This window comes from Celeribacter halophilus, from assembly GCF_900114135.1.
In the GTDB taxonomy this organism is placed as follows: Bacteria; Pseudomonadota; Alphaproteobacteria; order Rhodobacterales; family Rhodobacteraceae; genus Celeribacter; species Celeribacter halophilus.
This window is the reverse complement of sequence record NZ_FORY01000003.1, coordinates 1-113,909: the sequence shown is the minus strand read 5'-3', so window position 1 is coordinate 113,909 and position 113,909 is coordinate 1. Positions and strand designations below refer to the sequence as shown.

At 60.1% G+C, this 113,909-nt stretch carries 109 protein-coding genes, 1 tRNA gene and 2 pseudogenes (1 of these 112 running past the window's edge); 53 read left to right on the top strand and 59 right to left on the bottom strand.

The window, feature by feature from the left end:
• From BM152_RS03715 to BM152_RS03695, 5 genes are all read left to right on the top strand, one after another.
• On the top strand, positions 1 to 55 hold the end of the coding sequence (locus BM152_RS03715; RefSeq protein ID WP_111481326.1) for a VOC family protein. It extends 311 nt beyond the left edge of the window; 55 of the gene's 366 nt are visible here — the last part of the coding sequence; the start codon falls outside the window, past its left edge; it ends in the stop codon at positions 53 to 55.
• A gap of 192 nt (positions 56 to 247) precedes the next feature.
• Entirely contained in the window at positions 248 to 1,273 is a 1,026-nt protein-coding gene (gene pdhA / locus BM152_RS03710) for a pyruvate dehydrogenase (acetyl-transferring) E1 component subunit alpha (protein ID WP_066607617.1), read from the top strand.
• A gap of 18 nt (positions 1,274 to 1,291) precedes the next feature.
• Positions 1,292 to 2,665, top strand: coding sequence for a pyruvate dehydrogenase complex E1 component subunit beta (locus tag BM152_RS03705; protein WP_066607614.1), 1,374 nt, complete (start codon positions 1,292 to 1,294; stop codon positions 2,663 to 2,665).
• A gap of 12 nt (positions 2,666 to 2,677) precedes the next feature.
• The gene (locus BM152_RS03700; RefSeq protein ID WP_066607611.1) at positions 2,678 to 3,979 is read left to right on the top strand and encodes a pyruvate dehydrogenase complex dihydrolipoamide acetyltransferase; all 1,302 of its coding nucleotides are present in this window, start codon (positions 2,678 to 2,680) and stop codon (positions 3,977 to 3,979) included.
• 153 nt (positions 3,980 to 4,132) lie between these two features.
• Positions 4,133 to 4,468, top strand: coding sequence for a carboxymuconolactone decarboxylase family protein (locus BM152_RS03695; protein WP_066607607.1), 336 nt, complete (start codon positions 4,133 to 4,135; stop codon positions 4,466 to 4,468).
• A 73-nt stretch (positions 4,469 to 4,541) separates the two neighbouring features.
• Here the strand turns inward: BM152_RS03695 and cysE are convergent, their stop codons facing one another.
• The 12 genes and pseudogenes from cysE to BM152_RS03635 form a co-directional block, all read right to left on the bottom strand.
• Positions 4,542 to 5,360 carry a serine O-acetyltransferase gene (gene cysE / locus BM152_RS03690; RefSeq protein WP_066607604.1) on the bottom strand — a complete coding sequence of 273 codons (819 nt, stop codon included), beginning with the start codon at positions 5,358 to 5,360 and terminating at the stop codon, positions 4,542 to 4,544.
• Positions 5,361 to 5,483: 123 nt separating this feature from the next.
• Positions 5,484 to 6,200, bottom strand: a complete 717-nt coding sequence (locus BM152_RS03685; RefSeq protein ID WP_066607601.1) for a DUF2793 domain-containing protein — start codon at positions 6,198 to 6,200, stop codon at positions 5,484 to 5,486.
• Positions 6,193 to 8,336: pseudogene (locus BM152_RS19395) on the bottom strand (baseplate multidomain protein megatron); the annotation flags it as partial. The gene BM152_RS03685 and the pseudogene BM152_RS19395, both read right to left, overlap by 8 nt.
• 585 nt (positions 8,337 to 8,921) lie before the next feature.
• On the bottom strand, positions 8,922 to 10,334 hold the full coding sequence (locus BM152_RS03675) for a DNA-packaging protein (RefSeq protein WP_082715445.1): 1,413 nt from the start codon (positions 10,332 to 10,334) through the stop codon (positions 8,922 to 8,924).
• A complete protein-coding gene (locus BM152_RS18920; RefSeq protein ID WP_066607594.1) occupies positions 10,219 to 10,545 on the bottom strand; it encodes a hypothetical protein in 327 nt (108 codons plus the stop codon). Before BM152_RS18920 ends, BM152_RS03675 begins: the two co-directional genes overlap by 116 nt.
• Positions 10,546 to 10,901: 356 nt before the next feature.
• Positions 10,902 to 12,092, bottom strand: a complete 1,191-nt coding sequence (locus tag BM152_RS03665; RefSeq protein WP_066607592.1) for an APC family permease — start codon at positions 12,090 to 12,092, stop codon at positions 10,902 to 10,904.
• 86 nt (positions 12,093 to 12,178) lie between these two features.
• Complete coding sequence (gene mltG, locus BM152_RS03660) at positions 12,179 to 13,357, bottom strand: endolytic transglycosylase MltG (RefSeq protein WP_066607589.1); 1,179 nt, start codon at positions 13,355 to 13,357, stop codon at positions 12,179 to 12,181.
• Between the two features lies 1 nt (position 13,358).
• Positions 13,359 to 14,621, bottom strand: coding sequence for a beta-ketoacyl-ACP synthase II (gene fabF / locus BM152_RS03655; RefSeq protein ID WP_066607583.1), 1,263 nt, complete (start codon positions 14,619 to 14,621; stop codon positions 13,359 to 13,361).
• A gap of 343 nt (positions 14,622 to 14,964) precedes the next feature.
• Positions 14,965 to 15,198 (bottom strand): acyl carrier protein, encoded by a 234-nt coding sequence (locus tag BM152_RS03650; RefSeq protein WP_009571390.1) that lies wholly within the window; start codon positions 15,196 to 15,198, stop codon positions 14,965 to 14,967.
• 216 nt (positions 15,199 to 15,414) lie between these two features.
• Entirely contained in the window at positions 15,415 to 16,152 is a 738-nt protein-coding gene (fabG, locus tag BM152_RS03645) for a 3-oxoacyl-[acyl-carrier-protein] reductase (RefSeq protein ID WP_066607580.1), read from the bottom strand.
• 88 nt (positions 16,153 to 16,240) lie between these two features.
• Positions 16,241 to 17,170 (bottom strand): ACP S-malonyltransferase, encoded by a 930-nt coding sequence (gene fabD, locus BM152_RS03640; RefSeq protein WP_066607576.1) that lies wholly within the window; start codon positions 17,168 to 17,170, stop codon positions 16,241 to 16,243.
• Positions 17,171 to 17,294: 124 nt separating this feature from the next.
• Positions 17,295 to 17,951, bottom strand: a complete 657-nt coding sequence (locus tag BM152_RS03635) for a hypothetical protein (protein WP_066607574.1) — start codon at positions 17,949 to 17,951, stop codon at positions 17,295 to 17,297.
• Between the two features lie 324 nt (positions 17,952 to 18,275).
• On the opposite strand from BM152_RS03635, the gene rpsF reads away from it, so the two are divergent.
• The 4 genes from rpsF to BM152_RS03615 all read left to right on the top strand — a co-directional run bounded on the left by rpsF (position 18,276) and on the right by BM152_RS03615 (position 20,156).
• Entirely contained in the window at positions 18,276 to 18,632 is a 357-nt protein-coding gene (gene rpsF, locus BM152_RS03630) for a 30S ribosomal protein S6 (RefSeq protein WP_066607571.1), read from the top strand.
• A 24-nt stretch (positions 18,633 to 18,656) separates the two neighbouring features.
• The gene (gene rpsR / locus BM152_RS03625; RefSeq protein WP_005852865.1) at positions 18,657 to 18,884 is read left to right on the top strand and encodes a 30S ribosomal protein S18; all 228 of its coding nucleotides are present in this window, start codon (positions 18,657 to 18,659) and stop codon (positions 18,882 to 18,884) included.
• A gap of 12 nt (positions 18,885 to 18,896) precedes the next feature.
• Positions 18,897 to 19,514 carry a 50S ribosomal protein L9 gene (rplI, locus tag BM152_RS03620; protein WP_066607568.1) on the top strand — a complete coding sequence of 206 codons (618 nt, stop codon included), beginning with the start codon at positions 18,897 to 18,899 and terminating at the stop codon, positions 19,512 to 19,514.
• A 171-nt stretch (positions 19,515 to 19,685) separates the two neighbouring features.
• Entirely contained in the window at positions 19,686 to 20,156 is a 471-nt protein-coding gene (locus BM152_RS03615; RefSeq protein WP_066607566.1) for a lytic transglycosylase domain-containing protein, read from the top strand.
• 121 nt (positions 20,157 to 20,277) lie between these two features.
• Here BM152_RS03615 and tig read toward each other — a convergent pair whose 3' ends face one another.
• Positions 20,278 to 21,606 (bottom strand): trigger factor, encoded by a 1,329-nt coding sequence (gene tig, locus BM152_RS03610; protein WP_066607562.1) that lies wholly within the window; start codon positions 21,604 to 21,606, stop codon positions 20,278 to 20,280.
• A gap of 234 nt (positions 21,607 to 21,840) precedes the next feature.
• Here tig and BM152_RS19185 point away from each other — a divergent pair, with 234 nt between their 5' ends.
• The 3 genes from BM152_RS19185 (at position 21,841) to BM152_RS03600 (ending at position 23,949) form a co-directional block, all read left to right on the top strand.
• Complete coding sequence (locus BM152_RS19185) at positions 21,841 to 21,996, top strand: hypothetical protein (protein WP_156444379.1); 156 nt, start codon at positions 21,841 to 21,843, stop codon at positions 21,994 to 21,996.
• A gap of 367 nt (positions 21,997 to 22,363) precedes the next feature.
• On the top strand, positions 22,364 to 23,158 hold the full coding sequence (locus BM152_RS03605; RefSeq protein ID WP_414835862.1) for a capsular polysaccharide export protein, LipB/KpsS family: 795 nt from the start codon (positions 22,364 to 22,366) through the stop codon (positions 23,156 to 23,158).
• A gap of 68 nt (positions 23,159 to 23,226) precedes the next feature.
• Positions 23,227 to 23,949 carry a glycosyltransferase family 29 protein gene (locus BM152_RS03600; RefSeq protein WP_066607557.1) on the top strand — a complete coding sequence of 241 codons (723 nt, stop codon included), beginning with the start codon at positions 23,227 to 23,229 and terminating at the stop codon, positions 23,947 to 23,949.
• A 148-nt stretch (positions 23,950 to 24,097) separates the two neighbouring features.
• On the opposite strand, the gene BM152_RS03595 is transcribed toward BM152_RS03600, so the two are convergent.
• Positions 24,098 to 24,182: transfer RNA gene (locus BM152_RS03595), tRNA-Leu, on the bottom strand.
• A 170-nt stretch (positions 24,183 to 24,352) separates the two neighbouring features.
• On the opposite strand from BM152_RS03595, the gene BM152_RS03590 reads away from it, so the two are divergent.
• Positions 24,353 to 24,673 carry a Hint domain-containing protein gene (locus tag BM152_RS03590; RefSeq protein WP_066607554.1) on the top strand — a complete coding sequence of 107 codons (321 nt, stop codon included), beginning with the start codon at positions 24,353 to 24,355 and terminating at the stop codon, positions 24,671 to 24,673.
• 186 nt (positions 24,674 to 24,859) lie between these two features.
• Here the strand turns inward: BM152_RS03590 and BM152_RS03585 are convergent, their stop codons facing one another.
• Complete coding sequence (locus BM152_RS03585) at positions 24,860 to 26,419, bottom strand: bifunctional ADP-dependent NAD(P)H-hydrate dehydratase/NAD(P)H-hydrate epimerase (protein WP_066607552.1); 1,560 nt, start codon at positions 26,417 to 26,419, stop codon at positions 24,860 to 24,862.
• A gap of 282 nt (positions 26,420 to 26,701) precedes the next feature.
• Here BM152_RS03585 and BM152_RS03580 point away from each other — a divergent pair, with 282 nt between their 5' ends.
• From BM152_RS03580 to BM152_RS03570, 3 genes are all read left to right on the top strand, one after another.
• Entirely contained in the window at positions 26,702 to 27,040 is a 339-nt protein-coding gene (locus BM152_RS03580; protein WP_066607549.1) for a P-II family nitrogen regulator, read from the top strand.
• Between the two features lie 100 nt (positions 27,041 to 27,140).
• A complete protein-coding gene (gene glnA, locus BM152_RS03575) occupies positions 27,141 to 28,547 on the top strand; it encodes a type I glutamate--ammonia ligase (RefSeq protein ID WP_066607541.1) in 1,407 nt (468 codons plus the stop codon).
• Positions 28,548 to 28,627: 80 nt separating this feature from the next.
• Positions 28,628 to 29,047 carry a DUF1284 domain-containing protein gene (locus tag BM152_RS03570; protein WP_066607539.1) on the top strand — a complete coding sequence of 140 codons (420 nt, stop codon included), beginning with the start codon at positions 28,628 to 28,630 and terminating at the stop codon, positions 29,045 to 29,047.
• A 2-nt stretch (positions 29,048 to 29,049) separates the two neighbouring features.
• Here BM152_RS03570 and BM152_RS03565 read toward each other — a convergent pair whose 3' ends face one another.
• The gene (locus BM152_RS03565; RefSeq protein WP_066607537.1) at positions 29,050 to 29,676 is read right to left on the bottom strand and encodes a flavin reductase family protein; all 627 of its coding nucleotides are present in this window, start codon (positions 29,674 to 29,676) and stop codon (positions 29,050 to 29,052) included.
• 107 nt (positions 29,677 to 29,783) lie between these two features.
• The gene (arsC, locus tag BM152_RS03560; protein ID WP_170845854.1) at positions 29,784 to 30,125 is read right to left on the bottom strand and encodes an arsenate reductase (glutaredoxin); all 342 of its coding nucleotides are present in this window, start codon (positions 30,123 to 30,125) and stop codon (positions 29,784 to 29,786) included.
• Positions 30,126 to 30,476: 351 nt separating this feature from the next.
• On the opposite strand from arsC, the gene BM152_RS03555 reads away from it, so the two are divergent.
• Positions 30,477 to 31,754 (top strand): O-acetylhomoserine aminocarboxypropyltransferase/cysteine synthase family protein, encoded by a 1,278-nt coding sequence (locus BM152_RS03555; protein WP_066607535.1) that lies wholly within the window; start codon positions 30,477 to 30,479, stop codon positions 31,752 to 31,754.
• A 278-nt stretch (positions 31,755 to 32,032) separates the two neighbouring features.
• Here the strand turns inward: BM152_RS03555 and BM152_RS03550 are convergent, their stop codons facing one another.
• The 9 genes from BM152_RS03550 to BM152_RS03510 all read right to left on the bottom strand — a co-directional run bounded on the left by BM152_RS03550 (position 32,033) and on the right by BM152_RS03510 (position 38,843).
• Entirely contained in the window at positions 32,033 to 32,572 is a 540-nt protein-coding gene (locus tag BM152_RS03550; RefSeq protein WP_066607532.1) for a DsbE family thiol:disulfide interchange protein, read from the bottom strand.
• Positions 32,565 to 32,717: a heme exporter protein CcmD gene (gene ccmD, locus BM152_RS03545; protein ID WP_066607530.1), complete on the bottom strand. Its 153-nt coding sequence runs from the start codon at positions 32,715 to 32,717 to the stop codon at positions 32,565 to 32,567. Before ccmD ends, BM152_RS03550 begins: the two co-directional genes overlap by 8 nt.
• Complete coding sequence (locus BM152_RS03540) at positions 32,710 to 33,459, bottom strand: heme ABC transporter permease (protein WP_066607528.1); 750 nt, start codon at positions 33,457 to 33,459, stop codon at positions 32,710 to 32,712. Before BM152_RS03540 ends, ccmD begins: the two co-directional genes overlap by 8 nt.
• A 57-nt stretch (positions 33,460 to 33,516) precedes the next feature.
• Positions 33,517 to 34,173, bottom strand: coding sequence for a heme exporter protein CcmB (gene ccmB / locus BM152_RS03535; RefSeq protein ID WP_066607524.1), 657 nt, complete (start codon positions 34,171 to 34,173; stop codon positions 33,517 to 33,519).
• Complete coding sequence (gene ccmA / locus BM152_RS03530; RefSeq protein ID WP_066607521.1) at positions 34,170 to 34,790, bottom strand: heme ABC exporter ATP-binding protein CcmA; 621 nt, start codon at positions 34,788 to 34,790, stop codon at positions 34,170 to 34,172. The genes ccmB and ccmA overlap by 4 nt, the downstream gene beginning before the upstream one ends.
• Before the next feature lie 44 nt (positions 34,791 to 34,834).
• Entirely contained in the window at positions 34,835 to 35,188 is a 354-nt protein-coding gene (locus BM152_RS03525; protein WP_066607519.1) for an Mth938-like domain-containing protein, read from the bottom strand.
• An 89-nt stretch (positions 35,189 to 35,277) separates the two neighbouring features.
• A complete protein-coding gene (gene secD, locus BM152_RS03520; RefSeq protein WP_066607516.1) occupies positions 35,278 to 37,905 on the bottom strand; it encodes a protein translocase subunit SecD in 2,628 nt (875 codons plus the stop codon).
• A gap of 73 nt (positions 37,906 to 37,978) precedes the next feature.
• Positions 37,979 to 38,308, bottom strand: a complete 330-nt coding sequence (yajC, locus tag BM152_RS03515) for a preprotein translocase subunit YajC (RefSeq protein WP_066607513.1) — start codon at positions 38,306 to 38,308, stop codon at positions 37,979 to 37,981.
• A 136-nt stretch (positions 38,309 to 38,444) separates the two neighbouring features.
• Positions 38,445 to 38,843, bottom strand: coding sequence for a VOC family protein (locus BM152_RS03510; RefSeq protein ID WP_066607511.1), 399 nt, complete (start codon positions 38,841 to 38,843; stop codon positions 38,445 to 38,447).
• Positions 38,844 to 38,991: 148 nt separating this feature from the next.
• On the opposite strand from BM152_RS03510, the gene serS reads away from it, so the two are divergent.
• On the top strand, positions 38,992 to 40,284 hold the full coding sequence (serS, locus tag BM152_RS03505; RefSeq protein ID WP_066607509.1) for a serine--tRNA ligase: 1,293 nt from the start codon (positions 38,992 to 38,994) through the stop codon (positions 40,282 to 40,284).
• A gap of 88 nt (positions 40,285 to 40,372) precedes the next feature.
• Entirely contained in the window at positions 40,373 to 41,086 is a 714-nt protein-coding gene (locus BM152_RS03500) for a hypothetical protein (RefSeq protein WP_066607507.1), read from the top strand.
• On the opposite strand, the gene BM152_RS03495 is transcribed toward BM152_RS03500, so the two are convergent.
• The 3 genes from BM152_RS03495 to uvrA are packed head-to-tail and all read right to left on the bottom strand — an operon-like array spanning position 41,064 to position 45,289.
• Positions 41,064 to 41,975, bottom strand: coding sequence for a patatin-like phospholipase family protein (locus BM152_RS03495; RefSeq protein WP_197418799.1), 912 nt, complete (start codon positions 41,973 to 41,975; stop codon positions 41,064 to 41,066). The two genes, BM152_RS03500 and BM152_RS03495, sit on opposite strands and share 23 nt — an antisense overlap.
• A 24-nt stretch (positions 41,976 to 41,999) precedes the next feature.
• Entirely contained in the window at positions 42,000 to 42,410 is a 411-nt protein-coding gene (locus BM152_RS03490) for an NUDIX hydrolase (protein ID WP_066607503.1), read from the bottom strand.
• Positions 42,407 to 45,289 (bottom strand): excinuclease ABC subunit UvrA, encoded by a 2,883-nt coding sequence (gene uvrA, locus BM152_RS03485; protein ID WP_066607500.1) that lies wholly within the window; start codon positions 45,287 to 45,289, stop codon positions 42,407 to 42,409. Before uvrA ends, BM152_RS03490 begins: the two co-directional genes overlap by 4 nt.
• 225 nt (positions 45,290 to 45,514) lie before the next feature.
• On the opposite strand from uvrA, the gene BM152_RS03480 reads away from it, so the two are divergent.
• Positions 45,515 to 45,877, top strand: a complete 363-nt coding sequence (locus BM152_RS03480) for a rhodanese-like domain-containing protein (RefSeq protein WP_066607497.1) — start codon at positions 45,515 to 45,517, stop codon at positions 45,875 to 45,877.
• Positions 45,878 to 45,921: 44 nt separating this feature from the next.
• Here the strand turns inward: BM152_RS03480 and BM152_RS03475 are convergent, their stop codons facing one another.
• The 6 genes from BM152_RS03475 to BM152_RS03450 all read right to left on the bottom strand — a co-directional run bounded on the left by BM152_RS03475 (position 45,922) and on the right by BM152_RS03450 (position 55,284).
• Complete coding sequence (locus BM152_RS03475; RefSeq protein WP_066607494.1) at positions 45,922 to 46,887, bottom strand: LysR family transcriptional regulator; 966 nt, start codon at positions 46,885 to 46,887, stop codon at positions 45,922 to 45,924.
• 115 nt (positions 46,888 to 47,002) lie between these two features.
• Positions 47,003 to 48,397: a dihydrolipoyl dehydrogenase gene (gene lpdA, locus BM152_RS03470; protein WP_074913954.1), complete on the bottom strand. Its 1,395-nt coding sequence runs from the start codon at positions 48,395 to 48,397 to the stop codon at positions 47,003 to 47,005.
• A 272-nt stretch (positions 48,398 to 48,669) separates the two neighbouring features.
• Positions 48,670 to 49,278, bottom strand: coding sequence for a DUF924 family protein (locus tag BM152_RS03465; RefSeq protein WP_082715375.1), 609 nt, complete (start codon positions 49,276 to 49,278; stop codon positions 48,670 to 48,672).
• A gap of 85 nt (positions 49,279 to 49,363) precedes the next feature.
• Complete coding sequence (locus tag BM152_RS03460) at positions 49,364 to 50,761, bottom strand: MFS transporter (protein ID WP_082715374.1); 1,398 nt, start codon at positions 50,759 to 50,761, stop codon at positions 49,364 to 49,366.
• A gap of 80 nt (positions 50,762 to 50,841) precedes the next feature.
• Positions 50,842 to 51,915: a tRNA preQ1(34) S-adenosylmethionine ribosyltransferase-isomerase QueA gene (gene queA / locus BM152_RS03455; protein WP_066603937.1), complete on the bottom strand. Its 1,074-nt coding sequence runs from the start codon at positions 51,913 to 51,915 to the stop codon at positions 50,842 to 50,844.
• Between the two features lie 42 nt (positions 51,916 to 51,957).
• A complete protein-coding gene (locus BM152_RS03450) occupies positions 51,958 to 55,284 on the bottom strand; it encodes a YhdP family protein (RefSeq protein ID WP_158527939.1) in 3,327 nt (1,108 codons plus the stop codon).
• A 249-nt stretch (positions 55,285 to 55,533) separates the two neighbouring features.
• Here BM152_RS03450 and bcp point away from each other — a divergent pair, with 249 nt between their 5' ends.
• The 11 genes from bcp (at position 55,534) to BM152_RS03395 (ending at position 65,284) form a co-directional block, all read left to right on the top strand.
• Positions 55,534 to 55,992 carry a thioredoxin-dependent thiol peroxidase gene (bcp, locus tag BM152_RS03445; protein ID WP_066603933.1) on the top strand — a complete coding sequence of 153 codons (459 nt, stop codon included), beginning with the start codon at positions 55,534 to 55,536 and terminating at the stop codon, positions 55,990 to 55,992.
• Positions 55,989 to 56,816, top strand: coding sequence for a ferritin-like domain-containing protein (locus BM152_RS03440; RefSeq protein ID WP_066603932.1), 828 nt, complete (start codon positions 55,989 to 55,991; stop codon positions 56,814 to 56,816). Before bcp ends, BM152_RS03440 begins: the two co-directional genes overlap by 4 nt.
• A gap of 304 nt (positions 56,817 to 57,120) precedes the next feature.
• On the top strand, positions 57,121 to 58,197 hold the full coding sequence (gene cyoA, locus BM152_RS03435; RefSeq protein WP_066603931.1) for a ubiquinol oxidase subunit II: 1,077 nt from the start codon (positions 57,121 to 57,123) through the stop codon (positions 58,195 to 58,197).
• The gene (cyoB, locus tag BM152_RS03430) at positions 58,190 to 60,187 is read left to right on the top strand and encodes a cytochrome o ubiquinol oxidase subunit I (RefSeq protein WP_066603928.1); all 1,998 of its coding nucleotides are present in this window, start codon (positions 58,190 to 58,192) and stop codon (positions 60,185 to 60,187) included. Before cyoA ends, cyoB begins: the two co-directional genes overlap by 8 nt.
• Complete coding sequence (gene cyoC / locus BM152_RS03425; protein ID WP_066603924.1) at positions 60,184 to 60,789, top strand: cytochrome o ubiquinol oxidase subunit III; 606 nt, start codon at positions 60,184 to 60,186, stop codon at positions 60,787 to 60,789. Before cyoB ends, cyoC begins: the two co-directional genes overlap by 4 nt.
• On the top strand, positions 60,789 to 61,187 hold the full coding sequence (cyoD, locus tag BM152_RS03420) for a cytochrome o ubiquinol oxidase subunit IV (protein WP_066603922.1): 399 nt from the start codon (positions 60,789 to 60,791) through the stop codon (positions 61,185 to 61,187). The genes cyoC and cyoD overlap by 1 nt, the downstream gene beginning before the upstream one ends.
• A gap of 65 nt (positions 61,188 to 61,252) precedes the next feature.
• The gene (locus tag BM152_RS03415) at positions 61,253 to 61,978 is read left to right on the top strand and encodes an SURF1 family protein (protein ID WP_066603920.1); all 726 of its coding nucleotides are present in this window, start codon (positions 61,253 to 61,255) and stop codon (positions 61,976 to 61,978) included.
• Positions 61,979 to 62,350: 372 nt separating this feature from the next.
• Positions 62,351 to 63,163, top strand: a complete 813-nt coding sequence (locus BM152_RS03410) for an ABC transporter substrate-binding protein (protein WP_066603918.1) — start codon at positions 62,351 to 62,353, stop codon at positions 63,161 to 63,163.
• Positions 63,164 to 63,237: 74 nt separating this feature from the next.
• Entirely contained in the window at positions 63,238 to 63,903 is a 666-nt protein-coding gene (locus BM152_RS03405; protein ID WP_066603915.1) for an amino acid ABC transporter permease, read from the top strand.
• Between the two features lie 12 nt (positions 63,904 to 63,915).
• The gene (locus tag BM152_RS03400) at positions 63,916 to 64,569 is read left to right on the top strand and encodes an amino acid ABC transporter permease (RefSeq protein WP_066603912.1); all 654 of its coding nucleotides are present in this window, start codon (positions 63,916 to 63,918) and stop codon (positions 64,567 to 64,569) included.
• Positions 64,562 to 65,284, top strand: coding sequence for an amino acid ABC transporter ATP-binding protein (locus tag BM152_RS03395; protein WP_066603909.1), 723 nt, complete (start codon positions 64,562 to 64,564; stop codon positions 65,282 to 65,284). Before BM152_RS03400 ends, BM152_RS03395 begins: the two co-directional genes overlap by 8 nt.
• Before the next feature lie 90 nt (positions 65,285 to 65,374).
• Here the strand turns inward: BM152_RS03395 and BM152_RS03390 are convergent, their stop codons facing one another.
• Together BM152_RS03390 and BM152_RS03385 are read right to left on the bottom strand one after the other, a co-directional pair.
• Complete coding sequence (locus tag BM152_RS03390; RefSeq protein ID WP_066603906.1) at positions 65,375 to 66,400, bottom strand: Ldh family oxidoreductase; 1,026 nt, start codon at positions 66,398 to 66,400, stop codon at positions 65,375 to 65,377.
• A 36-nt stretch (positions 66,401 to 66,436) separates the two neighbouring features.
• On the bottom strand, positions 66,437 to 67,072 hold the full coding sequence (locus BM152_RS03385; protein ID WP_066603902.1) for a helix-turn-helix domain-containing protein: 636 nt from the start codon (positions 67,070 to 67,072) through the stop codon (positions 66,437 to 66,439).
• Between the two features lie 142 nt (positions 67,073 to 67,214).
• Here BM152_RS03385 and lhpI point away from each other — a divergent pair, with 142 nt between their 5' ends.
• The 4 genes from lhpI to BM152_RS03365 all read left to right on the top strand — a co-directional run bounded on the left by lhpI (position 67,215) and on the right by BM152_RS03365 (position 72,116).
• Positions 67,215 to 68,894 carry a cis-3-hydroxy-L-proline dehydratase gene (lhpI, locus tag BM152_RS03380; protein ID WP_066603900.1) on the top strand — a complete coding sequence of 560 codons (1,680 nt, stop codon included), beginning with the start codon at positions 67,215 to 67,217 and terminating at the stop codon, positions 68,892 to 68,894.
• A 15-nt stretch (positions 68,895 to 68,909) separates the two neighbouring features.
• Positions 68,910 to 69,869 carry a dihydrodipicolinate synthase family protein gene (locus tag BM152_RS03375; RefSeq protein WP_074913952.1) on the top strand — a complete coding sequence of 320 codons (960 nt, stop codon included), beginning with the start codon at positions 68,910 to 68,912 and terminating at the stop codon, positions 69,867 to 69,869.
• On the top strand, positions 69,860 to 70,774 hold the full coding sequence (locus BM152_RS03370) for a 4-hydroxyproline epimerase (RefSeq protein ID WP_066603895.1): 915 nt from the start codon (positions 69,860 to 69,862) through the stop codon (positions 70,772 to 70,774). The genes BM152_RS03375 and BM152_RS03370 overlap by 10 nt, the downstream gene beginning before the upstream one ends.
• A gap of 79 nt (positions 70,775 to 70,853) precedes the next feature.
• Complete coding sequence (locus tag BM152_RS03365; RefSeq protein ID WP_066603890.1) at positions 70,854 to 72,116, top strand: NAD(P)/FAD-dependent oxidoreductase; 1,263 nt, start codon at positions 70,854 to 70,856, stop codon at positions 72,114 to 72,116.
• Positions 72,117 to 72,203: 87 nt separating this feature from the next.
• Here the strand turns inward: BM152_RS03365 and BM152_RS03360 are convergent, their stop codons facing one another.
• Together BM152_RS03360 and BM152_RS03355 are read right to left on the bottom strand one after the other, a co-directional pair.
• Positions 72,204 to 72,548 (bottom strand): RidA family protein, encoded by a 345-nt coding sequence (locus BM152_RS03360; RefSeq protein WP_066603888.1) that lies wholly within the window; start codon positions 72,546 to 72,548, stop codon positions 72,204 to 72,206.
• 161 nt (positions 72,549 to 72,709) lie between these two features.
• Positions 72,710 to 73,744: a trans-3-hydroxy-L-proline dehydratase gene (locus BM152_RS03355; RefSeq protein WP_066603883.1), complete on the bottom strand. Its 1,035-nt coding sequence runs from the start codon at positions 73,742 to 73,744 to the stop codon at positions 72,710 to 72,712.
• Positions 73,745 to 74,148: 404 nt separating this feature from the next.
• Here BM152_RS03355 and BM152_RS03350 point away from each other — a divergent pair, with 404 nt between their 5' ends.
• Complete coding sequence (locus tag BM152_RS03350; RefSeq protein ID WP_066603881.1) at positions 74,149 to 75,657, top strand: hypothetical protein; 1,509 nt, start codon at positions 74,149 to 74,151, stop codon at positions 75,655 to 75,657.
• Positions 75,658 to 75,663: 6 nt separating this feature from the next.
• Here the strand turns inward: BM152_RS03350 and BM152_RS03345 are convergent, their stop codons facing one another.
• Both BM152_RS03345 and BM152_RS03340 read right to left on the bottom strand, forming a co-directional pair.
• The gene (locus BM152_RS03345; RefSeq protein ID WP_066603878.1) at positions 75,664 to 77,430 is read right to left on the bottom strand and encodes an ATP-binding protein; all 1,767 of its coding nucleotides are present in this window, start codon (positions 77,428 to 77,430) and stop codon (positions 75,664 to 75,666) included.
• Between the two features lie 11 nt (positions 77,431 to 77,441).
• On the bottom strand, positions 77,442 to 77,984 hold the full coding sequence (locus BM152_RS03340) for a heme NO-binding domain-containing protein (RefSeq protein WP_066603875.1): 543 nt from the start codon (positions 77,982 to 77,984) through the stop codon (positions 77,442 to 77,444).
• A gap of 439 nt (positions 77,985 to 78,423) precedes the next feature.
• Here BM152_RS03340 and BM152_RS03335 point away from each other — a divergent pair, with 439 nt between their 5' ends.
• From BM152_RS03335 to BM152_RS03300, 8 genes are read left to right on the top strand one after another with little or no spacing between them, the layout of a single operon-like run.
• Positions 78,424 to 79,608, top strand: coding sequence for a PP2C family protein-serine/threonine phosphatase (locus BM152_RS03335; RefSeq protein WP_066603872.1), 1,185 nt, complete (start codon positions 78,424 to 78,426; stop codon positions 79,606 to 79,608).
• Entirely contained in the window at positions 79,605 to 79,949 is a 345-nt protein-coding gene (locus tag BM152_RS03330) for an STAS domain-containing protein (RefSeq protein WP_066603868.1), read from the top strand. The genes BM152_RS03335 and BM152_RS03330 overlap by 4 nt, the downstream gene beginning before the upstream one ends.
• A 17-nt stretch (positions 79,950 to 79,966) precedes the next feature.
• Positions 79,967 to 80,359, top strand: a complete 393-nt coding sequence (locus BM152_RS03325) for an ATP-binding protein (protein ID WP_066603866.1) — start codon at positions 79,967 to 79,969, stop codon at positions 80,357 to 80,359.
• A gap of 54 nt (positions 80,360 to 80,413) precedes the next feature.
• Positions 80,414 to 82,135, top strand: coding sequence for a DUF3131 domain-containing protein (locus tag BM152_RS03320; protein WP_082715373.1), 1,722 nt, complete (start codon positions 80,414 to 80,416; stop codon positions 82,133 to 82,135).
• Positions 82,136 to 82,137: 2 nt separating this feature from the next.
• Entirely contained in the window at positions 82,138 to 83,286 is a 1,149-nt protein-coding gene (locus tag BM152_RS03315; RefSeq protein WP_066603865.1) for an acyltransferase, read from the top strand.
• Complete coding sequence (locus tag BM152_RS03310; RefSeq protein WP_066603864.1) at positions 83,283 to 85,127, top strand: glycosyltransferase family 2 protein; 1,845 nt, start codon at positions 83,283 to 83,285, stop codon at positions 85,125 to 85,127. The genes BM152_RS03315 and BM152_RS03310 overlap by 4 nt, the downstream gene beginning before the upstream one ends.
• Complete coding sequence (locus tag BM152_RS03305) at positions 85,124 to 86,476, top strand: DUF3131 domain-containing protein (protein ID WP_066603863.1); 1,353 nt, start codon at positions 85,124 to 85,126, stop codon at positions 86,474 to 86,476. The genes BM152_RS03310 and BM152_RS03305 overlap by 4 nt, the downstream gene beginning before the upstream one ends.
• Positions 86,473 to 87,270: a hypothetical protein gene (locus BM152_RS03300; protein WP_066603861.1), complete on the top strand. Its 798-nt coding sequence runs from the start codon at positions 86,473 to 86,475 to the stop codon at positions 87,268 to 87,270. Before BM152_RS03305 ends, BM152_RS03300 begins: the two co-directional genes overlap by 4 nt.
• Before the next feature lie 96 nt (positions 87,271 to 87,366).
• On the opposite strand, the gene BM152_RS03295 is transcribed toward BM152_RS03300, so the two are convergent.
• Entirely contained in the window at positions 87,367 to 88,239 is an 873-nt protein-coding gene (locus BM152_RS03295; protein WP_066603857.1) for an NAD(P)-dependent oxidoreductase, read from the bottom strand.
• A gap of 103 nt (positions 88,240 to 88,342) precedes the next feature.
• Between BM152_RS03295 and BM152_RS03290 the strand changes: the two genes are divergently transcribed.
• Entirely contained in the window at positions 88,343 to 90,799 is a 2,457-nt protein-coding gene (locus tag BM152_RS03290; RefSeq protein ID WP_066603852.1) for a penicillin acylase family protein, read from the top strand.
• Between the two features lie 17 nt (positions 90,800 to 90,816).
• A complete protein-coding gene (locus tag BM152_RS03285) occupies positions 90,817 to 91,341 on the top strand; it encodes a sugar O-acetyltransferase (protein WP_231730527.1) in 525 nt (174 codons plus the stop codon).
• Between the two features lie 4 nt (positions 91,342 to 91,345).
• Here BM152_RS03285 and BM152_RS03280 read toward each other — a convergent pair whose 3' ends face one another.
• The 10 genes from BM152_RS03280 to dusB all read right to left on the bottom strand — a co-directional run bounded on the left by BM152_RS03280 (position 91,346) and on the right by dusB (position 103,968).
• Complete coding sequence (locus BM152_RS03280) at positions 91,346 to 91,723, bottom strand: hypothetical protein (protein WP_066603847.1); 378 nt, start codon at positions 91,721 to 91,723, stop codon at positions 91,346 to 91,348.
• A complete protein-coding gene (gene hflX, locus BM152_RS03275) occupies positions 91,720 to 93,018 on the bottom strand; it encodes a GTPase HflX (RefSeq protein ID WP_066603846.1) in 1,299 nt (432 codons plus the stop codon). The genes BM152_RS03280 and hflX overlap by 4 nt, the downstream gene beginning before the upstream one ends.
• A gap of 108 nt (positions 93,019 to 93,126) precedes the next feature.
• Positions 93,127 to 93,363 (bottom strand): RNA chaperone Hfq, encoded by a 237-nt coding sequence (gene hfq, locus BM152_RS03270; RefSeq protein WP_066603845.1) that lies wholly within the window; start codon positions 93,361 to 93,363, stop codon positions 93,127 to 93,129.
• Between the two features lie 179 nt (positions 93,364 to 93,542).
• Positions 93,543 to 95,090 carry a TrkH family potassium uptake protein gene (locus BM152_RS03265; RefSeq protein WP_066603842.1) on the bottom strand — a complete coding sequence of 516 codons (1,548 nt, stop codon included), beginning with the start codon at positions 95,088 to 95,090 and terminating at the stop codon, positions 93,543 to 93,545.
• A complete protein-coding gene (gene trkA / locus BM152_RS03260) occupies positions 95,090 to 96,466 on the bottom strand; it encodes a Trk system potassium transporter TrkA (RefSeq protein ID WP_066603840.1) in 1,377 nt (458 codons plus the stop codon). Before trkA ends, BM152_RS03265 begins: the two co-directional genes overlap by 1 nt.
• A 94-nt stretch (positions 96,467 to 96,560) precedes the next feature.
• On the bottom strand, positions 96,561 to 97,964 hold the full coding sequence (gene ntrX / locus BM152_RS03255) for a nitrogen assimilation response regulator NtrX (RefSeq protein WP_066603837.1): 1,404 nt from the start codon (positions 97,962 to 97,964) through the stop codon (positions 96,561 to 96,563).
• A 21-nt stretch (positions 97,965 to 97,985) separates the two neighbouring features.
• Entirely contained in the window at positions 97,986 to 100,208 is a 2,223-nt protein-coding gene (locus BM152_RS03250) for a sensor histidine kinase NtrY-like (RefSeq protein ID WP_066603955.1), read from the bottom strand.
• A 195-nt stretch (positions 100,209 to 100,403) separates the two neighbouring features.
• Complete coding sequence (locus BM152_RS03245) at positions 100,404 to 101,780, bottom strand: response regulator (protein ID WP_066603834.1); 1,377 nt, start codon at positions 101,778 to 101,780, stop codon at positions 100,404 to 100,406.
• 98 nt (positions 101,781 to 101,878) lie between these two features.
• Positions 101,879 to 102,967, bottom strand: a complete 1,089-nt coding sequence (locus BM152_RS03240; protein ID WP_066603952.1) for a two-component system sensor histidine kinase NtrB — start codon at positions 102,965 to 102,967, stop codon at positions 101,879 to 101,881.
• Between the two features lie 5 nt (positions 102,968 to 102,972).
• Positions 102,973 to 103,968, bottom strand: a complete 996-nt coding sequence (dusB, locus tag BM152_RS03235; RefSeq protein WP_269446557.1) for a tRNA dihydrouridine synthase DusB — start codon at positions 103,966 to 103,968, stop codon at positions 102,973 to 102,975.
• A gap of 179 nt (positions 103,969 to 104,147) precedes the next feature.
• Between dusB and BM152_RS03230 the strand changes: the two genes are divergently transcribed.
• From BM152_RS03230 to BM152_RS03215, 4 genes are read left to right on the top strand one after another with little or no spacing between them, the layout of a single operon-like run.
• Positions 104,148 to 105,371, top strand: a complete 1,224-nt coding sequence (locus BM152_RS03230; protein ID WP_066603832.1) for a bifunctional 2-C-methyl-D-erythritol 4-phosphate cytidylyltransferase/2-C-methyl-D-erythritol 2,4-cyclodiphosphate synthase — start codon at positions 104,148 to 104,150, stop codon at positions 105,369 to 105,371.
• An 11-nt stretch (positions 105,372 to 105,382) separates the two neighbouring features.
• A complete protein-coding gene (locus BM152_RS03225) occupies positions 105,383 to 105,880 on the top strand; it encodes a phosphatidylglycerophosphatase A family protein (protein WP_066603828.1) in 498 nt (165 codons plus the stop codon).
• The gene (locus BM152_RS03220; protein ID WP_231730525.1) at positions 105,877 to 106,371 is read left to right on the top strand and encodes a CinA family protein; all 495 of its coding nucleotides are present in this window, start codon (positions 105,877 to 105,879) and stop codon (positions 106,369 to 106,371) included. Before BM152_RS03225 ends, BM152_RS03220 begins: the two co-directional genes overlap by 4 nt.
• Before the next feature lie 56 nt (positions 106,372 to 106,427).
• Positions 106,428 to 107,177 (top strand): sulfite exporter TauE/SafE family protein, encoded by a 750-nt coding sequence (locus BM152_RS03215; RefSeq protein ID WP_066603825.1) that lies wholly within the window; start codon positions 106,428 to 106,430, stop codon positions 107,175 to 107,177.
• A gap of 12 nt (positions 107,178 to 107,189) precedes the next feature.
• Here BM152_RS03215 and BM152_RS03210 read toward each other — a convergent pair whose 3' ends face one another.
• Entirely contained in the window at positions 107,190 to 107,636 is a 447-nt protein-coding gene (locus tag BM152_RS03210) for a type II toxin-antitoxin system RatA family toxin (RefSeq protein WP_066603823.1), read from the bottom strand.
• Between the two features lie 78 nt (positions 107,637 to 107,714).
• Between BM152_RS03210 and hpt the strand changes: the two genes are divergently transcribed.
• Together hpt and BM152_RS03200 are read left to right on the top strand one after the other, a co-directional pair.
• On the top strand, positions 107,715 to 108,281 hold the full coding sequence (gene hpt, locus BM152_RS03205; RefSeq protein WP_066603820.1) for a hypoxanthine phosphoribosyltransferase: 567 nt from the start codon (positions 107,715 to 107,717) through the stop codon (positions 108,279 to 108,281).
• On the top strand, positions 108,278 to 108,463 hold the full coding sequence (locus BM152_RS03200; RefSeq protein WP_066603817.1) for a hypothetical protein: 186 nt from the start codon (positions 108,278 to 108,280) through the stop codon (positions 108,461 to 108,463). The genes hpt and BM152_RS03200 overlap by 4 nt, the downstream gene beginning before the upstream one ends.
• A gap of 14 nt (positions 108,464 to 108,477) precedes the next feature.
• Here the strand turns inward: BM152_RS03200 and BM152_RS03195 are convergent, their stop codons facing one another.
• The 3 genes from BM152_RS03195 to lipA form a co-directional block, all read right to left on the bottom strand.
• Positions 108,478 to 109,359, bottom strand: coding sequence for a LysR family transcriptional regulator (locus BM152_RS03195; RefSeq protein ID WP_066603813.1), 882 nt, complete (start codon positions 109,357 to 109,359; stop codon positions 108,478 to 108,480).
• Positions 109,360 to 109,481: 122 nt separating this feature from the next.
• Positions 109,482 to 110,591 carry a THUMP domain-containing class I SAM-dependent RNA methyltransferase gene (locus BM152_RS03190; protein ID WP_066603809.1) on the bottom strand — a complete coding sequence of 370 codons (1,110 nt, stop codon included), beginning with the start codon at positions 110,589 to 110,591 and terminating at the stop codon, positions 109,482 to 109,484.
• Positions 110,592 to 110,594: 3 nt separating this feature from the next.
• Positions 110,595 to 111,545: a lipoyl synthase gene (gene lipA / locus BM152_RS03185; protein WP_066603806.1), complete on the bottom strand. Its 951-nt coding sequence runs from the start codon at positions 111,543 to 111,545 to the stop codon at positions 110,595 to 110,597.
• A gap of 195 nt (positions 111,546 to 111,740) precedes the next feature.
• Between lipA and BM152_RS03180 the strand changes: the two genes are divergently transcribed.
• Entirely contained in the window at positions 111,741 to 112,289 is a 549-nt protein-coding gene (locus tag BM152_RS03180) for a peroxiredoxin (protein ID WP_066603804.1), read from the top strand.
• Positions 112,290 to 112,430: 141 nt separating this feature from the next.
• Here BM152_RS03180 and BM152_RS03175 read toward each other — a convergent pair whose 3' ends face one another.
• The 3 genes and pseudogenes from BM152_RS03175 to BM152_RS03165 all read right to left on the bottom strand — a co-directional run.
• Positions 112,431 to 113,354 carry a hydrogen peroxide-inducible genes activator gene (locus BM152_RS03175; protein ID WP_066603802.1) on the bottom strand — a complete coding sequence of 308 codons (924 nt, stop codon included), beginning with the start codon at positions 113,352 to 113,354 and terminating at the stop codon, positions 112,431 to 112,433.
• Positions 113,355 to 113,426: 72 nt separating this feature from the next.
• Positions 113,427 to 113,612 (bottom strand): annotated as a pseudogene (locus BM152_RS03170) (DUF6456 domain-containing protein); the annotation flags it as partial.
• Between the two features lie 31 nt (positions 113,613 to 113,643).
• The coding region (locus BM152_RS03165) for an integrase core domain-containing protein (RefSeq protein ID WP_139222465.1) at positions 113,644 to 113,909 on the bottom strand (266 nt) is incomplete at its 5' end.

The window sequence follows — 113,909 nt, the reverse complement described above, 5'->3', positions numbered from 1 at the left end:
AGACCCCGCGAAGAACCCCATCCAGATTTCAAGCCGCGCCTTCGCGCAACACTAGGTCATCACAAGGGCTGACAGGCGCAACTCTTGTGTGTAGCCTGCTCACAGCCAGCACCGGATCGCGATATTCCGTCAGCGCATACCTGCCGCCCGCGGCGCATATCAGAAAATCCGTGCAATCGGCCCGCCGCATCGTTATTATGTAGTTTAACGCTAAACTATCAGTCGTGATCTTGGAGGAGGAGGCCTGATGGCACCCCGTAAAACAGCATCCAAACCGGCAAGCAAAGCGAATGTCTCCAAAGACGAGCTTCTTGCCTATTATAAAGACATGCTTCTTATCCGCCGTTTCGAGGAAAAAGCAGGCCAGCTTTACGGCATGGGCCTGATTGGCGGGTTCTGCCACCTCTATATCGGTCAGGAAGCCGTTGTCGTCGGTCTCGAAGCCGCCGCAAAAGAGGGTGACAAGCGCATCACCTCCTACCGCGATCACGGGCATATGCTTGCCTGCGGAATGGACCCGAAGGGCGTGATGGCCGAGTTGACGGGCCGCGAGGGCGGCTACTCCAAGGGCAAGGGCGGCTCCATGCACATGTTCTCGAAAGAGAAACATTTCTACGGCGGCCACGGCATCGTCGGCGCACAGGTGCCGCTGGGGGCCGGTCTGGCCTTTTCCGACAAATACAAAGGCAATGACAATGTGACCTTCACCTATTTCGGTGATGGCGCAGCCAACCAAGGTCAGGTCTACGAGACCTACAACATGGCCGAGCTTTGGGATTTGCCGGTGGTTTTCGTCATCGAGAACAACCAATACGCCATGGGCACCTCGGTGCAGCGTTCGACCAAATCCACCTCCCTTTACGGCCGCGGCAAAGCCTATGGCATCGAAGGTGAAGAAGTGGACGGCATGGACGTTCTGGCAGTCAAGGAAGCCGGCGAGCGCGCTGTGGCGCATTGCCGTGCGGGCAAGGGCCCCTACATTCTCGAAGTCAAAACCTACCGCTACCGTGGTCACTCCATGTCGGATCCGGCGAAATACCGGACCCGCGAAGAGGTCCAGAAAATGCGCGAGGAACGCGATCCGATCGAAGCTGTGCGCTCCATCCTTCTGACGGGCGGCCACGCCTCCGAAGAGGATCTCAAAGCGATCGACAAAGAGATCAAAGCGGTGATCAACGAGAGCGCGGAATTCGCCAAGGAAAGCCCGGAACCGGCGCTCGAAGAGCTTTGGACCGACATTTATGCGGACGAAATTCCGCAGCACAACGCTTGATCCGGGAGGAAGATACCAATGGCAACCGAACTTCTGATGCCCGCCCTCTCTCCCACGATGGAAGAAGGCACACTTGCGAAATGGCTCGTCAAAGAGGGCGACACCGTCACCTCCGGCGACATCATCGCGGAAATTGAAACCGACAAGGCCACGATGGAATTCGAGGCTGTGGACGAAGGGATCGTCGGCAAGATCCTCGTCGAGGAAGGCACCGAGGGCGTGAAAGTGAACACCGCCATCGCCGTGCTGATCGAAGAGGGCGAAAGCGCCGACGACATCAAGGCCCCTGCCCCCGCCGCAGCCGAGGCGGCTCCGGTCGCCCAAGAGGCACCAACCGCGGCCCCTGCGAAAGCCGTCGCGGCTGTCGAAGTGGTCTCCAAAGCCTCGCCGGACTTCCCCGAAGGCACGCCGATGAAACAGCAGACCGTGCGCGAGGCGCTTCGTGACGCTATGGCCGAAGAGATGCGCCGCGACGAAAACGTCTTTCTCATGGGCGAAGAGGTGGCCGAATACCAAGGCGCCTACAAGATCTCCCAAGGGATGCTCGACGAGTTCGGCGCCAAGCGCGTGATCGACACGCCGATCACCGAACACGGCTTTGCCGGTATCGCGACGGGTGCGGCCTTTGGCGGGCTGAAACCCATCGTCGAATTCATGACCTTCAACTTCGCGATGCAGGCCATTGACCATCTCATCAACTCGGCAGCCAAGACGCTCTATATGTCCGGCGGCCAGATGGGGGCGCCTATGGTCTTCCGTGGCCCCAACGGTGCCGCCGCCCGCGTCGGCGCGCAGCACTCCCAAGACTACGCCGCATGGTATTCCGCCATTCCGGGTCTCAAGGTCGTGATGCCCTATTCGGCCTCCGACTACAAAGGTCTGATGAAAACCGCGATCCGTGATCCGAATCCGGTGATCTTCCTTGAGAACGAAATCCTTTACGGCAAATCCTTCGATGTGCCCGATCTTGAGGACTTCACCATCCCCTTCGGCAAGGCCCGCATCTGGCGCGAAGGCACGGATGTGACCATCGTGTCCTTCGGCATCGGCATGACCTATGCACTCGAAGCGGCTGACAAGCTGGCCGAGGAAGGCATCTCCGCCGAGGTCATCGACCTGCGCACGCTGCGCCCCATCGACTATGACACCGTGCTGGCCTCCGTGATGAAGACCAACCGCTGCGTCACCGTCGAAGAGGGTTTCCCCGTCGGCTCCATCGGCAACCACATCTCCGCCACGATCATGCAACGCGCCTTTGACTATCTCGACGCGCCGGTGATCAACTGCACAGGCAAAGATGTGCCCATGCCCTACGCCGCCAACCTCGAAAAACTCGCGCTTGTGACCACCGACGAAGTCGTGGCCGCCTGCAAAGATGTCACCTACCGTTAAGGAGAACCCGTTATGGCGATTGAACTTTTGATGCCCGCGCTGTCTCCGACGATGGAGGAAGGCACATTGGCCAAATGGCTGGTGAAAGAAGGCGACGAAATCAAATCCGGCGATGTGATTGCCGAGATTGAAACCGACAAGGCGACGATGGAATTCGAAGCCGTGGACGAAGGCACCATGGGCAAGATCCTTGTGGCCGAGGGCACCGAAGGCGTGAAAGTGAACGCGCCGATTGCCGTGCTTCTGGAAGAGGGCGAAGATGCCTCTGCCGCCGAGACTGTCGGCGCAGCGGCCCCTGCTCCGGCGGAAGAAGCTCCGGCGGCTGCGGCGGCTCCCTCCGCCCCGGCCCCGGTCGCAGATGCACCCAAGGCCCCGGCGGCTCCGGTCAAGGATGGCGAACGCCTCTTTGCCTCGCCTCTGGCCCGTCGCATCGCGGCGCAAAAAGGTCTCGACCTGACCACGATCAAAGGCACCGGCCCCAAAGGCCGCATCGTGAAAGCCGATGTGGAAGCGGCCCAAGCTGCACCCAAGGCCGAAGCGCCCAAAGCCGCTGCACCGGCTCCTGCGGCTGCGGCACCGGCTGGTCCTTCCGCCGATATGGTTGCGAAAATGTATGAAGGTCGCGACTACGAGGAAATCAAACTCGACGGGATGCGCAAAACCATTGCCGCGCGTCTGTCGGAGGCCAAACAGACCATCCCGCATTTCTACCTGCGCCGCGACATCCAGCTGGACGCCCTGCTGAAATTCCGCGCCGAGCTGAACCATCAGCTCACAGGCAAGGGTGTGAAACTCTCGGTCAATGATTTCATCATCAAGGCCGTGGCCAACGCCCTGCAAGAAGTGCCTGCGGCCAATGCCGTCTGGGCGGGCGACCGTGTGTTGCAGATGAAAGCCTCCGATGTGGCCGTTGCGGTTGCCGTCGAAGGCGGTCTCTTCACCCCCGTTCTGCAAGACGCGGATATGAAGTCGCTCTCGGCCCTGTCCAAAGAGATGAAAGACCTCGCCCACCGTGCCCGCGACCGCAAACTCGCGCCGCATGAATATCAGGGCGGCTCTTTCGCGATCTCCAATCTGGGCATGTTCGGCATCGACAATTTCGACGCCATCGTGAACCCGCCGCACGCCGGTATTCTCGCCGTCGGCGCGGGCAAGAAACAGGCGGTGATCGGCGAAGACGGTGAAGTAAAAGCCGCAACCGTCATGTCCGTCACCATGTCCGTGGATCACCGCGTGATCGACGGAGCGCTCGGCGCGGAGCTTTTGAAAGCCATCGTCGAGAACCTCGAAAATCCGGTGGCGATGCTGGCCTAAGCGCCGTTATCCCGAAAGAATCAAAAGCCCTCCGGTTTCGGGGGGCTTTTTCTTTTGACCTCCTTTTTCTTATGGCTGCCATGACACGCCTCAAAGCCGCCGCCCTGCACCTCTGTTACGTTTTGCGCGACTCTAGAAAAAAGGAGACGGATCATGAGCTGGTCAAAACAACTTGAGACAGTCCAAAGCGGCATGATGGATTTCGGCGCGGCCCTGCCCGCTGTCGGAGAAGGCTTCAACGCCCTGCACGAGGCCACAACCGTCGAGGGTGCGCTGTCCATGAAGCACAAGGAATTGCAGGCCCTCGCCATCGGGATTTCCAAGCAATGCGTGGATTGCATCGGCTTTCACGTAAAAGCCGCGATGGAGGCTGGTGCCACGCGTGCGGAAATTGCCGAGACGGTCGGTGTGGCGATCCTGATGGGCGGTGGTCCGGCCTATATGTATGGGATCAAGGCGCTCGACGCCTATGACGAGATGGCGGGGTAAGACACACCTCAGATATGCGTCAGGGGCGATCAACCGCCCCTGCTCCGCCCTATGTCGCACCAACGCGTCCCCGTCAGCTTTCCGAGGGACGCGCACCAATAAGCTGGTTCATGGAAATGGACGGCTGGGAACAGCCCGCTTCGCCCACAACCTTGGCAGGCACGCCCGCCACCGTGGTGCAGCGCGGCACGTCGTTCAGAACCACCGATCCGGCGGCCACACGCGAACAGGCACCGATGTGGATATTGCCCAACACCTTGGCCCCCGCCCCGATCAGCACGCCATCACCGATTTTCGGGTGACGGTCCTCGTCCTCCTTGCCGGTCCCGCCCAGCGTCACGTCATGCAGGATCGAGACATTGTCGCCAATCGTCGCGGTTTCGCCAAAGACCAGCGAATGGGCGTGATCAAGGAACACCCCCTTGCCGATGCGGCAGGCGGGGTGGATGTCGACGGAGAACTGTTCGGACATGCGCATCTGGAAGAAATAGGCCAGATCCTTGCGCCCTTCGCGCCAGAGCCAGTTGGAGACGCGATGGGACTGGATCGCTTGAAAGCCTTTGAAATAGAGCAAGGGCTGGATGTAGCGATGGCAGGCCGGATCACGGTCATAGACCGCAGCAATGTCGGCACGCGCGGCTTCAGAGAGCATCGGATCGGCGGCATAGGCATCATCGGCGATCTCGCGGATCAACTGTTCGGACATTTCGGGAGAGGCGAGTTTCTGCGCGATCCGATAGGCCAGCGCATCCTCCAGCGTCTCGTGATGCAGGATACAGGCATGGACCAACCCGCCCAGCAAAGGCTCTGCCGCAACGGCCTCACGCGCCTCGGAGACAATCTGGCTCCAGACGGGGTCGAGTTTTTTCAAGGTGGTGCGTGTTTTGGCCATGCGCTTGTCCTCTTTTGTCGAAGCTTACTATAGATAGCCCTGTTTTCCAAAGCGCAAGAGGCTTCACGGCAAAAAGACCCCGCAAAGGTCACTCTGCGAGGTCTGTATCAGGTGTGCGCCGGATCAGGCGGATGGCAGCGCGAATTGCAGACAGTGGATCGCCAGCCGGATCACGCCGCCCGCTTCGAAATCGCCGCCTTCGCCGGTCAGGATCAGGTCTTCGGCGCTGTAATAGGTCACAGGCGTGCCCGTCAGCCCGCGCAGCCAACTGCCCTGCGCCAGAGACAGGCCGGAGCCGTAGCGGTTCGCAGACCCCGCCACGCCCAGGGAAAAGCCGGTCAGACCCGTGCCGGTGATCTCGGTGACAACGCGCCCCGTGACCCCGAAGACCACGGACTGGTCGGGGATGGCATAGCTCACCGTGGAGACCGGCCCCGCCGTCAGCGTGTGGTCCAGTTCGACGACCTTTTGCACCATGCCTGCGCCATTGGGCGAAAGCGTCTGCATCCCCAGAACCCAGCCGGAGCCGTCATGCCCCGCCCAGCCGTTCTGGTCCCTGATATAGGCGCGCATCCCCAAGGTGGCGGGGACAAAGCTCCAGCCGCCGTTGACATAGACCGCGATCCAGCCCTCCTGCCCCGCCCAGTCATTGACCGCCGCCGCGCCCACGCCATAGGCATCGCCCTCCTGCGGGCTCACAGGCGGGGTGTTCTCGGTCACGGAGATCAGGGTCAGTTGCATCAACCCGTCGATCCGGCTCAACGCCTCGTTCACGGTCACATGTTTCTGGGCCTGCGCGGCTTGCAACAGCGGCAGGGCAAAGCGGGATGTCTCACTCATTGATTTCGATCCTTCTGAACAGGCCCGCGCCGAAGCTATCGGACATCTGGGCAACGTGGATTTCATAGGCGCCGGTCACCCCGTCGCCGGTTTTGAGCGCCGCGCTGTAGGTCCAGTTCGGCACTTGGGTTATGACCTCGCGCAGCACCGAGCCGTTCTGCATCACCCGCAGGAGATACAGTTCAGACGTCTCCCCCAAGGGCACTTCGACGGACTGCCATGTGTCGCCATCTGTGCGCGTGCGGCGGGTCCAGCGTAGCTCCGTGTCACCGGAGGCCGTCTGTGTGGCCCTGAGATGCACAGGCGCATAGGGGCGCAGGCCGATGCCGTCGAAGGCTCGACATAATGCTCGTAGCTTGCGTCATCATAGGCGCGGCTGGAGGGGCCGATGCGGTAGTGACGGGCAAGGCCGCGGGCCGACTGGGCCAGATCAATCTGTCTGAGCGTCGTATCGATCAGCACAAAGCGCGATCCCTCAGGCCACGCGGGTGTGAATGCGCCCCCGTCCAGCCCGTCGGTCCCAGCCTGTCCACGCAACCGCAACGACAGGTCATAGGTGTTTTCCGCCACAAGCTCGGCATTGGCGAACTGGAACACCTCCCAGTTGGCCGAAGAGCCATCGCCAATCGCGGCGACATTCGCCCCGTTGAGCACATCCAGCGGGTCCACCGAGGCAAGCTCCCCGCGCACCAGTTTCACCCGCAGCACCGGTCCGCGATCCCATAGCCCCGCACGCGCCGCGCCCAGCGCCGTTTGTGTCACACCGATGGTGGCCCAGCCCGGCACCAGAGTGTTGAGCGTATAGCCGCTGTCCGAAGGCGCGGCATAGACCGCCGCAGAGCCGGGCCACGGGTTGCCCGTCACCGCGATATGCGGCGCATGTGGCACTTCCTCACCGGTGAGCAACGGCAGGTCCAGAAACAGCGGATAGACCGGCACAGGGGCGGCGAAGGGCTTGGCCTCGATGATCTCCTCGACCATGTCGGAGGGGGTGTAAACCTCCGGCTCGACCCGCACCGCTTCGATCAACTGCTGTGCGCCCAAGGTGGCCTGATCGATCCGGTAGCTCTGCACCCCCTCATCGGTCTCCACCGCGATCACATCCCCCGCGCCATAGGGCAGACGCGACGGCGGCAGGCAGAACCGTGCCGTGTCCCGCGCAATCCGCGATTCCGCCAGCCAGCGCTCGACCACCTGCCGCCCTTCGGCACGGGTGAGCGCAAGAGGCAGTTCAGATTGCGACACCAGACGACTTTCCTCATCAGGGAAACTCGCCTCTTCAGCGCGCGCCCCGTAGTCGCCATCGGCATCGACAAAGGTCAGCTGCACGCGACCCGCCACTTCGGCCTCCGGCGCGCGGGTGCGTTCGAACACACCGTCCAGCTCATCGGACACCGCAACATCCTGCTCGCTCAGGCTCAGCCGAGCCTTGCCATCGCGCGAACGGAAGATCAGCTTGCCCTCGCGCTCGATCGCCTCGAACCCGTAGGCCAGCATCAAGGGCTGGAGCGCGGAACGGGCCCCTGCGATGTCGCTGACGTTATAACCGCGCAGCACGCCCCAAAGCGCGCTTGTGTCGATCTCCTCCACGCCGGAACGCGCACAGATCTCCGCCACCACATCGGCCAGAGACCGCGCCGTGGAGCGCCCGTTGAGCCAGTGCCCCTTGGCGTAATTGTCGCCATCGGACCAGACGGATGTGACCGAGGGAAAGGCCGGATAGGGCCGCGCATCCCATGCCCAGACATGGGCGCGGGACATATCGATCATCGGGCCGCCATAGACCTCGGAGACCGGATTGTTCTCCGGCGCGCCCCAATAGCCGGTCATGGCCCGTAGATATTGCAACTGGATAAAATCGTCCCGCCGCCCGTTGGAATAGGCCGGCAGCGAAGATTCCGAGGATTTCTCATCCAGAAACTTGTTCGGCTGGTTGGTCGCCTTGTCCACGGCAGCACAGCCCAGTTCGGTGAACCAGACAGGCTTGGACTGGGGCACCCAAGCAGTCGGGGTCTCGCTGCGCTGGCCGTTGATCCGCTCGTGGTGGTCGTTCAGCCACCAGTTGCGGATGTCCTTGTAGCGATAGACCCAATCCTCCTGATAGGCCCCGTCGGTGATCGGCGTGCGGATTTGCGCGTAGAGCGCCTCGAACAGTTCCGCACGCCCCTGCGCCGGATTGGGCCGCGAAATCACCCGCAGCAACGGGTGGTCGTCGAACCGCATCTCGCGGTTTTGCAGGATCAGCGGCAAGGCAGAAGCGGCTTCGGAAATCAGCTTCACCGCACGGAAGCCCACCGGATTGCCGACAAACCCCACACGGGTCAGCGTCACCGTGTCCCGCGGCGACCACGCCACACGGCCCGCGCCCGAGACCGCCGCCACGACCGGACCCGTCGCCGAGGCTTTCGTTTCGGGCATCTCGCCCAGTTTCAGAAAGTCGAACACCATCTCTGTGTCTCTCCTCATCTTCCGGCCCGCTCAATTGACCGGCCTCATGTCTCAAACCCCTTTGCCTTCGGCGTGTCCGGCCCATAAGAGCTTCCGCGCCGTCGGTGAGAGAGGTTCTAAAGGAGAGGTTCAAAGAAGCTCTGAGCAGGGCGTGCGCTGCCTCGAAAACGGCGCAACACCTTTGAAAATGGTTTGTATTTCAATCCATTACCCCGAAAACAAAAAAGCCCCGCCGTAAGGGCGAGGCTTTTAAAGTGCATCAACGGGCGAAGATCACCGACCCAGCGTCCGTATCCGTGGCTGTCCCGCGCCACCGGCGGGCAAGATCATCACCTCGTGAATCGCCCAGACCAGCGCATCCACACGGTCGGGGCTGCCCTGCCCCTGATAACCCTGCGCGGTCATCTGGGTCATCTGGTCCTCCAGATCACCCAGCCCGCGCATGTGCTTCACCCGCCCCTGATCGTAGAGCGCGGCCACCGGTTCGGCGCGGGCCGATTTGCCGCGTGTGGCCCGCACGGATTTATAGGGCACCAGCGGGTCGATCTGGCGCAGCACGGTCTCGACCAGATCACCGCCCTGATTGACCTCCGCCACGATCCGGTCGGCCTGCCAACGTGCCTGTGCGCGGATCGCGGCCGCGGCCCAAACCACAGGCGATGAAGCGGACACAGAGGCGTCTTCGAGCACATAGGCGCACCAGTCTTGCGGCGGACCCTGTGTGACCACACCGACCACGACAATCCCGCAGGCATCCGAGCCCTTGTGCCCCGTCACCGGCGGATCCACCGCCACCACGATGCGGTCCAGTTCCGGCACGTCACGGCACCGTGTGGCCTCGATCCGCGCCAGTGACCACAGTGCGTCCTCTTCCTCGTCGAGCAGCACGCCTTCCAGTTCCTGCCGCCCGAGGCGGGTGCCCGCGTAGCGTGTTTTGACCTCGTCGAGAAAAGACGCCGCCAGATTGGCCGCGTTGGCCTCTGTCGGCGCGTGGGTGGTCACGGTGCTGGCGCGTTGCAAGAGCGCCTTGAGAAGGCCGACATTGCGCGGCGTGGTCGTCACCACCGCACGCGGATCATCGCCAAGGCGCAGTCCGAATTGCAGCATGTCCCATGCCTCCTGCGGCTTGCGCCATTTCGCCAGTTCATCCACCCATGCCGCGTCGAATTGCGGGCCACGCAGAGCTTCGGGATCATTGCCGGAAAACACCGTCGCCTCGGCCCCGTTGGGCCAGACCAGCGTGCGGCGCGTGGCGCTCCATTTCGGGCGGCGGTCAGGGGGCGAACAGGCCAGAAGACCGCTGTCGCCAAAGACCATGACCTCGCGGGCCTGATCATAGGTCTCGCCAATGAGCGCCACACGTTTCGCCCGCCCCGGCTGGCTGGCCCGCGCGCCTTCGACCATACTGCGCACCCATTCCGCGCCCGCACGCGTCTTGCCTGCGCCGCGCCCGCCCATGATCACCCATGTGCGCCAGTCACCCGCAGGTGGCAGTTGATGGTCCAGCGCCCAAGCCTCGAACAGGTAAGGGAGCGCCACAAGCGCCCCCTCCTCCAGTGTATCGAGAAATTCACCCTGCTCGGCTTGCGGCCTGCATGCGAGCCAGCCGATCAAGGATCTCAGATCTTGCGGCGTCGAAGTCGATCTCTCCGCAGCCAAGCTCTCCACGTTTGCGTTTTTCCTCATCGAGTTTTTGCCTTTCCGTGATCGCAGCCGTTTTCGCGCGCATCAGATCGGTGATCAGAGGCCGGACCTCCTTGCCGATCTTTTCGCCCGAAAGCAGCCGGTCGATCACATCGTCGAGCGCCAGAATCGCCCAGAGCAAGCTCTGTTTCACCGACGCTTCGATCTCGTCCACCGTTTCCAACTCATCCCCCACAGATGACGTCATTTTCATACGTTTGCCTCTCATGCCTTGATGGTCTCCGCACGAGAAACGCAGGGGGCTCTGTTCGTTTGGAACGTCACCGGTCCGGCCCCCTCAGGCCGCACCTGACACCCGCGTTTTCCAGCAGGGACCACTGTGCGGCAAAGGTGATAAAAAAGGATAAAGCCGGCGTGCGCTGACGGGTTACTCCGCGTTAACCATTTTCATTGGCGGGGTAAGGTTTTGAGGGGATGGAGGTTTCACACCCACTGGCGGCACAAGGGGCGACAGGGGTATCCCGACCGAGAAGGACAAAACGCCTCCGGCGGGAGTATTTTCACATCGGAAAGCCGCCTGCGTTTATTTGGCGGGCGTTGTGTTTGGCCTCACTCGACGGCGGTTCCGAACAGGGTCACGACTGCCGCTATCAGGGTCACAGCGGCGAAGGCGGTGACAAGGCTTCGGCTTTTGCCTTCGCGCTGCGCCAGCACCACGGCGATCATCCCCTGCACCGTGTAATAGGCGGCGAAGGCTTTGGACGCCCATGAGATGATCTGGAACACATCCAGCGCCCAAGTGATCAAGAGCCCCAGCGCCACCAGCACCGCATAGCCGATTTTCACCGGCACACGCCGGCGGGTCAGTTCTTCGACCAGCCCGCCCGCGCCGGAGGTGTCGGCCACCGCGGCGGAAAACTGGGCCGCCAGTGCTGCGATCACCAGCATCAGGGGCAGGATCGGCGCGACCAGTTCCATCATGTCGATAATTGCAGTTTCGGAGGTTTCGATCTGCTCGGGCAGAAAGACATAGGCCACCAGCACCACATAAACCATATAGATCGCCGTAGAGATCCATTGCGCGAGTTTCATGGAGCGCACACGGGTGGCCGCATCATAGTCGTCGCCCAGATAGCGCGAGGTTTCAAAGCCCTGTACTGTGACCAGCAGACCGAACAACAGGCTCAGAGCGGGCCAACCCGTCAGCGTCGGCGCAGAGACGACCAAAGCGCCGCTCAGGCTTTGATCCGAGAAGAACCACGCCAGCCCCACCAGAAGCCCCGCGATGATCGCGAGTTTCAACCCGACCGAAATCTGTTCGAGATGTTCCAGCGCCGCGAAGCCCTTGATCCAGCCGACGCCGAGAATCACCAGAAACACCGCCGTTGTCACCCAACGCGCGGCCAGTTCCGTGTCCCAAGGCGTCAGGCTCACGGCAAAAGCGCCCAGAAGGTTGAGGTAATAGGCAACAGAAATCACATAGGCCAAAGACAGAAGCCATGAGGCTACGGTCTCCAGCCGCGCCGAACGCAGGTCATGGCCATGCCGGTCTATGGCCGTGATATTGAAGCGCACGGCCATGCCGATTGCATAGGACAATGCGCAAAGCAGCGCCATCGCCAGCGGTGTCCATGCGCCGTAGGATTCAGCCAGAATGGGGCCCAACACCAGAAAGCCCGAGCCGATAATCGAGGCCAGCGGAGTCACCGTCGCCATCCACAGCTTGGCACGCGCCAGACGGGGCCACATCAGAAGGGCGGCCACCGCGAGAGAGGCGGCGATGATGACAGTGTTTTGCAACTCGGTTCTCCAAAGCAAAAGGCGCGATGGTTGTCGCGCCTTTGCCAATATTTTTCAATGACTTAAACAGCACTTACCGCACCACCTCACTCATTGGCACGCTGCTGCGCCTCGATCTCGCGCCATTTGGCGACATTGGCGTTATGTTCCACCAAAGTCTCTGCAAACGCATGTCCGCCCGTGCCATCGGCCACGAAGAAGATGTAAGGCGTCTCGTCGGGATTCACCGCCGCGCGCATCGCCTCAATCCCCGGATTGGCAATCGGTCCCGGAGGCATGCCCTCGATCACATAGGTGTTGTAGGGGCTGTCCGATTGCAGTTCCGACTGGCGCAGGCCACGGCCCAGAACGCCGACACCGTTGGTCACGCCGTAGATCACCGTCGGGTCGGTCTGAAGCCGCATACCGCGTTTCAAACGGTTCTCGAAGACAGAGGCCACCTGACGGCGTTCTTCCGGCAGGCCGGTCTCTTTCTCGATGATCGACGCCATGATGAGCATCTCTTCCGGCGTATCAAAGGGCAGACCCTCGACACGCTCGGCCCAGACCATTTCGATCCGCTGTTGCTGCGCCTCTTCCATGCGGGCGATGAGATCGTCCACATCAGAGCCGCTGCGCACTTCGTAGCTGTCGGGGGCCAACATGCCTTCGGCGGGCATCTCGTCGGCCTCGATGGAGCCGGTGAGGAAGTCTGCCGCTTTGAGGCTTTCAACCACACGCCAGACGGTCGTGCCCTCGGCCACGAGAACGCGGTAGCGGGTGTCGGCCTCGGCGCGCACCTTGGTGTATTCTTCCGGCGGCGTCAGCGCCTCGTCACCTTCGGCAAGCGGATCGAACTCTGCGGTTTCGATATAGCTACCAGTGGCCGGATCAAGCTCGCGCACCTGAACCTCGGCGCGGTTCACACCGATGCGATAAACCACTTCCGTGCCACAGGTCGACGCCCCGCCGCGGGTGATCTGGTCAATGATCTCTGCCATGGACGCGCCTTCCTCCACAAGGAAAGACCCCGCCTTAAGCTCTTGGGATTTATCGGTATAATCCGCGCCGATGCGGAAAATCTGCGCACTGGAGACCGCGCCCATGTCAGCGAGGTTCTGCGACACGCGCCGCATGGTCGAGCCCGAAGGCACACGCAGGCAGACCGCCTGTTCCAGCGGCCCTTGCGCGGTATACTCGCGCTTGCCCCAAGCAATCACCCCCGCCAATGCGACGAGGGCGACGATGAACAGGGTCAGCGCGTTCGAGGCGATGGATCGCCACATATCAGCCGTCCACCTTTTTCAGAACCAGAGAGGCATTGGTGCCGCCGAAGCCGAAGGAATTCGACAGGGCCACATTGATCTCGCGCTCGCGTTTGGCATTGGGGGCCAAATCAAGGACCGGCTCTACAGCAGGCTTGTCGAGGTTGATCGTAGGCGGAGCGACCTGATCGCGGATTGCCAGCACACAGAAAATCGCTTCAACCGCCCCTGCGGCGCCCAGAAGGTGGCCGATGGAGGATTTTGTCGAAGACATTGTGGCTTTGGAGGCCGCATCGCCCATCAGGCGTTCCACAGCGGCCAATTCGATCGTGTCGGCCATGGTCGAAGTGCCGTGGGCGTTGATGTAATCCACGTCTTTCGGCTCAAGACCGGCACGGTTGAGCGCCGCTTCCATCGCACGATAGCCGCCTTCGCCATCCGAAGAGGGTGCGGTGATGTGATAGGCATCACCCGACAGACCGTAGCCGACAACCTCGGCATAGATCTTGGCACCGCGCGCCTTGGCGTGTTCGTATTCTTCGAGCACGACCACACCGGCCCCCTCGCCCATCACGAAACCGTCGCGGTCCTCGTCATAGGGGCGCGAGGCGTGGCTCGGGTCGTCCCGGCGTTTCGTCGAAAGCGCCTTGCAGGCGTTGAAACCGGCAATGCCCAATTCGCAAATCGCCGCTTCCGCGCCGCCGGCCACCATGACATCGGCATCGCCGAACCCGATCAGACGCGAGGCGTCCCCGATCGCGTGCGCTCCGGTAGAACAGGCTGTCACAACCGCGTGATTGGGGCCTTTGAACCCGTAGCGGATCGAAACCTGACCGGAGATCAGGTTGATCAGGGAGCCGGGAATGAAGAAGGGCGAAATCCGGCGCGGGCCTTTTTCTTTCAAAAGCACCGCCGCTTCCGCGATGGAGGACAGCCCGCCGATACCGGAGCCGATCAGCACACCGGTGCGCAGACGGTCTTCCTCGTCTTCGGGCTTCCACTCAGCATCGGTCAGCGCCTGCTCGGCGGCGGCCATGCCGAAGAGAATGAAGTCATCGACCTTCTTCTGCTCTTTCTTCGGCATCCAGTCGTCGGGATTGAACGTCCCGTCGGTCCCGTCGCCGAATTTCACCTCGCAGGCGTAATTCGTGGCCAGATGGTCCGCGTCAAAGCGCTGGATCGTTCCACCAGCCGACTGACCGTCCAGAAGACGTTTCCATGTTTCCTCGACGCCGCAAGCTAGCGGCGAAACCATTCCAAGTCCAGTGACAACTACTCGGCGCATCCGTGCCCCCTCAATTTTCGTCTGCTTTTCCTTACACGGCTCCGTCCCGCGATGGAAGGCCGAGACGCCTGCTTGCGTCCAAATCGGCGATTGGTCACCAGATATTGAGGTTTTCCCCAAATTCAATACGACCCGCCGATATTACCAAGATCACGCCGCTGGCCATCTATGAGGCGCCACGACAGGCGTGTCCTTCCCGCCCAAGCGCATCGCCGGAAGACAATGCAACGCAGAGTCCATCTGACACGGAAGCCCATAAAAAAACAGCGCCGCCCGAAGGCAGCGCCGTCTGAAATTCTTAACTCTGATCACCAGCGTGCCGCAATGGCCCGCCGAAACGGGATCAGGAAGCTTCGGTGATGAACTTCACCGCATCGCCGAAAGTCTGGATGGTCTCGGCTGCGTCATCGGGAATTTCGATGCCGAACTCTTCTTCGAAGGCCATGACCAGCTCAACGGTGTCGAGGCTGTCAGCGCCCAGATCGTCGATGAAGGACGCAGTTTCCGTCACTTTATCTTCTTCAACGTCGAGGTGCTCGACAACGATCTTTTTCACGCGATCTGCGATGTCGCTCATATTCTTTCCTCACAGTTTGGGGCCCGTTGCCCACTTTTAGCTCTGGCCGCTCGGACCACTCAATTTACATGACGCCGCGACCGGCTCGTTACAACCCCGTCTGCCGTCATGCCACACAGGCGCAAAAGCGCCCATGCTCAATCTGCGCTGCTCATAGCACAATCCTCTCCGGTGGCAAATGCTTTGTGATGCCATGCCGGAAAAGCAGGTTTGTGCTCAGAGCATGGCCATTCCGCCGTTCACATGCAAGGTCGTTCCGGTTGTATAGCCAGCCTCGCTTGACGCCAGATACACCACCGCCGCCGCGATTTCCTCCGGCGTGCCCATGCGTCCGGTCGGAATTTGCACGTTGATCTTGTCTTTTTGCTCGTCTGTCAGCTTGTCGGTCATGGCCGTGGCGATAAAGCCCGGCGCCACACAATTCACCGTGATCCCGCGAGTCGCGACTTCATAGGCCAGCGACTTGGACATACCGACCATGCCCGCTTTGGAGGCGGCATAATTGGCCTGCCCCGGATTGCCCGTTGCGCCAACGATGGAAGAAATATTCACGATCCGGCCCCAGCGTGCCTTCATCATGCCGCGCAGCACGCCCTTGCAGAGCTTCATCGTCGAGGTCAGGTTCACGTTAAGCACGCTCTCCCACTCGTCATCCGACATGCGCATGAACAGGTTGTCGCGGGTGATACCGGCGTTGTTCACCAGAATATCGACCGAGCCCATCGCCTCGGCAGCCTGTTTCGGCAGCGCCTCGACCGCCTCTTTATCGGACAGGTTGCAGGGCAACACATGCGCGCGTTCGCCAAGCTCTGCGGCCAGCGCCTCCAAAGGCTCCACCCGTGTGCCGGACAGGCCCACGGTGGCTCCTGCCTCGTAGAGCGCTTTGGCAATCGCTCCGCCAATACCGCCGGACGCGCCTGTGATCAGTGCATTTTTCCCAGTCAGATCAAACATTTCCACTCTCTCCTGAAGCCTCGCGCTTCTTTGTCTCTAAATATGCGGGTGAGCCGCACCGGTGTCGGGCGCGACGAGGGCTGCGCCCTTACCCTTTCAGTTTTGCGATGTCGTCCGGCGTGCCGATCGCGGTGCAGGTAATCGAACGTTCGATGCGACGCACCATGCCCGAAAGCGCCTTGCCCGCGCCGATTTCCCAGATTTCCGTGACGCCCTGTTCCGCCATGAAGCCCACGGATTCGCGCCAGCGCACGGAGCCAGTCACCTGTTCCACCAGCAAAGAGCGGATCAGCGCCGGATCGGTCACAGCACTCGCACGCACATTGGCAACCAACGGCACGACGGGCGAGGTGATTTCCACATCGTCCAGCGCCTCGGCCATCACATCCGCCGCAGGGGCCATCAAGGCACAATGGAACGGAGCGGAGACCGGCAGGATCACAGCGCGTTTTGCACCCCGGGCCTTGGCAATCTCGACCGCACGCTCCACGGCTTCCTTGTGGCCGGAGACCACAACCTGACCGGGATCATTGTCATTGGCGGCTTGGCAGACCTGACCCTGCGCGGCCTCTTTGGCCACCTCTGTCACGGTCGCAAAATCCAGTCCCAAAAGCGCGGCCATCGCGCCGACACCAACAGGCACGGCTTTTTGCATCGCCTCGCCACGGGTGCGCAACAGGCGGGCCGTGTCAGAGATGCTCAGGGCCCCTGCTGCGGCCAGAGCGGAATATTCGCCCAAGCTGTGTCCGGCCACAAAAGCCGCGTCCGTGACCGCGAATCCCTCGGCCTCAAGCGCCCGCATTGCGGCCAGAGAGGTCGCCATCAGCGCAGGCTGGGCGTTTTGGGTGAGCGTCAGCGCCTCGGCCTCGCCCTCCCAGATCAGCGCGGACAGGCTTTCGCCAAGCGCTTCATCAACTTCGTCAAACACGGCCTTGGCCGCAGGGTAGGCTTCGGCCAGCGCCTTGCCCATCCCAATGGTCTGGGCGCCCTGCCCCGGGAAAACGAATGCGCGCGTCATGCTCGCCCCTCCACATCATATGTCTGTCTATCGGGGACGGTCTAACGGTCCCGCGCGCAAGCGGCAAGCCTGACCTGTGCGAAAGGCACGACTGGATGAGACCTCCGCCCGTCCCACAGCTCTCTTAGCGCAAGGCGCGTGGCAGAACCTTGAGCGGAGATTTCGGCGTAGCCTCCCCCGTGCGGGCAAACGGCTTTGGGGCGGGTGCAAGCTCGTCCGCGTGCAAATCCACATTGAGATCCCGCCACAGCTCGCGCAAGACAGCTTCATCCCCCTCGAACAGCGTTACGGTCTCTCCCTGTGCCCCGAAACGCAGGTCCATATGGGTTTTGCGGACGGGTGTCTGGCTCCTGCGCAGAAAGATCGACCCAATTTCGTCAAACCCTATGACCGTGTGCAGCCGCGTCTGCCCGTGGCGGTTGCGCCAGACTATCCGGAGCTGTTTACGTTTCTGGTCGATCTGGACTTCGCGGCGCAATCCCCGCTCGGAAAAATGCCCGAGCACCAGCCCCGCACCACCCAGAGCAATCGACAGGCCCAGTTTGATCCCCAGAAGAGCGGGAGCGAAGCTAGATCCGGGCCAGAGCCACAGCCCCGCCATCAGAAGAAAACACAGGAAAGACAGCCAGCGCAGGACAAGTTCGACACGGGCGCAGGTCTTATCCGCCCCGTCACCGCACATGAGACAATAGCCCCAGCCGGTTTCGCTCCGCACGATGGTGTTGCGCCCGCGCAGAGACGCCCCGCGAGGGTGCGCCTCCAGATCGGAAGACAAGGGCATTGTCTTCTCTCCTTATTTTCGTCTCATCCTGAGGCTTTCATGTTGGTTAATCTGGGCGGGAATGTGGCTCTGTGACGGAATTTTTGCGCGAAGGCGTTTTCCACGACACATTTGGCCTCTCGCCGTTCCTCTTGCGCCGCGCACAGACAGCTTTAAGCCTCCGTAAACCATCCGGGGATTTGGGACTTGAACCAAAAGCACAGATGCGTATAAGGGCACATCCTTTCGCAAGACACTTATGAACCGCGCAGTCTCTCGTGGTCGGGCCGCGAAAGGCCGAATTGCCCGTCCTATGAAATGCGCTTGAAATGAACTGGAGCACCCATGCCGCTTTACGAGCATGTCTTCATTGCGCGTCAGGATCTGTCCAACGCGCAGGCCGAAGGTCTCATCGAACATTTTGGCACCGTCCTCGCCGACAACGGCGGTAAACTCGTCGATAGCGAGTACTGGGGCGTCAAAACGATGGCCTACAAGATCAACAAGAACCGTAAGGGCCACTACGCCTTCCTGCGCACCGACGCTCCGTCGGGTGCCGTGCAGGAAATGGAACGCCTGATGCGCCTGCATGACGACGTGATGCGCGTTCTGACCATCAAGGTCGACGAACACGCCGAAGGTCCCTCCGTGCAGATGCAAAAACGTGACGAGCGCGAAGACCGCCGTCCGCGTCGCAACTGATTTTGTTTGGAAAGGACCTAACACATGGCCGCTAAACCGTTTTTCCGCCGCCGCAAAGTCTGCCCGTTCTCCGGCGACAATGCACCCGCGATCGATTACAAAGACACCCGTCTTCTGCAGCGCTACATCTCCGAGCGCGGCAAAATCGTTCCGTCCCGTATCACTGCAGTCTCTGCGAAGAAACAGCGTGAGCTGGCTCGCGCCATCAAACGTGCCCGTTTCCTCGCCCTGCTGCCCTACGCCGTTAAGTAAGGAGTAAATCCAATGGACGTTATCCTTCTCGAACGCGTGGCCAAACTGGGCCAAATGGGCGATGTTGTTTCCGTCAAAGACGGTTACGCACGCAACTTCCTGCTCCCGCAGGAAAAAGCGCTGCGTGCCTCCGAGGCAAACATCAAAGCTTTCGAAGCGCAAAAAGCACAGCTTGAAGCTCGCAACCTCGAAACCAAAAAAGAGGCCGAAGCTCTGGCAGTCAAACTGGACGGCGAGCAATTCGTTGTGATTCGTTCCGCATCCGATTCCGGTGCACTCTACGGTTCCGTCACCACCCGTGACGCCGCAGATGCAGCGACCGAAAACGGCTTCTCCGTGGATCGCAAACAGGTTGCACTCAAAGCGCCGATCAAAGACCTCGGCCTGCACGAAGTGCATGTCCTGCTGCACCCGGAAGTCGAAGCAACGATCATCCTCAACGTGGCCCGTTCCACCGAGGAAGCCGAGCTTCAGGCCGAAGGCAAATCCATTCAGGAACTTGCTGCAGAAGCCGAAGCACAAGCCGAATTCGAAATCGCCGAACTCTTCGACGATATCGGGTCCGCGGCCTCCGACGACGATGATCTGGCCGAAGTGGTCGACACGCCGGAAGATGCCAGCGAAGAGTAATCTTCCCTGCTTTGAAAAAAGCGAAAGCCCTGCCCTCGCGGCGGGGCTTTTTTTTATGAGTATTTATGGCACAAAGGAAACGCGGAATTCCGCCCAGTGCCGAGGACGGGCTTGGCAAACCGTGCGCTGCGTGGTGAGTGTCTCTGAATCGAAATCATATGAGTGCTGCTTATGTCCCTGCCCCGTCGCATGTTCCTCCTGTCTTCCCTCTCGGCTCTGAGCCTCACCGCTTGCGGAGCAAAGCCCGAGGCCTCGCGGGGCTTCAACCCACCGCTCTATCCTAATGAAACGCCCGAACTGCGCGCGCTGATCAACAAATGGGCGGATTACTACGAAATCCCGCGCGAGTTGATCCACCGTCAGGCGGTGCGCGAAAGCACCCACCGCCCTTGGGCGCGCAATGGGCCCTATTGGGGCTTGCTGCAAATCCTGCCGCAAACCGCGCGCACCATGGGGCATCGCGGTCCGGCAAAGGAGCTTCTGGATCCGGATGTGAACCTGAAATACGCGGGAAAATACCTGCGCGGGGCGTATATCGTGGCGGATGGGGATATTGACGAGGCGATGCGCTGGTATGCGCGGGGCTATTATTACGAGGCCAAGAAGAAGGGCCTGTTATACGAGACCGGCCTGCGCAGCTAAGGCTTCGCGCCCCACCTTGAATATCCATAAAAAGGCCGCCCCATCACTGGAGCGGCCTTCTGTCCCTCGCTCTTTGGCGAGACCGTAAGCGGCAGACCTAAAAGGCCCGCCGCTTCGGCACTTATTCGTCGTCGAGGCTTTCGACAGCTTTTTCCAGCTCTTCTTTCGTGACCTCTTTTTCGGTCAGCTGAGCGTTTTCAGCGATGTAATCCACCACTTTGTCTTCGAACAGCGGCGCTTGGATCTGCTGACGCATTTGCGGGTTTTGCTGAACGAATTCAAAGAACTGACGCTCCTGACCCGGGTATTGACGCGCTTGCGTCATGACCGCTTGGGTGAACTCGGCGTCGGTGACCTGAATCTCTTGCTTCTGACCGATGTCGGCCAGCAGGAGACCGAGGCGCACGCGGCGTTCAGCCAGCGTGTTATGCTCGTCGGTCACTTCGATTTCCGGATGGTCGTGGCCTTCGACATTCGGGTTTTCCTCATGCCACAGCTGATGCGCGATCTGCTTGGCTTCGGCTTCAACGAGGCTCGGCGGCAGGTCGAAGGAGACTTTGCCATCCAGCTGGTCGAGAAGACCGCGTTTCATCACAGCGCGAGCAGCACCGGCATATTCGGCTTCGAGACGTTCCGCGATCTGGGATTTCAGCGCGGCGAGGTCTTCGGCGCCGAATTTCTTGGCCAGTTCGTCGTCGATTTCAGCGTCGGCAGGTGCTTTCACCGCTTTGATCTTGCATTCGAAGACAGCGTCTTTGCCTGCAAGGTTCTCGGCGCCGTATTCCTCGGGGAATTTGACTTCGACGTTTTTCTCGTCGCCGGCTTTCACGCCCACGAGCTGCTCTTCAAAGCCCGGAATGAAGGAACCGGAGCCCAGAACGAGCGGATAATCTTCGGCAGCACCACCATCAAAGGCTTCGCCGTCGACCTTACCGAGGAAGTCGATCACAACCTGATCGCCATCTTCGGCCGCGCCGTCTTTGTCTTCGAAGTTCTGCGCGGTGGCCGCGAGGTTTTTCAAAGCGTCTTCGATCTCGTCAGCGGAGGCTTTCACCACCAGCTTTTCAAGCGTCACGGAGGACAGGTCGGCTTCGGGGATTTGCGGCAGAGCTTCGTAGGTCATGGTGACGACAACATCGTCGCCCTCTTTCCACTCTTCGCCAGCGTCCATTTTCACTTCGGGTTGCAGCGCAGGTTTGTCGCCGGTCTTCTCGAAATGCTCGTTCATCGCGCCATCGACAGCTTCCTGCATGGCTTCGCCCAGAACGCGCGGGCCGAACTGTTTCTTAAGGAGCGCCATCGGCACTTTGCCTTTACGGAAACCCTTCATTTCGACTTCGGGCTGGGCCTCCTTGAGCTTGGCATTGACTTTGTCGTCAAGCTCGGCGGCGGTGATGGTGATCTGATAGCCGCGCTTCAGACCTTCGTTCAGGGTCTCGGTGACCTGCATCTTGGCGTCCTTTATTACGTTCTTACGTCTCAACAGGCCGCTGGACCGCGACCCTGTAAATCAGGGACGTTCTAGGGGCAGAATCCCTGCCGCGCAAGGCGAATCCGCCCCTATCCGGCCATTCTCCGCATCCACAGGCGAGCGAAGCTGGGCGCAAACCGCAAACCCCAGCTCCATGATTGAAATTTCGCTCAAAGAATGAGATCACACGCTACAGCAGAACGGATAACCAGCATGACGCAGAGCTCACACCGCCCCAAACGCGTGGCGATTTTCAATGACACGTCACCGGGCGGGCATTACGGCTGTTTTGCTGTTATGGGTGATGAGCCGTTTTCCGAAACAATGCGTGCCGCTGAAAGACTTGTGAAAGGTGGGGGCTATGTCTGACGATATTGATTTTATGGTCTACATGCATGGCAACCGGCGCGTATCCGCTATTCTGACGGCCTTTGCCGAATCTGAAGCATCCGTGCGCAGGATTACGCGTCGGACTTGGGGGGACGGGACCGATGCACGGTTGTGGTTTGGCGGAGAACGGCCTTCTGCAGACATCTTGGACGAGGCGACCGATACAGATGGCCGTCCCCGAAAAACGCGCCTCGGGCGGGCGCTGAAACGGGCGTCTCTTGCGCGGCGCTATCGCGGGTATAAGGCGCTGCTCCAGCATTACCCGTCCGCAAGTGTCGTCATCTGGAATGGCATCAAAGGTCAGCGAAGCTTGCTCGTCCATGCCGCCCGAGAACTCGGGCGGGAGGTGTTCTATTTTGAAGAAGCCCCGCTCCCCAAACGGCTCACGATCGACAGAAACGGGGTCAATTTCGGAAGCTCCCTTCCGCGCGATCCGGCCTTTTACACGGCTTGGCTCAAAACCCGCGGGGTCAATCCGGAGGCGTGGCGCGAAGTTGGCAGACAGATTGTGCCGCGTTCAGCCGACAAACGTGATGACATTCGCTCCGAAGAAGCCCCTTCCGAACTGGCGCAGGAGCGGTTCATCTTTTGCCCGCTGCAAGTGCCCCGCGACAGCCAGATCACGATCTATGGCGACTGGATCAAATCGGTCGAGGAGATGATCGACCACCTTAAGGCGGCGAGTCAGCATCTGCCCGACGGCTGGCATCTGAGGATCAAGGAACATCCCTCCTCGAAAATCTCCTTCCTGGACAAGCTCTCCGCGCTGGAGAGCGACAAGTTTCGCGTCGACAATGCCACCAATACGATGGATCAGATCGCGCTTTCCCATGCCGTGCTGAACGTCAATTCCTCGGTCGGGCTACAAGCCTTTTTCTTCAACAAACCCGTCATTGTGCTGGGGCAGGCCTTCTACTGTTTCGACAAACTGGCTACGAAAGTGAACGGTCCGTCCGACCTGTCTGACATCCTGACAAAGCCGGAAGACCTCACATTCTGTCAGGACTTGCGCAATGCGTTTATGAGTTACCTGTGCGAGGACTACTACCCTATGGAGCAGGACGTGCTCGACGGAACCTATGGCCCTGAACAAGTCCGGCAGAGGGATCGGGACAGGGATGCTATTCTGGCCACGCTCTAGGCCCCTGCCCCCGAATGGCTTCCAGATGCTTTGGCCGCGCGCCGACTTCCGAAAAGGATAAACACCCCATGTATTTTCGCTTTTCACCACCCGACTTTGCGCAGAAAAAGGTCTGTCTGATCGGGCCGGCCTCTTCTGCACCTTCGGATATGGCGGGGGTGTCCGTCTCGGAATTCGATCATGTCATCTGCCTCAACCGTGCCATCGAAACTCCGGTGATGCTCGAAGACGGGCCGCTTGCCGGTTTCGACACCTATGTGCGCAACATCGTCGGGAACCGCCCCGGCGAACTGGCCGGACACTATACAGAAGAGCGGTTCAAAGCCTCGGGCGTTGAAAATGTGGTTCTGATCTGGGGGAAATGGCACGATTTTCACCGTGTGATCCGGCATATCCTGCACATCGGGTCCTATAAAACCCGCCCGAAGGTCTTTATCATCACTCCCGACCGCGTCAAACGCCTCTCAAAACATCTCAACGGCGCACGGCCCAGCACCGGCTTTGCCATTCTGGCCCTGCTCTGTGAACAGAAACTCTCAAGACTGCACGTCGCCGGTTTCACTTTTTTCCAGACAGCCTACATCCCCGGGTACAACGACCAAATCTCCGACGACGCCTCCGCGCTTGCCAAGATGAAAGCCTATGCCCGCAAAGGAAAAGCATGGAGCCATCGTCCGGTCAGAGAAAAAGACGCCGCAAAAGCCCTGTTCCGCACAAGCGCGGACAATGGTTGTGACCTCACTCTGGGATCGGGCGTCAAAAACGCGTTGGAAAGCGGGATTGAGGGGTAAGAGAAATGAACCCTAAAAGAAATACCGACGCACGCAACCCCGCGCATTATCGATTTGAGATTTCCGCCTACATTTCAAAAGCCGGTCGCGGCGGAAACGCCCCATGATCTCTTTCGGAAAATTATGACCTGATATCAAATAGATAATATGGTGCGGGTGGAGGGACTTGAACCCCCACGCCTTGCGGCGCCAGAACCTAAATCTGGTGCGTCTACCAATTTCGCCACACCCGCGTGGCGGTGCAGATAGCAAAACGCGCGGATGAGGAAAAGGGGCAATCGTACAGTTTCACGGACCAAATTTACGGACCCGCCCATCCGCGCCCAAGAAAATCCTGTTCGCTAACATAAAAATAACATATTCTGGGTCACAATTTGAGGCAGACTTATCCAGAGGCCCTGACATGACCTATAAAGGCAGCGGGCACGATCATGAGCATAGCGACGGGCGCGGTCCGTCCCGCAAGCTCTGCGTGCGAGACATTTTTCCGAATTATGACAAGGGCTTGCCCCTTGGGTCGAAAGTATTGACCGCCGACGGGCTGCTGCCGGTCGAATATCTTGAGCCGGGTGATCGGGTGATCACGCGGGCGGGGATGCGTCAGGTTCTGAACATCGACACGCCCGCGCCGAAGCGATTCAAACTGAGTTTTGCGCGTGAGGAAGTCATCTATGCCGATGGTGTGATGGTGATGAGCGAAACGGGTCAGCCCTTCGCCGCCTGATTTCACCGCTTACTTTCCCCTACTCGGCATATTGATGGCGATACGCCCCTTTAAAAGCGGCTTTTCAAGGGGCGCTTTTGATTTGAGTATTTGGGGCACAAAGGAAACGCACACAGTTCACACGGCAGGAGCCTTGCGCGGACGCCGACAGAAGCGATGCACAGTTCAGGCTTTTCGTGAAGCGCTTTAGAGACTTAGCCCGCGCAGCACTTTGGGGAGGGTTTCGGGGAGGTCTTCGGCAATCAGCCCCGGACCAAAGCTGCGCGCAGCCTCGACGTGGAGCCATGCCGCAATTTCAGCTGCCTGATGCGGGGGAAAGCCACGCGCCATCAGGCCTGCAATCAGGCCTGCAAGCACATCTCCCGCGCCAGCGGTGGCAAGCCACGGCGCAGCGCGTTCATAAACTGCGGCGCTGACCGAGCATTGGCCGTCAGGACTTGCGATCACCGTGTCCGGTCCTTTGAACAACACGGTGCAACCTGCGCGTTGGGCCGCAGAGCGCGTGGCATCGACCTTACTATAGGCGGGGCCAGTCAGAGGCGGCTCGGCAAGGCGCGCGGCAAGGTCGGGAAAGAGGCGTTTGAACTCGCCCGCATGCGGGGTCAGCACACAGTTTTCATGCAGGTTCGCGAAACCGGAGTCGCTCTGGGCCAAAGCGGTCAGCGCATCGGCATCGAGCACAGTCGCGCGTCGGGACGCCAGAACAGCGGGTAGAAACGCCCCTGCCCGCGCGACACCGAACCCCGGCCCGAAACACAACGCATTGAGGCGCGGGTCGGAGAGCACGCGGGTGAGCAGGTCCGGCGTGTCGATTTCGATCAGCATGAGCGCGGTGATCTGGGCGGCGACCTCTGTGACGGCCTCATGCGGCGTGCCGAGCGTGACGAGCCCCGTCCCCACGCGCAGAGCGGCGCGGGCGGCGAGACGGGCGGCACCGGTTTTGCCTGAGGGACCGGTGAGGATCAGAGCGTGGCCGTGGTTGTATTTATGGCCGAAGCCCTGCTTGGCGAGAGCAGAACGGTGCGGTTCATCATAGAGCGTGACGGCTGGGCCATCCTGCATGCCCGCCCGCAAGGTCTCGCCCACCGCATTCAAACCGATATCCGCAACCGCGACCTGACCGCATATCTCCGCCCCCTGCCCCAGAACATGCCCCTGCTTCAGAGAATGAAAACTCACGGTCAGATCGCTTGGGAAGACCGCGCTTGGGTCGTCCCCAAGGATGCGACCCGAATCCGAACACAGCCCCGTGGGCAAATCCACCGCCACCCGTCGTGCGGCCCCGTTCGGATGTGCGAGACCCTGCGCCACAGCGGCCATCACGGCGGGGATCGGACGCGTGAGCCCCGTGCCGAAAAGCGCGTCGATCACGAGATCACAGCTCTCGATCTGTCCGACACACAGATCGACAAAACCGGCCACGTCGCCTAAGGCTTGCCATCTCTCATAATTCGTTCTGGCATCCGGCGGGAGTTTTTCTGGCGTGCCGTAGAGAAAGACCTCCACGTCCCAACCGCGCTGCTTCAACAGTCGGGCAATAACGAAACCGTCGCCGCCATTGTTGCCGGGACCACAAAGGACGACCGCTTTATATGAGCTATGCGCCAGTTCCGGCCACGCACCCAGAGCGGCATTCACAACGCCCTGCCCCGCGCGTTCCATCAGATCCAGCCCCGTCACCGCGCCCGAGGCCATCGCTGCCTGTTCGGCGGCACGCATTTGTGCACTGGTCAGAAGTTCAGCCATGGGTCACCTTCCTCATCTTGCAGGATAAATGGAGTGCGCGGGGTGGACAATATCAAGCGGCCCGGCTCTCAGCTTGCACAAACATTGATCAAGACCTCGCCAAATGACGCTTTTTGCCGCATGAGTTTTCAAAGCGCACATTTTGAATCCCGTTAGATTAAATATTGTGCAACAACATGCAAATCCTGTGGGCACATCTCGCTGCATCTGCCGAGTCGATTGTGACCGGATAAGAGAAATGATCTCACAGTTTACGAATGGAATTAAGGGAGTCGAAGGTCCATGAAAAAGATCGAAGCGATCATCAAGCCCTTCAAGCTCGACGAAGTGAAAGAAGCGCTGCAAGAAATCGGCGTGCAAGGCCTTTCCGTTGTCGAAGTGAAGGGGTTCGGGCGCCAGAAAGGGCACACAGAACTGTACCGCGGCGCGGAATACGTTGTAGACTTCCTGCCGAAAGTGAAAATCGAGGTCGTGTTGAGCGCAGATCAGGTGGACGAAGCCATCGAGGCCATCGTGACAGCCGCGAAGACAGACAAGATCGGCGACGGAAAGATTTTCGTGTCTCCCGTGGAACAAGCGATCCGCATCAGAACAGGCGAGTCCGGTCAAGACGCGCTTTGAGCAAGGCGCAGGGCGCGCAGCCGACGGCCCCTAACCGGCCTCCATCGCAGCGCGCCATTCGCCACAACACAATTTCTTAACGAAAAGGACTAGGTCAAAAATGAGCATCCAAGACGTTCTCAAGACCATGAAGGACGAAGACGTCCAATATGTAGACGTGCGGTTCACCGATCCGCGCGGCAAGCTGCAACACGTGACGCTGCGCCACACGGAAGTGGACGAAGATTTCTTCGAAGACGGCTTCATGTTTGACGGTTCCTCCATCGCTGGTTGGAAGTCCATCGACGAATCCGACATGAAACTGATCCCGGATCCGGCTTCGGCCTACATCGACCCGTTCTACGCCGAGAAAACCCTCTGCGTGCATTGCACCGTGGTTGAGCCCGACACTGGCGAATCCTACGAGCGTGACCCGCGCGGCTGTGCGCAACGCGCCGAGGCTTACCTCAAGTCCTCCGGCATCGGCGACCAGTTCTTCTGCGGTCCGGAAGCTGAATTCTTCCTGTTCGACGACGTGCGCTACTCCGTCGAGATGAACAAAGTGTCCTACGAAGTGGACGCTCTGGACGCCTCCTGGAACACCGACACCGAATATGAAATGGGCAACACCGGCCACCGTCCGGGCGTCAAAGGCGGCTATTTCCCCGTCAACCCGATCGACGACGGTCAGGACATCCGCGGTGAAATGCTCACCACCATGGCCAACATGGGCATGAAAGTGGACAAGCACCACCACGAGGTTGCCTCCTGTCAGCACGAGCTTGGCCTGATCTTCGGCACATTGACCGAACAAGCCGACCACCTGCAGAAATACAAATATGTGATCCACAACGTGGCACAGGCCTACGGCAAATCGGCAACCTTCATGCCGAAACCGATCGCAGGCGACAACGGCACCGGCATGCACGTGAACATGTCCATCTGGAAAGACGGCAAGCCGCTCTTTGCCGGCGACAAATATGCCGATCTCTCCGACGAAGCCCTGTGGTTCATCGGCGGTATCCTGAAGCACGCGAAAGCGCTCAATGCCTTCACCAACCCGTCCACGAACTCCTACAAACGCCTGATCCCGGGCTTTGAAGCTCCGGTTCTGCGCGCCTACTCCGCACGTAACCGCTCCGGTTGTGTGCGTATTCCGTGGGCCGAATCGCCCAAGGCAAAACGTGTGGAAGCCCGCTTCCCCGACCCGAGCGCAAACCCCTACCTGTGCTTCGCAGCGCTCCTGATGGCCGGTCTCGACGGCATCAAGAACAAGATCGATCCGGGGTCGGCGTCCGACAAAGACCTCTACGATCTGCCGCCGGAAGAACTGGCCGAGATCCCGACCGTTTGCGCCTCGCTGCGTGAAGCGCTCGAAGAGCTGGAAAAAGACATGGACTTCCTCACCGCAGGCGACGTGTTCACCAAAGACCAGATCGCGGGCTACATGGATCTCAAGTGGGAAGAGGTTTACGCCTACGAACACACTCCGCACCCGGTCGAGTACAAACTCTACTACTCCTGCTAATCGGCAGCGGTTTTCAGAATTGGAAAGGGCTCCTTCAGGGGCCCTTTTCTTTTGTCCGCGCCTGTGTGTAGCTACGCGCCATGACCGTTACGCTACGCCCTCACCATCTGCTTTGTCTGCTCACCTATGTGGGCAAAGGCTATTCACCGGATTTCGTGAAAAATTACGACCGGATCACTGCACGGCTGAGTGCAGGCGAAGAGATCGCCATGACGGAGGGGCCTGACGATATTTGCGCGCCGATTGCCTGTGATCTTGCGGAACATTGCCACGGGGGCTCGGTCATCTCCCGCGATGCCTGCGCCGCGCGTGATGTGGGGCGAGTTTTGGGCATGACCATTACAAGCGGCACGCGTCTCACGCTTACCGCAAACAGGCGCGTAACGCTCAGAACCGGTTTTGCGACCGGAGACATCCGCAGCGCCTGCACCGGATGCAACTGGTCAGCACTTTGCACGCAGGTGGCCGCAGGCGGATTTCAGGGCGTCAAACTCGCCTAAGCTTAACCGCCCTCCCCCTTGAACACATCCTCCAGCGGCGGCGCGGTCAGCACGAATTGATCTTCGGAGCCCACATAATTGTCACCATGCAGCCGCGCAATTGGTTGATACACCTCGGGATTCACATACCGGCCCGCATCGTCCAGACAATCACGGCGGACATGCATCTGGACCACCTCACCGATCACCAGAACGCGGTTCGGCCAGTCGAGCAGGCGCTCGGTCCGACATTCGAACACACAGGATGCGCCCGTGATGCGCGGCGCGGCAATCGCGGTGCAAGGCTCCGTCTCCACCCCCGCCAGCGCCAGCTCATCCACGCCCGACGGCACTGCCAACCCCGCCACCAGCATGGCCTCCGACAGCGCCCGATCCACCATGTGAATGGCAAACTCGCCCGCGCGCCGGATATTGGCGGCGGTGTCCTTTTCCTGCTCCGGCTTTGAGGCGATCCCCAGCACCAAAAGCGGCGGTTCCGAGGACATCACATTGAAAAACGACATCGGGGCCGCGTTATGTGTCCCGTCCGGATTCACCGTGGTCACCAAGGCGATGGGGCGCGGTCCGACGAAATTCGTAAGCAACCTGTAGCGGTCGCGGGCGGGAAGTGTGGTGAAGTCGAACTGCATTGAGGTCTCCGGACGGTTTGAACGTCTTTCGCAATCCCCTGAGGCCAAGTTGATTGCGCAAGACCAATCTATATCAATAGGTTGCGCGGCACTTCATGAGCGCCACCTCACAACACATCCTTGACCGCTTCCGGCGGACGCCCTAGCGCCACCCCCTTGTCGGTCTCGACCACAGGGCGCTCCATCAAACGCGGATGCGCGGCAATCGCGTCAAGGATCGTCTCGGGATCGGATTTGGCTGTAATGCCCATAGCCTTGGCCTCCGCCTCCTTCGCACGCAAAAAGGCGCTGGCGGGCAAACCGGAGCGGCGCACGAATTCCGCGAGCTTCTCTCGCGACACCGGCGTTTCAAGATAGAGCACCACCTCGGGGGTGATCCCTTCCGCCTCGATCAACTTGAGCGTTTCGCGGGATTTGGAACAGCGGGGATTGTGGTAAATCTTCATCATCTCTGGCACCTCTCAGACCCTTGCAAACTGCGCTGTTGACGTGGGACAGACAACAAGAACAAAACGGAAACAAAGTGTTTCCGGCTTTGCGGGCGCGTTGATGAGTTTTGCTTAACCTCTACGCTCTACCTCTGTGGGCATGAAACATATCCAGCCACACATCCCGCTTCCACTCAGGGAACTCCTGCTCCTCATGTCGTTTTTCGCGCTTTTGATCTATGCGGGATAAGATCGCCTCGCCTTGCTTGCCGCACTATGAGCCGCCCTCATATTCTCTATGCGCAGTCTTCCTGTTGAATGCGCAGCCGCCCGCGCATAATGTCACAGGGAATATGCGAACGGGAGGATAGAATGTCCGATAGAAAACAAGGCTTTGACACGATACAGGTTCATGCGGGGACCGAACCGGACCCCGCAACCGGTGCGCGTCAGGTGCCGATTTACCAAACCACGGCCTATGTGTTCAAAGATGCCGACCATGCGGCGCGGCTCTTTAATCTCGAAGAGGTCGGCTACATCTACTCGCGGCTGACCAACCCGACAGTGGCCGCCTTGCAAAACCGCATGGCTGCCCTCGAAGGCGGCGCAGGGGCGGTCTGTTGCTCCTCCGGCCATGCCGCGCAGATCATGGCGCTCTTCCCGCTCATGGCTCCGGGCAAGAACATCGTGGCCTCGACCCGTCTTTACGGTGGCACGCTCACCCAGTTCACCCAGACCTTCAAACGCTTTGGCTGGTCGGCAAAATTCGTCGATTTCGACGATTTCGACGCCATCCGCGACGCGATTGACGACGACACGCAGGCGGTGTTCTGCGAAAGCCTCGCCAACCCGTCAGGGGCCATCATGGACCTTGATGCCATCGGTGAGATCGCCAAACAGGCGGGTATTCCGCTGATCGTGGACAACACATCGGCCACGCCTTACCTGTGCAAACCCATTGAACACGGCGCGACCTTGGTGGTGCATTCGCTGACCAAATTCCTCACGGGCAATGGCACCGTGACCGGCGGCTGCATCGTGGACAGCGGCACGTTCGACTGGTCCGCTTCGGGAAAATTCCCGTCGCTCTCCGAACCGGAACCCGCCTATCACGGGCTGAATTTCCATGAAGTGTTCGGCCCGATGGCCTTTACCTTCCACGGCATCGCCGTGGGACTGCGCGATCTGGGCATGACGCTCAACCCGCAGGCAGCGCATTATACGCTCATGGGGATCGAGACACTCAGCCTGCGGATGCAAAAACACGTCCAGAACGCGCGCGAGATTGCCGGCTGGCTCGAAGGTGACGAGCGGATCGAGGCGGTGACCTATTCCGGCCTCCCCACCTCCCGCTACTATGATCGCATGACGCGGGTCTGTCCGCGTGGCGCCGGGTCGCTGTTCACCGTGGCGCTCAAAGGCGGATATGATGCCTGTGTGGAGACCGTCTCGAAGCTCAAGCTGTTTTCCCATGTGGCAAACCTTGGCGACACGCGTTCTCTGGTGATCCATCCGGCCTCGACGACCCACCGTCAACTCGCGCCGGAAGACCAGATCAAGGCCGGTGCAGGTCCGAACATCCTGCGCCTCTCCGTCGGGATTGAGGATGTGAACGATCTGATCGCCGATCTGGATCAGGCATTGAGCTAATCTGCTCTGCAAAAGAACGACAAAACCCGCCGGACTACCGGCGGGTTTTCTTTTGAAATATGTCACGCGATACACGGCACAGGATGGGCAACGCCGTAGAACCGTGAACATGACGGATGTCACCCCCGTTCAGACACCCGCACGCGTGTCAGCCTTTTCACACGCGTTAACCTTAATCAGATTAACCTTAACAGGTTAGAAATCCCAAAAGCGTCAGTAAGAGACCAAATATCCATTGGTCTATTTTCCTAACTGCCGCTTGGACTCATCCCCACAGCTTATTGAGCCGCTTTGGCAATCTCAGGCTTGATATATTTCTCCATGATCTCAACCGTGATCGGACCGGCAAACCGGTAGGCGATGTGCCCTTCAGCATCGAGAATATAGGTCTCCGGCACACCATACACGCCCCATTCCAGCGCCGTGCGTCCCGGTTCGTCTTGGGCAATGGCCGTGTAGGGATTGCCCAGATCATCCAGAAATTTCAGCGCGTTGGAGGCTTCGTCTTTATAATTGATACCGTAGATCGTCACCCCCTCCTTGGCGAGGGTTTCAAGCTGCGGATGTTCGGCACGGCACGGCGCGCACCAAGAGGCCCAATAGTTGACCAGCTTCACGCCGCCTTCGCGTAGCATCCCGTCGGTGAGCGGCTCCTTACCCTCAAACGGGGTGACAGAGGCAATCGACGGTGCCTCCCGGCCGATTTGCGAACTGGGCAACTGCTCCGCATCTTCGCGGGCCATGCCATATGTGACCAGAGCAATAAACCCCGCCGCGATGACCAGCGGCAGCGCCATAAGTGGGTTGATTTTAGCCATGGGATTTCCGCTCCTCAGCCGCTTTCAATTGCCGTTTCACCTTGGCCGACCGCGCCAAAGAGCGCCAGATCAGCCCCGCCAGAAGCAGGAAAGTCACCCCGTAGGCCATCAGGACATCCCCCGCATATTTTCCAAGATCAGGCATTCTTAACCCTTTCGCGCATTTCCAACGCGTGCAAACGCCGCGCGCGGATTTCCGTGCGGGTGCGCAAGAGCACCAGCGCAACAAACAACAAAACAAAGCCCGCAATCGCCACCAAGGCCGGATACCAATAGACATCCGCCACGTTTTCCTCGGCATCAAGCGACAGCGAGGCCCCTTGGTGAAGCCCTTGATTCCAAAAGAGAACAGCATAACGCGACAGCAGGGCAAAGACGGAACCGACAAGGCAGAGCGCCGAGGTCAGGTCGGCAGCCGTATCGGGATCTTCGATGGCTTCCCAAAGCGCCATATAGCCGATGTAGAACAGCAGCAGGATCAGGAAAGAGGTGAGCCGCGGGTCCCATTCCCAATAGGTGCCCCACATCGGCTTGCCCCAGACCGCGCCCGTAATGAGGGCGATGAGCGTCATGGTCATGCCGATCGCAGCGGCGGATTTGGCGGCCAGCGCAGACACATGGTGCCGCCGCACGATCCAGATCAGCGAGGCCACCAGCATCATCGCCCAGATGTTGATCGCCATCATCGCGGAGGGCACATGGATGTAGAAAATCTTGACCGTCGCACCTTGGCGATAGTCGTCAGGGGTCAGGAAAAAGCCCCAGACCAGACCAATCACAAAAATAACCGCCGCCAGAATGGCAATCACGGGCAAGGCACGGTCGGTCCACCACATGAACTTGCGTGGATTGGCCCATTCCCAAAAGGCGTTCCAGTTGATGGCCATATGCTGTCTCTCCTCTCGACGCGCGCAAGCCTAGGGGCAAACACGCCTGTTCTCAACTCACCTTAAAGCGACCCGAATGGCCGCCGCGCTCGCAAAAGGCAGCAAGGCCACAGCCCCCAGTGTAATGCCCGCCTGCATAGCCAGAGGCGTGCCGACCAGAAAGCCCCCTGCGCCGCGCCGCACCACCTCGGCCCCGAAAATCAGGGTCGGGATATAGAGCGGCAGGACCAGCAGGCTCATCAGCAGCCCCCCGCGTTTCAACCCCACGGTCAGCGCCGCACCAAACGACCCGATAAAGGACAGCGCTGGTGTGCCAATCAACAGCGTCACGATCATCCAGCGATAGGCCGTGCTCTCCAGATGCAGCAGAAAACCGAGCGCCGGGGCCGCGATCACCAGAGGCAGCCCCGTGGTGATCCAATGCGCCAGCGCCTTGACCGCGACAACGCCCTCCAGCGGGATCGGTGCCGTGGTCAGCAGGTCCAGTGAACCATCTTCGAAATCCAGCGCAAAGATCCGGTCCAGTGACAACAGACAGGCCAGCAACGCCCCGACCCAGAGGATGCCCGGCGCAATCGCACTGAGCATGTCGCCTTCGGGACCGACGCCAAAGGGCACCAGTGTCACAAGGATCAGGAAGAACCCGAGGCCAAGGCCGAAGCCCCCGCCCGAGCGAAACGCTAGAGTGATGTCACGCCACAGCAGCCGGATCATAGGAACGCCTCGTCAAAATCGTCACGCACCACATCCATGCGGGCCTTGTAAGGGCCCACATCGAAAACACGTTCCTCGAACCCGAGATCGATATGGGTCGCAATCACCGCCGCACCGCCAGCTGCCACATGGGCTTTGACCGCCGAAGCAAACAGCGCCACAGAGGCAGCGTCCAGCGACACGGTCGGCTCGTCAAGCACCCAGACCGGACGGCCTGTTACCATCAGCCGCGCAAGGCCCAGCCGCCGCTTCTGCCCCGCCGACAGGTTGCCCGCCGGACGGTCGCGCAGCGCGTCGAGGTTGAAATGCAAAAGCGCCTCTGCAATCTCCTGCCCGCCGTAGACCCCGGCCCAAAAGGCAAGGTTCTCCGCTACGCTCAGGGTCGCCTTCACCCCGTCCGCATGGGCCGCATAGGCCACCGTGTCCGGATCCACAGAAACCACGCCCGCATAGGGAGGTTGCAGCCCCGCAAGCGTGCGCAGCAGCGTGGTCTTGCCGGACCCGTTCGGCCCGCGCAGAACAAGCACCTCGCCAGAGGAGACGGAAAATTCCAGCCCCTCCAGAACAGGCATCCCGCCACGCGAGACGGTCAGGTCTTTTACAGAAATCAAACTCATGTGGCCCTGTTTATAGCGATTCTAGTATTTTGATCTGACACGGATCAAACCGGAAGCAGTGCTACCGCGACACGTCGTCCTTCCGAGGCCAGAACATTATAGGTCCGCGCCGCTGTCGGCGTCGCCATCGGCTCAAGTCCGATTTCGGCGGCCTCCAGCGCCTCGCGGAACGCTTTCGGAAGATGGGTCATCTCCGGCCCCGTGCCGATCACGATAATATCGATCAACTCGCGCAGTTCGACCAGCGAGGCCACATCAGCATAGCCGCCCCATGGTAGGATCTTCTCGCCACAAACCAGCATTGCACCTTCATAGGCCTTACCGCCGATCCGGAACATATTCGGCCCGTAGCCATCAACCGGCACTGCGTCTTCGAAGGGCATTTCATTGAATTGCATGGGGTCTCGCCTCCTCGGTCCCGAATCGCGAAAAGGCCCGCGTCGCAGGCCTTTCCTTTGTGCTTAAAATACTCTTGCGCAGCCGCGCGTCAAACCGCGCTGCCGTCGGTCTGGATGCCCTTGGCCGGCTCTTTCTTGTCCCAGTCCCGTTTGACACCGAACCACAAGAGCACGGTCGAGGCCACAAAGACCGAAGACCACGTCCCGACCACAACACCCAAGGTCATGGCAAAGACGAACCCGCGGATCACATCACCGCCCAGCACCAACAACGCGATCAGCGCGATCAGCGTGGTGCCGGAGGTCATGACCGTGCGCGACAGCGTCTCGTTGATCGACATGTTCAACACCTGCGCAAGGTCGAGCTTCTTGTAGCGGCGCAGGTTTTCGCGCACGCGGTCAAACACCACCACTGTATCGTTGAGCGAATAGCCCACAATGGTCAGCAGGGCCGCGATGATCGTGAGGTCGAACTGGATACCGAAGAGCGCGAATATCCCGATGGTGATGGCAACATCGTGGACCAACGCCACCACGGCCCCGACCGCAAACTGCCACTCAAAGCGCAGCCAGATGTAGAACAGCACGGCAGCAATGGCGGCAGCCACGGCCTCCACGGCGGTCCAGATCAGCTCGCCAGAGACTTTCGGCCCCACAGATTCGACCGATGGAAAGGTGATCGAGGGATCTACCTCTTGCAGCGCCTTCTCGACCAGTTGCACGGTTTCCGGCGTGATCGCCTCCACATCGTCCTGAGCCTGAATGCGGACCATAGCGACGTGCTGGTTCTCTTCGAAATTCGGATCAAACACTTCGGTGATCGACACATCGCCCAGTTCCAGACCTTCCAGAGCCACACGATAATCGCCCACGTCCACGGCGCTTTCCGATTGGGTCCGAATCGTCGTGCCGCCTTTGAAGTCGATGCCGAAATTCAGCCCCATCGCAAAGAAGGCCACAACCGCCGCCACAACCAGTGCGCCGGAGAAGCCAAAGGTGAATTTCTGGGTCTTGAAGAAATCAAACGTGGTTTCCGACGGCACGAGGCTCACGCCCTTGAGCATCCAGCCTTTACGGTTCTTCCGGCCATACCACGCCACAACCATGGCACGGGTCACATAGATCGCGGTGAAAACCGACGTGATCAGCCCCAAGGCCAGCGTTACGGCAAAGCCTTTGACCGGACCGGAGCCCATGACAAAGAGGATCGCCGCTGTGATAAACGTGGTGATGTTGGCGTCGATAATGGCCGACAGCGCTTTTTCATAGCCAAGCTCGATAGCACGGCCCACGGATTTGGAGTTTTTCAACTCCTCTCGGATACGCTCGAAAATCAGCACATTGGCATCCACCGCCATCCCCACGGTCAACACGATCCCCGCAATACCCGGTAGGGTCAGCGTCGCTCCGATAGCGGACAACAGGCCGAACAGAAGCGCCACGTTGATGATGAGGGCAATATTGGCGAACATGCCAAACAGGCTGTAGGCCGCGCCCATGAAGACCAGCACGGCAACAAAGGCGACTGTGGTGGCAATCCGGCCCGCTTCGATACTGTCCGCCCCGAGCTCCGGCCCGATGGTCCGTTCTTCGAGGAAGTTGATCTTGGCTGGCAAGGCCCCCGCACGCAGCAACACGGCCAGTTCGGTCGATTCCTCGACCGTGAAAGATCCTGTGATCTGACCGGAGCCGCCACGGATCGCGTCCTGAATGCGCGGCGCGGAGATCACTTCGTCATCCAGAACGATCGCAAACAGCGCCCCGACATTGGCGGCGGTGTATTCGCCGAACTTGCGCGCACCCGTGGGGTTGAAGCGGAAGGTCACAGAGGGCCGGCCGTTCTGATCAAAGGCGGGCTGGCTGTCGGTCAGCTCGTCACCGGTGACCACTGCGGATTGTTCGAGAATGTAATAGATGCCCGGCTCATTGATCGACGGCGCGATAAAGTTGCGCGCACCGGGGTTTTCGTCAGGATTTGTCGTGCGGCCCACAACAGGGTTAAAGGTCAACTGTGCGGTGGTCCCGATCAGCGATTTCAACTCGGCGGCAGAGCCAATCCCCGGCACCTGAATGAGAATGCGATTCTCGCCCTGACGCTGGATCGTCGGCTCGCGTGTGCCCACTTCGTCCACACGGCGGCGGATGATCTCCAGAGACTGCTGCATCGTGCGGTCGTCTGTCGCGGCTTTCTCCGCCTCGGAGAGTTGCACAGTGATCACATCACCGGTGGCCGAAACGTCGATATCCTTTTCACCCGCAGAGGTCAGAGACACCACAGATGTGCCAAGCGCACGCACAGCGGCCAGCGCAGTTTCCATGCCCTCGGGATTGGAGATCCGCACCCGAAGCTGCCCGTCAGGCGCATCAAGACGACGAATCGTGCCCACCGTGTCGCGTTCGTCACGCAGCGCATCACGCACTTCCGGCCAATAGGCATCCATGCGCGAGGCATAGACCTCGGCCACGTCCACCTCACCCAGAAGATGCGCGCCCCCGCGCAGGTCCAGCCCCAGATTCACCAGAGAGGACGGCAGGAAAGACGGCCATGCATCACGGGCCGCAGCACGTTCCGGCGTCTCACCGGCCTTCTCGATGGCAGCGATCGCATCGTTGTGCCCCTCGACACGAGGGTAAAAAGCGTTGGGGAGCGCGGCCAGAAGGCCAAGGGCCACAAGGCCCCAAATGACGATCCGTTTCCAAAGAGGCATTTGCAACATGAGCAGGTCCTGAGACGTCTTGAAAGGGAAAGGCCCGCATCAAAGCGGGCCTTGGAAGTATCAGAGCGGGCGCTTACGCGTCCGCGGCTGGTTCGGTTTTCGACACGACGCTGGCAAGCGTCGCTTTTTGCACTTTGACTTTCACGCCATCTGCAATCTCGACATCGACGAAACCATCTTCGCGCACCTTGGCAACCTTGCCCATGATGCCGCCTGCGGTCACGACCTCGTCACCACGACGCACGGCTTCAATCATCGCACGATGCTCTTTCATCTTCTTTTGCTGAGGACGGATCATCAGGAAATACATGATCGCAAAGATCAGGATCAGCGGCAGGAATTGCATGATCGGGTTGCCAGCGGCACCTCCGGCGGCCTGCGCATAGGCGGGGGTCACGAACATCTGTTGGTCCTTTATTGTCAAACGGAGCGGCCCCTCGCCACCCCTTGAAGTCGCCGCGCACCCTATAGCGGGCTTTGCCCCTTGTCCAGCAAGCGGGCCGCGCTTTCACGGCACTGTTAGCGCTGTCTGTTTACTCTCACAAAAACCGCCCGCCGCGCTCGATCACTTCGATCTTGTAACCGTCGGGATCGGTGATGAAAAAGAACTTCGCCACGCGGGTTCCGGCAGGCGCGAAATCGACAATCTTGCCGGGGGCGAGCCCCGCCGCCTCCATCCGCGCATGTTCGACCTCCAGATCCTCCACCGACACCGCGAAATGCCCGTAGCCGTTGCCCAGATCATAGGGCTCGGTCGTGCCCTTGTTGATGGTCAACTCAAGCTCGAACGCCGAGAGCGGGTTCGACATATAGATCAGTGTGAAATCGGGGAAGTCGAGCTTGTCGGCCACGGTGAGCCCAAAGGCCTCCTCATAAAACGCAACAGAGCGCGCTTCGTCTAAGACACGGATACAGGAATGAATGGCTTTCGCTGGCATGGAGTCCTCATTGTCTTCGTTTCCTGTTACATGTGACCAACAGGCCCCAAGGGCAAGAGGGCATGGGAGATTAACCGAAATCCCCCTTCCCTCCACTCTTTCCCTGTTGCATAACCTCGCCCAAACCAACCAACCGAGGACCAGACCGATGCATGACATCAAGGCCATTCGCGAAAATCCCGAAGCGTTCGACGCTGCCATGAGCCGCCGCGGCTTGTCCGGGGTCTCCTCCGAAGTCCTCGCCATCGATGCTGCCCGCCGCGCCAAGATCGGTGCCGCCGAAGATGCCAAGGCCGAACAGAACAAAGCCTCCAAACTCGTGGGCGCGGCCAAGGCCAAAGGCGACGAGGCCGAATTCGAGCGCCTGCGTGCGCTGGTTGCCGACAAAAAAGCCGAAGTTGCCCGCCTCAATGACGAGGCCAAGGAAGAAGACGCGCGGCTCACAGAGCTTCTGATGTCGCTGCCCAATGTCATGTATGACGACGTGCCCGAAGGCGCGAATGAAGATGACAATGTCGAGATCCACCGCTGGGGCACGCCCGCGGCTTTCGATTTCACGCCGAAAGAGCATTACGAGATCAAAGGCGTCAAAGCCGGCATGGATTTCGAAACGGCGGCTAAAATCTCCGGTGCGCGCTTCGTGATCCTCTCTGGCGCTGTGGCACGCATCCATCGGGCGCTGGCCCAGTTCATGATCGACACCCATGTGGACAATCACGGACTGACCGAAACCATGACGCCCGTGCTGGTGCGCGAAGAAATGCTCTACGGCACAGGGCAGCTTCCGAAATTCGGCGAGGACAGCTACAAAACCACCGACGGCTGGTGGCTCATCCCCACCGCAGAGGTGACGCTGACCAACATCGTCAACAATGTCACCGTGGATGAAGACACCCTGCCCCGCCGCTATGTGGCCGACACGCAGTGTTTCCGTTCCGAAGCGGGCAGCGCGGGCCGTGACACCTCCGGCATGTTGCGTCAGCACCAGTTTGAAAAAGTCGAAATGGTCTCCATCACCCGCCCCGACCAGAGCGAGGCCGAACACGCCCGCATGACCACACAGGCGCAAAACATTCTCGAAGCCCTGAACCTACCCTATCGCACGGTGAACCTCTGTTCCGGCGACATCGGCTTTGGCGCGAAACGCACCCATGACATCGAGGTCTGGCTGCCCGGTCAGGACAAATATCGCGAGATTTCCTCGGTCTCCACCTGTGGCGATTTTCAGGCCCGCCGCATGAACGCGCGCTTCAAACCCAAAGAGGGCGGCAAGCCGGAATTCGTGCATACGCTCAACGGGTCGGGCCTTGCGGTCGGGCGCTGCCTCATTGCGGTGCTGGAAAACGGCCAGAACGCGGATGGCTCCGTCACCCTGCCCGAGGCACTCTCGCCCTATCTGCGCGGCAAGCTGACACTCACAGCCGAAGGCACACTGGCCTGATCTCCTTTGCTGCCATAAATACTCAAAAGAACGGCGCCCTTTACGGCGCCGTTTTTCGTTCTAACTTGGGGGCATGAACAGATATCGCATGACCGCCAGCCTACAGCTCCTCGCCGCTTTGGGGTTTGCCATCGCGGGGCCGCTTCTGGCGCCGGATTTTCGGGGCTATGATCCCGATGCCTTTCCGATTCCGCAGGGCAATGCTCCTGTCGGTCCGGCGGGCTATGCCTTTTCCATCTGGGGCGTGATCTACCTCTGGCTGATCATCTCTGCCGCGATCGGACTGTTCAAACGCCATGACGCAGAAGATTGGTCCCCGATGCGCCCGCCCCTGATCCTCGCGCTGGCCATTGGCACACCGTGGCTCACCGTCGCCACGATGAACCCAGTCATCGCCACAGTGATGATCTTCATGATGCTGGCCCTCGCCATTGTCGCCATGACCCGCGCGCCCGTTCTGGACCCGTGGCTGGCCCGTGCGCCCGTGGCTCTGTTCGCGGGCTGGCTCACCGCCGCCTCCTTTGCCTCGCTGGGCTATATCGGCGCGGGTTACGGGATTGTCTTCGGCGCTGTGGGTTGGGCCTATCTCTGTATTGCGGGCGCTCTGGCCGTGGCGCTTTACGGGTGCCGCCTGCGCCCTGACGCCCCGCTGTTCCCTCTGGGCACCGCTTGGGCGCTCGTCGCCATTGTGGTGAAAAACTGGGGCACGGAATGGGGCGTTGCGGCACTGGCCGCTCTGGGCGCGGCGGTGTTGACCGCCCTCGCCCTCAAAGCCTTTGTCACACCCCGCACAACCGCCTGATCACGGATTCATTCTCGCCCACCATGCGCACCCCGTCCGCGATGGCCCTGTCGGCCTCATAAAAATCCAACACGGTCATATCGGTGAGATCGGCAGACAAGAGCACCTGCGGCGGCTCGCCAGCCATACGAGCCCGCCGGATATGTTCGGTCATGATGTTGATCGACGCGGCCAGCACATCAATATATCCCGGCGCTGGCGGTGTCTCACCACCGCCGCCATTGCCTCTCGGCCACAGCCCTTTGAGCGCCTCCGGCAAGCGCTCCTGAAGGCTCAGGAAACCACCGCTCTGATCCTCATGCCCAACCTCAGGAGCACGCCAGAATGTGCCGTCGAGCTTGGCATTGGGATTCACGGCAATCACCACATCCGCCCCCATCGCGCGGGCAAGGGACACGGGCACGGGATTAACCATCCCGCCATCGAGCAACCAAGTGCCCTCGTGATACAGCGGTGAAATGATGCCCGGCAAAGCCACAGAGGCGCGCACAGCCATATTCAACGCCCCCTTTTGCAACCAGACCTCGCGCCCGCTCTCCATATCGGTAGCCACGGCGGCAAAGGGACGGTCAAGATCGCTGATGGCCTTCGGCAGTTCAAGGCGGTCGAGCAGCGTCATGATTTCGCGGCCCTGCACCAGCCCGCCATGGGAGAACCGCAGGTCCACCATCGCAAGGAAGGACCGGCGGGTCAGTGCCCGCGCCCAGTCTTCCAGCGGATCAAGCCGCCCGCCCGCATAGGCGGCTCCGACCAAAGCGCCCATAGAGCAGCCCGCGATCACATCGGGGCGGATGCCCATCTCCTCCAGCGTCCGCAAGACGCCGATATGGCAATAGCCACGCGCACCGCCCGAGCCCAAAGCCAATCCGATTTTCGGGCGTCTGGACATGCGCATCTCCTATGGTGTGAATCGTCAGTCGCGGGCCTTTCGAGCGACTCGCAGGACATCTTGGGACAAAACCCGTGTCGTGGTCAAAAGATCTTGCTGCGACATCCAGTCCACATCCGCCGCGTCATCGGCGGCGACCGGCTCGCCTGAGACATAATGACAGAGGACTGCCATCAGCAGGAAATGATGCGTAACCTCCTCGCCCTCGCGCAGGATCAGTTCAACATGATCAATCACCGCGCCCGCCGTGGCCTGCACTCCGGTCTCCTCGGCCAGTTCGCGCACGGCGGCCTCGGCCAGTGTTTCGCCCAGTTCCACATGTCCGCCCGGAAAGCCCCAAGTACCGCGCGCGGGTGCTTTGCCGCGTTCGACCATGAGGAATTTCCCGTCGTGCTCGCATACAGCAAGCACGGCCAGCTTGGGCCTGCGGATCATTCCGCCGCGTTCCTTTGCGCGGCTTTTTCCAGCATCGGCTTGAGATAGCGGCCCGTGTGCGAGGCGGGGACTTCGGCCACCTCTTCGGGGGTGCCACACGCCACGATCTGACCGCCACCGTCACCGCCTTCGGGACCGATGTCGATGATGTGGTCGGCGGTTTTGATCACGTCGAGATTGTGTTCGATCACGATCATCGAATTGCCCTGATCTACAAGCTCGTGCAGCACTTCGAGCAGCTTTTTCACATCCTCGAAATGCAGCCCCGTGGTCGGCTCGTCCAGAATGTAAAGCGTGCGCCCTGTAGAGCGTTTGGCCAGTTCTTTCGAGAGCTTCACCCGCTGCGCCTCGCCACCCGAAAGCGTCGTGGCCTGTTGGCCGACCTTGATATAGCCAAGCCCTACACGCATCAGCGCATCCATCTTTTCACGGATGCTCGGCACCGCCTTGAAAAACTCCTGCGCGTCCTCAACCGTCATATCAAGAACGTCGGCTATGCTTTTGCCTTTAAACTGAATTTCCAGAGTTTCACGGTTGTAGCGCTTGCCCTTACAGGTCTCGCATTCGACATAGACATCGGGCAGAAAGTGCATCTCGATCTTGATCACGCCGTCACCCTGACAGGCCTCGCAACGTCCGCCTTTGACGTTGAAAGAGAACCGCCCCGGCTTGTAACCGCGCGCCTTGGATTCCGGCAGTCCGGCAAACCATTCGCGGATCGGCGTAAAGGCCCCTGTGTAGGTCGCGGGGTTGGAACGCGGGGTGCGCCCGATGGGACGTTGGTCGATGTCGATCACCTTGTCGAGATGCTCGAACCCCTTGATGGTTTCGCAAGGTGCTGGGGTCGCCCGCGCCCCGTTCAACCGGCTTGCCGCGGTCTTATAAAGCGTCTCGATGGTGAGCGTGGATTTCCCCCCGCCGGAGACACCGGAGACACAGATGAACTTGCCCAGCGGGAAGTCGGCGGTGACCTCCTTGAGGTTATTGCCCGAGGCCTTCACCACGGTGAGTTTCTTGCCGTTGCCTTTGCGCCGCTCGCTCGGCACCGGAATTTCGCGGGAGCCAGACAGGTATTGGCCGGTGAGCGAAGCCGCGTCGCGTTCGATCTCTTCCGGCGTGCCTCTGGCCACCACAGCGCCGCCATGCACCCCCGCGCCAGGCCCCATGTCAAAGACATAGTCCGCCTCGCGGATCATGTCCTCGTCATGCTCAACCACAATCACCGTGTTGCCTTGGTCGCGCAGGTTCTTGAGCGTGCCGATCAGCCGGTCGTTGTCGCGTTGGTGCAGACCGATGGAAGGCTCATCGAGCACATAGAGGACGCCCTGAAGGCCGGAGCCGATTTGCGAGGCCAGACGGATCCGCTGGCTCTCCCCGCCCGAAAGCGTGCCCGCATTTCGGCTCATGGTCAGATATTCCAGCCCCACGTTGTTCAGAAAGCCAAGACGTTCGCGGATTTCCTTCACGATGGCGCGGGCGATTTCCTGTTTCTGGGGGGAGAGGCTGTCCATCACCCCGTCGACCCACTGGAAGGACTCCTTGATGGACTTCTGGACCACCTGCCCGATGTGCAGCAATCCGCCCTCGGCAGAGCCGATCTTCACCGCCAGAGCCTCTTCGCGCAGGCGGTAACCGTGGCAATGTCCGCAGGGGCGGTTGTTCTGATAGCGCTCGAATTCTTCGCGCACCCAGTTGCTGTCCGTTTCGCGGTAGCGACGCTCCATATTGGGGATCACCCCTTCGAAGCTGCGCGTCACCTCATAGACCCGTCCGCCGTCGTCATAGCGGAACTTGATCTCCTCGTCGCCAGAGCCATAGAGGAACATCTGCTGCACCTTGGCGGGGAGTTTCTTCCACGGGGTAGAGGGTTTGAACCCGTAATGTTTCGCCAGCGCCTCAATGGTTTGCAGGAAATAGGGCGTCTTGCCCTTGCGCCACGGCGCGATGGCCCCGTCCGCCACTTTCAGCGTCGCATCGGGCACCACGAGGCGTTCGTCGAAAAACAGCTCGACCCCCAGCCCGTCACAATGCGGACAGGCCCCGAAAGGCGCGTTAAAGGAAAAGAGCCGCGGCTCGATCTCAGGAATGGTAAAGCCGGAGGCGGGACAGGCGAAATTCTCGGAGAATGTGATACGCTCCGGCGCGGTATCGTCGCGCGGCACGGTTTCCAGAATGGCAATCCCGTCGGCCAGATCAAGCGCGGTGCGCAAGCTGTCCGCCAGCCGTGTTTCCAAGCCCTCACGCACCACAATCCGGTCCACAACCACGTCGATATTATGTCGGAATTTCTTGTCCAGCGTGGGTGGTTCATCGAGGTCATAGAACTCCCCGTCAACCTTCACCCGCTGGAACCCCTGCTTGCGCAGGTCGAGAAATTCCTTGCGATATTCGCCTTTGCGATCACGCACGATGGGGGCCAGAAGATAGGCGCGTGTGCCCTCCTCCATCCGCATGGTGATGTCCACCATATCCTGCACCTGCTGCGCCTCGATCGGCTCTCCGGTGGCGGGGCTGTAGGGGGTCCCCGCACGCGCGAACAGCAGGCGCAGGTAGTCGTAAATCTCTGTGACCGTGCCCACGGTGGAGCGCGGGTTTTTAGAGGTGGTCTTTTGTTCGATGGAAATGGCGGGCGAGAGGCCGGAGATGTGATCCACATCCGGCTTGCCCATCATGTCGAGGAACTGGCGCGCATAGGCTGACAGGCTTTCCACATAGCGGCGCTGTCCCTCGGCATAGATCGTATCAAAGGCCAGAGAGGACTTGCCCGAACCGGACAGCCCTGTGATCACCACAAGCTCGTCACGCGGAATATCCACGTCCACGTTTTTGAGATTATGCTCGCGCGCGCCGCGCACTTCGATCGATTTCAACTCGGCCATGGCCCCACCTGCTCATCGTGTCTGCTTCCTATCTAGTGGAGCTTCGGAGGTCTTCCAACAAGAAAGTGAGAACATAGCGGGAACACACCGCTTGCCTGTCGCTTTTTTCACAATGAAGCACGCCACCGCGCACCCTGCCCGCTCTGGGTGATATCATCACAGACGCCCGAACGCCGCAGGTCTAGAAGAAGGCCAAGTATAAATGACTGCAAAAGGTAGATTGAAATGTTTGGATTGTTTGGTGGCGGTGCTCCGAAAATCTCCGTGGAAGAAGTGAAAGACGGGATGTCGAAGGGCACTGTGGTGCTGGTAGACCTGCGCGACCAGATGGAGCTGCATATGTCCGGCACTGCCAAAGGCGCGCTGCATGTGCCGTTTCAGGAGCTCAAGGTGAAATGCGATCCGAACTCTCCCGCCTGTCTGCCGGAATTCAAAGACACCGCCACCACGAAAGTGCTTTATTGCGCCTCGGGCGCGCGTTCGTCAGGCGGGGTGCGGTTGTTGAAGTCCTTGGGGCACAAGGATGTGCAAAATCTCGGCGGTTTACACGACTGGATTTCCGGCGGAGGCGAGGTGCGCAACGTCTGAGACCGGCGAGACAAAGAAAAAGCGGCCCCGCAAGGCCGCTTCTGTCATTCTGCCACTTCGGTCACAGTGCCTTCGAGCTTCGCACCGTCCGAACCCGTGGACGTATTGGCGGAGGCCTCGTCCGGCCCCATGTAGAGCGCACGACGCGCCGTGATCCGCGCGGCGATAAAGCGCATGAATTCGGTGACACGCGGCACATGGCGCAGGTCGGGATGGGTCAGCACCCAGATCGGAACGTGATCCGACAGGGGCAGCCCCGGCACACGCACAAGCCCCGGATCGCAAGAGCCCAGAAGATGCGAAGACCGCACCATACCCATGCCCTGACGCGCCAGAGACATGGCCGAAACCATATCATCGGTCTTGATCGCGGCTCGCACCGGCGGCAGGTCCGAAAACAGCCCTGCAGGGGTCGCGGCAAACCATGTGGAAAAGGCGATATAGGGTAGCGCATTGTCCGTGTCGCGCCCTTCGATCACATCGAGGTAGCGTTCGACAAATTCCGGCGAGGCAAACCAGCCCGCCCGCTGTGGCGTCACCATCCGACCCCAGAGACTTTCCTCCGGCGACTGAGTGACACGAAGGGCCACATCCGCCTCGCGCCTGTGCAGGTTCAAAATCTCCGTCGCCCCCAGAAGGTGCACGTCGATCCCCGGATGCAGGGCTTTGAATTCCTTGATGTCTTCGGCAAAATGATCCTCCGCCATCAATGGCGGAATGGTCACTTTCAGCTCGCCTTCCTCGGTCTCGTCGCGTGCCGCCAAAGCCATGTCGAGCGCCACCATACGGGCTTCGACTTCTTCAGCATGGGCAATCGCCACCTGACCGGCTTCCGTCGGTTGAAGCCCCGAAGCAAGGCGGGTGAAAAAACGAACACCGGCGGCATCTTCGGCCTTGGCCAACTGCCGCGATACGGTCGCGTGATTCACGCCAAGCACACGCGCCGCGCCCGAAAGCCCGCCTTCGCGTGCAACTGCGAGAATATAGCGAAGAGAATCCCAATCTGTCATGCGCGTCAGAATACATGACCTACATTTATGCACAAGAGGGGCGCAATTTTATATCACCCATCACGCATGATGATGACTGGCCGGAAATCCCCTCTCCGGCCAGCCATCTGATCGCTCAAATATGCAGCGCGCGCCCGTAAGCGGCGAGCACGGATTCGTGCATCATTTCCGACATGGTCGGGTGCGGGAAGACCGTGTTCATCAGTTCTTCTTCCGTGGTCTCAAGCGTGCGCCCGATCACATAGCCCTGAATCATCTCCGTCACTTCCGCGCCCACCATATGCGCGCCCAGAAGTTCGCCGGTCTTGGCATCAAAGATGGTTTTCACCAAACCCTCGGCCTCGCCCATCGCGACGGCTTTGCCGTTGCCGATAAAGGGGAATTTTCCGACCTTGATCTCGTAGCCCGCCTCTTTCGCCTTGTCTTCGGTCAGACCGACAGAGGCGACCTGCGGATGGCAATAGGTGCAGCCCGCGATGGAATTGGGTTTGATCGGATGGGGTTTCTGACCTGCAATCAACTCGGCGACCATGACACCTTCGTGCGACGCCTTGTGGGCCAGCCAAGGTGCGCCCGCGATGTCGCCAATGGCAAAGATGCCCTCGACGCCGGTGCGGCAGTATTCATCCGTCACGACATGAGTGCGGTCGATTTTCACGCCCATTTCCTCAAGGCCGATGCCTTCGACATTGCCGACGATGCCGACCGCGGAAATCACAGTGTCGAACTCTTCGGTCGTGACCTTGCCGCCCGCTTCGAAATGCGCCGTGACCTTGCCTTTCGCGCGGTCGAGCTTCTTCACCGTGGTCTTTTGCAGGATTTTCATGCCCTGCTTTTCGAACTGCTTCTTGGCGAAGGCGGAAATGTCCTTGTCCTCGACAGGTAGCACACGGTCCATCACTTCGACCACGGTCGTATCTGCACCCAAGGTGTTGTAGAAGCTGGCAAATTCAATGCCAATCGCGCCGGATCCGATGACCAGAAGTTTCTTCGGCATCCGCGACGGCACGAGCGCGTGGCGGTAGGTCCAGACCAAATCGCCATCGGCCTCCAGCCCCGGCAATTCGCGGGCACGCGCGCCGGTGGCGACGATGATGTTCTTGGCGGTGAGCGTCTCTTCGCCCTTCTCCGTTTTGACCACGACCTTGCCTTTGGCGGCGATCTTCGCCTCGCCCATGATTGCGGTCACTTTGTTCTTTTTGAACAGACCTTTGATCCCGCCGTTCATCTGCGCCGCGACCCCGCGCGAGCGTTTGACGATGGCATCAAGATCAAAGGACGCCCCCTCGACCGACAGGCCGAATTCCTTGGCGCGGTGCATCTGGTGGTAGATCTCCGCCGAGCGCAGCAACGCCTTCGTCGGAATACAGCCCCAGTTCAGGCAAATCCCGCCAAGGTTCTCGCGCTCAACACAGGCTACTTTCAGCCCAAGTTGCGCCGCACGAATGGCGGCCACATACCCGCCCGGGCCAGCGCCGATCACGACGAGATCGAAAGATGTGTCAGACATGGAGGGTCCTCCCGAAACCAAAATTTAGAGCGTCTCGCGCAAAGCCTGTCTCACAGGTTTCCGGGAAACGCAGAGCAACGTAGTCATCTCGCTGCCTTCCCCGATCAACCTGTCGCCAGGTCAATCGCAAAAGACGTTAGTTTGACACTAAACTATCCGGGAAATCGGAGCAATGAAGCTCTGCGCATTGTGAATGAAAGGCTGCCTCCCGCCCAACGCATAGCTTGGGCAGGAAATGCATATCACATTATTTCTACTTTTATGCCAGCGACTTAGGCCGCAACAAGTTGAAGCTCACGCAGAAGAGTCGCATAGCCGCCATCCTTCAGGAACTGCGCTTCGCTCTGTGTTGTCACACGGTTGAGCGCCGCATTGCGATAGGGAAAGCGCCCGAAGAGGCGAATGACTTCGCGATGCGCCTGCGCGTGCAGCAGACTGTTTTCCGCGCCTTTCATCCGCTCGCACATCAGACGCACACAGCGTTCCTGATCCGAGAGGTTCTCGCTATGCATCATCGGCAGATAGAAGAACTGACGCGCAGGGGCATCAATCCGCAGATCCCACCCCTTGTCCACCGCCGCTTTCGCAGCCGCCAAAGCCACATGATCGGAAGTAAAGGCCTCGGCCTCGCCACGGAACATATTACGCGACATCTGGTCGTTGAGAATGATATAGGCCAGCGCGCCCGACGGGTAAGTCAGCCAGAGCGAATAAGCCCCCCGCTGCGCCTTTTGCCATGTCGGAAGAAAAGCATCACGAATACGCTGGTCCAGCGCCTCATCCGCCACATACCATTGGGAGGGCTCCAGCTCATCAAGCCAGAATGCCAGAATGTCCTCGGGGGTCTTCTCGACAGCTTGATTCATCTGCTCTTGCGCCATCTCTCATGCTCCTTTTGGCGGCGGTCTTTACAGAAGCGTTACAAAAGCCACAAGACCACGCAAGGAAATTATTTGGGACGCAGGGTCACTTTTCTGATTGTTGCCGGTTTGCCGCATCTTCCGAGATATCACCGCACGTATCAATCGCTTCTTCCGTGGCCTTGCGCTGCGCCTCGGCAGCCGCCTCGTCCAGCGCATCCTGCACGGCTTCTGCTTCGGCCTCAGCTTCGGCTTCGGCCTCTGCCTCTTCGGCCATCTCGATCGCCATCTCCTGCGCCACCTCGGCCACAACCGGCGTGGTCGACGGCAGAACCGCAACATAGGCGGAAGTGTCATCCACATGGAGAGGCGCACGCCGCGTCATCCGCCACAAGGCATAAACCGCCACACCGCCCATCAGAAAGACCTGAAAGACCCAATAGCCATAAGGCCCGATCAGCCCCATGAGGTAACCGGCGATCAGCGGTCCGCCCACGGCCCCGACCCCGTTGATAAAGATCAGCCCTCCCGAGGAGGCAGCCATATCTTCGGGTTCGAGATAGTCATTGGTGTGCGCAATCAGCAGGGAATAGAGCGGGCTCGCCATGCCGCCTGCGACAAAGCCCACCATCAGCACCAGCGTATAGCTTTGCGCGAACAGGGCTCCGGCGACACAGGCCACGCTGCCCACCGCAGCCACACCGCAAATCACAATGCGTCGGTCGGTGCGGTCGGACATCCAGCCAATCGGCACCTGACAGACCAGAGCGCCGATATAGATCGCGGCCACAAAGGCGGAAATCTGTCCCAGCGAGAACCCCGCCAGCCCGCCATAGACCGCCGCCATCGCCATTTGCGAGGCAAAGACACCGCCCAGAAGAAACATACCAACGCAGCCCAAGGGCGAGATTTCGAACAGGGCCTTGAGGCTCAGCGGCTTCGATGTCTCGAAGGCGGGTGTAGGCGAGATCGACAGAAGGATCGGCGCGAAGGAAATCGACACGAGCACCGAAGGGATGATGAAGAGGACAAAGCCCGACGGATCACCTTGCGACAGGATCCACTGGGAAATGATGATGCCGAGCGTCTGCACCAACATATATGCCGACAGGAGCTTGCCGCGCTGGTCGTTGGTGGTCGAATTGTTGAGCCAGCTTTCCGCCGTCACGTAAACGCCGGAAAAACAGAATCCCAAAGCGACACGCAGCCCTGTCCAGACCCACGGATCGGCCACAACGGGGAAGAGGATGAGGGCGGCCGAGATAAACGAGGCAAATGCCGCAAAGACCCGCACATGGCCCACCCGCCGGATCAGACGTGGCGTGGCCTGTGACCCGCCCAGAAACCCCACGAAATAGCCGGACATAACGATAGATATTTCAAGGGTCGAAAACCCTTCGGCCACACCGCGCACACCCAGAAGCGTGCCCTGCAAACCGTTGCCGATCATCAGGAAAAGAATACCGAGAAGCAACGGCGCGGAGGAGGTGAGCACTTTATTCATGGCGGTGACCCTATGGGGATTCGGGCGCGCTTGGAAACCGGATGTTGCCAGTGCCGCGAAAAACCTCCGGGCGCGCCGTGTTACGCCTCGTGCGGCAACAGAAGCGACGCATCCCCGTAGGAGAAAAAGCGATAGCTTTCCGCGACCGCGTGATCATAAACCTCCCGCATCCGCTCACGCCCCATGAGTGCGGAGACCAACATCAGGAGCGTGCTTTTGGGCAGGTGGAAATTGGTCATCAGCGCATCCGCCATCCGGAACGCATAGCCCGGTTTGATGAAAATGTCGGTCTCGCCCAGAAACGGTGCGATCTCGCCCTTGGTGGGGGCCGCGCTTTCGATCAGGCGTAGCGCCGTGGTGCCCACAGGGATCACCCGCCCGCCACACGCCTTTGTCGCGTTGATCTCGCGTGCCGCCCCTTCCGAGACCTCGCCCCATTCCGAATGCATCTTATGCTGGGAGACATCATCGACCTTCACCGGCAAAAACGTCCCTGCCCCCACATGCAGCGTCACATAGGTGAACTCGACACCTTTCTCTTGCAGGGCTTTCAACAAAGGCTCGTCAAAATGAAGCGAAGCGGTCGGCGCCGCCACGGCTCCCATGTTGCGCGCCCAGACGGTTTGATAATCTTCCTTATCCTGCGCATCGGCCTTGCGCTTGGCTTCGATATAGGGCGGCAAGGGCATGGACCCCGCCTCTGCCAGCGCCTTGTCGAAATCCTCGCCCGTGAGGTTGAAGGCCACCACTGCCTCGCCGTCTTCCTTGGCAATCAAAGTGGCGGAGAGATCGTCGGAAAAGCGCACCACCTCGCCTTCCTTGATCTTTTTCAGCGGCTTGATCAACGCCCGCCAGACCATCCTGTCATGGCCCGCCTCGGCTTGCGGCTCCAGAAGCGTGACCTCAATCTTCGCCTCCTGATAGCCCTGCGCCGTGTCGCGCCCGCGTTTGCCGGAAAGCCGCGCGGGCAGCACTTTCGTATCATTGAGCACCAGACGGTCCCCTGGTTGGAACCACTCCAGAAGATCGGTCACATACCCATCGACCATCCGCGTGGGCGTGGCCACCAGAAGCCTTGCCGAAGACCGCGGCTTGGCAGGACGTGTGGCGATCAGCGCCTCGGGCAGGTCGAAATCGAAATCGGACAGTTTCATGAGAGCCTCAGCTTATTGGGTCGCCCATATGCGGGCACCGTTTTATTGATCACCTGCGGGTTTCTTGCGGAAAATATCCCGCAACGCGCCCGGCGTGAAAAGAGAGAGCGGGTTTACACCCACGGACGGGTCTTTGGCATCGCCCTTGAGCGTATAGGTGAAGCCGAAAAGCCCCTCGCCCTTGCGCGCCACAACCTGCCCCAAAGCATTGACGAAATAGATCGGGGAGACCACGCCCTGCATATCCAAAGTCCCTGCGACGCTGTCATAGAGCCCTTCCATGGTGATGCCAAGAGACGGGCCTTCGGCAGAGCCGGCCTTGACCGTCAGACGTCCGGGTTTGAGGACAAAGTCGCTCTGGGCATGGGTGAACAAAAGACCACCCCCGCCGGTCATCTGTTCGATCATCCCGACCACAGAAATCGCCGACAAAAGCTCCGCCAGAGAGGGCGCGGATTGCACGCGGATATCCTCGATGGTCACGCGCCCGTCAAAACTGTCCTCCTCGGGCAAGGCGGTCAGGCTGAGATTCAGCACCCCGCCGGAGGCGCGCTCCAGAACACCCGTGGCGGTCACCACCGCCCCCGCATCCTGCGAACTGGCGGTGATCGTCGGCCCGTAGACACCGGGGCGCAGCGTGCCGGTCATCTCGGCGGTGCCGTTGAGCCGCCCGCGAAACGAGCCTGTCACCCCGTCTGCACGCGTGGCCAGCTTTGCGGAAAACCCGTCGAGGCTCAGCCCCTCGGAAATCACCAATCGATCCAGTTGCGCTTCGATCGGCACTGATTTCGCCCCCTGACTGGACCCCGCACCGCCAAATTGCGCACGCGACAGATCAAGCGTTCCGCCGCCGATCTCCACCTTCACAGGGTTGCCCGCGCCTTGTCCTACGACCGCCAAAGGCCCGTCGAACCAGTTGTTCAACCGGACACGTCCGAAGCTCAACCGGTCGAACTGTCCCGCTGGCGTCATGGTCACACGTCCGCCCGACGCCGTCAGCCCCGCGCCTGAGAGCGTAAACTCTGTGATCTCCGGCCTTGGCCCAGCCGTGCCTTTAAGTGTCAGACTGCCGCGCGTCCCCGCCGGTTTGCCATAGCTCACTGGCGCAAACGACAGGCGCAGCCCCGAAAGGTCGGAACTCATCTCAAAAGCGGGGGGCTGCCCCTTGCGCAGCGCCACCGTCAGCGCGGCATCCGTCTCCCCCGATACCATGCCTTTGGGCAGGCTGATGTTAAACGTGTCAAACAGCGCCTGATTGATCCGCGCCTGTCCGATAATGTCGGATTTCCCCTTGTGCTCGGGGCCGAAATTCTTGCGCCACTGGCCGGACATCTGCGCCGTGCCCACCCGCGCGGCGCCTGCAATCGACAGGCCCGACGGGTCCATCGTCAGCGCCAGTTGATCCGCACTCAAGACCTGTCCGGCCATAAGCTGATCGGAGCGGACGTTGCTCAACCGGCCGTGCAGCAGAAAGTTCACATCCTCGAACATCACCTTGGGGACCAGCGGGAAACCGATCTGGCCACGCAATTCCGCCTTCCCCTCGGCCACATCCGCGCCAAAGGTGGAATCGCGCAGCGCATTGAAGGGCGGACCAGCCACCATCGCCAGCCCCGCCTCCACCGTAGAGCGGGTTTTCAGCCCCACCTCGAGACGTGCGGGTTTCACATAGATGTCGGGGATGCGCAGCACCGTGCCCGCCACATCAACCGCGCCGCCGGACGGAGCCTCGATCTGCCCGCCTTCGACCGTCACGGTCATGGCCGAGCCGAAAATCGCGCCATAGCCGTGTCCGCCTTCAAGCTCCGGCAGGGCTTTCATGTAGCGCATATCGAGACCGTCAAAGGCCCAATCCATCGCCAGAACTGGCCGTGCCTGTCCCGGAGCAAAGCGCAGCGCAACGTCGAGGTCGTGATAGGTCGCTTCATGAATATTATCCGCCATCCATGCGCGGGTTTTCTCAATCGCCGCCGGAGGCCAGAGCGCAAGAAGCTCCGAAATGGTCATTTCATCAACAGAGAGATCAAGTGCGGCGGTCCAGCCCTCGGGGCCGGCTTCCGCACGGCCCTTTCCGCGCAGCCACAGATCCCCTTGCGCCAAATCGAACTGGCCGACCTCCAGCGTGAAGGGATTGAGCCGCAGCTTGGCATCAACCGCCGCCTGATCGAATACCAAAGGCGCGTCGAACACGCCCTCCGGCGCAATGCGCAAATCCGACACGTTCCATTGGCCGGTGAAACTCTGCGGCCACGACCCGTCGAAATCGCCCAGCAGAACCTGTCCGCTGCCCGTGACCTCTAGGACATCTGTCGCCAGCCGCAATTCCGGAAAATTGATGCGCTTGTTCGCGGGATCATAGTCAAAATAACCTTTGCCCCCCTCAAAAGCGAGCGGTTCCGCCCCTGCGCCAGCCACGATCTGACCGGGATCGAAGGCCAGAGAGCCGGTATATTCGGTCAACTCTCCATCCGTGCCGAACTCCGCCCGCATCGCGGCCGAGACCGGCGCATCAACCACGGACAAAAAGGACAGGGTCGGGCTTTGCAGGGCGAAATCCTGCGCCGGAGCGCGCTCCATATTCAGGGCAATGGTCGAGGCCAAAGAGCCCTTTTGCGAGGCAAAACCCAACTCGATTTCCGCAAGGTCTTCGGTGCCGTTGAACAGCTCGAAGTTCAATGTAATGTCGATGTTCTCGTCGGTATTGAGCAAGGTGATCGCGGCATCCGTCGCCTGCCAGATCCGGTCGGAACGCGCGTCCTCCAGAGAAACGGTCACCTCCCGCGCCTCGACCCGTGAGATATCAGAGAGGGGATCGGCGGAAAACGCTTGATCAATCGCTTCGAGCACTTCCGCGCCTGAGCCGAACACCCGTTGCGCACCGCCGAAATCCAGCGCGAAAGACCCGTCCTTGCTGCGCCGCACAGTGATTTGGGCCCCGGACAACCGCAGCGTGTCGGGCCGAAGGCGACGGGCCTTGAGCGCCTCTTTCGACAGGACCGCCCGCAATTCGTTGAGAACGGCGATCTCGGCCCCCGTGGCGTCGATCAGCCCGACATTGCGCGCCGTGACTCGGGGCACAAAATGACGATCTACAATGGCGACGATCTGGCCGATGGAGACCTGCGGCCCGTTCAAGTCGCTATTCAGCTTGCCCTCGATCCGGGCGGTGATCGCATCGGGAAAGGTGATCTCGCGCCCCGTGAAGGCCAATACCGCAAGCCCCGCGAACACCGTCAGCACAAGGATGAAGCCAAGCGTCCAGAAGCCGATCACATGATGCGTCGGGCGGCGTTTGCGTTCGGGGAGCGTCTCCACATCCTGCGGCGGCGCATCCTCTTTCATAATGTCTTGGGCGCGGGGCTCCGTCATCTCGGCTGCTCTGTTCGTCACGATCTCGGGTCGGATCGGTTTCATCTTGTCGTAAAGCGGCCTAAAACGAAACCGAAAGCCTCTGCAACGCGTAAACTGCGCGAGCAGCGGATAAAAGCCTGTCGCACCGGACTTGACCACAAGGTGATTGCGAAATGATTAAGGCGTCCATAGGTTACACAGCGTTTCCCGAAAATCCGGTCTCTGGTCTTTCGCGAAACGCTTCATGAGCAGATGAGGGAAACACACATGCTTGAGCTTGGCACCCCCGCCCCCGATTTCACCCTGCCCCGCGATGGCGGATCAGATATCACCCTGTCCGAACTGCGCGGACGGAAAGTGGTCCTGTATTTCTACCCGAAAGACAACACCCCCGGCTGCACCACCGAGGCGCTGGACTTTACCGCGTTGAAGCCGCAATTCGAGGCCGCTGACATCACTGTCTTCGGGATTTCCAAAGATTCCGTGAAGAAACACGAGAATTTCTGCGCCAAGCACGATCTGTCCATCCCACTGCTGTCCGATGAAAACGGCGGTGTTTGCGAAGCTTACGGGGTCTGGGCCGAGAAAAAGATGTATGGCAAGACGTTCTGGGGCATCGTCCGCACCACCTATCTCATTGATGAGGAGGGCAAGGTCGAAAAAGTCTGGCCCAAGGTGAAAGTCGCGGGACATGCCGCAGAGGTGCTTGAGGCCGCGACATCATGAGCCTGACTCTTGCAGAGATGGCCGATGCGGTATTGCGCACTGCGGACGGTCGCGAGAAAACCGCGCTGTCGCATAAATACGCCGCCATGTGGCGCGAGAACCGTGACGCAGGGACGCCGATTGCAATTGGCACAGCCACCCCGCCGATGCAGCCCGCACGCCCCGCGCAACCGGAGCTTTTAAGCCCGCGCGATGTGCCGCGTCGCAAGCCCGGCTCTCCTGAAGGGCGCAAGGCGATCCTGCACGCAATTGCACATATCGAACTCAATGCGGTGGATTTGCATTGGGATCTGGTCGCACGCTTTACACATATCGACATGCCACTCGGTTTTTACGACGACTGGGTCAAATCGGCGGACGAGGAAAGCAAGCATTTCAATCTGGTCTGTGACCGGCTCGAAGCTCTCGACTCTTTCTACGGCGATCTACCGGCCCACGCAGGCATGTGGCGCGCGGCGGAAGATACGGCAGAGGACATCATGGGACGGCTGGCGGTTGTGCCAATGGTGCTGGAGGCACGCGGGCTTGATGTGACGCCGGGCATGATCCGGATTTTCCAGAATGCCAAAGACCCCGAGACGGTGAACGCGCTTGAAGTGATCTACGCCGAAGAGGTCGGCCATGTGGCCTATGGCGCCAAATGGTTCAATTTCCTGTGCGGGCGCGACGGCATTGATCCGAAGGACGAGTTTCACGCCCTCGTTCGGCGTTATTTTCCCGGCGGCACCAAACCGCCCTTCAACGAGGAAAAACGCGCCGAGGCCGGTATGCCGCCGGATTTCTACTGGCCGCTTGCGGATGAACTGCCGCCAGCGTGGAGCTGAGAGCGCCAGCCTCTAAGCCGGATTCTTTTTCGCTCTCTCCATGATAGCCCCCTAGAACACCGCACAGCCACAGGCGGTTTCAAGGGGGCTATTATTTATGCACAGCACCGCCCGCTGCTGCATAGTTTTCAATCAAATCCCTGTGAGCGCTGACAAAAATCTTAGGAAATTGCTGCAGTGCGTCAATGCGTCGCGGTGAGACTCGGCGCGGACAGGCGTAGCCCCTCCTCACAAACTCGTGGTCGGCGTGTCGGCGACCTCAAAAGAGGCGTCGGCACGACCGGAAAAAATAAAGGCACGCACATTGCTTAGACTCAGGACCCTCCTGCTGGCACTTGCCAGCGCATTTGCGCTGTCCGGGTGTCAGTACCATGTACTTTCACCGCAGGGCTGGGTCGGGGATCAACAACGCAACCTGTTGATCATCTCGACCCTTCTTATGCTCATCGTCATCATTCCGGTGTTGATAATGGCCGTGTATTTCCCGCTGAAATACCGCGCCGACCGGGACGATACGTCGGATTATGATCCGACCTTCGAACATTCCAACAAGATCGAAGTCGTCATCTGGGGCGTCCCGATCCTGATCATCATCGCGCTCGGGTATTTCACCTATGTCTATACCCACCGGCTCGACCCCTACGCACCGCTCGATCACCTCGAAGCCGGCGCTCCGGTCGAAGTTCAGGCGGTGTCGCTGGATTGGAAATGGCTGTTCATCTATCCGGAATTCGGCGTGGCCTCGGTCAACGAACTGGCAATCCCCGAAGGACGTCCGGTGAATTTCTCCCTGACCTCTTCGACCGTGATGAACACGCTGTCGATCCCCGCGCTCGGCGGCATGGTCTACTCGATGGCCGGCATGGAGACGAAACTCCACCTGATCGCGGACGAGACCGGCACCTTCCCGGGCCGTTCGGCGCATTACTCCGGTCCGGGGTTCTCGCACATGACCTTCGATACGCTGTCGATGTCCGACGAGGATTTCAACGCATGGATCACGGATGTGAAAGCCAAGGGCGCGACGCTTGACCGGACCAGCTATCTGGAGCTTGAAAAGCCGACCATTGACGAGCCGGTGAGATACTACGGCTCTGTTGAAGACGCACTGTTCCGGCGCATCGTCGAACTGTGTGTCGAAGACGGTAAGGTCTGCATGGGTCACATGATGATGCAGGACGAACTGGGCGGCGGCGGCATCGAGGGCATCCCGAATGCAAGCGCCTACAGCTATGACCGCGCCCGCACCATCGACGGTTTCGGCAACTTGATCGAGCTTCCAGATGTTGAAGTGAAGGCCTTCCACGAAGCCTTCTGGAATGACCCTGACGCAATCTGTAGCCCGGATTTCGTCTTCGCGGAGAAGAAAAACAATGGCTAACGCACATGTTCAACCGGCGGAGACTTTCTCGCCGATCTTCGGGCGTCTGACGCTCGACTGGATTCCCTATCACGAACCCATTCTGGTCGCGACATTTGCGGGTGTCGCCTTGGGAGGGCTCGCGGTTCTGATCCTGATGACCTACTTCAAACTCTGGGGGCCCTTGTGGCGCGACTGGGTTGTGTCGGTCGACCACAAGAAAATCGGCATCATGTATATGGTGCTCGGCTTTGTCATGCTGGTGCGCGGTTTTGCCGATGCACTGATGATGCGCGCCCAACAGGCGATGGCCGCAGGCGGTTCCGAAGGCTGGCTTCCGCCTCACCACTATGATCAGGTCTTCACCGCCCACGGTGTGATCATGATCTTCTTTGTGGCCATGCCTTTCGTCACCGGTGTGATGAACTACGTCATGCCGATGCAGATCGGCGCGCGTGACGTGGCCTTCCCCTTCCTGAACAACTTCTCCTTCTGGATGACCGTATCCGGGGCGTTGCTGGTCAATATCTCGCTTTTCGTCGGGGAATTTGCCCGCGTTGGCTGGCTCGCCTTCCCGCCCTTGTCAGGGTCGAGTTATTCAACCGGACCGGGGATGGATTACTACCTCTGGGCCTTGCAGATCGCAGGCATCGGCACCACGCTGTCGGGTATCAACCTGATCGCCACGGTGCTCAAGATGCGCGCTCCGGGCATGAAGCTCATGGAGATGCCGATCTTCACATGGACCGCGCTGATCACCAACGTCCTGATCGTTGTCGCCTTCCCCGTGCTGACCGCAACTCTCGCGCTTCTGACACTGGACCGTTATGCAGACTTCCACTTCTTCACCAATGACTTTGGTGGGAACGCGATGATGTATATCAACCTGATCTGGATCTGGGGTCACCCTGAAGTCTACATCCTGATCATCCCCTGCTTCGGGATTTTCTCGGAGATCGTCTCGACCTTCTCCGGCAAGCCGATCTTCGGATATAAAACGATGGTCTGGGCCACCGCCTGTATCATGGTCCTGTCCTTCGTCGTCTGGCTGCACCACTTCTTTACCATGGGCTCTGGCGCCAGCGTGAACACCTTCTTCGGGATCACGACGATGATCATCTCCATTCCGACAGGGGTGAAGATCTTCAACTGGCTGTTCACCATGTATAAAGGCCGTGTGCGTCTCGAAGTTCCGATGCTCTGGACCATCGGCTTCCTTGTCACCTTCACCATCGGTGGCATGACCGGTGTGCTTCTGGCTGTGCCGCCTGTGGACTTCCAGTTGCACAACACGCTCTTCCTGATCGCGCACTTCCATAACGTGATCATCGGCGGCGTGGTCTTTGCCGTCTATGCGGCGGTGAGCTACTGGTGGCCGAAAGCCTTCGGCTTCAAAATGTCCGACAAATGGGGCAAGCGCAGCTTCTGGTTCTGGCTGACAGGCTTCTACTTTGCCTTCATGCCGCTCTATGCGCTGGGTCTCATGGGCGTGACACGCCGGATGAACTCCTATCCGGATGCCGGCTGGCAGCCCTATTTCATCGTCGCAGGCTTCGGCGCATTGCTGATCCTGATGGGCATTCTGTGTACCTTCATGAACTTCTACGTCTCGATCCGTGATCGCAACGAAAACCGTGTTGGCAACGACCCGTGGGATGCGCGCACGCTTGAATGGGCCACCCAATCTCCCCCAGCCCCCTACAACTTCCCGTTCGATCTTCAGGTCTCTGGCCGCGAAGCCTTCTGGACGATGAAGCAACAGGGGTTCACATGGCCGAAGGACAACTTCAAGCCGATCCACATGCCGAAGGGCACCGCCACTGGCGTGCTGATCTCGGCGCTGTCTCTGGCCTTCGGCTTTGCCATGGTCTGGTATATCTGGTGGCTGGCGATCATCACCTTCGTCGGCATGATCGGTCTCGGGATTGCCCATACCTTCAACTACAAACGCGATTACTACATCCCTGTGGATGAGGTCGCGGCAACCGAGGCGAAAGGAGCCGCCGTATGAGCCACTCCCCAACCGCAAGCGTGAGCATCGCCCAACACGAGGTGCATCACGAAAGCCCCACGCCCATCGGGTTCTGGATTTACCTGATGAGCGACTGCATCATCTTCGGTGCGCTTTTCGCGACCTATGCCGTCCTTGGCGGCGGGTTCGCGGGCGGGCCGGGGCCGAAGGATCTGTTCGAGCCTGGGTTCGTCGCCATAGAGACGGCTTTGTTGCTGTTCTCCTCGATCACCTTCGGCCTCGCCATGCTCCAGGCCGACAAGGGCAAACGCGACGGCACAATGATGTGGCTCGTCATCACCGGTATCCTTGGTGCGGGTTTTATCGCGATGGAAATCTATGAGTTCCATCACCTCATCCACATCGGCGCAGGGCCGGACCGTTCGGCCTTCCTGTCGTCCTTCTTTGCACTTGTGGGCACCCACGGGCTGCACGTGACGGGCGGGATTATCTGGCTTGTGACGCTTCTGTCGCAAATCAAGATCCACGGGCTGACCGGCGCGAATATGCGTCGCCTCGGTGCTCTGTCGATGTTCTGGCACTTCCTCGATCTGATCTGGATCGGTGTGTTTTCCTTTGTCTATCTGGTGAGGTTGGTCTGATGTCAGCTGATACGCATAACTCCCACGACAGCCACTCCGGCGGTCACGGCACCATGGGTCAACTGATGGTCGGTTTCGCGCTTGCCGCGCTCCTGACCCTCATCCCCTTCTACCTTGTCATGGCCGAAGTCGAGATGAGCCGCCAAACGCTGGTCGCCATCATCATGGGGCTGGGCGCGGTTCAGATCATCGTGCATCTGGTGTTCTTCCTGCACCTGAACACCAAATCCGAAGGTGGCAGCACCTTTATGGCGGCCATTCTGGCGGTGATCATCCTTGTCATCGTTCTGGCCGGTTCGCTTTGGGTCATGCACAACATGAACGAGAACATGATGCCCATGCATGACATGGAGCAGCAGCTCGAACAGATGAGAAGCCTCCAGTCCCAACAGGGCTGAAGCCACTTCCACCACAAGAACAGCCGGGGCCCCTGTGGCCCCGGTTTGCCATTAAGGACCGCAACATGCCCTCTGCCCGTTTCCTCTCCGTCAAACTGATCCTTGCCACGCTGATCGCCGTGATCGGCGTTGTGGGCTTCACCTGCCTCGGCATCTGGCAGGTCAAGCGCCTGCACTGGAAACTCGACCTGATCGAACGGGTGGACACGCGCATCCATGCCGACCCTGTCGCGGCCCCCTCCCCCGCACTCTGGTCGGACATCACCAGCGAAAAAGACGAATACACCCGCGTGCGCCTCACGGGGGAATTTCTCAATGACGACGAGGTGCTGATTTACACCCCTTCGGATTTCGGTCCGGGCTACTGGGTGCTCACACCGCTCAAGCGCGATGACGGCACGATTGTCATGGTGAACCGTGGCGTTGTTCCGCAAGAACAGGCCTTGGCCGGTGACTTCACCCGCATCAGGGGAGAGACCACCGTCACCGGACTTCTGCGCATGTCGGAGAGCGAAGGCTGGCTGTTTTCGCGCAAGAACGATCCCGAGAATGGCAACTGGTATCGCCGCGACATTGCCTCCATTACCCAAGCCAAAGGCTTTGCTCAGGCCGCGCCCTATTTTGTCGATCAGGACGCAATCGACCCGACCGGCTGGCCGCGTGGCGGCAAGACCGTGGTGAGCTTCCGCAACTCCCACCTGAGCTATGCGCTGACATGGTTTGCGCTGGCCTTGGTGATGGTGGCAGGCTACACGCTCGTGCTGCGGCAAGAGATCAAACACCGCCCTTAAACCGCTGCGCCAGCAGGTCGCTCCACCGGTTTGCGAACCGATCATAACGGTTCGCACATCACGACGCCCCACAGCACACCAAGCCCTGCGCCCTGCGCCTCCCCCGCCAGCGGGGCGGCATCCCGTCAGGTCAAAGTTTTGCCGCACACGCCCTTGTCATCTGTGTTCACGGCCCTAGTGTGAGTCCTGCACGATCTCAAACAGGCGCGCGGCACACTCATCATGCTGCTTTTCTGCGCGCCTGAAATTTTTCCTTGCATACCTATATTTTTCTTATAGGAAAATAATTGCTAAAAAGAGCAAACTCCCACTATGGTGGGGGCAGGGAATCAAAATAACCCGTGAATAACCAACAGACGAGGATACATAACTATGAAGAAATATACTTTGACGGCCCTTCTGCTTGCCGCCGCAGGTTTTGCCGGCACGGCTGCGCAAGCGGACAAACTGGACGACATTATCTCTTCGGGCAAGCTGCGCTGCGCGGTTGTTCTCGACTTCCCGCCGATGGGGATGCGTGACGAAAACAACGAGCCGATCGGGTTCGACGTGGATTACTGTAACGATCTGGCCGCCGCACTGGGTGTTGAAGCCGAAATCGTCGAGACCCCCTTCCCCGAGCGTATTCCGGCCCTGATGTCCAACCGTGTTGACGTTGGTGTTGCCTCCACCTCCGACACGCTGGAACGTGCCAAGACCGTGGGTTTCTCCATCCCCTATTTCGCATTTGAAATGGTTGTGACAGCTGCCGAAGGCACAGACATCACCTCCTTTGAATCGATGAAGGGCCACACTGTCGGTGCCGTTGCCGGGACTTACGAGGCGATTGCTCTGGAAGAATATGTGAACGAATGGGGCGATGGCTCCGAGTTCCGCCCCTACCAGACACAGGCCGATGTCTTCCTTGCCCTGGCCCAAGGCCAGCTTGACGCCACCGTGTCCACCTCCACCGTGGCACAGGCCAATGTGAAATCCGGCAATTTCGGCGGTATCGAAGTGGTCGCCAGCGCACCGTTCGACATTGACTATGTCGGTCTGTTCGCCAAGCGTGACGAATACGGGTTCCTGAACTATCTGGACCTCTTCGTGAACCAGCAGATCCGCACAGGCCGTTATGACGAGCTCTATGAAAAATGGGTCGGTGGCGATGTGCCGTCCCTCACAGTGCCGGGCGCATATCGCTGAGCCAGAGATGATCTAAATTGCGGCGCGGGTTTCCCGCGCCGTTTTTCTTCTCTTCAGCAGGGCACACAACAGAAATGTTTGATTATACCTTCCAATGGAAACAGGCCTTGGCCCGTCTTCCCAAGATGCTGGACGGTGCGGTGATCACGATGGAGGTCGCGATTATATCGATGCTCTTGGGCATCCTATTCGCCATCCTCCTGACGATGTTTCGCCAAACCAAGTCCCGCCCCCTCAATGCCATCGCGACCACATGGATCGAGATCGCCCGAAACACCCCCGCATTGTTCCAGATCTACATGGCGCATTTCGGGGTCGCGAGTTTCGGCATCCACTTCTCTCCCTTCACCTCGCTTCTGATCGGCATCACCTTCAACAACGCAGGCTATCTCGCCGAGAATTTCCGTGGCGCGCTCAAGGCCATTCCGGACACGCAGGCGCGTGCGGGGCAATCGCTGGGCATGTCTCCGGTGCAATCCTTCCGCTATATCGTCCTGCCGCAAATGCTGCGGATTTCCTTCCTGCCGATGACCAACCAAATGGTTTGGGCCATCCTGATGACCTCTCTGGGCGTCACCGTGGGCATGAATTCCGACCTTTACGGCGTCACACAGGATTTGAATGCGCTGACCTTCAGAACCTTCGAGCTTTTCGCCATCGCCGGTGTGATCTTCTACATCATCACCAAAGTCATCACCCTGAGCGCACGGCTGATCGCCGCACGCCTGTTCCGGTATTGAGGGAGACACAACATGTTTGATACTGCTCTCTCCGCCAACGATCTGGTGTTTCTCGCCAAGGGCGCGGGCATCACGATTGTGGTGACAGCCATCTCGGTCGTGATCGGCACGATCCTCGGCATCATCTTCGGCGTGATCCGCGTCCAGTTGGGGGCCGTGCTTTCCGCACCGCTCACGCTTTTTCTGGACATCTTCCGCTCCGTACCGCTGCTAATCCAGCTGGTTCTGGCCAATGCCTTTGTCGGCATGGTGCTCCAGCTTCAGCTTTCTGGCTTTTTCGTCGCGTGTATGGTCCTATCGCTCTACACCTCGGCCTATTGCGCCGAGATCGTGCGCGGTGGAATTGACGCGGTGCCAACCGTCACACGCCGCGCGGCCCGGTCGCTCGGCATGTCATGGGGTCAGGACATGCGCTATATCGTGATGCCTCTGGCAACACGGGTAGCCCTGCCCTCGTGGATCGGTCTGGCGCTTGGCGTTATGAAGGACTCCGCGCTCGTCTATGTGGTTCAGGTCACCGAGCTTTTGAAGTCCACACAAATTCTCATCACACGTCTGCAAGAACCTCTGTTCCTGCTGCTGATCTGTGGTGCGTTCTACTTTATCATCAGCTTCCCGCTTGCGCGTTTCGGCGGATATCTCGAAAAAAGGTGGTCCAATGATTGAGATCCAAAATGTCCGTAAATCCTTTGGCCAGCTTGAGGTTCTCAAAGGCATCGACCTGAATGTCGAAAAGGGCGAAGTCGTCACCGTCATCGGCGGCTCGGGGTCAGGGAAATCGACACTTCTGACCTGTATCAACGGGTTGGAGCCGATCGTCTCCGGCAAGATTCTGGTGGATGGCACCGAAGTTCACGCCAAATCCACCGACCTCAACAAGCTGCGTCAGAAAATCGGGATCGTGTTCCAGCAGTTCAACGCCTTCCCGCATCTCACCGTGATGGAAAATGTCACGCTGGCACCACGCAAGGTGTTGGGCATGGGCAAAGCCGAAGCCGAAGCCATCGCGGAAAAGCATCTCAACCACGTCGGGCTTGGCGACAAACTGGGCACCTATCCGACACGGTTGTCCGGAGGCCAGCAGCAACGTATGGCCATCGCCCGCGCTCTGGCGATGTCGCCCGATTACATGCTCTTTGACGAGGTGACCTCCGCGCTCGATCCGCAGCTTGTGGGCGAAGTGCTCGAAACGCTCAAGATGCTGGCCGAAGAGGGGATGACGATGATCCTCGTCACCCACGAGATGAGCTTTGCGCGGGATGTCTCGGACCGTGTGGCCTTTTTCCACAAAGGCATCATGGCAGAGATCGGGACACCAGCAGAGCTGTTCGAAAACCCGCAGCATCCGGAAACCCAGAGTTTTCTGGCCAGCGTGCGCTGAGGCGGATCAACGCCAACAGAAAAAGGCGCGGGAAATGTCCCGCGCCTTTTGCATGTTGTGACACCTTTCGCAAAAGGCTCGAACCTGCACTCAGAGCGCGGCGAGCCCCTGTGCTTCAAACAGATCAAGCTGCGCCAGTTCCGCATCGCTCAACTCGATCCCCTCCCGCAAGGACAGGTCACGCGCCTTGAACCGGCGTTGCGAGGGAAGCCGTGCCCCTTGCGCCCCGATGGCGGTCAGAAGGCGTTCGCCCTCGGCCAGAGGATCGCGCCCGCTGCGCGCCGAGAACGTCGCCGGATCAAGCGCCAGCACAAGCGCCCCGTGACGCGGCAGCAAATGCGTTCCGCCCATGAAGTCGAGCGCTTCCTTGCTCATGAATTCGCCCAGCATGGCCCCTGCGAGCAGTTCCACCATGGTCGAGATGGCCGAGCCCTTGTGCCCGCCAAAGGGCAGCATCGCCCCCGCCAGCGCGGCGTCGGGATCGTTGGTCGGGTTGCCCTCTTTGTCCACGGCCCAGCCGTCGGGAATTTCGGTTCCTGCACGGCGGTGCAATTCGATCTCTCCGCGTGCCGCGACCGATGTGGCAAAGTCGAACACATAGGGATGCTCAGCAGGGCGCGGCCAGCCGAAAGCAATGGGGTTCGTGCCCAACAACGGCTCTTTGCCGCCGGTCGGGGCCACAGACGCATAGCTCGGGCACATAGACAAAGACGCCAGCCCTTCTTTAGCCAACGCCTCCACATCATGCCAGAGCGCCGAGAAATGCAAACAGTCGCGGATCACCAGCGCCGCCAGCCCCGTCTCTTTGGCCCGTGCCACAAGAGCAGCCTTGGCGGCATCAAATGCCGGATTGGAAAAGCCGCCATTGGCGTCCACTTCGATCACGGCCTTGCCCGTATCCACCAGCTCCGGCACGGCTTTCGGCTCGACCTTGCCCGCCGCCAGAACACGCATACAGCCCTCGATCCGGTAAATCCCGTGGGATTTGCAGGCATCGCGCTCACCGGCCACGATCACCGCAGCGACCGCTTCGGCATTGGCCTCGGACATTCCGCATTTTTCAAAAATTGACCGAACACGGGTGTGCAGCGTCTCGACGGAAATGGGCTTTGCCATATGCGAAGTCCTCTTTCTATTGGGATGTTATAGGGGTTATTTGGCGAAATCGGTATAGGTGCAGGCCCAGAACACTTTGGTCTCTGTGTCATCAAGTGCGCGCATACCGTGTTTGATCGTGCTGTCGAAATAAGCGCAATCTCCCGGCTCCAGAATCACCGGCTTATAGTGTTCGACCACAAGTTCGATCCGGCCGGACAGCACATAGAGCGTTTCCTCACCGGTGTGGGATTCAAGATCTTCCGAGCGCAAAGCGTCGCGTTTCTCGACCGTGGTGACCAGCGGGATGATCTTTTTCTCTGCCAGAGCATTGCACAGCACCTCGTATTCGAAATGCTTGGCACGGACCACACGGCCCTGCCCCGCCTTGGTGACGGTCATGCGCGTGGTCTGGTGGGCGTCGTGATCTTCGGAAAAGAGCCGTTCCATACCGATATCATAGGCGCGCGCAATTCTCACAAGATTCTCGTAGCTTGGAGAGACCCGTCCGTTTTCGATCTTGTGGATCGTCGAAAGCGCCACGCCGGATTTCTGGGCCGCAGCTTCCAGCGTCAGACCCGCCGCCTGACGCACCGCCTTCATCCGGCTGCCGAGCTCGGCCCGCAAATGATGGCGCTCTGTCTCCCAGCTTTCCTTGTCGGAAGGTTCGGGAATATTTTCCGTTTTCGACATAATTTTTCTTTTCTTACCAATCATGATTGTTTAAGCATATATTTGCATCAATTACAACAATAGCAATCGAAAGCCTGCCAGCGGAATAGCGATGACGCAAATTTCAACGCTGGGGTGTCGATTGAGCCAACAGGGAAACAGAATGTCAGACGTGATCATCAGCGCCAAGGTTTCAGGTCCGCTTCTTGTCTGCGACGAAGGGCTGAGTGTCTGGGGCGGGGTTGATCCGGCTACGGGGCAGATCATCGACGCCCATCACCCGCAGCACGGGAAGTCTCTGGCCGGACATATTGTCATGATGCCCACCAGCCGCGGCTCCTGCACCGGCAGCGGCGTGCTCTTGGGGCTGGCCTTCGCCGAACACGCGCCGAAGGCGCTGATTTTCCGCGAGAACGAAGACATTCTGACGCTTGGCGCTCTGGTGGCGACAAAACTGTTCGACCATCCGATTGCTGTGCTGCGCCTGTCTGCCGAAGATTACGACGCGCTGGCAAAGGAAACCTCTGCCGAGATCACTGAGACACATCTGAGCGCCGGAGCGCTCGATGTTCCGCTCTCGCCGAAAGCCGACACGCTTGAACTCACCGATCAGGACCGTCAGTTCCTTGCCGGAGCCTTTGGCGAGGCGGCGCAAGTGGCGATGGAGATCATCACCACCATGGCCGTGGCCCAAGGCGCCACCCGCCTCACCGATGTCAGCCGCGTGCATATCGACGGCTGTATCTATGCAAGCCCCGCCTTTCTCACCTTTGCCCGCACCATGGCTGACAAGGGCGGGCGCGTGCGTGTGCCGACCACGATGAATGCCATCTCCGTCGATCACGCCAACTGGCGCGCGCAAGGTGTTGCCGAAGAATTCGGCCTGCCCGCCAGCCAACTGGCCGATGCCTATGTCGAAATGGGGGCCAAGCCGAGCTTCACCTGCGCCCCCTACCTTCTGGAAGACAAGCCCAAGCAAGGTGAAGAGATCGCATGGGCGGAAAGCAACGCCGTGGTCTATGCCAACAGCGTTCTGGGCGCGCGCACCGTCAAACACGCGGACTTTATGGATCTGAGCATTGCCCTGACAGGCCGCGCCGCCCAGTCCGGCGTCTATCTCGACGGCAACCGCGCACCGGAACGGATTCTGGATGTCACCGTGCCCGAGGGCATTGACGATGCCTTCTGGCCCATGCTCGGCTGGCTCGTCGGTCAGGCCGCACCGGACCGCATCCCGTTGATCCGAGGGCTCGAAGGCACGCATCCCAGCGAAGACGACCTCAAGGCGCTTTGCGCGGCCTATGGCACCACTTCCGCCGCACCGATGCTCCATATCGCGGGGATCACGCCGGAGGCGGACCTTGCGCCCCTGCCCCATGCAGATCGCGTGGATATCGGCCCCAAAGACTTTGCCCAACTCTGGGAAGGGTTCAATCAAGGCGCCGAAAAGGTCGAACTGGTGGCCCTTGGAAGTCCGCATTTCTCCACCAATGAATGCAATGCCTTTGCCTATCTCATGGACGGGCAACAGGTCAGCCCTGAAGTTACAACGATCATCACCCTTGGACGCCAAAGCCTTGCCCAGATCAGCAAAAGCGGCGTCAAGGCGCGACTGGAGGCGGCGGGTGTCAAGATCGTCCCCGATCTGTGCTGGTGTTCCATCTCCGAGCCGGTGTTTCCGCCCGAGGCCCGCACACTCATGACCAATTCGGGCAAATATGCCCATTACGCACCCGGCCTTTCGAAACGTGCGGTGCGTTTCGGTTCGCTTTCACAATGCGCCCGCTCCGCCTGTAGCGGTCTGGCCCCCACCCAGCCGCCGCACTGGATCACACCTGAATAATTACGGAGATATGAAATGAACAAAGATGTGTTTTTTGGCACGATCCCTGCCCTGTTGACGCCCTGCACCGAGGACCGCCAGCCCGATTTCGACGCGCTCGTGCGCAAAGGCACCGAGATGATGGATGCCGGCATGTCCGGCGTGGTCTATTGCGGCTCCTGCGGCGACTGGCCCCTGCTCACCGACGAACAGCGTATGGAAGGCGTCGAACGCCTGACCAAAGCCGGTGTGCCCGTCGTCGTCGGCACCGGTGCGATCAACTCCAAATCAGCCGTGGATCATGCCGCCCACGCCCAGAAAGTCGGTGCGGCCGGTCTCATGGTGATCCCGCGCGTTCTGTCCCGTGGCCTCTCGGTTGCGGCGCAAAAGAACCACTTCAAAGCCATTCTCGACGCAGCCCCCGATGTGCCTGCGATCATCTACAACAGCCCCTATTACGGCTACACGACCAAGGCCGATCTGTTCTTTGCCCTGCGTGCGGAGCACAAGAACCTCGTCGGGTTCAAGGAATTCGGCGGCAAGTCCGATCTGAGCTATGCCGCAGAACACATTACCAATCAGGATGACGATGTTCTCTTGATGGTCGGCGTCGATACAGAGGTCTATCACGGCATCGTCAAATGCGGCGCAGTGGGCACGATCACCGGCATCGGCACGATCTACCCGAAAGAGACGCTTTTGCTCACCGCCCTGTCGAAAAAGGCCGCCCAAGGCGATCCCGAAGCCGACCAGCGCGCCCGCGAATTGACCGAGGCCTTCTCGGTGCTCGCAGAATTCGACGAAGGTGTCGATCTGGTGCTCTATTTCAAACATCTCATGGTGCTCAAAGGCCATGACGAATACCGTTTGAACATCTATGAGACCGACGCTCTGTCCCCGTCGCAAGCGACCTTCTGCGAAAAGCAGTTCCACCAGTTCAACACATGGTTCGCAAACTGGTCGAAACAAGGTGGAGTGATCGCTGAATGCATGTGATTGACAGTCACACGGGCGGAGAGCCGACACGGGTGATCCTCAACGGAGGTCCGGACCTTGGGTCCGGTCCTCTGGCCGAGCGCGCCGAACGTCTCGCGACCGAGCACAAAACCTTCTACCAGTCCGTCATTCTCGAACCGCGCGGCCAGACCGCCATGGTCTGTGCACTATTGGTCGAGCCGGTCGATCCCGACTGTGTGACGGGCGTCATCTATTTCGACGCCGAGGCCGTGCTTGGCATGTGCGGGCACGGAACCATCGGACTGGCCGTCACCCTTGTGCATCTGGGGCTGATCGGCAAAGGCCATCACAAGATCGAAACCCCTGTGGGCGTGGTCGATGTCGAAGTCCATGACGCCAACACAGTCACCGTGACCAATATCGAAAGCCGGCGCACCCAAACGGCGGTCTCCGTCGAGGTGGACGGTCTGGGCACCGTGACCGGGGACATCGCCTATGGCGGCAACTGGTTCTATATCGTCGATCCCTCTCCGGTTCCGGTCACACCGGCGCATATCCCCGAACTGACCCGCGCAGCCACCGATGTGCGCAGCGCTCTGCAAGCGGCAGGGGAAAATATCGATCATGTGATCCTCTACGGCCCTGCGCTTACCGAAGACGGGCACAGCCGCAATTTCGTCTTTTGCCCCGATGATGCCTATGATCGCTCCCCCTGCGGCACGGGCTGTTCGGCGCGTCTGGCCTGTCTCGCCGCAGACGGGCAGCTCGCGGAAAGCGACGAAATCCTGCAAGAAAGCGTGATCGGCAGTTCCTACCGCCTGTCCTGGCGCGCGGGCACAGATGGCGGGGTGATCCCGTCCATCACAGGTCAGGCGTGGATCATGGCCAACAGCACATTGATCTTCGAGCCGACCGACCCTTTCCGACACGGGATCACAGGCTAGCCTGTCTTCCCGCCCCCGTCCGGCGCATGACCCCTGTGTGCCGGACGGATTTTCATTCATATGCACTGCGAGGCGCACCATGTCCCCAACCGGTTCCTCCGACATCATCGTTATCGGCGCTGGCATTATCGGCGTCACCTCTGCTCTGGCCCTGCAACGCCAAGGGCGACAGGTGCGTCTGCTGGACCGCAAAGGCGTGGCCGCAGAAACCTCGCGCGGCAATCAAGGCGCCTTTGCCTATACCGATGTCGAACCGCTCGCGACCCCCGGCATCATGCGCAAGGCCCCCAAATGGCTGCTTGATCCTCTAGGACCGCTGTCGCTGCGTCCGGCCTATGCGCTCAAGATCGCGCCGTGGATGTATCACTTCTGGCGCGCCACCTCCAAATCCCGCTATGAGGCCGCCGTCACAGCCCAGTCCGGCCTTATGCACCTGTCCCGCGCCGCACTGGAGCGGCTGATTGTCGAGACAAAGGGCGAAGACATGATGCGCCGCGAAGGACAGTTGCAGGTCTATGAAGGCGAAGCACAGTTCCGTGCCACGCTCCCGTCATGGGACTTGCGCCGCCAGCACGGGATTGCCTTCGACCTTCTGAAAAGCCCCGATGAAATCGCGGAGATCCAACCCGGACTGCACCCGCGCTTCACCCATGCCGGCTACACGCCCGACTGGATGAACACGGTCGATCCGGCACGCTGGACCGAATATCTGGCACAGTGCTTTATCGACGCGGGCGGGGTGATCGAAACCGCAGAGATCAAGTCTCTCTCCCCTCTCGAAGACGGGGTGGAAATCCTGACCGCCACGGGCCCCATCACCGCCGCACAGGTGGTCGTCGCAGCCGGTGCATGGTCGCATCATCTGGCGCGCAGTTTGGGCGAACGGATTCCGCTTGAGACCGAGCGCGGCTATAATACCACCTTCCCGCAGGCCAGTTTCGATCTGAAAACCCATCTCACCTTTGCCGACCACGGCTTTGTCATCTCCAAAATCGGAGAAGGGCTACGCGTTGGCGGGGCGGTGGAACTGGGCGGTCTGGACCTTCCGCCGAATTACAAGCGCGCGAAAATCCTTGTGGAAAAGGCCAGAAGCTTTCTGGAAGGATTCGATCCGCAAGGCGGCACGGAATGGATGGGCTTTCGCCCCTCGATGCCCGACAGCCTGCCGGTGATCGGACATTCCGCCAAAACAGAACGGGTGATCTATGCCTTCGGCCACGGCCACCTCGGGCTGACACAATCGGCCGGAACGGCGGAACTTGTCTGCGCTCTGGCCAGCGGCCAGACACCCGAAATTTCGCTCTCGCCTTTCGACGCCGCACGGTTCGCCGCACCGTTCTAAGCCAAACGCCCGCCAGAGAAATCTCCGGCGGGCGCTTTATTCCGGCGCAGGATGTGCGCTCAGTCAGCGGTGTTCAACCGATTCCGATCAATCGACCGCAGCCACCACCATGAACTCCACCAGATACTCCGAAGTCGCCAGACGCGCTTCGCCACAGGCCCGCGCCGGCGGCGCTTTCGGGTCAACCCAAGCATCCCACACCGCATTCATGTCGGCGAAATCATCCATCGTGGCCAGCCAGATCGTGGTGGACAGGATTTTCGACTTGTCCGAGCCGACCTCGGCCAGAAGACGCTCCACAGATGCCAAAGCATCCTTGGACTGCTCTGTCACATCGGCACCGTGACCGACCTGACCGGCCAGATAGACGGTTCCGTTATGCACCACGGCTTGGCTCATCCGCGCGCCGGGTTCGATACGTTTGATGGTCATTGTCATGTTTTCCTTTTTTTAAAACCTCTCGCACCGCGTATGTCTCATACATTGGATGCGAAAGGCCGTTTCCATTCATGATTTGCACAGGTTTCCCCGAAAACCTGCGCGTTGGCTGCCCGCGACACGCAAGAGATGTGCACGCCCGCAAAGGGGGGAAGTTATCCTGTGATACGCGGCCATGTGTCGGAAAGGCGATAGCCCTCCGGCCAAGGGTCTGACGGGTCCAGCATATGTTGATGCGTACCGGTGATCCACGCCCGCCCGTTGATCTCCGGCCGGATCGCCGTGTGATCCCCAAGCGGCACCGTGCCAAGAATGCGGCCATGAAACTCCGAGCCAATGATAGACACACCGGTGAACCGGTCATCCGGCCCCATCTCGCCACGGGCATGCAAGATTGCCATACGGGCCGACACCGCCGTGCCGGTCGGGGAGCGGTCAAGTTTCCCCGGCTGGATCGCGACAACAGATTGCGCACGCAATTCGTGACCCTCGCGGGTGATCGGTCCGGCAAAGAGGCAAAAGGAGTGATGCGCCCAATCCGGCTTTTCGGGATGCTCGAACCGGTATTGCGCATTGGCCGCATTGGTGATGCGGATGCCAAGTTCGGCAATCTCGCGGGCATTCTCTTGTGTCAGATCAACGCCAAGGGCGACCGGATCGACCACAACAAAACTGTCGCCGCCAAAGGCCGTGTCCACGGTGATCTCGCCCAATCCGGGCACCGTGAGCGGCACGTCCAGACGGCTGGCAAAAGAGGGCAGGTTTTCCACGAAAATCCGCTCCGCCTTGCCATTGGCACATTCGGCGCGGACATGAACCAAGCCGCCGGGCGCCTCAAGCACCATCTCCGTGACAGGTTCCTGCATCGGAATAATACCGCTATCGAGCAGGACCGTCGAGACACAGATCGAATTCGATCCCGACATGGGCGGCGTGTCTTCGGGTTCCATAATAATCCACGCGGCCTGTGCCTTCGGGTGTTTGGGCGGCACCAGAAGATTGACATGCCGGAACACGCCTCCGCGCGGCTCGTTCAGCATAAAGTTGCGCAGGGTCTCGTCCTCGGCAATCCATTTGCGCTGCTCCCAGATCGTATCCCCCGGCGGCGGTGTGACACCACCCACGATGACATCCCCGACCTCGCCCTCGGCGTGACAGGAGACCACATGAATGACTTTCGTGCTGCGCATATTCCGGCCCTCGTTTTATCCTGACGAAGCCTGTCATATCTGCATGAGGTAATCCATCTTATTTTCTGTTTTCAAATGATAAATTTTGTTTTTCCATAAGATTGGAAAAGCACCGTTCCATCAGTAACATCCGGCAACGAAATACCCCGTCCAACAGAGGGAAACTCGCGCCCCCACAGCAGGTTCTCGCCATTCCGCACAGAGCGGAAAACACGCCGGATAGTTCGCCCCTTTGGAGAAGAGGCAACATCCGGAAACAAAAGAAAACTGTCTCTTGCGTCACCAAATATCCCGCTCATAATCAGAACAGCAGAGTAAGCGCCTCGCTTGCCGTCACGCCGAATGATCGATCCCATACCCCGAGTGGAACAGGCCCGCCCCCTGTCGAGGACGCATATCACGCCATGAGCCGCCGCCTTCTTCATGTCCTCCCCAGCCTTCTGGTCGCCGCACCTCTATGTGCGCAACCGGCGGATGAGGTCTTGAGACTGGCGCAGGCGCCCTATGAGAGCCGCGATGTGCTGAACACCACGGACCCAGCCGCACCGGAGGCCGAAGAGGTCATCATTGATCTGCCCAGCGCCTTTCACACAACGCGGTTTCAGAGGGGCTATCTCGGGGAATGGGTCTATGTGATCTATCCCGATGGCACGGCCAAAATCCTGTCGGGCGGTGCAGTCGCGCAGCGCATGTATTTTCTCACCTGCACGCTGGCTGTGTCCTGCGAAATCACAGGGCGTGATGGAGAGGTCTTCTCGGTGCCCGCAACCCGAGAGCCGCGCCCCGCCCCGCCCGTGGCACCGGATGCCAAAGCGGCGGCAACCTATATCGCACGCTGGATTCTGGCGGGAACCGGACCTGAACCTGTGCCGGAACCGGTTAACGTGGTCAGCACACCTGCGCCCCCCGCTCTCACGGAGGAAGAGCAGATCGCACTTGCAGACGCGGCAGAGGCAGAGGCCGTTGAAGACGGAAGTAACGCCGAACTTGCCAACGCCGCCGCACAGCAAAGCGAGGCCATGCCCCCTCCGAGTGATCTCGACGAGGCCTGTCCCGAAGTGGCCGGGTTCCTGCCGGACGAATGTCACCAGACCCTCGCACCGGTGACGGTCCCGCCGTTGATTGCCACACCGCGTGCGCAGCCCGCTGCACCGTCCGCCGCACAGGTCGCCCCCCCGTCTTCCTCACAGACCACGGCACAGACCCGCGCAGCACCCGCCGCGCCTGCGCCGGAGGCGGACCAGAGTTTCTTTGAACGCATCAAACTCTCTTGCGCCCTGACCGCGACAACCAGCCTTCAGGACGGATCGGACAATCCGACCCTGAGTTTCGAAAAACCGCGCGCCAGTCTGGGCTGTAGCACCAACCTGACCCGCCGATTGTCTTTCCGCTTCGCACTGGTCGGCTATCTCTTTCCCGAGGACCGCGCTTCGTCCGATCCGGACTACACCTATGCCTTCAACTACAAGGTCAGTGACAAGATCAATCTCGGCTATAGCAATTATTCGGCGCAATTCGGTGGCGAGAACGGGAATTTTCTGGATGGTCTGCTCAACGGCACCCTGCGGGCCAGTTACAAACTGCCGACCATTCATTTGCCCAACGACAAATCCCTGCCCTGTTCGGCAAGTGTCGCCCTGCCCGATCCGGTGGCAAAAAGTTTCAACCTGTCCTGCGGCTATGCGGTGACGGACAAGCTCCGCGTCGGGGGCACGGCCTACCTCTATGCGCCCGATGCCCAAGACACATATGACCCCGATTACAGCTATTCCGCGAGCTATAAGGTCAATGACAAGGTGCTGGTGTCCTATAGCAATTACAGCAACAACAGATGGCCGTGGAACAAAGGCGATGCGCCGGGACCGGGCATCCTCGGCGGCAACCTGTCCCTGACCTACAAGTTCAGTTTCTGAACCGGATCACAAGGATAGAATTGATCGTATCTCGTTGACCTGAGAGACAAATTCCTCCGCAAGCCCCTCAACATCCACATCACTGTCGCGCAATTCCATGTGCCGCGCCATGTCGGCCATATCCTTGAACCCCAATGCGAGGCTGGCCCCCTTGAGCGAATGGGCCTGTTTGGACGCGGCGTCCTTGTCGCCGCTGCGCTCGGCGGCGATCAGTTGCTCCAGCCGGAAGGACGCATCCACAACAAATTTTTGCACCAGATCAATCAACCCGTCCAAGTCGAAAATTTCGAGCAAATGGTTGGCCACCTCCGGCACCATCCGACCTTTCAACTCGGTGACAAGGGCTGAGGCATCTTTCGGTGCACAAACCGGCGGGATCGCGACAGAAGGCTCTGCAACCTTCGGGTTGCCCCCCGCTTTCGCCGTCGAGAGTTTCAGCGAGGATTCTATGAGCGATTTCAACGTGTCGAACGGTATCGGTTTGGACAGGATCCGGTCGATCCCGACGATATTGGCCTCCTCCTCGATCGCATCGGCCACATGGGCAGTCAGAGCAAAAATCGGCGGGACATCCTTAGCAGGCCATTTGGCTTTGATCTGTCGTGTAGCCTCAATCCCGTCCATCTCGGGCATGGCGATATCCATCAGGATCAGGTCATATTTTCCGGGGGCAAACTTCTCGACCGCGATACGCCCGTTCTCCGCCAGATCGGCCTTGAGATTCATGCGGTCGGTATAGGCGAGAAGCATCTTCTGGTTGATGATATTGTCTTCGGCAATCAGCACACGCAGCCCTTCGATGCTGCGCGCGGGGGACAGCCCCCCTGAAGCCATCTCCACATCGTCATCCTGCGTGGATTGCGGGCGGGAAACCACTTCGACCGGCACTTCGAACCAGAAGGTCGAGCCTTCGCCAAGGCTGCTTTCCACGCCCACCTCGCCACCAAGCCCGTCAAGGATACGCTTGCAAATGGCCAGCCCCAACCCTGTGCCTTGCGCCGCGACGGTCAGGGGATTGGCAACCTGTGCAAAATCTTTGAACAGGTCTTTGAATTTCTCCGGCGGAATACCCACGCCGAAATCTTCGACCTCACAGCGCAACAAAACGCCCTTTTCATGCGCCTCTGCCTTGGCGCGAAAAATGATCGGTCCGTCGGCGGAATAGCGCAGCGCATTATTGATGAGGTTGGAAATGATCTGGCGGATTCGTGTGGCGTCGCTGCGAAAGAGCTTCGGCACGGATTGGTCGATCTTGGTGACAATCGTCCGGCCTGTGCCCTTGCCATGCGAGGTGTAGAGAATGCGGATGCTCTCCACCAGCGCACGAATATCCACGTCCTCTTCTTCAAAGACAAAGACGCCCGCTTCCATCTTGGAAAAATCGAGAACGTCATTGACGATCCGGCTCAACCCTTCGCCCGCCGCTTTGGCGTAGTTCAGCAGCTCCAGTTTGCTCGCGTCTTTCTCATCCATCGACAGAAGGTCGATCATCCCCAAAAGCCCGCCCAGAGGGGTGCGGATTTCGTGGCTCATGGTGGCGATGAAACGGCTACGCGCAGTAGAGGCCGCTTCGGCGCGTTTCAGGGCCTGCTCAAGCTCTTCGGTGCGTTCCTTGACGGCGCGTTCGAGATTGGCCGATTGGGTACTAAGTGCCGCATTCGCCTCGAAAAGCTCGCGACTTTTGTCTTCGAGCAGCTTTTCGGCCTCGGTGCGTGCGAGTTGTTCGCGCTCGTAGCGGCGACGGGAAACGCGGTCGTCAGGGGGCGTGGTCATGTTGCGCCTCCCTATTCAGCCAAGGTGATAGCAAAATTCGTGACCTGTGCATTGACCGGATCGGCCTGACTTGTGATCTCGCCAGTCTGGTCGAAATACTCAAGCGCGGCTTCGATCATACCGTGGCAAAAGGCGCTCAAAGGTCGGGGCGATTCATAGGTCATGTTCAGATGCGTGGCATCTTTACGTTCGGTCTCGAAGGTCGGCAATTCCGCGTCGGGGTAGAGCTTGCGGACCTCCACATGGATCTCTCCCTCGATGGACTCGAGAAGGGAAAACGCGTCCGCCTTGCTGTTGAAAAACTCGGGGTAGTTCTCGACGAAATGCGTGAGCATCCAGTGCCCGAACATCTTTTGCAACACTTCCGGGCTCAGACCGGAATGCTCGCTAAAGGCGACAACAATCTTGACCAGTTCGGAACAGGGATAGTTGCCCACTGTGGTGAACGCCCCGCCATTGTCCAGGTCGGCCTTGTCCAGCACATCATCGACGACATCCTCGCCAAAGGCGCCTTCGGCCATCTTGACCAGTTCTACAAAAATCGTGCCTTTCATCGCGCTCCCCGCTGCTTGCTACTAGCTATACGCTCAAGGGCTCAAAGCGCTTAAACTCTGGATCAAGCTACACATCCATTGCCTACAAGTCATGCCCAATTCATGTGCGCAGACAAGGACAATCTTCATCATGAAGTTTTGGACGCAGGGGCGAAACTGCACTTACCACCCTGAAACTGCCCGCTTTTCCCGTCACAATCATACCGTTGCCATGTCGTGCCCAGAAAGCACCACTCCGCCATATTGTTGCCGCCTTGGCATGAATAAATGGTTTCGACGAGGAATCACGGCTATACTCAACCTAAGGTTTAATGCCGCATATGGAAGAAGGATGCTATATGATCTCGGCCCACTGTCCTGTCGGACTGCATACCCGATACCCGCTCTGTATCGATTTGGCCGGACGCATCTCATCGGCCATTGAGCAGGGGAGCGCCGGATGATTGACCCGTTAGACATTGTCATCGCCGAAGACGATTTCATCCAGAGATCCTATTTGACCCAAGTGCTCAAACATCTGGGCTACAACGTCCTGCCCGCAGAAGACGGAAAGGGCGCTCTGGATCTGCTCAAGTCCAGCAAGGCCCAGATTCTCATCACCGATTTGCAAATGCCGGAAATGAACGGCATCGAACTGACCCGCGCCGTGCGCGAGGCCGAACTGGGCCACTATGTTCATATCATCATGCTCACCGGCGGCAGCCACAAGAAAGCCAGCGAAGACGCGCTGGAGGCCGGTGTCGACGATTTCATGACAAAGGGCGACGACCCGACCCGCCTGAAGGCCCGCATCCGTGTGGCTTCCCGTCTGGCGCGCCACGCATGGGATCAGGCCGAACAGCACCGCATCCTCAAAGAGGCCAATGACCGCATCCAGAAGGATATGAAAGCCGCCGCAGACGCCCAGCGCCAGCTTCTCCCCGACATTCGCCGTAGCATGCAAGGCATCTCCATCGCATCGGTGTTTGAACCCTCTGCGGTCGTGTCCGGCGATATGTTCGGCTGCCTGTCCCTGACGGAGAACAAGCTCGGTGTCTATGCGGTTGATGTGTCAGGGCATGGCATTCATGCCTCTTTGCTCTCGGTCGCCATCGGCCATCTCATCACGCCGGAGTTTTTCACCAATACCGCGTTTGACGCCAGCGGCGCGCCCGATCCCGCAGCCCTTGTCGCCAATCTGAACACACGGTTCAGCGCCGCCGATAATGACGACTATTTCACCATGTTCTGTGCCGTGATCGATACAGACACCGGCCATATGGAATATTGTCAGGCAGGCTACCCGTCCCCGACCTATGTCGCCTCGGACGGAACCGCGCGCCTTGTTGGAGAAGGCGGGTTTCCGGTCGGGATGTTTGACCATTTCACCTATGACAACGACGCGATGACCTTTGACGAAGGCGATGTGCTCGTCTTGTGTTCCGATGCCGCGACCGAGGCGGAAACCCCGCAGGGAGAGCCCTTTGGCAAGGACCGTCTGAACGCCTTGGTCGGCGAAAACCACCTCACCGATATTTGCAAGATTCCCGAAATCATCGCGGAACAGCTCCACACATGGCGCGAAGGCCATGCACTTGAGGACGATCTGACAGTGCTGGCTTTGAGAAGGAAACAGACCCAATGATATTCACCGACACAACAGACACAGACATCCTTATTGTCCGCCCCGGCGTCGAACGGCTAACCGCCGTAAATGCCAAGGCGTTCAAGGACGAGGTCATCACCCTGATCACCGAAGGTGCAAGCCAGCTTGTGATCGACTTCAAGGATGTCTCCTTTCTCGACTCCTCGGGTCTGGGCGCGCTGACCGGCCTTTTGAAGAAGATCGGCCACAGGGGGGACCTCGTGGTCTGCGGGCTGAATGACGACGTGCAACAAATGTTCAAAATCTGCCGCATGGACCGCGTGTTCAAAAGCTACAGTGACTCCGCAGCCGCCGTGCAGGCGATGAACGAAGCCTCGTGACGGAGATGTCGTTTCATATGCCAAACCAGATCGAGGCCATTGATCCGATGGTCTTGACGTTAAAGTCGCATGTCGACGGCGCATTGAGCGGCGAGGCTCTGTTCCGTTTCGACATCTGCCTGAGCGAGGCTCTGGCCAATCTGGTTTTACATGCAGAAACGACAGACAAATCCGCGCCGATCACGGTGAAAATCCGGCACGAGGCCGAGAGCTTGAGTACGGAGATTTTCGACCCGAAGGGCGCTGTGGCCTTTGACATTCGGGACAAGGCACGCGCGCTCGACGAGATCGACGCGCTGGCGGAAAACGGGCGCGGCCTCGGGTTGATCCTCGAATGTGCCGATCAGGTCGACTACGGGCCTGCGCCGGAAGGAAACCGTTTGAAACTGACTTTTAAAGCGCGGGGATAGGCCATGCAAAACGATACCGGACCTCGCGTCCCAACACCTGAACGAGTAAGCACCATGAGCAATTTTATGAATTCCGCACGGGCGGGCATCGTCTCGGGTCTCGTGGCAATCACACCGGTGGTCGCCTTGGCGCAAGAAGAGGGCAGCACCCTGCCCCGCAGCATGACCATTGACAATATTTCCATCAATGGCACCGAATATAACAGCGTGACAATCCGCTCGGAGGCGCCGCTGCATATCGAATTTGACGATATGAGCACTGCGCGTTGCGAACATGACAGCGACACCATGTCCAAACCCCATTTCGGGCGCAACGGCGAGTTGTCCGAGCGCGAATACAAGATGGCACGGATCGCATGGTCCTATTTCGAGAAACGCTTCCAGCCGGAAACGGGGCTAGTAAACGCGGTGGGGTCCTACCCCTCGACCACCCTGTGGGACACGGCCTCCTATATCAGCGCTCTGGTCGCCGCGCGGGAATTGTGCCTCATCGACAAGCGCACATTCGACACCCGCGCCACCAAACTTCTCAACACCCTGCGCAATCTGAACCTGTATCAGGGCGAGGCCCCCAACAAGGTTTACAACACGGAAACCGGTGAAAAGGTGAACTACGCCAACGAGGCCGGCGAGGTCGGCATGTCCGCGCTTGATATCGGGCGGATGCTGGTGTGGCTGCGTATCCTCAAGGAGCGTTACCCCTATCTGGCCAACAGCGTGGACAACGTGCCGATGCGCTGGAACTTCTGTAACCTCGTCAGCGACGACGGGCGGATGTTCGGCGCATTCAAACGCGGCGACGGCTCCACCCAATATGTGCAGGAAGGCCGCCTCGGCTATGAGGAATACGCCGCCAAGGGCTTTGCGCTCTGGGGCTTTGACGTGGACCGCTCCATGTCTCCCGAACCGTTGAAATACACCACGATTTACGATGTGAAAGTGCCCTATGACGGGCGTGATCCGCGGATTTTCAAGAACCAGAACTATGTGCTGACCGAGGGCTATATCCTCGACGGGCTTGAGATGGGCTGGGACCTGCCAACGGACAAATCCCATGACGGGATGACGGCGAGCCACGGCTGGCGGGCGGAATTTGCCAACCGGATCTACCTCGTGCAGCAGCGCCGCTACGAACAAACCGGCATCATCACCGCGCGTTCCGAGCATCAGGTCAACGGCAAGCCCTATTTTGTCTATGACAGCATCTTCGCAGACGGCTACCCGTGGAACACGCTGGACCCGACAGGGGAATTCCAACCCGACCGTGCCGCCATCGCCGCCAAGGCCGCCATCGGGCTCTGGGCACTTTGGGAGACCGATTACACCGATATCCTGTTTGAAAGCGTCGCCGATCTCTACGATCCTGAGGCCGGTTTCTACGAAGGTCTCTATGAAAACGGCAACGGCTTCATCCCGCTGCAATCCTCCAACAACAACGGCATCATCCTCGCCGCGCTGCTCTACAAGGTCGAGGGGCCGATCCTGCAACAGGTCAACGAGGCCACGCAATACTGGGAAACGGCCTATTCCGGCACCGACATTCGGGACAACAAATGCCATCCACGCATGATGGAAGAGGTTGTGCCCTGTTGTGCCTGCGAGAACCCGACGCAGCTTGATCCCGTGATCCCGCTCGACGAGTTCCGCTATTGCCGCCCCGTGCCGACCAATGGCGAGACCGCCGCCACGGATTGCCGCCCCGAAGAACACAACCTGCCCGCCCCGACCCCGCGCAAGGTTCTGGGCAATGTCTGCCCCAAGCCGGGGAGTGAATAACAATGGCGGCCAGCGGGAAGCCCAGACTAGTCTGGTTCGATGCCAATCGCGTCTTTGCCGCGATCGGTGTTGTGCTGATCCATTCCACCACCGATTTTTCGGGCCAGCCCTTTGCCGGTGTTGACCCCTCCGAACGGCTCGTTCCCGTCCTTCTGCGCTCTCTGGGGGAGTTTTCCGGCTCGGAGATGTTCTTTCTGTTCTCGCTGTTTCTCATGGCAATGCGGGTGGACCGCAAACTGCCCAGCTATTCCAGCGCCATCGGGATGCAGGCCAAGCGCCTGTTGATCCCCTTTGTCTTCTGGGTGGTGTTTTACGCCTTTTTCCGGCTGATCAAGGCCGATGCCTTCAACTATGCGCCCTATATGTGGGACCAGATCACCGATGTGAAAAACTGGGCCGGATATTTCCTTTTGGGCAAGGTGCAATATCATATGCACTTCCTGCCGACGCTCTTTGCACTTTTCCTGTTCTATCCGTTCATGCGCGGGGCGACCCGCTATCCGCTCTTGGGGCTGTCTCTGGTCATCACCTTGGGGATCATGAACAACACCCAAGCCTTCGTCTGGGGGCTCGATCTCGATCCGGCGCTGCGTGACTATCTTATCCGCGCGCTAAAAATCCTCGGCTATGTCGGCTACGGGCTGGCTGCCTTCGCACTCTATGGCATCTGGAAAGACGGCGTCCCGCGCGGAGAATCCCGCCTGTTGCGCCGTGGCGGCTTTTATTTCGCCATCCTCGCCTATGTCGCCACCATCCCGTTCTTTGCCTATGCGGTGCAAAACGGCGCATGGGGCGTGCGCGAGGGATGGGATTTCTACGGCCATTTCCTCATGCCGATCTGCGTCTTTCTCGTCTTCATGGGCGGGCAGTTCCTTGACTGGTCTCCGGTCTGGTCCAAACTCGCGAAGTTTTCCTTCGGTGTTTACCTTGTCCATCCGGCGGTCATCGACCTGATCGACATTGCCCTGTTCAAAACCGGCCTCTCCGGCCACATGTCTCCGACGGTGCTGGTGCTGTGCCGCTTTGCCCTTGCCCTGCCCGGCGCGTTCCTCGTCTCGCTCGGCCTGTCGAAAGTGGGCGCGCTGGCATGGACCATCGGCTTGGGACCAACCCCGTGGGACGCCCGCAAGGCGAAAGGGGCCGGCGCATGATCAAGGACGACTATTTCCTGAAATTCGAGGACCGGACACCACCGCCACCCCTGCCCTATAGCGCCACACGCGAGAGCCTCTGGCAATTCCTCGCTGTTCTCGCGCTGGTCATTGGCGGCTGGTATATCTGGTGGCGCTGGACCGGTTCTCTGAACCCCGACGCCATGTGGTTTGCCGTGCCATTGGCCATCGCGGAGACCTGCGCCTATATCGGGATGCTGCTCTTCGTCTTCAACCTGTGGAAAGACGATCCGATCCGGATCGAGACCCCGCCCGCAGTTCTGGGAGATGTCGCGCCGGATCATCCCGAACATGACCGTCCTATTTCTGTCGATGTGATGTTTGCCACCTATGACGAAGACCCTGAACTGGTCCGTCTCGGCATTCAGGACGCCAAGCGCATGACCTATCCGCATCCCATCGACATACGCATCCACATTCTTGATGACGGGCGCCGCCCCGAGATGCGGCGCGTCACCGAGGAGGAAGGTGCCAACTACATCTCGCGCACCACCAACGAGGGCTTCAAAGCGGGCAACCTGCGCCACGCGATGGAAGAGACCCACGGTGATTTCCTTGTCATCTGCGACGCGGACACACGCCCTTTCCCGACGCTTCTGGAACATACGCTGGGCTATTTCCGTGATCCGAAAATGGCATGGGTGCAGACTCCGCAATGGTTCTACGACCTGCCAGAGGGCGAACCTCTCCCCGACAAGCTCGCGCAGAAGTTCGGCGAAAAGGGCGAGAAGATCGGACATGGCGTGGAGAAAGTGATCGGGCCGGTGGTGGTCGGCCATGATCCCTTCGTGAACGATCCAAAGATGTTCTACGACATCATCCAGCGCCGCCGGAACTGGGCCAATGCGTCGTTTTGCTGTGGCGCGGGCTCCATCCACCGCCGCGAGGCCGTGATGGAAGCCGCGCTGCGCAGTTTCGGAGCCAACGTCGAGAAACGGACATGGGCGGTGGAAGAAACCGTCACCGTGTCGAGCAAAGAGCGCGAGGTCTCTCCCGAATTGATGCAGGCCATCAAGACCGAAGCCGCCGCGACAGAGGTGCTCACCCCTTACAAATTCCACGTCTCCGAAGACATCTACACCTCCATCGTGCTCCATTCGGACCGTGAGCGTGGCTGGAAATCCAAGATGCACCCGATTGTCGAAAGCAAGATGCTCTCGCCGCAGGATCTTCTGACATGGACAGTGCAGCGTTTCAAATATGCCGGTGGCAGTCTCGACATCCTCGTGCATGACAATCCGCTGTTCCGCAAAGGTCTGACCCTGCCGCAGCGTTTGATGTATGCGACGACTTTCTATTCCTATCTCGCCCCGCTGTGGAACGTCATCTTCCTGTTCGCACCGATCCTCTATCTTCTCACCGGCATCTCGCCTGTCTCGGCTTATTCCTCGGAATTCTTCCTGCACCTGATCCCGTTTCTGGTGACGCTGGAACTGGCGATGATGGTGGGGGCTTGGGGCATAGACGGCTATCCGGCCAAGGCCAGCTACCTCGCCTTTTTCCCGCTGGGGCTCAAGGCGATCTGGACCATCATGCGCGGCGAGAAAGTCACATTCAAAGTCACCCCCAAAACCCGCCAGTCCGGCAATTTCCTCGCGCTTGTCCGTCCGCAACTCTCTGTGCTTGTGCTCACGCTCGCAGGCGCGATCTGGGCCGTCGGCGCGCTCGTCATTGGCGGCACCGATCACTCTCCGAGCGGCGTGGTGGCCAATATCCTTTGGGGATTGAACAATTGCATTGCCATGTGGGGCATTATTGCCGCCGCGATCTGGCGTCCCGCCGAAAGCTCCGGCGCATCTGAGGAGGCGAAAACAGCATGAGTTTCCGTGAAAACCTGATCAAGGCCCGCAGCCATATCATCTTTCTGGTGGCCCTTGCCTGCGGCCTCCTAATCGTCATAGGTCTCGAAAACCTCATGCCGGAGAAACAAGACGTGGCCCAAGTAGACGCTTCTGCCGAGACGATCCCCGCTGTCTCTCCCATGACCGCCTTCGACGAGGTCACGCCGCTGCCGCTGGCCGTTGTGGGCGAAAGCTCCGACGAGGATCTGGCCTATGCGCAAATCGCGTGGCGTTATTTCGAGAACAACACCCACCCCGAAACAGGTCTGGTCAATTCGGCGGATCAATATCCCTCGACCACCATGTGGGAAACGGGGTCCTATTTCGTGGCCGTGATCGCCGCAGATCTGCTGGACATCATCTCTGAGGACGAGGCGAAAGCGCGGATTTCTCTGGCGCTGGACACGCTCACCGCCATGCGTCTGTTTGACGACATCCTGCCGAATAAGGCTTACAATGTCGAAACCGGCGAGTTGGTGGATTACACGAACAAACCCGTTGAACGCGGCTTGGGCTGGTCGGCGCTGGACATCGCGCGGCTGGTTGGCACGCTCGACCAGATCACCCTGCACTACCCCGATCTTGCCCCGCAGGTCAGTGCGATTCTGGCGCATTGGGACCTGTCACAAATGGTCGAAGACGGCCAGTTGATCGGCGGCAACATGGCCGACGGCAAATTGCGCCGCGATCAGGAAGGCCGCGTGGGCTATGGTCAATACGGGGCCAAAGCCATGATGCTCATGGGGTTCGACATGTATCGCGCCTATGACGCGGAGGCGCATCTGATGGTCAAGGTGGTTATGGGGCAACCCATTCCCGTCGATGACCGTCTGCACCGCAATGTCACCCCCGCCTTCACCGTCAGCGAACCCTATGTGTTCGATGGGCTGGAATTCGGCTTCGACGCTCGTTCGCACCGCTTCGCCACCGCAATCTACAAAGCGCAAGAGGCCCGCTACCGCGAGACCGGCGTCTGGACAGCCGTGAGCGAATCCCACCTCGATGAAGCGCCCTATTTCGTCTATTCTTCCGTCTGGGGCGGCGGCGCACCTTGGGCTGTGATGACATTTCGCGGCGAACGCCTCGACAGCAAACGCACCGTCACCGTCAAAACCGCATTCGCATGGTATGCGCTCTTTGGCACGGATTACGCAAAAGAGCTTGTCGCCGAACTCGCACCTCTTGGCGATCCGGAGCGCGGCTGGCCCGAAGGTCTCTACGAGGCCGACGGATCCACGAACGGCTCTGTGACCACCAACACCAATGCCGTAGTCCTCGCCGCTCTGGCCTTCCGCGCCCATGGGCCGCTGATACGGGCCGCACAATGAAAAAGACGCTCACCCTCTCTCTGATCGCCTGCGCCCTGCCTGCTCTGCCTGCCTTTGCACAGACCTGCGTGGGCGCAGGGTTCGACATTCCGCTTCCCGGTGCCACAGCGGTGGAAACCCGCCATGTGGACATTCCCAGCCCGACCTACCCCGGCATATGGCAGGAAGGCACGGTGCGGAATTTCTTCTATCGCATCTACGCCAATGGCGAGGCCGCGCTCAGCCCGAGCGCGTCCAGTTCCGACTGGGAGATCACCGTCCTGTGTGACGCGGGCACATGCCAGAAATCCGTCACCGGCACCGCACCTCAGGCAGCGCTCGATACAGCAGACTTGCTGGAGGCCTGCCTGCTCGGTGGCGATGCCGCACAACAGCTTCTGGCGTCCGAGCCGGACGGCACAGCCCCGCCACCGGATGGCACCGTGCCCGCCTTGGTGCAGGATATCCCGCCGGAAAGCCCGACACCTGCGCCGCAAGCCCCGCTTTCGATAGATACCATCACTCCGGACACCGTCGCACCAGAGCCAACCGCTCAAATCACCGAGGAAACCGCGCCAGTTGCGCCAGTGCCCGCGGAGGACACAGCCCCCTGCGGGCTCGCCGCGATCCCCGAAGGGGCCCCCGGCATCACCCTGCAACGTCTGCTCGTTGAGGCCGGAGAAAACCCCGGCCCGCTGGACGGCATCCCCGGACGCAGGACCCGCACAGCCCTGCAAAACCTCTTCGGAGCGCAAAGCGCCGACATGGACACGGCAGAGGCCATCACAGCCCTCGACAACCTGCTCTGCCAATAACCGCCTGCCAAAACGTCAGGCACAGGGTCACGTCAGACCAGCAGACAGAACACAGACACGCCACGCGGCGCGCCTGCTCCTTTGTGCCGGAAATACTCACATAAAAGCTTTCAACCGCGCCATCAGGCTCGACGTATCCCAACGCCCGCCGCCCATGGTCTGCACATCCTTGTAAAACTGATCAACCAGAGCCGTGACCGGCAAAGGCGTGCCGGTTTCCTCACCGGCTTCCAGACAAATCGCAAGATCCTTGCGCATCCAGTCCACGGCGAACCCGTGTTCATATTCTCCCGCCAGCATGGTCTTGTGGCGGTTGACCATCTGCCAACTGCCCGCCGCACCGCCGGAAATCACATCGACGAGCGCCTCGCCATCAAGGCCGGAATTCTCCGCCAGCAAAAGCGCCTCGGACAGCCCTTGAACCAGCCCCGCGATACAGATCTGGTTGCACATCTTGGCGGTCTGGCCCATGCCGACCTCGCCCAGACGTTTGACGATCTTGCCATAGGCCGCCATCATCGGCTCCGCCTTGGCGAAATCCGCCTCCGAGCCGCCGCACATCACCGACAGCACACCGTTCTCGGCCCCCGCCTGACCGCCTGAGACGGGCGCATCGACATAGCCGATTCCGGCCTCTGCGGCGATCGCGGCCAGTTCGCGGGTGACTTTTGCGGACACAGTTGTGTGATCGACAAACACCGCGCCGGGCTTCATACCGGCAAAAGCACCCTCCGGTCCAAGACAGACCGAGCGCAAATCGTCGTCATTGCCGACACAGGACATCACGAAATCACAGCCCTCTGCGGCCTCTTTCGGCGTTGGAGCAAAGGCTCCGTCATGCTCCGCGGCCCATTTTTCCGCCTTCGCCGTGGTGCGGTTGTAGACCGTCACCTCATGTCCTTGTGCCACCAGATGTCCTGCCATCGGATAGCCCATGACCCCCAGACCCAAGAATGCAGTTTTCGCCATGGCTTTTCCCTCGCGCGTCGATGTGGTTTAACGACGCAAACGGTAGCTGCTCGCGCTGCACCGTCAACCGCTATTCACGCACAAGCCTTACAGGTCGCCCCATATGGCCCGCATCTTTTCGTTGCTGCTCAAGATCGTCTCAGGTCTCGTTCTGCTCACCGTCCTCGCGATCTGGCTGACCTATTGGCTCGCCGCCCGCTCGCTGCCCGATTACAACGCCGATTACGAGGTCGATGGCATTGCCGCGCCGGTGGAAATCGCCCGCGACAACGCCAATGTGCCGCATATCTTCGGCGAGAGCGACGAGGATGTCTATTACGGGCTGGGCTTTGCCCATGCGCAGGACCGGCTCTTCCAGATGATGCTTCTGCGCCGGACGGCACAGGGGCGGCTCTCCGAGATATTCGGCGAGCGCACGCTCAAGACCGACGAGCTGATGCGCAGGCTGGGGCTTTACGAGGCGGCGAAAGCCTCCGCACGGGTCCAGACCCCCAAGGCCACCGCCGCGCTGGAGGCCTATGCCCGCGGCGTCAACGCATGGATTGCCGAGGTGAACGAAGGCGCATTGGGACGTGGTGCACCGGAATTCTTTCTCTTCCCCTCCGAAATCGCCTATTGGCAGCCCGCCGATTCCATCGCGATCCTGAAACTGGTGGCGGTGCAGCTTTCCGACCAGATCCCTAACGAGGTGTTGCGCGCGCAGGCTTCCCTGCTCCTGCCGCAAGACCGGCTCAAGGATCTCATGCCGGACGCGCCGGGCACAGGTCTGGGCGTTCTACCCTCCTATGCCGAACTGTTTCCCGAAGCACAGCCGGGCAAGCCCGCATCCGGCACGCAATATGCCATGTCGCCCTTTCCCGAAGCGGGGCTGGCAGGCGCGTCGAATGTCTGGGCCGCCGGTCCCGAACGCTCGGCCACAGGCGCGACGCTTCTGGCCAATGACCCGCATCTGAATTTCTCCGCCCCCGGCGCATGGTATCTGGCGCGACTGGAGCTTTCGACCGGCGGCGTGATCGGGGCCTCCGTGCCGGGCATTCCCGCCATCATTTCGGGACGGCACGAACGCTTTGGCTGGGGCATCACGGCGGCCTATCTCGATGACGCCGATCTCTATATCGAAAAGCAGAATCCCGACGCGCCAAACGAAGTGCTCACACCGGAAGGATACAAACCGCTTCAGACCCGCCCCTCGATTGTACAGATCAAGGGCGCACCGCCGCAGACCCTGACCCTGCAATGGTCCGAGAACGGGCCGATCCTGCCGGCCACCGCCTTTGATGTCGACACGATCACACCGTCCGGCCATCTGGTCTCCGTGGCGTGGACCGCTTTAGTGTCCGATGACCGCTCCATGTCCTCTGCCGTGGCGCTCAACCATGCCCGCACCCTGAGCGAAGCCATGGCGGCGGCCCGCGACTTTGCTGCCCCTGCGCTCAACCTTGCTATGGCCGATCCCGACCGAGTGCAGATGAAAGTGATCGGGCGCGCGCCGCTGCGCGATGCACGCCACCAGTCCAAGGGGCGGATTCCCTCCCCCGGCTGGCTGGAGACGAACCGCTGGCAGGGCTGGCGTGATTTCAACGATCTGCCCCTGTTCACCGCAGGGCGCGACGGGATTATTGGCAACACCAACAACAAGACGGTGGACGCCCCCTTCCCCGACCATCTGTCCTACCATTGGGGTGACACGCAGCGGGTGCAGCGCTGGCAACGCCTGATGCAAATGCGCGAGGTCCATACCCGCGACAGTTTCATCGAAGTGCAAAACGATGTGGTCTCCCCTTCGGCCCGCACGCTTTTGCCGCTGGTCGGGGCCGATCTGTGGTTCACCGGAGAGGCTGCGCCCGAAGGCACGCCCGAACGCCAGCGCCAGCGCGCGCTGGAGCTTCTGGCCGAGTGGAATGGCGAGATGAACGAACACCTGCCGGAACCTCTGATCTATTACGCATGGATGCGCGCGCTTCAGGACCGGCTCATCCGCGACGAGATCGGCCCTCTGGCCCATGCCTTCACCCATGTCGATCCGCTGTTCATTGAGCGTGTCTACCGTGACATCGACGGCGCGTCCGCATGGTGTGACGTGATCCAGTCCGCTCCGGTAGAGACCTGCACCGACATCGCACGTCTGTCTCTCGACGATGCTTTGTTGTGGATCGATGAGCATTATTCGAGCAACCTTGAATCGCTACGCTGGGGGGATGCGCATATGGCCCATCACGACCATCCGGTTCTGGGCAATGTGCCCTTCCTCAAATGGGTGGTGAACATCCGTCAATCGACCTCCGGCGGCGACAACACACTGATGCGCGGCGTGACCTCCGGCGATCCCGACGATCCTTTCGTCAATGTCCACGGTGCCGCCTATCGCGGGGTCTATGATTTCGCAGACCCTGACAGTTCGGTCTTTATCATCGCCACCGGCCAGTCCGGCCACCCGCTGTCGCGCCATTACGACGATCTGGGTGAGCTGTGGCGGCGCGGAGAATATGTGCCGATGAGCCTTGATCCGGAACTGGCGCGTGCGGCGGGCGTGGGCATCACGCATCTGTTGCCGCAATGAGATCGGAACGGGACAAAATGCGTGCGGGAGACTGGTATTGTTCCATGGACCCCGAGATTGACGCGCAGCGGATGAAGGTCTTCGACGCCGTGCATCTGCACAATAGCGCCCTGCCCTCAAAGCGCGGCGACATTCATCCGACCCTCAGAGCCCTGCTGGGCACCGCGCCGGACAGCGCACGGATCGAGGGGCAATTTCATCTGCTCTATGGCGAAAACCTCCATCTGGGCGAGGAGGCGTTTCTCAATGTCGGCTGTGTGGTGCTGGACAGTGCGCGGGTGGAGATCGGCGCGCACAGCATGATCGGTCCGCGCACACAGATCTACTGCGCCGACCACCACCGTGATCCCAAGCTGCGCGGCCAGTTGATCGAACGCGCCCTGCCCGTCACCATCGGGGCGGATGTCTGGATCGGCGGCGGGGCGATCCTCTTGCCCGGCGTGACGGTGGGCGATGGCGCGATTGTCGGCGCGGGCGCGGTTGTCACGAAAGACGTTCCCGCCGGAGCGCGGGTCGCAGGCAATCCTGCGCGGGCGATCTAACGCCTCACGCCTGCCCTTTGACCTCGTCTTTATAAACCAGAAACGCCGCGCCTTTTTGCATGGCTTTACGTGCGGAGGCATCCAGTGCCTTGTCCTCGAAACGTTTCTGTCCGGTGATATCCGCGCCTTTCTTGATCTGCATGCCGGTCCAGCCGGTGACTTCCAGCCCTTTGAACGCCTTGCCGATGGCGAATTTCTTCTCGGAGGCCACCATAAAGACCATGATGGCATGACGCGCGCCCATGCGCAGGCCGGTTTTCGCGCCTGCCGTGGCTTCGAACAACATCATGAACAGACGCTTTTGCGGCGCCTTCTCACCCTTGGCCGACGCGGCCTTGGCCAGCGGTGTCTTTGCGGGGGTTTTGGTTTTCTCGGCGCTCATGTCATCTCCCGAAATTTCTTTTCCTGTCGCGGCGTCCAGAGCACTTTGAGCGCATAGCCGTCCTCGACCATTTCTTCGTTCAGAACCACACCCTCTTCAAAGAGCCATGCGCGTTTCTTGCCTTGCGCATAGGGCAGAAGCAAATCGCGTTCAATCTTGTCCTCTTCGAAATAGGCGGAAATCGCGGCCAGAAGCGCCTCGACCCCCTCGCCCGTCACCGCAGAGATTGCAAAGACATCCTCTTCGGCCTCGGCGCGCTCCATGCGGGCGGCATGGGCCTCGGGGTCCAGCAGGTCGATCTTGTTCCAAACCTCGAACATGGGCGCGTCATCCTTGATGCCCAGATCGTTTAGGATTTTCAGAACGTCCTCTTTTTGCGTCTCACTCTCCTCGCTGGCGATGTCTCGCACATGAAGGATCAGATCGGCGTCCAGCACCTCTTCCAGCGTCGCACGGAAGGCGGCAACAAGCTGTGTCGGCAGGTTGGAGATGAACCCCACCGTGTCCGACAGGATAATCTCGCGGTCACCCCCGTGAGCGTCCTTGAGTTTGAGTTGCCGCATGGTCGGGTCCAGCGTGGCAAAGAGCATGTCCTTGGCAAAGACTTCTGCACCCGTCACCGTGTTAAAGAATGTGGATTTGCCCGCGTTGGTATAGCCCACAAGCGCGACAATCGGGAACGGCACCTTTGCGCGCGAGGCGCGGTGCAATTCGCGGGTTTTGACGACCTTCTCCAACTGACGCCGCAGACGGGTCAGATGTTCGTCAATGGCGCGGCGGTCGGCCTCGATCTGGGTCTCGCCGGGACCGCCAACAAAACCAAGCCCGCCGCGTTGGCGCTCAAGGTGGGTCCACGCCCGCACCAGCCGCGTGCGCTGATAACTCAGCGCGGCCATCTCCACCTGCAATACACCTTCGCGGGTGCGCGCACGATCGGAGAAAATTTCGAGAATAAGCCCCGTGCGGTCCAGAAGTTTCACCTTCCAGTCCTTTTCCAGATTGCGCTGTTGCACCGGCGTCACCGGCCCGTCTACCAGAACCAGTTCGATTTCTTCGGCTTCCAGACGCTGTGCCAGCTCCTCGATCTTGCCGGAGCCGAACAGATGGCCCGGTTGGATTTTCGGCAGGCGCACAATCTCGGAACCGACCACTTCGAGATCAGGCAGAGCAGCGGCCAGAGCCACGGCCTCTTCCAGCCCCGCCTGCGGGTCGCGGCGGTCGCGGTCGGAGGTGATGTCGGGATGAAGCACCCAAGCGCGGGTTTTCTTCACCTCATGTTCGTAAAGTTCGGCCAAATGCCGCTCCTTCAATGCTTCGGATCAACGCACGAAAACACCCGCCGTTGACAACGGCAGGTGTGCGTCACTTAACTCTTAGCGTACGGAATACAAGAGGCGCTGGGATCAGGCCTCTTCCCCGTCGTAGAGATTGATCGGTTGTGCCGGCATGATGGTCGAAATCGCGTGTTTATACACGAGTTGCGATTGACCGTCGCGGCGCAGGAGAACACAGAAGTTGTCAAACCAGGTAATCACACCCTGAAGTTTTACCCCGTTGATCAGAAAAATCGTTACAGGAACTTTGGTCTTGCGGACGTGGTTAAGGAAGGCGTCCTGAAGGTTCTGTTTATCGGCGGCCATAATCTTTGCCTTTTTTTTGCGCTTTTTGATGCGAGCTGTCCCTCGGGCGACAGCACTTGGATGCCACCTCGCCGTAGATTCAACCGAATGTCAAGATAAGCAACAGAGTTTTCCGTGGCTTAAAGGACGCCCGACGCATATTTGCGTCAGTTCAGCGCTAACGCTTTTTGTCGCACGCTTTAACGCCTCCAGAATTCGGGATTCAAAAGCGCAATAATCGCAAGCATTTCCAGCCGCCCAAGCACCATCGTCGCCGCCAAAATCAGCTTTTCGGGATCCCCGAGCTGCGCATAGCTCAAAGGCACATCCCCCACCACATTGACCAGAGGTCCGGTGGTGGTCAGCGCGGAAATAGTAAAGACCGCTGCTGCCTCAAAATGCAGGCCGAAGAGCGACAGGATCATCATCACGGCGGCAATGGTGAAGGCGAAGACCATGAAATAGACCCATGCCACATAGGCCCCTTCGCGCCGGATACGCCGCGCATTGGCCCCCGCACCGCCGACCGAATGGGGCGAGATCAGCTTTTCGATCTCGCGTTCGCCGTGGCGCACAAGAGCATAGAGCCGGATCAGCTTCACGCCGCCTGCCGTCGTTGCCACGCCACCGCCGAAGATCGTCAGCCCCATCAAAAGCACACCGGGGGCCTGTAGCCCTGACCAGAGCCGCGCCTCTTCCCAGCCCATGCTCTCGAACCCCGCGGTGGTCAGGAAGGACAGAACCATAAACGTGCTGCCCCAGAGCGATGAAAGCGCGCGGGTGAAGGTCCAGTCGCCGGCGACTTCCAGAACGCCCACCCAGTGCCGCAGGAACAGCAGGATCGGGATCACGACAATCAGCGAAAGGCCGATCTTCATTTCCGGATCACGCCACAGCGGTGGCGCATCCAGTCGCGGCTGGTCGGCGGTGAAGGTTTTGCGCGACAAGGCAAGGAACAGAAAGGCAAAGACCAGAAGCTCCCCCACAAATCCGGTCCCCGCATTGGTCAACCCGCCCACGGGAGAAATACCGGAGGTCGCCATGACCGACATGGCATGGCACAGCGCCACATAGGCCGGAGAGCCGACCATTGCGAGCGCAAACCACAGCGCCAGTGTCAGACCGAAATAGACCGGAAAGAGCTTGGCCGTGAACCGTGCCATCCGTTCAGGCGCGGCTGCAACGCGGGCAATCTGGGAGGCGCGGATCTCGCTTTGGCCCGCCTGACGCGAGGAAATCACCTCAAACCCGCCAAGGTTCATCGGGGCCAGCACCGCCACCGCCGTGATCCACGCAAAGAACCCGCCCATCCAGCCGACAATCGCCGTCCACAGATGCACAGGTTTTGACAGCCGCGCCGGATCGTCAAACAGCGTTGCCCCCGTGGTGGTCAGCGCGGAGACCATCTCGAAATAGGCGTTGAAGAAGGTGGTGTCGCGCGTAGCCTCGGAAAAGGGCACGGCGAGGATCAGCGGCAAGGCCGTATAGGCCCCCAAAAGGGTCAAAAGCTGGTTTCGCCCCTCCCGATCACGATCAAAGCGGCTGTCGCGGTCTTCGGTCGCTTCGGGGCGGAAACGTGCGATGGCGATGAACCCCGCCAGCGAGGTGAACAGCGTTGCCGCGTAGAAAAACGCCCGCGCATCATTCCAGTCGCGCAGCACCAAGGCATAGAGCGCGGGGATCAGCATCGTGCCCCCGCTCACCAGCATCAGCTGGACAAAGAATGGCATGCGCGAGAAGCGGTTCATCAGAAATAATCGATCGACACTTGCAACAGGCGCTCGACCTCTGGAACGTCATCGGCCAGCGAGAAGATGGTGACCACGTCGCCCTCGTCAATGCGCGTGTCCCCGTTCGGTTTGACGTAGCGCCCACCCTTCATGATCGCGCCGACAAGCACGCCCTCGGGGAAGTCGATGTCACGGATGCTTTTGCCGGAAATCGGCGAGGTTGAGAGCACCTGCGCCTCGATCACCTCGGCCTCGCCATCGCCCACAGAATAGACATTGCGCACACGGCCATGACGGATGTGGCGCAGGATGGAGGAGACGGTAGTGGCGCGCGGGTTGATATAGGCGTCGATGTCGAGCGCATTAAGGATCGGCACGAGCGTCGGATCGTTCACGAGACAGATCGCCATTTTCGCGCCGCGCTGTTTGGCACGCACAGCGGCGAGCATATTGACCTTGTCATCATCGGTGACGCAAAGCACCGCATCCGCCCGCGTGATCCCCGCCTCGGCCAGAAGCTCCTGATCAAGCGCATCGCCATTGAGCACAATGGTCCGTTCCAGCGCATCGGCGGCTTTCTCGGCCACCTTGCGGTTCTTTTCGATCACCTTGGCACGCACCCGCTCCGTGCGGGTCTCCAGCGCCTGTGCAACTGCAAGCCCGACATTGCCGCCGCCCAGAATCACGACGCGATCCTGTTTCGCATTGGTCTTGCCGAAAATCTCCAGCGTGCGGGTGATGTCATCGGAATGGGCAAAAACGTAGATCTCGTCGCGGGCAAACAATTGGTCGCCAGCTTCGGGAGCAAAAAGCCGTCCATCGCGCCGTACGCCCACGACAATCGCACGCAGCGTCGAAAACAGATCGGACAATTGCCGCAAGGAGGTGTTGAGCACGGGGCAATCTTCTTCGAGAAGAATCCCCATGAGCTGCACCCTGCCGTCCAGAAACGCCTGCGTGTCAAAGGCCGCAGGGGCCGCAAGACGCCGCAGCGCCGCCTCGGCCACTTCCTTTTCCGGTGAGATCACCACATCAATCGGCAGGTGGTCGCGGCGGTAGAGGTCGGAATAGATCGCTGTGAGATAGCTTTGCGACCGCAGACGCGCGATCTTGCGGCGCACGTTGAATACGGAATGCGCCACCTGACAGGTGACCATGTTCACCTCGTCGGAATAGGTCGCGGCGATAATCATATCCGCATCGCGCGCGCCCGCCTTGTCCAGCACATCGGGATAGGAGGCGAAGCCCTCGATCCCTTGCACGTCCAAAGTGTCGGTCGCACGCCGGACGAGCGCGGGGTTGTTGTCCACGACCGTCACGTCATTCTTTTCAGAGGAGAGTTGTTTGGCGATCTGCCAGCCGACCTGGCCCGCGCCGCAAATGATGACTTTCATCCCATCACCTTCATTGCTTCGCACCAGCCTTCGCACTTAACGGCGGAGGCGTCAACGCGGCTCTCGCGCCGACCGCCTGCCGGAGAGCGGCGGATCACTCCGCCTCACCGGCCACATAGGCCACGCGCCCGCCCTGTTTGTTGCCTGTAACCACGCCCAGAGATTTCAACTTGCGGTGCAGCGCGGAGCGCTCCATCCCCACGAAGGTCGCCGTGCGCGAGATATTGCCGCCAAAGCGGTTGATCTGCGTCAGAAGATATTCGCGCTCGAACATTTCGCGGGCCTCGCGCAGCGGCAGCGTGGCAATCGCAGGAGACAGCACTGCACGCCCCTCGTCGCTGTCCACCCCGTCTTCTGCGGGCAGTTCGGAGACCTCGATCTCCCCCGTGCTGTCGCCAAGGATCAACACCCGTTCGATCACGTTCTTGAGCTGGCGCACATTGCCGGGCCAGTTCATCGTCTGCAACATCGCAGCCGCATCCCCCGACAGAGGGCGCAGAGGCAGCCCCTGTTCGCGGTTCAACTTCTCGATGAAATACTGCGCCAGTTCGGGAATGTCCTCGCGGCGTTTCTCCAGCGCAGGCACTTCAATCGGCACAACGTTCAGCCGGTGATACAGTTCCTCACGGAAAGTCCCCGCGGCAATCTCCGCCACAAGGTCGCGCGAGGTGGAGGAAATCACCCGCAGATCAACCGACACGGTGGTCGAGCCACCCACGCGGTTGAACCGTTGGTCCACCAGAACCCGCAGGATTTTCGACTGGGTGCCCGGCGGCATATCCGCCACCTCGTCGAAATAGATCACCCCGCCATTGGCCTCTTCCAAAAGCCCTTTCTCGATCCCGCGCTCGGACCCTTCGCGCCCGAACAGCACCTCTTCCATCCGGTCCGGTTCGATCGTGGCCGAGGACACGGTGATAAACGGGCCGTCCTTGCGGTCGGACCCGGCATGGATAAACCGCGCGGCCATTTCCTTGCCCACACCGGCAGGACCGGTCAGCATCACCCGACCGTTGGACTTGGTCACTTTCTCCAGATTGATCTTGAGCTGTTTGAACGCGGTGGACAGGCCGATCATCTCCACCTCGCCCGAGCCGGAGCGTTTGAGCGTGGCGTTCTCGCGGCGCAGACGCGAGGTTTCCATCGCCCGCCCGATCACCACCATAAGCTGGTCGATGTTGAAGGGCTTCTCGATGAAATCATAAGCCCCCTGCTTGATGGCCGCCACGGCGATCTCGATATTCCCGTGACCGGAAATAATGATGATCGGCACTTCGGGATGCTCGCGCTTGACATGTTTGAGAATGTCGATCCCGTCCATCTCGCTGTCCTTGAGCCAGATGTCGAGGATCATCAACGCCGGCACAGCCGAGTCGATTTCCTTCAGACATTCGTCGGAATTTGCCGCCAGACGGGTGTCGAACCCCTCGTCTTGCAGGATATCCCCGATCAACTCGCGTATATCGCGTTCATCATCGACGATCAGAATATCAGACATGGTTTACTCCCGACTTCATCATTACACTGCAAGCACTTGCTTTTCATTGATATTTACCTCTTCGATCAAGGCTATGCGAATGGTCGCACAGGCGCCGATCCGTCCGGACGGATCAATCGGCTCCCCATCGGTGAGCGTCAGCGTCCCACCGTGTTCCTCGATAATTTTCTTCACAATCGGCAGACCCAGCCCCGTGCCTTTTTCGCGTGTGGTCACATAGGGCTCGAACAGGCGCGAGCGGTCCTCCGGCAGGCCGATCCCGTTGTCTGTAATCCCGATCACCGCCTCGTTGCCCATACGCGACATGGTCACACGCACGCTCGGCTCATAGCCCTCCGGCAGGCCGGTCTCCATGAGCGACTCGATGGCCTCTCCGGCGTTCTTGATCAGATTGGTAAAGGCCTGCCCCATCATCGTGGCATCGACCTCCGCCCATGCGGTGTCCAGTTCGATCTGCGTGCGGATTTTCACATCCGGCAAGGCGTTCTGCTGCAACAGTACCGCGCCCTTCACCAGTTCCACCAGATCATGCTCGCGCCGCTCGGGGCTTGGCATACGGGCGAATTTCGAGAACTCGTCCACGATCCGCCGCAGATCACCGGTCTGGCGCACGATCACGGACGTGTATTGCTCCAGATCCTCCCGCGCCTCCTCATCCAGCCCGCGCCCGAATTTGCGCAGGATGCGCTCGGCGGACAGCTGGATCGGGGTCAGCGGGTTCTTGATCTCATGGGCAATCCGGCGCGCCACATCGCCCCATGCGGCCAGACGTTGCGCACTCACCAGATCGGTCACATCGTCGAAGACGACCACATAACCCTCCAGCGCGCCATTCACATCCCGCCGCGTCGCGATCCGCACCAACAGGCTTTCCTGCGCACCGGAACGGATGAGCCGCAACTCTTCCTGCACCACTTCACGGCGCTGCTTGCGCAACAGGTCGAACAGCGGGGAGAACTCCGGCACAACAACGCCCAGCGGTTCGCCCGTCACATCACGCTCGCCAAGGCTCAAAAGTGCCTGCGCCGAACGGTTGGACAGGGTCACGCGGCCCTCAGGGTCCAGCCCCATCACCCCTGCCGTCACAGAGGACAAAACGGAATCAAACAGGCGACGCCGCATTTCGATCTGGGCGTTGCGCTCCATCAATTCGTCATGTTGCAGCTTCACCTGTCCGGTCATCTGGTTAAAAACCCGCCCCAGCGTGGCAATCTCGTCCTGACCTTCTTCTTCGGGCACCCGCACCGACAGATCGCCCTCACCCACCTTCTGCGCCGCTCCTGCCAGCCGCCCGATGGGCCGCGCCAGACGTTCCGCAAACCACAGGCCAAGCCATGTCGCCGCCAGAATGAGGATGAGCGCAAAGCCGATATAGAGCAGGCCGAATTCGAACAGGAGCCGTCCGCGGTCACTCTCCAACTGGTTGTAAAGCGCGATACTGTCCTGCGTCTCGTCCAGAAGGTTGAGAATTTTGCCATCCACATCACGGGTGACATACAGATAGCGGTCGGCAAACCCCGCCAAACGCTGCAAAGCGCGGGATTCGTTGCGGTCCCAGTCGTCGATCAGAACCAGTTCCCCGCTCTCGGCACGGGCCAGCTCCGCCTCGGAGGGCTTTTCATAATCAAACAGGTAAGAGCGCTCGCCGCGTGCCTTGATCTCGCCCGCACGGTTGATGACATAGGCCTCGCGCAAGCCGCGCTGGATCAGCCCCTGCCCTTGGTTGAGCACCTGCCGGAGCGCCCCGTCAGGCAGGACTGTCACCTGTCGGCGACGGTCAATGATGAAACTGGCCAGCGCACGTGTATCTTCCGACAGCCCGTCATGGTGTTCGTCCTCATAGGCTTTCGCCGCCTCCAGAGAAGACCCCACCACATTGCGCACACGGTCGGAGAACCAGCCCTCAAGCCCGAAATTCACCGTCACCACGGCAAAGATCGCCACCATCACGGTCGGGATTAACGCCAGCATCACAAAGGCGCCGGAAAGGCGCAGGTGCAGGCGCGAGCCTTCGGAATGGGCACGCCGCGCGGCAATCACCCGCGCGATCCGCTGGGCAACGAGACCGGCAACCAGAAGCACATAGACCACATCGGCCAGAAGCACCGAACGCAACATGCGCGATTCGGGACCGTGATCGAGCAAGCCGAAAACGAGGAAGGTGAGCACAGCCAGAAGCGGCCCGAGAATGAACACGGCCAAGGTCGCAGCATTCTGCAAGCGACGCTGCCGCCGCAGACGCATGAGCCGGTTCCAGCTCTGCCTGCCAATCCGTTGTGCCAAGGCTTTTTCTGCCACGAAGGGCCTCGTCTCAGTTTCGATCACACACCAGCCCATGCGCGGGCTCGTGAACCGGGACGCAGGGGCATCCGTTGCAAAGAGGTCGCAAGCGCGTGTTTTCCACGTCACTGCGCCCAAATCACCACGGATGTGGCTTTTTTACATCAATTTGCGACGGCGTGTCACCTGAATATCGAGGTCATTGATCTTTTTACGCAAGGTATTGCGGTTGATCCCCAGCAAATCGGCACATTTTGCCTGATTTCCGCCGACCGCATCCAGCGCGATTTCAATCAGAGGTTGCTCAACCTCCTTCAAAATCCGCTGATACAGACCCGGCGGCGGCAGAACGCCCCCATGCAGATCGAAATACCGGCGCAGGTGCTTGGCCACGGAGGAGGAAAGCTTCTCGCCTTCCGACCCGCCTTGCAGCGGCTCCATAGCGGGCTGGTTGCCCAAGACGATTTCCACCTCGGCGCGGGTGATTTCCTCTTCGGGTGAGGTCACGATCAGGCGGCGGATGGTGTTTTCCAGTTGGCGCACATTGCCCGGCCAACTGTAAGCCCGCACAAGCTCCATCGCCTCGTTGGAAAAGCGGCGCGCGGACAGGCCGTCGCGCTCGGCTTTTGACAGGAAGAACTCCGCCAGAAGCGGGATGTCATCGACGCGTTCGCGCAGGGACGGCACAGAGATCGTCACCCCGCCCAGACGGTAGAACAGATCCTGACGGAAAGCCCCGCTCTCCATCTTCGCCGCCAGATTGGCCTGCGAACTGGCCATGATGCGCGGGCCGTTGTCGGTGAAACTGTCGAGCATCCGCACGATCCGCGCTTGGGCATCTTCATCAAGATCGCCCACCTCGTCGAACAGGATGGAGCCGTTCTTGGCCTTGGAAATCACCGCAGCCGGTCCCTCCATCGTCGCCAGATCGGAGGCCGAGACCACCACGAACGGCAGATTGCGCCGGTCGGAAAAGTCATGGATCGCCCGCGCGATCAGTGATTTACCCGTGCCGCTCTCGCCTGTGATCAGCACCGGAAGATCGGTGTTCATCACACGCGCGACCAGACGGTAGAGCGTCTGCATGGCGGGCGTGCGCCCCACCAGCGGCAGGTCTTCTTTCGGACCTTCCGAGGGGGCCTTGGCATTGGACGGCGCCGGATTGGCGCGGCGCTTGACCTCCAAAGCCTTGGCTGCGCGTTTCATCAGATCGGGCAGATCGAAAGGTTTCGGCAGATAGTCGAACGCCTCGGCTTCGGCGGCCTGAATGGCGGTCATGATGGTGTTTTGCGCCGAGATCACGATCACCGGCAGACCGGGACGCAGTTCCGCGATTTTTGGCAAAGCCTCCAACCCGTTCCCGTCGGGCATCATCACATCGGAAATGACCAGATCGCCCTTCCCCTCTTCGACCCAACGCATCAGCGTGACCAGAGACGAGGTCGCATGCACCTTACATCCGGCGCGGGTGAGCGCCTGTGTCAAAACGGTGCGGATCGTGCGGTCGTCATCAGCGACGAGGATCGTGCCATCCATGTCTTTCTCTCCTTGTCAGTTGCGCGCCGGATCGGGGAAAATCCCGAACCTGTCACGCATCCCCTTTTCTTCGGGGTTCTTTACAGTTTTATAACGCATCAGCCCTCGTCCGCCGCCACAACGTCCCGAGGTGCGACCGGAAGCGACAGTCGGAACACGGTTTTACCCGGCGTCGAGTCGACCGAAATCCAGCCCTCGTGATCCGAAATGATCTTGGACACCAGCGCCAGCCCCAATCCGGTGCCGTTCTCGCGTCCCGAAACGAAAGGTTCGAACACATCCGAGGCGATCTCTGCCGGAAGGCCGGGACCATCGTCGACAATCTCCACCTGCAACGGCAGCGCCGCACCTGTTCCGTCCTTGCGCCGCAGACGCAGCGACAGGTCGTAGAAAGTGCGCAGACGGATCACCCCGCCCTCTTTGCCCGCCGCTTCGGAGGCATTCTTGATCAGGTTCAGAAACACCTGCAAAATCTGGTCGCCATCGACAAAGGTCGGCGGCAGCGAGGGGTCGAATTCCTCAATGAATTTCATATTCGCGCCGTAAGACAGTTCGGCGGATTTGCGGGCACGGTCCAGGAGGTCGTGAATGTTGATCGCCCGTTTCGCGGGCGGACGCAGATTGCCGAATTGCTCGACCTGCTCCAGCAACGCCACGATCCTGCGGCTTTCGGCCACGATCAGATCGGTCAGTTCCAAGTCTTCCGGCGACAGGTTCATCGACAAAAGCTGTGCCGCGCCTGTGATCCCCGCCAGCGGGTTCTTGATCTCGTGGGCGAGCATTTCCGCCATGCCGATGGCCGAGCGCGCCGAGGTCTTCACCTGATGCGACCGTCCGAGCCGGTCGGCAATCTGGCGCGGCTCCATCATCAGGATGAGCCAGTCCTCCATGCCTTGCAGCGGTGCGATCTGGATATTGCATTGCACAGGGGCCGCATTACCGCCGGAAACATCGACATTGTTGATGAACATGGGCGAGCTGTCCCGCCGCACCCGCCCGAAGGCCTCTTCCAGCGGCGCATCAATGGCCAGCCGGTCAAACACGGGCGCACCGGCAAGGGAGCGCGCGGAGGCGTTGAGAAACAGCTCGGCGGAGGAGTTCACCTCATTGATCAGATTCTCCGCGTCCACCATGATCGCGGGCATCGGCAAGGAGGGCCAAAGCATATCAAAACGCGAATCCGTCATCTCCGTCATGCGGCATATCCCTCTGTATCCGTGTAATTTCCCGACATGGCATCCGGCAGCAGGGACAGCACCTTTTGCGGTGTTTTCTCTGTCAGAACCCGACGGCGCAGCTCTGCGGGTGTGCCGATTTCATCCATGTACCATCCGAGGTGCTTGCGCATCACGCGCCCGCCAAGATCGGTGCCGTAAAAGCCCAGCCCCGCCTCGTAATGCCCGCCAACCATATCGGCGAAAGCGCTCCCTTCGGGACGGTCGGGTTTGGGCTGGCCGGTCAGGTTCGCCGCCACTTCCGCCAAAATCCACGGCCGACCCTGCGCACCGCGTCCGATCATCACCCCGTCCGCACCGGACTGCGCCAGTGCCAGACGCGCCACATCCGCAGAGATGATGTCGCCATTGGCAATCACGGGGATCGTCACGCTGTCCTTCACCGCACGGATCGCGGCCCAATCGGCGCTGCCCTTGTAGAACTGGCAACGGGTGCGGCCATGAATGGTGATCATCCGGATGCCTGCCGCTTCGGCCCGTCGGGCCAGCTCCGGCGCGTTCAAAAGCGCATCATCCCAGCCCAGCCGCGTTTTCAGTGTCACCGGCACAGAGACCGCGCCCACCACCGCCTCGATCAGCGTCAGGGCATGGTCCAGATCGCGCATCAGCGCCGAGCCGGAATAGCCGGAGACCACCTTTTTCGCGGGGCAACCCATGTTAATGTCGATGATCTGTGCGCCGTTGTCCTCGGCCATTTTCGCGGCAAGCGCCATCGGCTCCGCCTCGCGTCCGGCCAGTTGCACGGCGGTGTTCTCCACCCCGAATCCCAGTTCCGCCTTCTCCCGCGATCCGGGGCGGGCGTTGAGCATGTCATGGGAGGCGACCATCTCGGATACAACCAGACCGGCCCCGAAAGAGGCCACAAGATTACGAAAGGGTAAATCCGTGATCCCTGCCATAGGGGCCAGAAACACGGGGGGGTCCAGTGCGAGTTTCGCCAAACGAACGGGCAAGCGATTAATCCTTGAGCATTTCGAATAGAGGTAGCCCTCATGGCGACGAGTCGCAAAGGGCAGAGCCATCTTCTCGTTCAAAAAAGCGGCGAAACCTACCTGTTGCATAATATTTCATCACTTGAACGGTGAAAAACAGCGCATTGCAAGCCTGCGCGCCACCGATTATCCCAAGTGACATGACACAGATTGCAGCCGTCATCGTCGCCGCAGGTCGCGGCACCCGCGCAGGCGGGCCTGTGCCGAAGCAATGGCACCCGCTCGGAGCACGCGCTTCGGGCGCGCACCTGCGTGTGATCGACCATGCGATTGCCGCGTTTCGCCCGCATGTGGCGCGGATCGTTGTGGTGCATCACCCTGATGACCTCGAACTGGCGCAAACGCTGGACGATGTGACGCTTGTCTCCGGCGGGCTGACGCGGGCGGCTTCGGTCCGTGCAGGGCTTGAGACGCTCGACGGGCACGGGATCGACAGGGTTCTGATCCATGACGCGGCGCGTGCACTGGTGCCCGCCTCTGTGATCCGCGCCGTTCAGGACGCGCTCATCAGCCACAAGGCCGCCGCCCCCGCCCTGCCCGTCACAGATGCGCTCTGGCGTGGTGGTCCGGCGCAAGACGACAGCACAGACGCCACCCCTTCCACCGCCTATGTCCACGGCACACAGGACCGCAGCGGCCTCTATCGCGCCCAGACGCCACAGGGCTTTGCCTTTGATGCGATACTGGCCGCGCACCGTGGCTTTGACGGGGACGCGGCGGATGATGTCGAAGTGGCCCGCGTCGCAGGTCTCAAGGTCTGCATCACCAAAGGGTCCGAAGAGAATTTCAAAATCACCCACCCCGAGGATTTCGCCCGCGCAGAGACGCTTTTGCGGCTCCGGCAGGCAGAGGCGACAGCGCCTCAAGGACAGGAGAACACATTGATGGATATACGCTTGGGCAACGGCTACGATGTGCACCGTTTCGGCACCGGCGACCATGTCTGGCTCTGCGGTGTCAAAATCCCCCACGGGCGCAGCCTTCAGGGCCATTCGGACGCCGATGTGGGGATGCACGCCCTGACCGATGCGATTTACGGCGCTCTGGCGCGGGGCGACATCGGCCAGCACTTCCCCCCCTCCGATCCGCAATGGAAAGGCGCCGAGAGCCATATCTTTTTGCGCCATGCCATCGGACTGGCCCGCGAGATGGGCTACGAGCTGATGAATTGCGATGTGACTCTGGTCTGCGAACAGCCCAAAGTGGGACCACATGCCACCTCGATGCGCGCGGCACTGGCGGAGATCATGGGCGTTGATGTAGAGAAAGTGTCGGTCAAGGCCACCACCTCCGAACGTCTGGGCTTTACAGGCCGCGAAGAGGGCATCGCCGCGCTGGCCACGGCGGCCCTGATCCGTCCATAAGGAGAGAAGAGATGAATCCCTTTGCCGAAATTATCGCGACGATGGCGCGGATCGGATATATGAAACCCGGACCGGGGACATGGGGCTCTGCCGCCGCCGTGCCTCTGTTCTGGATCCTGCATGAAACGCTCGGGGTCGCCGGTGTGCTCGTCGGCACGGTTGTGGCCTTTATCGCAGGGCTTTGGGCCACCGGTGAAATGACCCGCGGCTCCGACAATCACGACCCGTCCGAAATCATCATCGACGAACTGGTCGGCATGTGGATCGCACTTATTCCGGTCTCCATCGGCTCTGCTATGGCAGGGGCTCCCTCCACCGCCTTGTGGCCCGCATGGCCCACCGCCTTTCTCGCCTTCCGCCTCTTCGACATCTGGAAACCCGGCCCTGTCGGCTGGGCCGACCGGCGCGGAGATGCTCTGGGCGTGATGCTCGACGACGTGATCGCAGGTGTCTTTGCCGCGCTCGTCGTGGTGGTCATGGCGGGGCTGTATCACGGGGTGATCCGGTGAGCACCGCCATCCCCTATGAGCTGGCCGAAGCCACCCTTGCCGCCGCACGCGCCAAGGGCGTCCTGATCGCCACCGCCGAAAGCTGCACCGGCGGTATGATCATCGGCAGCCTGACCGAAGTGGCCGGCTCCTCCGATGTGGTCGATCGCGGCTTCATCACCTATTCCAACGCCGCCAAGCACGAGATGCTGGGCGTCTCAACCGCCACGCTTGCGGAATTCGGCGCGGTCTCCGAACAGGTGGCCCGCGAAATGGCCGAGGGCGCACTGGCCCGCTCTGCGGCGGGCGTGGCCGTGTCCGTCACAGGCATCGCAGGTCCGGGAGGATCGGAGCACAAGCCCGAGGGCCGCGTCTGTTTCGGGTTGGCGCTGACAGGACGGGAGAGCGCGGTAAAAACCTGTGACTTCGGTGCCTTGGGCCGCGACAAGGTGCGCAGCGTCACCATCGCAACCGCGCTGGAGATGATACAAAATGCAGTTACCGGTCTGTAAACCGGACACACCATAGGCCGCCAAGAGAGCAGGCCGCACAAACTGGGGGGAGAGCCATGTTTGATTTGATCGTTGTGATCGTCGCCGGACTACTGGGCGGCGCGCTCAATGCCGTGGCAGGCGGCGGGACGTTTCTGACCCTGCCCGCCTTGATCTTTGTTGGCGTGCCTGCGGTCTCCGCCAATGCCACCGCCACACTGAGCGCCCTGCCCGGCTATCTGGGCAGCGTCTGGGCCTATCGCCATGACCTGCACACCACGCAGAACATGCCCGCAGGCCGGATGATCGCCCTCTCGGCTCTGGGCGGTGTGCTGGGGGCGCTGTTGCTTCTGGTGACGCCCAACGACACCTTCCTGATCGCTGTTCCGGCCCTCATGGCGCTGGCCACGCTGCTCTTTGCAGGCGGGCCGCGCCTGATCAAACGCCTGTTCTCCCGCGCCATGCTCGGCCCGATGGGCGCCGCACTCGCACTGCTTCTGGTCTCGATCTATGGCGGCTATTTCAACGGCGGGCTAGGGATCATGCTGCTGGCGGTTCTGGGGTTGATCGGGTTCACCGACCTGCACGCCATGAACGGGTTGAAAAACGCGCTCTCCGTGCTACTGTCTCTGGTTTCCGCCGTAACCTATATCGTCGCGGGCGTCATCGACTGGCGCTTTGCCGCCGTGCTGGCCCTCGCCATGATCGCGGGAGGGCTTTTCGGCGCGCACTTCGCCCGCCGGATCAAAAACACCGAACGGCTCAAACTATTCATCGTCGCCGTGGGCGTGGTGATGACGGTGATTTTCGTGATCCGCTTGTTGTGAGGGATCACGCCCTCACCCGTAAAGCTCCTGCGCGCGGCGCTCGAACGCGCGCACGATGCGTTGCATGGCGTCGTTGAACACCATGCCGATCACACCTTGAAGGATCGCATTCTTGAATTCGAAATCGACAAAGAACTCGATGTCACAGCCCCCATCCTCGGCAGGCGTGAATTTCCACCAGCTTTTCATATAGCGAAACGGCCCGTCGAGATATTCCGTGTCGATGCGCCGCTCTTCGGGATAGAGCTTGACCCTTGAGCCGAATTTCTCGCGGAAGACCTTAAACGAGATCACCAGATCGGCGAGCATCAACTCGTGATCGCCCATATACGTGCGCGAGCGAATCCGTGCCGCGGCATTCCACGGCAGGAATTTCGGATAATTCTCTACATCCGCCACCAGCGCGTACATTTGATCGGCACTGAACGGGAGGTGTTTTGTTTCCTGATGCGTCGGCATGATCTCTGGTCTGTCTTTGCTTGGGCTGATACATCTACGGCAAGGACGGAAAATGCAAGGGTGCAAAGAGGGGACAGCATGACGCAGAGACCTTATCATATCGATGTCATGATCTCGGCCAAGACGATTGCCGCCCGGATCGAAGACCTCGCCAAAGACATCCGTCACGCCTACAAGGACACAGACAAACTCGTGGTTGTCGGCCTCTTGCGCGGCTCTTTCGTCTTTATCGCCGATCTGGTGCGCGAACTGGACATGAATGTGGAGGTCGATTTTCTGGAGGCCTCCTCCTACGGCAATTCCACCGAATCCTCGCGCGAGGTGAAAATCCTCAAGGACCTGCGCGGCCCCATCGAAGGGCGCGATGTTCTGGTGGTCGAGGATATCGTGGATACGGGCCACACGCTGTCCGCCGTGATGAAGCTTCTGAAATCGCGCAACCCGCGCAAGATCGAGACCATCGCACTTCTCGACAAACCGGTGCGCCGCGAGGTCGATCTCAAGGCGACATGGACCGGCTTTGAAATCCCCGATGCCTTTGTCGTGGGCTACGGCATCGACTTTGCACAGGCCAACCGCAACCTGCCCTTCATCGGCTCCGTGGTTTTTGACGACGAAGACGAGACAGGAAAGGGTGCGGCGTGAACCAGTTACGCTGGCTGCTGCGCGCCAAACGTTGGGCGCAAAACCCGCCTTCGGCCAAGCGGGTGAAATTCGTTTTTGCCATCATCGCCGCCTGCATTGCCCTGGTCGTGGTGGAAAAGACCATCGGCCTGCCCGACTGGATGCAGGTGGAGCGTCAGACGAAAATCCGCATCCAGCACTGACGCCCCCGCGCCGCTTACGACAGCACACCGCCCAAGAGCATCGCCTCCTCGGCCTCCAGCGCCAGAGCGATCCGTGCGCGGGCCTGTCTGAGCCTCGGCGCATCGGCCAGATCGACATGCGAGGCCACATAGATCGGCACAGGCGGCACATCGAGCACCGGTGTGACCTTCACCAGATTGTCAGAGGCATTGCCCAGAAATTTCGGCAGCATCACCCGCCCCATCCCCTCTTCGGCCAAGGCTCGCAGGGTGAGAAAACTGTCCGAGGCCGCCATAAAACGCACATGCCGCCGCTCAAGCTCCTCGCGCAGTTTCTGCCCTGGATGCGACCGACCGATTGGCCCCGACAGACCGAGCCAGCACTCCTCCGGCACATCCGCGCCGCGTGCATAGAAATCAAACCCCATCTGTGCGGCTATATCGCCGTGGAGATCATCGGGCAGCTTGTAGGTCGGGCGCACGGTCACATCGGCATGAAGCCGCGAGGCATCCATCAGCCCGTTGGCCGACAATAGCTCGAAGGACAGCCCCTCTTCCTGCGCGGTGAGCCGAGACAGAATGGCGGGCAGGACCGAATGGCAAAAGGTATGCGTCGAGGTCACGCGGATGATCCCCGCCAAGGGGGCCTCGCCCGCCTGCGCCATGCGCTCCACCGCACCAACGGCGGCCTCCACCTCGCGGGCGGCTTCGATCAGGCGCAGCTTTTCAGGGGAAATCTCGTAGCCACGCACGGACTTGTCGAACAGTTCCACGTCCAGATGTTTCTCAATGGCCGCGACACGGCGCAGCACTGTGGCATGGTTCACACCCAACTCGCGCGCGGCCCCTGACACGGACCCGGAACGCGCAACGGCCAGCACAAATCGGTAGTCGTCCCAATTCGGTTTCTGCAGCATTTGACCCCCTTCAATTGCTATATTCCAAATATAACATGAGGGTCGTGCCCCGACTTTGAGGGAGATCACATGGCCGCGTATTTTTGCACAGTTTGCCCCAAAGGGCGAAACGCCGCTCCGGCTCAGCCCAAAGGCGCGGTCTGGAACAGCGTAACCTTCAGCCCGCCATGAGCCACCGGAGCCGCCACAGGCAACCACGGCAACCCCGTGGCCTGCGCCAACTGCCGGTCAGAGGTGATCATGCCCACACGCCAGCCGGAAAACCGCGTCTTCATCACCTCACCGAATGAGCCATAAAGCGCGAAAAGATCACGCTTTTTCCCGATCCGCGCCCCATAGGGCGGGTTGACGATCACCAGACCCGCAGGCCCCTCGGGGCGCTCAAGGGCCGAAATCGGCGTGGGCGTGAAATGGCACAGATCCGCGACACCGGCCCGCGCGGCATTGTCGCCCGCCATGCCGATCACATTCACATTGCGGTCCGATCCGTAGAACTGCAACTGCGTGTCCCGTAACCGGCCCAGCGCCTTGATTTTTTGCACAGCATCCGCATTGAAGCCCACGAGATGTTCAAAGGCAAAGCTGCGCCCGCGACCGGGCATCAGCCCACGCGCCATTTCGGCGGCCTCGATCACAAATGTGCCGGAACCGCACATCGGGTCCAGCACCGGTTCGGTGCCCTCATAGCCACAGGCACGCAGGAAAGACGCCGCCATGGTCTCGCGCATCGGGGCCTTGCCCACACCCGCCTTGAACCCGCGCTTGTGCAGCGCCTCGCCGGAGGTGTCGACGGAGAGGATCACCATGTCATCCTCGATCCGAACCTTGAGCACCACAGGCGCATCCGCTGCGACAGGGGCGCCGAGTTCTTCGGTGATGGCACGCTCGATCCGCTCTTGGGCTGCGCCCGCGTGGTAGATCTTGTTGCGCTTGCCCGTGGCCACTTCGACCCGAAACGGCACATCAGGGCGCAGCACCTCGCCCCACGGAAACTTCCGCGAGCGTTTGTCGAGCTGCGCCAGATGCAGCGCACGGAAATTGCCGATACGGGCCAGAACCCGTGCGGCACCGCGCAAACAGATATTGGCACGCCACACGTCTTCCCATGTGCCCTCAAAGGTCACACCTCCGCCCACAGCCTGCGGCGCGGGAAAGCCCGCCTCCACAGCCTCGGCCAAAAGGTAGGGCTCAAGCCCCGGCTGGGTGCCAAGGAAAATCTCGAAGGTTTTCAAATCTTATGCCTGACCGAGTTTCTTCAACCGGTTCTCGCGCAGACGGGCAAAGTCATCGCCCGCATGATAGGAGGACCGTGTCAGCGGCGTGGCAGACACCATCAGAAAACCCTTGTTGATCGCGGCTTTCTCATAGCTTTTGAACTGCTCCGGCGTCACGAATTCCGCAACTGCGTGGTGTTTCGGAGTCGGCTGCAAATACTGCCCGATGGTCATGAAATCGATGTCGGCGGCGCGCATGTCGTCCATGACCTGCAAAACCTCCGCGCGTTTCTCGCCCAGACCCACCATGATGCCGGATTTGGTGAACATGGTCGGATCCAGTTCCTTGACCCGCTGCAAAAGCCGCAGGGAGTGGAAATAGCGCGCACCGGGGCGCACCTCGTGATAGAGCGCGGGCACGGTTTCAAGGTTGTGGTTGAACACATCCGGCTTGGCCTCGACCACGGTTTCCAGCGCAGAGGGCGCACATTTCAGGAAATCCGGTGTCAGAATCTCGATTGTGGTCTCGGGGCTGCGCTTGCGCACGGCCCGAATGGTCATGGCGAAATGCTCCGCCCCGCCATCTTCGAGATCATCACGGTCCACCGAAGTGATCACAACGTGTTTGAGACCCAGCTTTTTCACCGCATCGGCCACACGGCCCGGTTCGAACACATCAAGCGTATCCGGCCGCCCTGTGGCCACGTTGCAGAAGGTGCAGCCACGGGTGCAGATCTCGCCCATAATCATCATGGTGGCATGGCCCTGAGACCAGCACTCACCCGCATTGGGGCAGCCTGCCTCTTCGCAGACAGTGGTCAGATTATGCTCACGCATGATCTTGTGCGTGTCCATATATCCTTTGGAGGTCGGGGCTTTCACCCTGATCCAGTCAGGCTTTTTCGGCTGGGCGTTGTCGGGACGATGCGCCTTTTCCGGATGACGCTGGTCGGGGATCTTGAGATCACGCATGGCGGGGCCTTCTGTTAAATCTGGGTTAGGATATAGGCAACCTGCCCGCGAATGTCTCGAAAAATCCGCAAAATTCGCCCTACCCCCCAGTTTCTCTGCAACTGCATTGATGCTCCGTTTAGAATCGCTCTAGAAGATGCGCGGACAGAACAAAGCCCCCGTCCATTCGGGGTGCGAAATCTAAGGAGCAATATGATGAAAGCCGGTTTCAAACTGCCTGAAGTGACCTTCCACACCCGCGTGCGCGATGAAAGCATCGGCGGCGACAACCCGTTCAAATGGGAAGACAAAACCACCTCCGACTATTTCGCGGGCAAACGCGTTGTGCTCTTCTCCCTGCCGGGGGCTTTCACGCCCACATGCTCCACCTACCAGCTTCCGGGCTTTGAAAAAGGCTTTCCGGAGTTCAAGGAACAAGGCATCGACGCGATCTACTGCATGTCCGTGAACGACAGCTTTGTGATGAACAAATGGGCGCAGAATCAAGAGCTTGAGAATGTTCAGGTGATCCCGGACGGCTCCGGCGAATTCACCCGCCGCATGGGTATGCTGGTGCGCAAGGACAACCTCGGCTTCGGTCTGCGCTCCTGGCGCTATGCCGCTGTCATCAAGGACGGCGTGATCGAAGCATGGTTCGAAGAGCCGGGCCTGAGCGACAACCACCCCGAAGATCCCTACGGTGTGTCCTCGCCGGAAAACGTGATGAAGTGGCTCAAAGGCGAAGAGGCCGAAGCCGTCGCGTAAACCGCGCCTCCATCCGAGACAGTGAAAGGCCCGCGGGACATCCTGCGGGCCTTTTGCATGTGCAGCATTTCAGAATTTCGGAATACCGCCGCATACCGGCACTACGCAGGACGCATAGCTGCGCCGACCGTCACAGCCCCCTCACGCCCGTGCGCGCGCCGCGACCATCAGTTCTTCGCCCGCCTCGGTGAGCAGCACAGCGAGTTCGCTGAACCACGTCTTCACCTCCGTCGACTGGCGGCGCACCAAGGCCACCGTGCGTTCCGGCTGCGGCTCGGGGAATCGCAACACCGCCATATCGGGGCTGGCGGCCATCTCCGAGCACAGCGCAATTTCCGGCAGGAAGGTCAGTCCGAATCCCTGCGCCACCAAACCGCACAGCGTGGCCAGCGACGAAGCCCCCAGATCCACCGTCTGCCTAGTCCGCTTCAGCCCGCAGACATCCAGCGCCTGATCGGCAAGGCAATGGCCCTCGTCCAACAACAACAGCGCGTCCGGCGACAGGTCCGTCGGGCGCGGTGCGCTTTGGGCGGTCAGCGCCTCGATCCGCGATTGCGATCCGGCCAAAAGGAAATGATCGGTGAACAGCGGCTGCGCCATCAGCCCGCCGGTGTCATGGGGCAAGGCAATCACCGCCGCGTCCAGCTTGCCGTTTTGCACCGAGGACACAAGCTCCGCCGTCTGCGCCTCGCGCACCCGCATGTCGAGATCAAGCGCTGCGGATTTGATCCGCGTCAGCGCACGCGGCAGAAGATAGGGCGCGATGGTCGGAATCACCCCCAGCGTGAGCCGCCCCGTCAGCCCTTTGGACAGCCGGATTTCCGCCTCCAGATTGCGGGTCATGGCGAGAATCTCGTGGCAGCGTTCCAACACCACCTGCCCCGCCCGCGTCAGCCGGATGTCACGGGGCAGACGTTCCACAAGACGCGTGCCAAGCGTGGCTTCCATCTCCTTGATCTGCTGGGACAGGGCCGGTTGCGTCACATGCACGACCTCGGCTGCCGCCGAAAAACTGCGCTGCTCGGCCAAGGCCACAAAATAGGTCATCTGTCTGAGTGTGAGCATCGGCGGGCCTCCTGTTCGATCATGTTATCTAATCAGAAAGCCCACCTCCGACAACTTCATATAATGACGCAGTCAACCGATGAGGGTCGAATACCCCGCCCTGTCATAATGGGTCTTGAGCCTCTGCAAGGCGATCCGCAGCACGATCTTGCCCGAACGCGCCGACCAGCCAAGCCGCTTTTCCGCCTGTTCCATCCCGTCGAGATAACAGCAACAACGCAAAACCACATCGCCAAGCCCCGGCCCGAGTTGAGCTACTCCCCATTTGTTGGACAGGATCTGGCGTAAATTAAGCTACTCTCTGCTCCTGCTGATCGGGTTGTGTTCTGTCATTTCTCAGCCAATAGACCACGGCTGGCGGCCTGCCGCCAAGGGCTGAGTGTGGGCGTTGGTTGTTGTAAAAGGTCATCCATTTCCGGATGCCTGCCTTCGCTTCTGATCCGGTCTCCCAAGCATGCAGGTAGACACACTCGTATTTCAGGGTTCGCCAGAGCCTCTCAATGAAGATATTGTCCAGGTAGCGGCCCTTCCCATCCATTGAGATACGCACGCCGG

Coding starts and splice junctions, on each gene's coding strand:
- BM152_RS03580 (WP_066607549.1), top strand. CDS start 26,702: ATGAAAAAGATCGAAGCGATCATCAAGCCCTTCAAGCTCGACGAAGTG.
- BM152_RS03415 (WP_066603920.1), top strand. CDS start 61,253: ATGCCCTCTGCCCGTTTCCTCTCCGTCAAACTGATCCTTGCCACGCTG.
- BM152_RS03175 (WP_066603802.1), bottom strand. CDS start 113,354: ATGCTCACACTCAGACAGATGACCTATTTTGTGGCCTTGGCCGAGCAG.
- BM152_RS03340 (WP_066603875.1), bottom strand. CDS start 77,984: ATGAAAGGCACGATTTTTGTAGAACTGGTCAAGATGGCCGAAGGCGCC.
- bcp (WP_066603933.1), top strand. CDS start 55,534: ATGCTTGAGCTTGGCACCCCCGCCCCCGATTTCACCCTGCCCCGCGAT.
- hpt (WP_066603820.1), top strand. CDS start 107,715: ATGACGCAGAGACCTTATCATATCGATGTCATGATCTCGGCCAAGACG.
- BM152_RS19185 (WP_156444379.1), top strand. CDS start 21,841: ATGACGCAGAGCTCACACCGCCCCAAACGCGTGGCGATTTTCAATGAC.
- BM152_RS03240 (WP_066603952.1), bottom strand. CDS start 102,967: ATGACGGATTCGCGTTTTGATATGCTTTGGCCCTCCTTGCCGATGCCC.
- BM152_RS03305 (WP_066603863.1), top strand. CDS start 85,124: ATGAGTTTCCGTGAAAACCTGATCAAGGCCCGCAGCCATATCATCTTT.
- BM152_RS03635 (WP_066607574.1), bottom strand. CDS start 17,951: ATGCCCTTGTCTTCCGATCTGGAGGCGCACCCTCGCGGGGCGTCTCTG.
- glnA (WP_066607541.1), top strand. CDS start 27,141: ATGAGCATCCAAGACGTTCTCAAGACCATGAAGGACGAAGACGTCCAA.
- BM152_RS03250 (WP_066603955.1), bottom strand. CDS start 100,208: ATGCGTCTGCGGCGGCAGCGTCGCTTGCAGAATGCTGCGACCTTGGCC.
- BM152_RS03280 (WP_066603847.1), bottom strand. CDS start 91,723: ATGAGCGCCGAGAAAACCAAAACCCCCGCAAAGACACCGCTGGCCAAG.
- rpsF (WP_066607571.1), top strand. CDS start 18,276: ATGCCGCTTTACGAGCATGTCTTCATTGCGCGTCAGGATCTGTCCAAC.
- BM152_RS03460 (WP_082715374.1), bottom strand. CDS start 50,761: ATGAATAAAGTGCTCACCTCCTCCGCGCCGTTGCTTCTCGGTATTCTT.
- BM152_RS03510 (WP_066607511.1), bottom strand. CDS start 38,843: ATGCCAGCGAAAGCCATTCATTCCTGTATCCGTGTCTTAGACGAAGCG.
- lipA (WP_066603806.1), bottom strand. CDS start 111,545: ATGCGTGATCTCAAGATCCCCGACCAGCGTCATCCGGAAAAGGCGCAT.
- BM152_RS03345 (WP_066603878.1), bottom strand. CDS start 77,430: ATGACCACGCCCCCTGACGACCGCGTTTCCCGTCGCCGCTACGAGCGC.
- BM152_RS03475 (WP_066607494.1), bottom strand. CDS start 46,887: ATGACAGATTGGGATTCTCTTCGCTATATTCTCGCAGTTGCACGCGAA.
- trkA (WP_066603840.1), bottom strand. CDS start 96,466: ATGAAAGTCATCATTTGCGGCGCGGGCCAGGTCGGCTGGCAGATCGCC.
- mltG (WP_066607589.1), bottom strand. CDS start 13,357: ATGTGGCGATCCATCGCCTCGAACGCGCTGACCCTGTTCATCGTCGCC.
- BM152_RS03695 (WP_066607607.1), top strand. CDS start 4,133: ATGAGCTGGTCAAAACAACTTGAGACAGTCCAAAGCGGCATGATGGAT.
- BM152_RS03295 (WP_066603857.1), bottom strand. CDS start 88,239: ATGGCGAAAACTGCATTCTTGGGTCTGGGGGTCATGGGCTATCCGATG.
- BM152_RS03215 (WP_066603825.1), top strand. CDS start 106,428: ATGTTTGATTTGATCGTTGTGATCGTCGCCGGACTACTGGGCGGCGCG.
- arsC (WP_170845854.1), bottom strand. CDS start 30,125: ATGATGAAGATTTACCACAATCCCCGCTGTTCCAAATCCCGCGAAACG.
- BM152_RS03500 (WP_066607507.1), top strand. CDS start 40,373: ATGACCGCCAGCCTACAGCTCCTCGCCGCTTTGGGGTTTGCCATCGCG.
- BM152_RS03375 (WP_074913952.1), top strand. CDS start 68,910: ATGAACAAAGATGTGTTTTTTGGCACGATCCCTGCCCTGTTGACGCCC.
- lhpI (WP_066603900.1), top strand. CDS start 67,215: ATGTCAGACGTGATCATCAGCGCCAAGGTTTCAGGTCCGCTTCTTGTC.
- queA (WP_066603937.1), bottom strand. CDS start 51,915: ATGAAACTGTCCGATTTCGATTTCGACCTGCCCGAGGCGCTGATCGCC.
- BM152_RS03540 (WP_066607528.1), bottom strand. CDS start 33,459: ATGGCCATCAACTGGAACGCCTTTTGGGAATGGGCCAATCCACGCAAG.
- BM152_RS03700 (WP_066607611.1), top strand. CDS start 2,678: ATGGCGATTGAACTTTTGATGCCCGCGCTGTCTCCGACGATGGAGGAA.
- BM152_RS03600 (WP_066607557.1), top strand. CDS start 23,227: ATGTATTTTCGCTTTTCACCACCCGACTTTGCGCAGAAAAAGGTCTGT.
- BM152_RS03675 (WP_082715445.1), bottom strand. CDS start 10,334: ATGAGGAAAAACGCAAACGTGGAGAGCTTGGCTGCGGAGAGATCGACT.
- cyoB (WP_066603928.1), top strand. CDS start 58,190: ATGGCTAACGCACATGTTCAACCGGCGGAGACTTTCTCGCCGATCTTC.
- BM152_RS03495 (WP_197418799.1), bottom strand. CDS start 41,975: ATGTCCAGACGCCCGAAAATCGGATTGGCTTTGGGCTCGGGCGGTGCG.
- BM152_RS03300 (WP_066603861.1), top strand. CDS start 86,473: ATGAAAAAGACGCTCACCCTCTCTCTGATCGCCTGCGCCCTGCCTGCT.
- BM152_RS03705 (WP_066607614.1), top strand. CDS start 1,292: ATGGCAACCGAACTTCTGATGCCCGCCCTCTCTCCCACGATGGAAGAA.
- BM152_RS03180 (WP_066603804.1), top strand. CDS start 111,741: ATGAAAGCCGGTTTCAAACTGCCTGAAGTGACCTTCCACACCCGCGTG.
- BM152_RS03245 (WP_066603834.1), bottom strand. CDS start 101,780: ATGGATGGCACGATCCTCGTCGCTGATGACGACCGCACGATCCGCACC.
- BM152_RS03355 (WP_066603883.1), bottom strand. CDS start 73,744: ATGCGCAGCACGAAAGTCATTCATGTGGTCTCCTGTCACGCCGAGGGC.
- BM152_RS03450 (WP_158527939.1), bottom strand. CDS start 55,284: ATGACGGAGCCCCGCGCCCAAGACATTATGAAAGAGGATGCGCCGCCG.
- BM152_RS03265 (WP_066603842.1), bottom strand. CDS start 95,090: ATGAACCGCTTCTCGCGCATGCCATTCTTTGTCCAGCTGATGCTGGTG.
- BM152_RS03285 (WP_231730527.1), top strand. CDS start 90,817: ATGCGTGCGGGAGACTGGTATTGTTCCATGGACCCCGAGATTGACGCG.
- BM152_RS03360 (WP_066603888.1), bottom strand. CDS start 72,548: ATGACCATCAAACGTATCGAACCCGGCGCGCGGATGAGCCAAGCCGTG.
- BM152_RS03395 (WP_066603909.1), top strand. CDS start 64,562: ATGATTGAGATCCAAAATGTCCGTAAATCCTTTGGCCAGCTTGAGGTT.
- BM152_RS03410 (WP_066603918.1), top strand. CDS start 62,351: ATGAAGAAATATACTTTGACGGCCCTTCTGCTTGCCGCCGCAGGTTTT.
- BM152_RS03385 (WP_066603902.1), bottom strand. CDS start 67,072: ATGTCGAAAACGGAAAATATTCCCGAACCTTCCGACAAGGAAAGCTGG.
- BM152_RS03330 (WP_066603868.1), top strand. CDS start 79,605: ATGATATTCACCGACACAACAGACACAGACATCCTTATTGTCCGCCCC.
- ccmB (WP_066607524.1), bottom strand. CDS start 34,173: ATGATCCGGCTGCTGTGGCGTGACATCACTCTAGCGTTTCGCTCGGGC.
- BM152_RS03405 (WP_066603915.1), top strand. CDS start 63,238: ATGTTTGATTATACCTTCCAATGGAAACAGGCCTTGGCCCGTCTTCCC.
- cyoD (WP_066603922.1), top strand. CDS start 60,789: ATGTCAGCTGATACGCATAACTCCCACGACAGCCACTCCGGCGGTCAC.
- fabF (WP_066607583.1), bottom strand. CDS start 14,621: ATGCGCCGAGTAGTTGTCACTGGACTTGGAATGGTTTCGCCGCTAGCT.
- BM152_RS03335 (WP_066603872.1), top strand. CDS start 78,424: ATGATTGACCCGTTAGACATTGTCATCGCCGAAGACGATTTCATCCAG.
- secD (WP_066607516.1), bottom strand. CDS start 37,905: ATGTTGCAAATGCCTCTTTGGAAACGGATCGTCATTTGGGGCCTTGTG.
- BM152_RS03310 (WP_066603864.1), top strand. CDS start 83,283: ATGATCAAGGACGACTATTTCCTGAAATTCGAGGACCGGACACCACCG.
- hfq (WP_066603845.1), bottom strand. CDS start 93,363: ATGGCCGCCGATAAACAGAACCTTCAGGACGCCTTCCTTAACCACGTC.
- BM152_RS03320 (WP_082715373.1), top strand. CDS start 80,414: ATGAGCAATTTTATGAATTCCGCACGGGCGGGCATCGTCTCGGGTCTC.
- BM152_RS03525 (WP_066607519.1), bottom strand. CDS start 35,188: ATGCAATTCAATGAAATGCCCTTCGAAGACGCAGTGCCGGTTGATGGC.
- BM152_RS03290 (WP_066603852.1), top strand. CDS start 88,343: ATGGCCCGCATCTTTTCGTTGCTGCTCAAGATCGTCTCAGGTCTCGTT.
- fabG (WP_066607580.1), bottom strand. CDS start 16,152: ATGTTTGATCTGACTGGGAAAAATGCACTGATCACAGGCGCGTCCGGC.
- BM152_RS03480 (WP_066607497.1), top strand. CDS start 45,515: ATGTTTGGATTGTTTGGTGGCGGTGCTCCGAAAATCTCCGTGGAAGAA.
- BM152_RS03555 (WP_066607535.1), top strand. CDS start 30,477: ATGTCCGATAGAAAACAAGGCTTTGACACGATACAGGTTCATGCGGGG.
- BM152_RS03365 (WP_066603890.1), top strand. CDS start 70,854: ATGTCCCCAACCGGTTCCTCCGACATCATCGTTATCGGCGCTGGCATT.
- BM152_RS03570 (WP_066607539.1), top strand. CDS start 28,628: ATGACCGTTACGCTACGCCCTCACCATCTGCTTTGTCTGCTCACCTAT.
- BM152_RS03230 (WP_066603832.1), top strand. CDS start 104,148: ATGACACAGATTGCAGCCGTCATCGTCGCCGCAGGTCGCGGCACCCGC.
- rpsR (WP_005852865.1), top strand. CDS start 18,657: ATGGCCGCTAAACCGTTTTTCCGCCGCCGCAAAGTCTGCCCGTTCTCC.
- BM152_RS03650 (WP_009571390.1), bottom strand. CDS start 15,198: ATGAGCGACATCGCAGATCGCGTGAAAAAGATCGTTGTCGAGCACCTC.
- BM152_RS03315 (WP_066603865.1), top strand. CDS start 82,138: ATGGCGGCCAGCGGGAAGCCCAGACTAGTCTGGTTCGATGCCAATCGC.
- BM152_RS03465 (WP_082715375.1), bottom strand. CDS start 49,278: ATGGCGCAAGAGCAGATGAATCAAGCTGTCGAGAAGACCCCCGAGGAC.
- BM152_RS03210 (WP_066603823.1), bottom strand. CDS start 107,636: ATGCCGACGCATCAGGAAACAAAACACCTCCCGTTCAGTGCCGATCAA.
- BM152_RS03325 (WP_066603866.1), top strand. CDS start 79,967: ATGCCAAACCAGATCGAGGCCATTGATCCGATGGTCTTGACGTTAAAG.
- BM152_RS03225 (WP_066603828.1), top strand. CDS start 105,383: ATGAATCCCTTTGCCGAAATTATCGCGACGATGGCGCGGATCGGATAT.
- cyoC (WP_066603924.1), top strand. CDS start 60,184: ATGAGCCACTCCCCAACCGCAAGCGTGAGCATCGCCCAACACGAGGTG.
- BM152_RS18920 (WP_066607594.1), bottom strand. CDS start 10,545: ATGAAAATGACGTCATCTGTGGGGGATGAGTTGGAAACGGTGGACGAG.
- BM152_RS03390 (WP_066603906.1), bottom strand. CDS start 66,400: ATGGCAAAGCCCATTTCCGTCGAGACGCTGCACACCCGTGTTCGGTCA.
- serS (WP_066607509.1), top strand. CDS start 38,992: ATGCATGACATCAAGGCCATTCGCGAAAATCCCGAAGCGTTCGACGCT.
- ccmA (WP_066607521.1), bottom strand. CDS start 34,790: ATGAGTTTGATTTCTGTAAAAGACCTGACCGTCTCGCGTGGCGGGATG.
- BM152_RS03350 (WP_066603881.1), top strand. CDS start 74,149: ATGAGCCGCCGCCTTCTTCATGTCCTCCCCAGCCTTCTGGTCGCCGCA.
- BM152_RS03490 (WP_066607503.1), bottom strand. CDS start 42,410: ATGATCCGCAGGCCCAAGCTGGCCGTGCTTGCTGTATGCGAGCACGAC.
- ccmD (WP_066607530.1), bottom strand. CDS start 32,717: ATGCCTGATCTTGGAAAATATGCGGGGGATGTCCTGATGGCCTACGGG.
- BM152_RS03370 (WP_066603895.1), top strand. CDS start 69,860: ATGCATGTGATTGACAGTCACACGGGCGGAGAGCCGACACGGGTGATC.
- BM152_RS03195 (WP_066603813.1), bottom strand. CDS start 109,359: ATGCTGCAGAAACCGAATTGGGACGACTACCGATTTGTGCTGGCCGTT.
- rplI (WP_066607568.1), top strand. CDS start 18,897: ATGGACGTTATCCTTCTCGAACGCGTGGCCAAACTGGGCCAAATGGGC.
- BM152_RS03685 (WP_066607601.1), bottom strand. CDS start 6,200: ATGAGTGAGACATCCCGCTTTGCCCTGCCGCTGTTGCAAGCCGCGCAG.
- BM152_RS03440 (WP_066603932.1), top strand. CDS start 55,989: ATGAGCCTGACTCTTGCAGAGATGGCCGATGCGGTATTGCGCACTGCG.
- BM152_RS03550 (WP_066607532.1), bottom strand. CDS start 32,572: ATGGCTAAAATCAACCCACTTATGGCGCTGCCGCTGGTCATCGCGGCG.
- ntrX (WP_066603837.1), bottom strand. CDS start 97,964: ATGTCTGATATTCTGATCGTCGATGATGAACGCGATATACGCGAGTTG.
- BM152_RS03615 (WP_066607566.1), top strand. CDS start 19,686: ATGTCCCTGCCCCGTCGCATGTTCCTCCTGTCTTCCCTCTCGGCTCTG.
- lpdA (WP_074913954.1), bottom strand. CDS start 48,397: ATGTCTGACACATCTTTCGATCTCGTCGTGATCGGCGCTGGCCCGGGC.
- cysE (WP_066607604.1), bottom strand. CDS start 5,360: ATGGCCAAAACACGCACCACCTTGAAAAAACTCGACCCCGTCTGGAGC.
- tig (WP_066607562.1), bottom strand. CDS start 21,606: ATGCAGGTCACCGAGACCCTGAACGAAGGTCTGAAGCGCGGCTATCAG.
- uvrA (WP_066607500.1), bottom strand. CDS start 45,289: ATGGCCGAGTTGAAATCGATCGAAGTGCGCGGCGCGCGCGAGCATAAT.
- BM152_RS03565 (WP_066607537.1), bottom strand. CDS start 29,676: ATGCAGTTCGACTTCACCACACTTCCCGCCCGCGACCGCTACAGGTTG.
- BM152_RS03585 (WP_066607552.1), bottom strand. CDS start 26,419: ATGGCTGAACTTCTGACCAGTGCACAAATGCGTGCCGCCGAACAGGCA.
- BM152_RS03400 (WP_066603912.1), top strand. CDS start 63,916: ATGTTTGATACTGCTCTCTCCGCCAACGATCTGGTGTTTCTCGCCAAG.
- BM152_RS03590 (WP_066607554.1), top strand. CDS start 24,353: ATGACCTATAAAGGCAGCGGGCACGATCATGAGCATAGCGACGGGCGC.
- yajC (WP_066607513.1), bottom strand. CDS start 38,308: ATGTTCGTGACCCCCGCCTATGCGCAGGCCGCCGGAGGTGCCGCTGGC.
- pdhA (WP_066607617.1), top strand. CDS start 248: ATGGCACCCCGTAAAACAGCATCCAAACCGGCAAGCAAAGCGAATGTC.
- fabD (WP_066607576.1), bottom strand. CDS start 17,170: ATGACGCGCGCATTCGTTTTCCCGGGGCAGGGCGCCCAGACCATTGGG.